Origin of the sequence: Pelagibacterium mangrovi, from assembly GCF_036662815.1 — a bacterium.
Classification (GTDB): domain Bacteria; phylum Pseudomonadota; class Alphaproteobacteria; order Rhizobiales; family Devosiaceae; genus Pelagibacterium; species Pelagibacterium mangrovi.
In genome coordinates this window covers 55,439-165,849 of record NZ_JBAFXA010000005.1, presented here as the reverse complement: position 1 = coordinate 165,849, position 110,411 = coordinate 55,439, and the positions used below count along the sequence as shown (strand labels likewise).

118 protein-coding genes and 1 tRNA gene (1 of these 119 cut by a window edge) are annotated in these 110,411 nt (G+C 62.2%); 44 read left to right on the top strand and 75 right to left on the bottom strand.

The features are described from left to right. Nucleotides 1-344, bottom strand: partial view of an ATPase gene (locus V4T21_RS10365; RefSeq protein ID WP_332716232.1) — the 5' portion only. Its footprint begins 538 nt before the window's first position; the window shows 344 of its 882 coding nt (coding positions 1-344); its start codon is at nt 342-344; its stop codon lies beyond the left edge, outside the window. 380 nt (nt 345-724) lie between these two features. Between V4T21_RS10365 and V4T21_RS10360 the strand changes: the two genes are divergently transcribed. Genes V4T21_RS10360 through V4T21_RS10350 form a run of 3 tightly spaced genes read left to right on the top strand, consistent with a single transcriptional unit; the run spans nt 725 to nt 4,939 of the window. Continuing rightward, nucleotides 725-2,011 (top strand): flagellar hook protein FlgE, encoded by a 1,287-nt coding sequence (locus V4T21_RS10360; RefSeq protein ID WP_332716229.1) that lies wholly within the window; start codon nt 725-727, stop codon nt 2,009-2,011. Between the two features lie 31 nt (nt 2,012-2,042). Beyond that, nucleotides 2,043-3,476: a flagellar hook-associated protein FlgK gene (gene flgK / locus V4T21_RS10355; protein WP_332716226.1), complete on the top strand. Its 1,434-nt coding sequence runs from the start codon at nt 2,043-2,045 to the stop codon at nt 3,474-3,476. Nucleotides 3,477-3,487: 11 nt separating this feature from the next. Then, nucleotides 3,488-4,939, top strand: coding sequence for a flagellin N-terminal helical domain-containing protein (locus V4T21_RS10350; protein ID WP_332716224.1), 1,452 nt, complete (start codon nt 3,488-3,490; stop codon nt 4,937-4,939). 292 nt (nt 4,940-5,231) lie between these two features. On the opposite strand, the gene flaF is transcribed toward V4T21_RS10350, so the two are convergent. The 8 genes from flaF to V4T21_RS10310 all read right to left on the bottom strand — a co-directional run bounded on the left by flaF (nt 5,232) and on the right by V4T21_RS10310 (nt 11,918). Next, nucleotides 5,232-5,603, bottom strand: coding sequence for a flagellar biosynthesis regulator FlaF (gene flaF / locus V4T21_RS10345; RefSeq protein WP_332716222.1), 372 nt, complete (start codon nt 5,601-5,603; stop codon nt 5,232-5,234). Further along, a complete protein-coding gene (gene flbT / locus V4T21_RS10340) occupies nt 5,551-5,979 on the bottom strand; it encodes a flagellar biosynthesis repressor FlbT (RefSeq protein WP_332716220.1) in 429 nt (142 codons plus the stop codon). The genes flaF and flbT overlap by 53 nt, the downstream gene beginning before the upstream one ends. A 124-nt stretch (nt 5,980-6,103) precedes the next feature. Next, nucleotides 6,104-7,573, bottom strand: coding sequence for a flagellin N-terminal helical domain-containing protein (locus V4T21_RS10335; RefSeq protein WP_332716217.1), 1,470 nt, complete (start codon nt 7,571-7,573; stop codon nt 6,104-6,106). Between the two features lie 194 nt (nt 7,574-7,767). Next, the gene (locus V4T21_RS10330; RefSeq protein WP_332716214.1) at nt 7,768-9,294 is read right to left on the bottom strand and encodes a flagellin N-terminal helical domain-containing protein; all 1,527 of its coding nucleotides are present in this window, start codon (nt 9,292-9,294) and stop codon (nt 7,768-7,770) included. Between the two features lie 133 nt (nt 9,295-9,427). Continuing rightward, entirely contained in the window at nt 9,428-9,778 is a 351-nt protein-coding gene (locus tag V4T21_RS10325) for a hypothetical protein (RefSeq protein ID WP_332716211.1), read from the bottom strand. Nucleotides 9,779-10,012: 234 nt separating this feature from the next. Beyond that, entirely contained in the window at nt 10,013-10,480 is a 468-nt protein-coding gene (locus tag V4T21_RS10320; protein ID WP_332716208.1) for a hypothetical protein, read from the bottom strand. Further along, complete coding sequence (locus V4T21_RS10315; RefSeq protein WP_332716205.1) at nt 10,477-10,794, bottom strand: rod-binding protein; 318 nt, start codon at nt 10,792-10,794, stop codon at nt 10,477-10,479. Before V4T21_RS10315 ends, V4T21_RS10320 begins: the two co-directional genes overlap by 4 nt. Then, nucleotides 10,794-11,918, bottom strand: coding sequence for a flagellar basal body P-ring protein FlgI (locus V4T21_RS10310; RefSeq protein ID WP_332716202.1), 1,125 nt, complete (start codon nt 11,916-11,918; stop codon nt 10,794-10,796). Before V4T21_RS10310 ends, V4T21_RS10315 begins: the two co-directional genes overlap by 1 nt. Before the next feature lie 254 nt (nt 11,919-12,172). On the opposite strand from V4T21_RS10310, the gene V4T21_RS10305 reads away from it, so the two are divergent. The 3 genes from V4T21_RS10305 to V4T21_RS10295 all read left to right on the top strand — a co-directional run bounded on the left by V4T21_RS10305 (nt 12,173) and on the right by V4T21_RS10295 (nt 14,195). Then, nucleotides 12,173-12,589 (top strand): flagellar assembly protein FliX, encoded by a 417-nt coding sequence (locus tag V4T21_RS10305; RefSeq protein ID WP_332716199.1) that lies wholly within the window; start codon nt 12,173-12,175, stop codon nt 12,587-12,589. A 216-nt stretch (nt 12,590-12,805) separates the two neighbouring features. Further along, nucleotides 12,806-13,225: an RNA polymerase-binding protein DksA gene (gene dksA / locus V4T21_RS10300; RefSeq protein WP_332716196.1), complete on the top strand. Its 420-nt coding sequence runs from the start codon at nt 12,806-12,808 to the stop codon at nt 13,223-13,225. Between the two features lie 121 nt (nt 13,226-13,346). Continuing rightward, a complete protein-coding gene (locus V4T21_RS10295; RefSeq protein ID WP_332716193.1) occupies nt 13,347-14,195 on the top strand; it encodes a hypothetical protein in 849 nt (282 codons plus the stop codon). Nucleotides 14,196-14,248: 53 nt separating this feature from the next. Here V4T21_RS10295 and V4T21_RS10290 read toward each other — a convergent pair whose 3' ends face one another. The 7 genes from V4T21_RS10290 to flgF form a co-directional block, all read right to left on the bottom strand. Further along, nucleotides 14,249-14,911: a TerC family protein gene (locus V4T21_RS10290; RefSeq protein WP_332716189.1), complete on the bottom strand. Its 663-nt coding sequence runs from the start codon at nt 14,909-14,911 to the stop codon at nt 14,249-14,251. 73 nt (nt 14,912-14,984) lie between these two features. After that, on the bottom strand, nt 14,985-16,565 hold the full coding sequence (locus tag V4T21_RS10285) for an ABC-F family ATP-binding cassette domain-containing protein (RefSeq protein ID WP_332716186.1): 1,581 nt from the start codon (nt 16,563-16,565) through the stop codon (nt 14,985-14,987). 283 nt (nt 16,566-16,848) lie between these two features. Beyond that, the gene (locus tag V4T21_RS10280; protein WP_332716183.1) at nt 16,849-18,342 is read right to left on the bottom strand and encodes a carboxypeptidase M32; all 1,494 of its coding nucleotides are present in this window, start codon (nt 18,340-18,342) and stop codon (nt 16,849-16,851) included. 297 nt (nt 18,343-18,639) lie between these two features. Further along, complete coding sequence (gene flgH, locus V4T21_RS10275; protein ID WP_332716180.1) at nt 18,640-19,383, bottom strand: flagellar basal body L-ring protein FlgH; 744 nt, start codon at nt 19,381-19,383, stop codon at nt 18,640-18,642. Nucleotides 19,384-19,438: 55 nt separating this feature from the next. Further along, complete coding sequence (flgA, locus tag V4T21_RS10270; protein WP_332716177.1) at nt 19,439-20,392, bottom strand: flagellar basal body P-ring formation chaperone FlgA; 954 nt, start codon at nt 20,390-20,392, stop codon at nt 19,439-19,441. 51 nt (nt 20,393-20,443) lie between these two features. Beyond that, complete coding sequence (flgG, locus tag V4T21_RS10265; RefSeq protein WP_332716174.1) at nt 20,444-21,229, bottom strand: flagellar basal-body rod protein FlgG; 786 nt, start codon at nt 21,227-21,229, stop codon at nt 20,444-20,446. A 24-nt stretch (nt 21,230-21,253) separates the two neighbouring features. Next, nucleotides 21,254-21,994: a flagellar basal-body rod protein FlgF gene (flgF, locus tag V4T21_RS10260; protein ID WP_332716599.1), complete on the bottom strand. Its 741-nt coding sequence runs from the start codon at nt 21,992-21,994 to the stop codon at nt 21,254-21,256. Between the two features lie 285 nt (nt 21,995-22,279). Here flgF and V4T21_RS10255 point away from each other — a divergent pair, with 285 nt between their 5' ends. Genes V4T21_RS10255 through V4T21_RS10235 form a run of 5 tightly spaced genes read left to right on the top strand, consistent with a single transcriptional unit; the run spans nt 22,280 to nt 28,445 of the window. Then, nucleotides 22,280-22,768: a flagellar basal body-associated FliL family protein gene (locus V4T21_RS10255; protein ID WP_332716171.1), complete on the top strand. Its 489-nt coding sequence runs from the start codon at nt 22,280-22,282 to the stop codon at nt 22,766-22,768. 5 nt (nt 22,769-22,773) lie between these two features. After that, complete coding sequence (gene fliM, locus V4T21_RS10250) at nt 22,774-23,868, top strand: flagellar motor switch protein FliM (RefSeq protein WP_440589646.1); 1,095 nt, start codon at nt 22,774-22,776, stop codon at nt 23,866-23,868. A gap of 22 nt (nt 23,869-23,890) precedes the next feature. Beyond that, a complete protein-coding gene (locus V4T21_RS10245) occupies nt 23,891-24,286 on the top strand; it encodes a DUF6468 domain-containing protein (RefSeq protein WP_332716168.1) in 396 nt (131 codons plus the stop codon). Further along, nucleotides 24,283-25,029, top strand: coding sequence for a MotE family protein (locus tag V4T21_RS10240; protein WP_332716165.1), 747 nt, complete (start codon nt 24,283-24,285; stop codon nt 25,027-25,029). The genes V4T21_RS10245 and V4T21_RS10240 overlap by 4 nt, the downstream gene beginning before the upstream one ends. Nucleotides 25,030-25,088: 59 nt before the next feature. Next, entirely contained in the window at nt 25,089-28,445 is a 3,357-nt protein-coding gene (locus tag V4T21_RS10235) for a hypothetical protein (RefSeq protein ID WP_332716162.1), read from the top strand. A gap of 80 nt (nt 28,446-28,525) precedes the next feature. On the opposite strand, the gene fliP is transcribed toward V4T21_RS10235, so the two are convergent. Beyond that, entirely contained in the window at nt 28,526-29,251 is a 726-nt protein-coding gene (gene fliP / locus V4T21_RS10230) for a flagellar type III secretion system pore protein FliP (protein ID WP_332716160.1), read from the bottom strand. A 37-nt stretch (nt 29,252-29,288) separates the two neighbouring features. Beyond that, nucleotides 29,289-29,867: a hypothetical protein gene (locus tag V4T21_RS10225; RefSeq protein WP_332716158.1), complete on the bottom strand. Its 579-nt coding sequence runs from the start codon at nt 29,865-29,867 to the stop codon at nt 29,289-29,291. Between the two features lie 187 nt (nt 29,868-30,054). Between V4T21_RS10225 and flgB the strand changes: the two genes are divergently transcribed. From flgB to cckA, 7 genes are all read left to right on the top strand, one after another. Continuing rightward, complete coding sequence (flgB, locus tag V4T21_RS10220) at nt 30,055-30,459, top strand: flagellar basal body rod protein FlgB (RefSeq protein ID WP_332716155.1); 405 nt, start codon at nt 30,055-30,057, stop codon at nt 30,457-30,459. Nucleotides 30,460-30,471: 12 nt separating this feature from the next. Beyond that, nucleotides 30,472-30,885 (top strand): flagellar basal body rod protein FlgC, encoded by a 414-nt coding sequence (flgC, locus tag V4T21_RS10215; RefSeq protein WP_332716153.1) that lies wholly within the window; start codon nt 30,472-30,474, stop codon nt 30,883-30,885. 12 nt (nt 30,886-30,897) lie between these two features. Beyond that, nucleotides 30,898-31,221: a flagellar hook-basal body complex protein FliE gene (gene fliE, locus V4T21_RS10210; protein ID WP_332716151.1), complete on the top strand. Its 324-nt coding sequence runs from the start codon at nt 30,898-30,900 to the stop codon at nt 31,219-31,221. Between the two features lie 147 nt (nt 31,222-31,368). Further along, entirely contained in the window at nt 31,369-31,635 is a 267-nt protein-coding gene (gene fliQ / locus V4T21_RS10205) for a flagellar biosynthesis protein FliQ (RefSeq protein WP_332716148.1), read from the top strand. A gap of 6 nt (nt 31,636-31,641) precedes the next feature. Next, complete coding sequence (fliR, locus tag V4T21_RS10200) at nt 31,642-32,403, top strand: flagellar biosynthetic protein FliR (protein ID WP_332716146.1); 762 nt, start codon at nt 31,642-31,644, stop codon at nt 32,401-32,403. Between the two features lie 3 nt (nt 32,404-32,406). Further along, the gene (flhB, locus tag V4T21_RS10195) at nt 32,407-33,489 is read left to right on the top strand and encodes a flagellar biosynthesis protein FlhB (RefSeq protein ID WP_332716144.1); all 1,083 of its coding nucleotides are present in this window, start codon (nt 32,407-32,409) and stop codon (nt 33,487-33,489) included. Between the two features lie 152 nt (nt 33,490-33,641). Continuing rightward, nucleotides 33,642-36,188 (top strand): cell cycle histidine kinase CckA, encoded by a 2,547-nt coding sequence (gene cckA, locus V4T21_RS10190; RefSeq protein ID WP_332716142.1) that lies wholly within the window; start codon nt 33,642-33,644, stop codon nt 36,186-36,188. Here cckA and V4T21_RS10185 read toward each other — a convergent pair. After that, the gene (locus V4T21_RS10185; RefSeq protein ID WP_332716140.1) at nt 36,185-36,355 is read right to left on the bottom strand and encodes a glycine zipper domain-containing protein; all 171 of its coding nucleotides are present in this window, start codon (nt 36,353-36,355) and stop codon (nt 36,185-36,187) included. The genes cckA and V4T21_RS10185 overlap by 4 nt on opposite strands. 204 nt (nt 36,356-36,559) lie before the next feature. On the opposite strand from V4T21_RS10185, the gene recA reads away from it, so the two are divergent. Together recA and alaS are read left to right on the top strand one after the other, a co-directional pair. Continuing rightward, nucleotides 36,560-37,633, top strand: a complete 1,074-nt coding sequence (recA, locus tag V4T21_RS10180) for a recombinase RecA (RefSeq protein WP_332716138.1) — start codon at nt 36,560-36,562, stop codon at nt 37,631-37,633. Between the two features lie 266 nt (nt 37,634-37,899). Beyond that, complete coding sequence (gene alaS, locus V4T21_RS10175; RefSeq protein ID WP_332716136.1) at nt 37,900-40,563, top strand: alanine--tRNA ligase; 2,664 nt, start codon at nt 37,900-37,902, stop codon at nt 40,561-40,563. 128 nt (nt 40,564-40,691) lie between these two features. Here the strand turns inward: alaS and V4T21_RS10170 are convergent, their stop codons facing one another. From V4T21_RS10170 to V4T21_RS10145, 6 genes are all read right to left on the bottom strand, one after another. After that, on the bottom strand, nt 40,692-41,450 hold the full coding sequence (locus V4T21_RS10170) for an NmrA family NAD(P)-binding protein (protein ID WP_332716134.1): 759 nt from the start codon (nt 41,448-41,450) through the stop codon (nt 40,692-40,694). Between the two features lie 121 nt (nt 41,451-41,571). Then, a complete protein-coding gene (locus V4T21_RS10165) occupies nt 41,572-42,786 on the bottom strand; it encodes an NADP-dependent isocitrate dehydrogenase (RefSeq protein ID WP_332716132.1) in 1,215 nt (404 codons plus the stop codon). A gap of 78 nt (nt 42,787-42,864) precedes the next feature. Next, entirely contained in the window at nt 42,865-43,194 is a 330-nt protein-coding gene (locus V4T21_RS10160; protein ID WP_332716130.1) for a TfoX/Sxy family protein, read from the bottom strand. 182 nt (nt 43,195-43,376) lie between these two features. Further along, the gene (locus V4T21_RS10155) at nt 43,377-44,321 is read right to left on the bottom strand and encodes a hypothetical protein (RefSeq protein ID WP_332716128.1); all 945 of its coding nucleotides are present in this window, start codon (nt 44,319-44,321) and stop codon (nt 43,377-43,379) included. Between the two features lie 33 nt (nt 44,322-44,354). Further along, nucleotides 44,355-44,804 (bottom strand): thermonuclease family protein, encoded by a 450-nt coding sequence (locus V4T21_RS10150; RefSeq protein ID WP_332716125.1) that lies wholly within the window; start codon nt 44,802-44,804, stop codon nt 44,355-44,357. Beyond that, nucleotides 44,786-44,992: an excalibur calcium-binding domain-containing protein gene (locus V4T21_RS10145; protein ID WP_332716122.1), complete on the bottom strand. Its 207-nt coding sequence runs from the start codon at nt 44,990-44,992 to the stop codon at nt 44,786-44,788. The genes V4T21_RS10150 and V4T21_RS10145 overlap by 19 nt, the downstream gene beginning before the upstream one ends. A 247-nt stretch (nt 44,993-45,239) precedes the next feature. On the opposite strand from V4T21_RS10145, the gene V4T21_RS10140 reads away from it, so the two are divergent. Further along, on the top strand, nt 45,240-45,803 hold the full coding sequence (locus V4T21_RS10140) for an exopolysaccharide biosynthesis protein (RefSeq protein WP_332716120.1): 564 nt from the start codon (nt 45,240-45,242) through the stop codon (nt 45,801-45,803). Nucleotides 45,804-45,967: 164 nt separating this feature from the next. Here V4T21_RS10140 and V4T21_RS10135 read toward each other — a convergent pair whose 3' ends face one another. The 9 genes from V4T21_RS10135 to V4T21_RS10095 all read right to left on the bottom strand — a co-directional run bounded on the left by V4T21_RS10135 (nt 45,968) and on the right by V4T21_RS10095 (nt 54,977). Beyond that, the gene (locus V4T21_RS10135) at nt 45,968-46,174 is read right to left on the bottom strand and encodes a hypothetical protein (RefSeq protein ID WP_332716118.1); all 207 of its coding nucleotides are present in this window, start codon (nt 46,172-46,174) and stop codon (nt 45,968-45,970) included. A gap of 62 nt (nt 46,175-46,236) precedes the next feature. Next, on the bottom strand, nt 46,237-46,488 hold the full coding sequence (locus V4T21_RS10130; protein WP_332716116.1) for a hypothetical protein: 252 nt from the start codon (nt 46,486-46,488) through the stop codon (nt 46,237-46,239). Beyond that, a complete protein-coding gene (locus tag V4T21_RS10125) occupies nt 46,485-46,859 on the bottom strand; it encodes a hypothetical protein (RefSeq protein ID WP_332716114.1) in 375 nt (124 codons plus the stop codon). The genes V4T21_RS10130 and V4T21_RS10125 overlap by 4 nt, the downstream gene beginning before the upstream one ends. Beyond that, nucleotides 46,856-47,911, bottom strand: coding sequence for an SOS response-associated peptidase (locus V4T21_RS10120; protein WP_440589645.1), 1,056 nt, complete (start codon nt 47,909-47,911; stop codon nt 46,856-46,858). The genes V4T21_RS10125 and V4T21_RS10120 overlap by 4 nt, the downstream gene beginning before the upstream one ends. A 692-nt stretch (nt 47,912-48,603) precedes the next feature. After that, nucleotides 48,604-49,140 carry a hypothetical protein gene (locus V4T21_RS10115; protein WP_332716113.1) on the bottom strand — a complete coding sequence of 179 codons (537 nt, stop codon included), beginning with the start codon at nt 49,138-49,140 and terminating at the stop codon, nt 48,604-48,606. Between the two features lie 522 nt (nt 49,141-49,662). Next, a complete protein-coding gene (locus tag V4T21_RS10110) occupies nt 49,663-52,305 on the bottom strand; it encodes a hypothetical protein (protein ID WP_332716110.1) in 2,643 nt (880 codons plus the stop codon). Next, nucleotides 52,305-53,912, bottom strand: a complete 1,608-nt coding sequence (locus V4T21_RS10105; RefSeq protein ID WP_332716107.1) for a hypothetical protein — start codon at nt 53,910-53,912, stop codon at nt 52,305-52,307. Before V4T21_RS10105 ends, V4T21_RS10110 begins: the two co-directional genes overlap by 1 nt. 10 nt (nt 53,913-53,922) lie before the next feature. Then, nucleotides 53,923-54,408 (bottom strand): hypothetical protein, encoded by a 486-nt coding sequence (locus V4T21_RS10100; RefSeq protein ID WP_332716105.1) that lies wholly within the window; start codon nt 54,406-54,408, stop codon nt 53,923-53,925. Beyond that, nucleotides 54,405-54,977: a hypothetical protein gene (locus V4T21_RS10095; RefSeq protein ID WP_332716103.1), complete on the bottom strand. Its 573-nt coding sequence runs from the start codon at nt 54,975-54,977 to the stop codon at nt 54,405-54,407. Before V4T21_RS10095 ends, V4T21_RS10100 begins: the two co-directional genes overlap by 4 nt. Before the next feature lie 515 nt (nt 54,978-55,492). Between V4T21_RS10095 and V4T21_RS10090 the strand changes: the two genes are divergently transcribed. Beyond that, complete coding sequence (locus V4T21_RS10090) at nt 55,493-55,765, top strand: hypothetical protein (RefSeq protein WP_332716101.1); 273 nt, start codon at nt 55,493-55,495, stop codon at nt 55,763-55,765. 57 nt (nt 55,766-55,822) lie between these two features. Here the strand turns inward: V4T21_RS10090 and V4T21_RS10085 are convergent, their stop codons facing one another. Then, entirely contained in the window at nt 55,823-56,011 is a 189-nt protein-coding gene (locus V4T21_RS10085; protein WP_332716099.1) for a hypothetical protein, read from the bottom strand. A gap of 170 nt (nt 56,012-56,181) precedes the next feature. Here V4T21_RS10085 and V4T21_RS10080 point away from each other — a divergent pair, with 170 nt between their 5' ends. Then, nucleotides 56,182-56,790, top strand: a complete 609-nt coding sequence (locus tag V4T21_RS10080; protein ID WP_332716097.1) for a recombinase family protein — start codon at nt 56,182-56,184, stop codon at nt 56,788-56,790. A gap of 74 nt (nt 56,791-56,864) precedes the next feature. Beyond that, nucleotides 56,865-57,440: a hypothetical protein gene (locus tag V4T21_RS10075; protein WP_332716095.1), complete on the top strand. Its 576-nt coding sequence runs from the start codon at nt 56,865-56,867 to the stop codon at nt 57,438-57,440. Here the strand turns inward: V4T21_RS10075 and V4T21_RS10070 are convergent. The 8 genes from V4T21_RS10070 to V4T21_RS10035 form a co-directional block, all read right to left on the bottom strand. Beyond that, nucleotides 57,437-57,724 (bottom strand): hypothetical protein, encoded by a 288-nt coding sequence (locus V4T21_RS10070; protein ID WP_332716093.1) that lies wholly within the window; start codon nt 57,722-57,724, stop codon nt 57,437-57,439. The genes V4T21_RS10075 and V4T21_RS10070 overlap by 4 nt on opposite strands. A gap of 13 nt (nt 57,725-57,737) precedes the next feature. Further along, nucleotides 57,738-58,292: a hypothetical protein gene (locus V4T21_RS10065; RefSeq protein ID WP_332716091.1), complete on the bottom strand. Its 555-nt coding sequence runs from the start codon at nt 58,290-58,292 to the stop codon at nt 57,738-57,740. A gap of 235 nt (nt 58,293-58,527) precedes the next feature. Beyond that, a complete protein-coding gene (locus tag V4T21_RS10060) occupies nt 58,528-61,179 on the bottom strand; it encodes a DUF3987 domain-containing protein (RefSeq protein WP_332716089.1) in 2,652 nt (883 codons plus the stop codon). Nucleotides 61,180-61,247: 68 nt separating this feature from the next. After that, entirely contained in the window at nt 61,248-61,502 is a 255-nt protein-coding gene (locus V4T21_RS10055; RefSeq protein WP_332716087.1) for a hypothetical protein, read from the bottom strand. Nucleotides 61,503-61,523: 21 nt separating this feature from the next. After that, on the bottom strand, nt 61,524-62,438 hold the full coding sequence (locus V4T21_RS10050) for a hypothetical protein (RefSeq protein ID WP_332716084.1): 915 nt from the start codon (nt 62,436-62,438) through the stop codon (nt 61,524-61,526). Nucleotides 62,439-62,736: 298 nt separating this feature from the next. Further along, a complete protein-coding gene (locus V4T21_RS10045; RefSeq protein ID WP_332716082.1) occupies nt 62,737-63,246 on the bottom strand; it encodes a hypothetical protein in 510 nt (169 codons plus the stop codon). Continuing rightward, nucleotides 63,243-64,616: a tyrosine-type recombinase/integrase gene (locus V4T21_RS10040; protein ID WP_332716079.1), complete on the bottom strand. Its 1,374-nt coding sequence runs from the start codon at nt 64,614-64,616 to the stop codon at nt 63,243-63,245. Before V4T21_RS10040 ends, V4T21_RS10045 begins: the two co-directional genes overlap by 4 nt. Before the next feature lie 237 nt (nt 64,617-64,853). Then, entirely contained in the window at nt 64,854-65,285 is a 432-nt protein-coding gene (locus tag V4T21_RS10035; protein ID WP_332716077.1) for a GFA family protein, read from the bottom strand. Nucleotides 65,286-65,381: 96 nt separating this feature from the next. On the opposite strand from V4T21_RS10035, the gene V4T21_RS10030 reads away from it, so the two are divergent. From V4T21_RS10030 to rpsD, 3 genes are all read left to right on the top strand, one after another. Beyond that, entirely contained in the window at nt 65,382-66,179 is a 798-nt protein-coding gene (locus tag V4T21_RS10030; RefSeq protein WP_332716074.1) for an RNA methyltransferase, read from the top strand. Between the two features lie 125 nt (nt 66,180-66,304). Then, nucleotides 66,305-67,249 (top strand): DMT family transporter, encoded by a 945-nt coding sequence (locus V4T21_RS10025; RefSeq protein ID WP_332716072.1) that lies wholly within the window; start codon nt 66,305-66,307, stop codon nt 67,247-67,249. Between the two features lie 220 nt (nt 67,250-67,469). After that, entirely contained in the window at nt 67,470-68,087 is a 618-nt protein-coding gene (rpsD, locus tag V4T21_RS10020) for a 30S ribosomal protein S4 (RefSeq protein ID WP_332716070.1), read from the top strand. A gap of 56 nt (nt 68,088-68,143) precedes the next feature. On the opposite strand, the gene sbmA is transcribed toward rpsD, so the two are convergent. Continuing rightward, a complete protein-coding gene (gene sbmA / locus V4T21_RS10015; protein ID WP_332716067.1) occupies nt 68,144-69,409 on the bottom strand; it encodes a peptide antibiotic transporter SbmA in 1,266 nt (421 codons plus the stop codon). Between the two features lie 397 nt (nt 69,410-69,806). Here sbmA and ttcA point away from each other — a divergent pair, with 397 nt between their 5' ends. After that, entirely contained in the window at nt 69,807-70,661 is an 855-nt protein-coding gene (ttcA, locus tag V4T21_RS10010) for a tRNA 2-thiocytidine(32) synthetase TtcA (protein WP_332716064.1), read from the top strand. Further along, nucleotides 70,658-71,470, top strand: a complete 813-nt coding sequence (locus tag V4T21_RS10005; protein WP_332716062.1) for an inositol monophosphatase family protein — start codon at nt 70,658-70,660, stop codon at nt 71,468-71,470. Before ttcA ends, V4T21_RS10005 begins: the two co-directional genes overlap by 4 nt. Before the next feature lie 65 nt (nt 71,471-71,535). Here V4T21_RS10005 and V4T21_RS10000 read toward each other — a convergent pair whose 3' ends face one another. The 12 genes from V4T21_RS10000 to purC form a co-directional block, all read right to left on the bottom strand. Further along, nucleotides 71,536-72,792: a multidrug effflux MFS transporter gene (locus tag V4T21_RS10000; protein WP_332716059.1), complete on the bottom strand. Its 1,257-nt coding sequence runs from the start codon at nt 72,790-72,792 to the stop codon at nt 71,536-71,538. Nucleotides 72,793-72,887: 95 nt separating this feature from the next. Continuing rightward, nucleotides 72,888-74,135 carry an MFS transporter gene (locus V4T21_RS09995; protein ID WP_332716057.1) on the bottom strand — a complete coding sequence of 416 codons (1,248 nt, stop codon included), beginning with the start codon at nt 74,133-74,135 and terminating at the stop codon, nt 72,888-72,890. A gap of 83 nt (nt 74,136-74,218) precedes the next feature. Beyond that, on the bottom strand, nt 74,219-75,229 hold the full coding sequence (locus tag V4T21_RS09990; RefSeq protein ID WP_332716055.1) for an alpha/beta hydrolase: 1,011 nt from the start codon (nt 75,227-75,229) through the stop codon (nt 74,219-74,221). Nucleotides 75,230-75,342: 113 nt separating this feature from the next. Further along, the gene (gene grxD, locus V4T21_RS09985; RefSeq protein ID WP_332716052.1) at nt 75,343-75,678 is read right to left on the bottom strand and encodes a Grx4 family monothiol glutaredoxin; all 336 of its coding nucleotides are present in this window, start codon (nt 75,676-75,678) and stop codon (nt 75,343-75,345) included. A 63-nt stretch (nt 75,679-75,741) separates the two neighbouring features. Continuing rightward, on the bottom strand, nt 75,742-76,056 hold the full coding sequence (locus V4T21_RS09980) for a DUF6665 family protein (RefSeq protein WP_332716050.1): 315 nt from the start codon (nt 76,054-76,056) through the stop codon (nt 75,742-75,744). Between the two features lie 8 nt (nt 76,057-76,064). After that, on the bottom strand, nt 76,065-76,298 hold the full coding sequence (locus V4T21_RS09975; protein ID WP_332716047.1) for a BolA family protein: 234 nt from the start codon (nt 76,296-76,298) through the stop codon (nt 76,065-76,067). Between the two features lie 24 nt (nt 76,299-76,322). Next, nucleotides 76,323-78,533, bottom strand: coding sequence for a phosphoribosylformylglycinamidine synthase subunit PurL (gene purL, locus V4T21_RS09970; protein ID WP_332716045.1), 2,211 nt, complete (start codon nt 78,531-78,533; stop codon nt 76,323-76,325). A 17-nt stretch (nt 78,534-78,550) separates the two neighbouring features. Beyond that, nucleotides 78,551-79,165, bottom strand: a complete 615-nt coding sequence (locus tag V4T21_RS09965) for a Pr6Pr family membrane protein (protein ID WP_332716043.1) — start codon at nt 79,163-79,165, stop codon at nt 78,551-78,553. Between the two features lie 27 nt (nt 79,166-79,192). After that, nucleotides 79,193-79,852, bottom strand: coding sequence for a phosphoribosylformylglycinamidine synthase subunit PurQ (purQ, locus tag V4T21_RS09960; RefSeq protein WP_332716041.1), 660 nt, complete (start codon nt 79,850-79,852; stop codon nt 79,193-79,195). Between the two features lie 698 nt (nt 79,853-80,550). Beyond that, nucleotides 80,551-81,636, bottom strand: a complete 1,086-nt coding sequence (locus tag V4T21_RS09955; protein WP_332716039.1) for an acyltransferase family protein — start codon at nt 81,634-81,636, stop codon at nt 80,551-80,553. Nucleotides 81,637-81,968: 332 nt separating this feature from the next. Then, the gene (purS, locus tag V4T21_RS09950; RefSeq protein ID WP_332716590.1) at nt 81,969-82,214 is read right to left on the bottom strand and encodes a phosphoribosylformylglycinamidine synthase subunit PurS; all 246 of its coding nucleotides are present in this window, start codon (nt 82,212-82,214) and stop codon (nt 81,969-81,971) included. A 40-nt stretch (nt 82,215-82,254) separates the two neighbouring features. Beyond that, nucleotides 82,255-83,019, bottom strand: coding sequence for a phosphoribosylaminoimidazolesuccinocarboxamide synthase (gene purC, locus V4T21_RS09945; protein ID WP_332716587.1), 765 nt, complete (start codon nt 83,017-83,019; stop codon nt 82,255-82,257). A 264-nt stretch (nt 83,020-83,283) separates the two neighbouring features. On the opposite strand from purC, the gene V4T21_RS09940 reads away from it, so the two are divergent. The 4 genes from V4T21_RS09940 (at nt 83,284) to V4T21_RS09925 (ending at nt 84,954) form a co-directional block, all read left to right on the top strand. After that, on the top strand, nt 83,284-83,610 hold the full coding sequence (locus V4T21_RS09940) for a DUF1476 domain-containing protein (protein ID WP_332716037.1): 327 nt from the start codon (nt 83,284-83,286) through the stop codon (nt 83,608-83,610). A gap of 73 nt (nt 83,611-83,683) precedes the next feature. Then, entirely contained in the window at nt 83,684-83,998 is a 315-nt protein-coding gene (locus V4T21_RS09935) for an ArsR/SmtB family transcription factor (protein WP_332716035.1), read from the top strand. A 14-nt stretch (nt 83,999-84,012) separates the two neighbouring features. Continuing rightward, nucleotides 84,013-84,300 (top strand): SRPBCC family protein, encoded by a 288-nt coding sequence (locus tag V4T21_RS09930; protein WP_332716033.1) that lies wholly within the window; start codon nt 84,013-84,015, stop codon nt 84,298-84,300. 45 nt (nt 84,301-84,345) lie between these two features. Continuing rightward, nucleotides 84,346-84,954 carry an ATP-dependent Clp protease proteolytic subunit gene (locus tag V4T21_RS09925; RefSeq protein ID WP_332716030.1) on the top strand — a complete coding sequence of 203 codons (609 nt, stop codon included), beginning with the start codon at nt 84,346-84,348 and terminating at the stop codon, nt 84,952-84,954. A gap of 2 nt (nt 84,955-84,956) precedes the next feature. Here the strand turns inward: V4T21_RS09925 and V4T21_RS09920 are convergent, their stop codons facing one another. The 3 genes from V4T21_RS09920 to rpe form a co-directional block, all read right to left on the bottom strand. Then, nucleotides 84,957-85,508, bottom strand: coding sequence for an RBBP9/YdeN family alpha/beta hydrolase (locus tag V4T21_RS09920; RefSeq protein WP_332716027.1), 552 nt, complete (start codon nt 85,506-85,508; stop codon nt 84,957-84,959). Nucleotides 85,509-86,060: 552 nt separating this feature from the next. Then, nucleotides 86,061-87,365: an adenylosuccinate lyase gene (purB, locus tag V4T21_RS09915; protein WP_332716025.1), complete on the bottom strand. Its 1,305-nt coding sequence runs from the start codon at nt 87,363-87,365 to the stop codon at nt 86,061-86,063. 136 nt (nt 87,366-87,501) lie between these two features. Beyond that, nucleotides 87,502-88,176 carry a ribulose-phosphate 3-epimerase gene (gene rpe / locus V4T21_RS09910; protein ID WP_332716022.1) on the bottom strand — a complete coding sequence of 225 codons (675 nt, stop codon included), beginning with the start codon at nt 88,174-88,176 and terminating at the stop codon, nt 87,502-87,504. Nucleotides 88,177-88,393: 217 nt separating this feature from the next. Here rpe and V4T21_RS09905 point away from each other — a divergent pair, with 217 nt between their 5' ends. Next, nucleotides 88,394-89,131: a cytochrome c biogenesis CcdA family protein gene (locus V4T21_RS09905; protein WP_332716019.1), complete on the top strand. Its 738-nt coding sequence runs from the start codon at nt 88,394-88,396 to the stop codon at nt 89,129-89,131. 137 nt (nt 89,132-89,268) lie between these two features. After that, a complete protein-coding gene (locus V4T21_RS09900; RefSeq protein ID WP_332716017.1) occupies nt 89,269-90,444 on the top strand; it encodes a GNAT family N-acetyltransferase in 1,176 nt (391 codons plus the stop codon). Between the two features lie 36 nt (nt 90,445-90,480). On the opposite strand, the gene radC is transcribed toward V4T21_RS09900, so the two are convergent. From radC to sfsA, 3 genes are read right to left on the bottom strand one after another with little or no spacing between them, the layout of a single operon-like run. Then, entirely contained in the window at nt 90,481-91,197 is a 717-nt protein-coding gene (radC, locus tag V4T21_RS09895; RefSeq protein WP_332716014.1) for a RadC family protein, read from the bottom strand. Continuing rightward, the gene (map, locus tag V4T21_RS09890; RefSeq protein ID WP_332716011.1) at nt 91,197-92,030 is read right to left on the bottom strand and encodes a type I methionyl aminopeptidase; all 834 of its coding nucleotides are present in this window, start codon (nt 92,028-92,030) and stop codon (nt 91,197-91,199) included. The genes radC and map overlap by 1 nt, the downstream gene beginning before the upstream one ends. Nucleotides 92,031-92,065: 35 nt before the next feature. Beyond that, a complete protein-coding gene (sfsA, locus tag V4T21_RS09885) occupies nt 92,066-92,767 on the bottom strand; it encodes a DNA/RNA nuclease SfsA (RefSeq protein WP_332716585.1) in 702 nt (233 codons plus the stop codon). Between the two features lie 238 nt (nt 92,768-93,005). Here sfsA and V4T21_RS09880 point away from each other — a divergent pair, with 238 nt between their 5' ends. Continuing rightward, nucleotides 93,006-93,548: a hypothetical protein gene (locus V4T21_RS09880; RefSeq protein ID WP_332716009.1), complete on the top strand. Its 543-nt coding sequence runs from the start codon at nt 93,006-93,008 to the stop codon at nt 93,546-93,548. Between the two features lie 117 nt (nt 93,549-93,665). Here the strand turns inward: V4T21_RS09880 and V4T21_RS09875 are convergent, their stop codons facing one another. After that, on the bottom strand, nt 93,666-94,130 hold the full coding sequence (locus V4T21_RS09875) for a hypothetical protein (RefSeq protein ID WP_332716007.1): 465 nt from the start codon (nt 94,128-94,130) through the stop codon (nt 93,666-93,668). A 137-nt stretch (nt 94,131-94,267) separates the two neighbouring features. On the opposite strand from V4T21_RS09875, the gene V4T21_RS09870 reads away from it, so the two are divergent. From V4T21_RS09870 to V4T21_RS09855, 4 genes are read left to right on the top strand one after another with little or no spacing between them, the layout of a single operon-like run. Next, nucleotides 94,268-95,050, top strand: a complete 783-nt coding sequence (locus V4T21_RS09870; protein ID WP_440589648.1) for a competence/damage-inducible protein A — start codon at nt 94,268-94,270, stop codon at nt 95,048-95,050. Beyond that, entirely contained in the window at nt 95,047-95,541 is a 495-nt protein-coding gene (gene gpt, locus V4T21_RS09865) for a xanthine phosphoribosyltransferase (RefSeq protein WP_332716002.1), read from the top strand. Before V4T21_RS09870 ends, gpt begins: the two co-directional genes overlap by 4 nt. Beyond that, entirely contained in the window at nt 95,541-95,942 is a 402-nt protein-coding gene (locus V4T21_RS09860) for an ASCH domain-containing protein (RefSeq protein WP_332716000.1), read from the top strand. The genes gpt and V4T21_RS09860 overlap by 1 nt, the downstream gene beginning before the upstream one ends. Nucleotides 95,943-95,956: 14 nt before the next feature. Continuing rightward, nucleotides 95,957-96,109, top strand: coding sequence for a hypothetical protein (locus tag V4T21_RS09855; protein ID WP_332715998.1), 153 nt, complete (start codon nt 95,957-95,959; stop codon nt 96,107-96,109). 5 nt (nt 96,110-96,114) lie between these two features. Here the strand turns inward: V4T21_RS09855 and V4T21_RS09850 are convergent, their stop codons facing one another. Then, nucleotides 96,115-96,531 carry a c-type cytochrome gene (locus tag V4T21_RS09850; RefSeq protein WP_332715996.1) on the bottom strand — a complete coding sequence of 139 codons (417 nt, stop codon included), beginning with the start codon at nt 96,529-96,531 and terminating at the stop codon, nt 96,115-96,117. A gap of 202 nt (nt 96,532-96,733) precedes the next feature. On the opposite strand from V4T21_RS09850, the gene V4T21_RS09845 reads away from it, so the two are divergent. Both V4T21_RS09845 and V4T21_RS09840 read left to right on the top strand, forming a co-directional pair. Further along, nucleotides 96,734-98,488 (top strand): pyrroloquinoline quinone-dependent dehydrogenase, encoded by a 1,755-nt coding sequence (locus V4T21_RS09845; protein ID WP_332715993.1) that lies wholly within the window; start codon nt 96,734-96,736, stop codon nt 98,486-98,488. Nucleotides 98,489-98,554: 66 nt separating this feature from the next. Next, on the top strand, nt 98,555-99,349 hold the full coding sequence (locus V4T21_RS09840) for a substrate-binding periplasmic protein (protein WP_332715990.1): 795 nt from the start codon (nt 98,555-98,557) through the stop codon (nt 99,347-99,349). An 8-nt stretch (nt 99,350-99,357) separates the two neighbouring features. On the opposite strand, the gene V4T21_RS09835 is transcribed toward V4T21_RS09840, so the two are convergent. The 5 genes from V4T21_RS09835 to V4T21_RS09815 all read right to left on the bottom strand — a co-directional run bounded on the left by V4T21_RS09835 (nt 99,358) and on the right by V4T21_RS09815 (nt 101,283). Next, nucleotides 99,358-99,444 (bottom strand) — tRNA-Leu (locus tag V4T21_RS09835). A gap of 58 nt (nt 99,445-99,502) precedes the next feature. Further along, nucleotides 99,503-99,733: a hypothetical protein gene (locus V4T21_RS09830; RefSeq protein ID WP_332715988.1), complete on the bottom strand. Its 231-nt coding sequence runs from the start codon at nt 99,731-99,733 to the stop codon at nt 99,503-99,505. 15 nt (nt 99,734-99,748) lie between these two features. Continuing rightward, nucleotides 99,749-100,165 carry a hypothetical protein gene (locus V4T21_RS09825; RefSeq protein WP_332715986.1) on the bottom strand — a complete coding sequence of 139 codons (417 nt, stop codon included), beginning with the start codon at nt 100,163-100,165 and terminating at the stop codon, nt 99,749-99,751. A 184-nt stretch (nt 100,166-100,349) separates the two neighbouring features. Continuing rightward, nucleotides 100,350-100,658 carry an EF-hand domain-containing protein gene (locus tag V4T21_RS09820; RefSeq protein WP_332715984.1) on the bottom strand — a complete coding sequence of 103 codons (309 nt, stop codon included), beginning with the start codon at nt 100,656-100,658 and terminating at the stop codon, nt 100,350-100,352. Between the two features lie 313 nt (nt 100,659-100,971). After that, nucleotides 100,972-101,283, bottom strand: coding sequence for a hypothetical protein (locus tag V4T21_RS09815; RefSeq protein WP_332715982.1), 312 nt, complete (start codon nt 101,281-101,283; stop codon nt 100,972-100,974). Between the two features lie 215 nt (nt 101,284-101,498). On the opposite strand from V4T21_RS09815, the gene V4T21_RS09810 reads away from it, so the two are divergent. After that, nucleotides 101,499-102,263: a MerR family transcriptional regulator gene (locus V4T21_RS09810; protein WP_332715980.1), complete on the top strand. Its 765-nt coding sequence runs from the start codon at nt 101,499-101,501 to the stop codon at nt 102,261-102,263. Between the two features lie 36 nt (nt 102,264-102,299). Here V4T21_RS09810 and V4T21_RS09805 read toward each other — a convergent pair whose 3' ends face one another. From V4T21_RS09805 to V4T21_RS09785, 5 genes are all read right to left on the bottom strand, one after another. Next, a complete protein-coding gene (locus V4T21_RS09805; protein WP_332715978.1) occupies nt 102,300-103,805 on the bottom strand; it encodes a tripartite tricarboxylate transporter permease in 1,506 nt (501 codons plus the stop codon). 10 nt (nt 103,806-103,815) lie between these two features. Continuing rightward, a complete protein-coding gene (locus V4T21_RS09800; protein ID WP_332715976.1) occupies nt 103,816-104,277 on the bottom strand; it encodes a tripartite tricarboxylate transporter TctB family protein in 462 nt (153 codons plus the stop codon). A gap of 133 nt (nt 104,278-104,410) precedes the next feature. After that, nucleotides 104,411-105,391, bottom strand: coding sequence for a tripartite tricarboxylate transporter substrate-binding protein (locus V4T21_RS09795; protein WP_332715973.1), 981 nt, complete (start codon nt 105,389-105,391; stop codon nt 104,411-104,413). Nucleotides 105,392-105,606: 215 nt separating this feature from the next. Then, on the bottom strand, nt 105,607-106,974 hold the full coding sequence (locus V4T21_RS09790; protein WP_332715971.1) for a sigma-54-dependent transcriptional regulator: 1,368 nt from the start codon (nt 106,972-106,974) through the stop codon (nt 105,607-105,609). After that, the gene (locus V4T21_RS09785) at nt 106,971-108,842 is read right to left on the bottom strand and encodes a sensor histidine kinase (RefSeq protein WP_332715969.1); all 1,872 of its coding nucleotides are present in this window, start codon (nt 108,840-108,842) and stop codon (nt 106,971-106,973) included. The genes V4T21_RS09790 and V4T21_RS09785 overlap by 4 nt, the downstream gene beginning before the upstream one ends. A gap of 86 nt (nt 108,843-108,928) precedes the next feature. Between V4T21_RS09785 and V4T21_RS09780 the strand changes: the two genes are divergently transcribed. Next, entirely contained in the window at nt 108,929-109,807 is an 879-nt protein-coding gene (locus tag V4T21_RS09780; RefSeq protein ID WP_332715966.1) for a TraB/GumN family protein, read from the top strand. A gap of 64 nt (nt 109,808-109,871) precedes the next feature. Here the strand turns inward: V4T21_RS09780 and V4T21_RS09775 are convergent, their stop codons facing one another. Beyond that, nucleotides 109,872-110,396 (bottom strand): gluconokinase, encoded by a 525-nt coding sequence (locus tag V4T21_RS09775; protein WP_332715964.1) that lies wholly within the window; start codon nt 110,394-110,396, stop codon nt 109,872-109,874. Nucleotides 110,397-110,411 lie beyond the last annotated feature (15 nt).

Here is a 110,411-nt window from a genome sequence, read left to right as displayed (position 1 = left end):
TGGTATTCGGCGAAGGGCAGGCCGCCCAGCGCGGGATTGCCGGGGGTGCCGAGATAGGTCGAGAGCGGGTCGAGATTGTTGAAGCTGATGTTGGAGTCGATGGAGATCGAATCCGAGCGCAGCAATTCGGCAAGGAAGGGGACCTTCATCGCCTCTCGCTTGAAGTTGTCGACGATGTATTCGCCCATGTGCCGCGTGCCGATGCGGAAATCGACGGAGAAGTGAAACCAGTCGGCGCGACGCAGGATGTTGCCCAGCCGGGTCTTGCCCACGCCGGCCATGCCGAAGACCGTCACGGCCTTGCGGGGGTGGGAGCGGAATTGGTCTGCGGAGGCGAACAGCATTGGGCGGGGCTCGGGATGGATTATGAATTTGTATGAATTTCTATGACTTGCGCTTGCTTAAATTCATATCGGGCGGGCGTCCAGTGGTGAACAGCCGGGGATGGTGGGGAGGATGGGCTGCGCACCCCTCATCCGCCCCTTCGGGGCACCTTCTCCCTCAAGGGGAGAAGGGGTTGCAAGCTCGGAGTTTAATCTTGGACACACTGGTTAGGTGACGACACGGGTGGAAGAATTTGCCGGGTGGGTGGATGAAAGTTCCGGGCGGGAAGAAGGTCGGGGAGTGAATGTGTAGCAAAATCAATGGGTAAGATTTTGGCATCGCCCTTGCATCTCTTCGGGCAAACGCGCGTGCTCGGTGCGCAGGTGAGACGGAGAGTAAAATGGGTATCTATGGGGCTTTGCAGACGGCGGTGACCGGGATGGCGGCGCAGTCGTTTGCGCTCGAGAACATCTCGGGCAATATCGCGAATTCGCAGACCACCGGCTACAAGCGGATGGAAACCGGCTTTATCGACCTCATCCCCGATGCGGCGGTGGGGCGGCAGGTGCCGGGCGCGGTGTTGGCTTATTCGCGTTCCACCAATGACGTGCGCGGCGATATTATCACCTCGCCCACGGGTACGCATGTGGCGCTCAATGGGTCGGGGTTCTTCGTTGTGGCGGAAAAGACCGGGGTTTCTGACGGGCAGTCGGTCTTTGGCGAGGCCAATTTCTACACGCGTCGGGGCGATTTCGAGATGGATCGCGAGGGCTATCTCTATAATGGGGCCGGCTATTATCTGAAGGGCGTTCCGATCAATACCTCGACCGGCAACGTGTCTGGCTCGGTACCGGAGATGATCAAGGTTTCCAACGGACTTATCCCGGCTCAGTCGACGCAGCGTATCGATTATCAGCTTAACCTGCCGGCGCAGCCGGCGGTTGGTTTGCTGACGGCGGGTGTGAGTGATCCCGATTTCCTCGAACAGACAGTGGAGGGCGGTGCGATCACCGTCTATTCGCCCAATGGTGCGGCCGTCAGCGTCGAGATGCGGTGGGGCAAGACCAGCGATGCGCCGGATACCTGGCAGCTCTATTCCATGGAAAACAGCGATCCGCAGGAATGGTCGGCGGTTGCTGGCGCGCAGTTCGTCTTCGAGGACGGTGTGCTCCAGTCCCCGGTTACATCAGCCGAGCCGTTGCGGATCGATATCCCTAACCTGACAGTCAACGGTATCGAGGTGGGCAATGTCGAGCTTAATTTCGGCACTGGCGGGCTGACACAGTTCGACAATGCGAATGGCCGGGCTTCGGTGTCCACGCTCAATCAGGATGGTTATCCGGCGGGCTCGTTCATGTCGGTGGCCATCAACGATTCCGGGCGTGTGGTCGCCACCTATTCGAATGGCAAGCAGATCGAGCTTTATCAACTCGTGACCGCCAATTTCAACGCCGAGAACCAGCTTAAACGTCTTGATGGTGGCATCTATGCCTCGACTGCGGCCTCTGGCGAGGCGATCTACTCCACCGATGGCGGGGTGACGGGTGGGGCGTTGGAATCGTCCAATACCGATATTTCGGAAGAGTTCACAAAGCTGATCGTTACCCAGCAGGCTTATGCGGCGGGCACGCGTATCGTCTCCACCTCCGACGAGATGCTGCAAGAAGCGCTGAACATGATGCGCTGATTGGCGCTAGCGCGAAGCGGGAGTTGACGCGATGGGATTGAGTTCGACGCTATCGAATGCTCTGGGCGGGATGAATGCCAGCCAGCGCGGCATCGACGTCGTTTCGCGCAATATCGCCAATCAGGGCACGCCCGGCTATCACCGGCAGTCGCTGGTCATCCAGGAGACGGCGTTCGGGACGAGCGCGCAGGTGCGGGCGACGACCCTGTCGCGCGCGTTCAACGAGGCGCTGGAAAAACAGCATCTGGTTGCGGTTTCCTCGGCTGGGTATTCGCATGTGCGGGCGAGCTATCTCGACCGGTTGCAGATGCATCTGGGAAAGCCGGGCGATGCCAATTCGCTCGATACGCTGTATTCGGGGTTCGAGAATGCGCTGCAATCACTGGTCACCAACCCCAATGACGTGACGACCCGCGCTGCCGTGATCAATTCGGCGCAGCAGCTCGTCGAACAGCTTAATACGCTCAACGGGGCGGTGAGCGAGATGCGGCGGGAAACCGAATTGCAGATCGGCAATGCGGTCTCCGAACTCAATCGCCAGCTCAACCAGCTTTCCGACATCAACGTCCGTATTCTCGACCTGTCGCAGGACCAGCAGGCGCGGCTGTCGCTGATGGACGAGCGCGACCGGCTGGTTGCCTCGATCTCGGAGCAGGTCGACGTGCGGGCCAGCTATCGGGCCGATGGGACGGTGGCGCTGATGACCGAAAGTGGGGTGGGCATACTCGACGTCGAGCCATCCCAGTTCGAATTCAATGCCGCCGGGCCGATGGCGGACAGCTCGAGCGCGGTGGGGCAATTGACGTTGCGCACCCCGTCCGGGCTCCAAATGGACATGAAGCCGCTGCTCTCGTCTGGGAGCATCGCCGGGCTTATGGAGTTGCGCGACAACACGCTGGTCAACATGTCCGACCAGCTCGACGAGATCGCTTCGGGGCTGGCGCTGGCGCTCAATTCCGACGACGCCTCGGGGTTGGAGCTCGACCTGTTCGTGGATGGCGCCACGGGCACCTATGACGAGGCCGACAAGACCGGCTTTGCCGGGCGCATCCGGGTGAACGAGGACATCATCAGCGACAGCACGCTGCTGGTGAAATATGCCAGCGACACGTCGCTGGGCGACCCGGCGCGGCCGCAATTCCTGCTCGACCGCCTCAAGACCATGGAATTTGTTTCCGACAAGGTGACCAGCGTCGCGGATGGCGGGGTGCGGCTGTCGGGCAAGGTTGGCGAGATCATTGGCCAGATGATCAACCACCAGGGCAATGTGGTCGCCAAGGCGCAAAGTGAAAATTCAGCAGTTGGCTATACGCTCGAATCCATCACAACGCGGATGGGTGCGGAATATGGCGTCAATGTCGATGAGGAAATGGCGCGGCTGATGCAGTTGCAGAACGCGTATTCGGCCAGTGCGCGGGTGGTGTCGACGGTGCAAGAACTGATCGACGCGCTGCTCAGGATGTGAGGTAGGACCCCATGATCGTCAATAAAGCGATGTATCCGGTTTCGAGCAATATCCGGACGATCACCAGCATGAACAAGCAGTTCGAAAACCTGCAACTGCAGCTGGCGACGGGCAAGCGCTACAACACGCTGGCCGAAATGGGCAGCGATCGGGTGCACGATTTGAACCTGCGCAACAGGCTGTCGCGGATCGAGGGGTATCAATCCAATATCCTGACGGTCGAGAACCGGATGAGCTTTTATACCAACGGGTTGGAGCGGCTGGACGAAATCGAGGCGAGCGCGCGGGGCCTTGCGATACCGGGCGCGTATGGGACGGATGGGATCAATTTCGTCAACGCCCGCAACCAGGCGACCAATATGCTCAAGGAAGTGATCGATGTTCTGAACACCGATATCACCGGGCAGTATATTTTCGGGGGCAACAAATCCGACACCAAGCCGGTCGCCAGTTTCGACACCATCATGACGGCGTTTTCGGACTTCGTGGACCAGTACAATACCGATCATGGAGTCAACGCACAGGGACTGGTGACGGTGGGGCCGGCCACTGGCGGGACCGTGACGCTGACCCAGGGTGCGGACCCGGACCTGGGCATCAAACTGACGAGCGTGACTTCGGCATCGGGGGCGGTGGACGTTACCGGCGGGGCAGGGACGCACGACGTCAGTTTTACCGATGCGCCGCAGCCGGGGGACACCATCAAGGTGGGCTATACGCTGCCCAATGACCCCACGACGGTGCGCTATGTGACGCTGACGGCGGTTTCGAGCGAGGTCGATCCGGTGCCCGCCAACAGTTTCGTGGTGGGAGACGGCGCGGATGCGGCGGCAAGGGGCGAAGCGACTGCGGCTAATTTCGAAGAGGCAATCGGCAAGACGCTGACCTCGATCGCCGAGGGCGAATTGCGGTCGGCCACGACCTATACGGCGGCGGACGATTTCTTCAACGCGACGGGCGAGGCGCAGCATCCCGACGCGGCGCAGTGGTATTTCGGGCAGAATGACGGCGGCAATCCGCGCCAGACGGTTTCGGCCAATGTCGACGAGCACACCAAGGCCCACTATGGCGTGCAGGCCAATGAAAAGGGGTTCGTGGAGCTGATCAAGGGGCTGGCGGTGTTCGCGGTTTCCGACCTCTCGCCGCTCGATGCGACAAATGCCGCGCGCTATGAGGAGCTGGTGTCGATCCAGCGCAACCGACTTTCCGAGGAGAACAACGCGCAGCCCGGTTCGATCGAAGGGATCACCATGGAGTTGGGGCTGGCGGCCTCGACGGTCAATACGGTCAAGGAGCGACACACGCAGTACAATGCGCAGCTTGAGACGATGTTGGCCGAGATCGAGACCGCGCCGCGCGAGGAGATCGCCATGATGCTGCTGACACTGCAGACGCAATTGCAGGCCAGCTATCAGGCGACGTCCATGGCAAGTCAGCTATCGCTGGTGAATTATTTACGGTAGGGGGCGACCGTGGACAGCAAAACGGTCAGGAACGAGCGCCGGAAGCTGACTGCAGGTTTCGTCAACAACATCGCTCACCCGCCGCATGCTGGCAGATTTGGAGGACTGAGTTGGAAACGCTGATCTTCTGGCTTTGGCCCACGTTCATCTTTGGCGCGGTCATCGCCTTTTCGCTCTATATCACGCGTGGCGATCGTCGGCCGCATGGTCCCGCAGAGTAAAATCTACGTGTGCTGGAATCGAAAGCCCCGGTCGATGCCGGGGCTTTGTCGTATGCGGCGATGGGAGGCGGTCAGCCGGCGTTGCCGCGCAGGCCGGCGGAAATCTGGCGGTTGATGTTGATCAGCGGGTCGAGCTTGGCGGGGTTCTTGCCGGCCAGGATCTCATAGGTCTGGCCCATGACGAAAATGCCCAGATTGGCGATGTTTTCACGCACGGGGGCGGGCAGGGGGTGATCGTCCTTGGTGACCGACTGGACGAAGATCGACCAGACCTTGCGGTTCTTGCTGAGCGCCTCTTCGAGCTCGTCGAGGCGTTCGGGCCAGGTGTCACGGATTTGCTGGAGGTGGGAGGCGGAGCGGGCCAGGAGGCTGGCTTCGAGTGAACGCGGATCAGCCGTCTGCTGAGCCGTCCTCTGATATGCCAGTGCCCCGTGTTGTTGCATTTGCCAGCAACTCCCCTTCGTACTCGATAAGCTTCTTTGCAGCCCTGAGAGCCTTGTAGAGATCGCCGGTTAATATCTCATTATTGATATTGTCGATGATGGGGAGAGTTGATGGCGCTGCTTTGACGACTTCGTTGATCAGCCCGAAATAGCTCTGGGAGAGCTTATCGACATTGCCTTCGACATACATGATCTGGATGGCGAGATAGACGGCCTTGGCGGGGGTGTCGGCAGTCGCCGGCGTGAGGATATCCTTCTCGCGCAGGATGGGTGCCTGACCTTCGATGAACAGCCGCGTGCGCTGGTCGGAATTGGTGACCACGCAATTGCCGACGAGAAGTTTTTCGCCGGGCTTGAGTTCGACCTTGAGTGCCATCGCCGCGAATCCCTCAAATGAATTGGGCAACTATTGCCTGCGCTGGCGCAAATGAAAAGGGCGAGCCTTCTGGCCCGCCCTTTTGCGAAAGTCCTGGCTCCCGTTCTGGGAGTGGTCAGAAGTCTTAGAACAGACGCAGGACCGCCTGATCGGCCTGGGAGGCCATCGACAGGGCCGTCGAGGACAGCTGTTGGCGGGTCTGCAGGGCGAGCAGGTTGGCGGCTTCCTCGTTGGCATCGGCCAGGGTGAGGTTGGACGCGCCGGTCTGCAGCGTGTTGATCATGTTCTTGGAGAAGTTCTGGCGGTTTTCGACGATCGAGAGCGAGGAACCGAAAGCCGAGGACTGCGAACGGACGGAGTTGATGGCCGTCTTCACCTCGGCGAGGAAACCGTCGATGGTCTCATCGCTGTCGAAATCGGCTTCTTCCATGTTGGTCTGGATGCCGAGGGTGGCAGAGTTGATGCTCTTGGCATCCTTGCTCTGGATGTCGATTTCCGACGTGCCGGTCTCGTTGAAGGTGATCTTGAGGTTATCGCCGCGCAGCAGGTTGATACCGTTGAACGAGGCATCGTCGGCCAGCTTGTCGAGCTGATCGCGCAGTTCGTTGTACTGCTTGGTCAGATCGGCGCGCACGGTGTTGCCACCGATCTTGGCTTCACCCGAAACACCCGTCGGGGTGGTCGTGGTGATGTCCTGGGTCGAGAGGTTCTCGATCCGCAGCTTGCCGTTGTCGTTGGAAGCGCGGATGGCCGTGTTGACGGTGGCGTTGTTGTTGATCTCTGTTACGAGATCATCAACGGACTTGGCGACGGGGGTGTCGACTGCGTCCGGGGCATCCGTGCTTGCGGCAATGCCCGATGTGCCCAGGGTGACGTCGCCAGTCACACCCACGTTGATCGCGCTTTCGTTGTCATCGGCGGTCAGAACGAGTTCGCCGTCGGTGCTTAGCGAAGCCGTGATGTTCAGATTCGCGGTATTGTTGATCGTATTGATGAAGTTGCCGATCGACTCGGTCCCATCGGTAACCTCGAAGGTCGCGGTCGTCGTGCCGTCACCGACGGTAATCGTGCCGCCGCCTGCGCCGGGTACAAAGCCGGCATCGGCCAATGTGCTGGCGGTTGTCAGTTCGTCAATGTCGCCGGTAGCCGAAACCGGAGTGGCGGTATTTTCGGTGGTGGTCAGGTTGATCGCGAAGTCGGCCGAGAGTGCGCCGCCTGAGAGCGAAAGCTGTTCGGTGCCGGCAGGCTCGTCGCCCAGAGCGATGGTATAGGACGCCGTCTGGAACGACTTGTCCTGGCGGGCTTGGCGCAGCGTCGAGGACATCGATTCCAGGGTCTTGGTGATGGCGGTGAGGCCATTGTCGGCGGCTTCGATGGTCTGGATGCCGTTGGCCATCGAGTCCATGAGCTGATTGATATCGCCAGCGCGCGAATTCAGCGAGGAAGCCGTGAAGAAGTTGGTGGGGTTGTCCAGCGCCGAATTGACTTTGTTGCCAGTCGCCAGACGGTTCTGGGTCTGGCTCATCATATTGGCGGTGTTCTGGAGGGAAAGCAGGTTCGAGCGAACCGCTTTGGAAAGCGAAACATCGGACATTGGAAATCCCTTTCTAGGATTTACGCTTGGTACTTACGTCTCTTCCTGAGACGACTGGCCCGACAGTGCTTCGATATCCTCTAAAGATTGGTTAAACGGGTTGGTGGCGTTGAGTGAAAATTTGCAGCGGCGGATCGCGTGGGCGAGGAGGAGTGGGGTCCTCGGGTCAGACCCGAGGACGACGAGTGGTGCCGTTAGCCGAAGAGGCGAAGGACGGCCTGGTCGGCTTGGCTAGCGAGGCTCAGGGCGGTTTGGGAGAGCTGCTGGCGGGTCTGGAGGGCCAGCATGTTGGCGCCTTCCTCGTTGGTATCGGCGAGGGTGAGATTGGCTGCGCCGGTTTGGAGCGTGTTGATCATCTGCTTGGTGAAGTTTTCGCGGTTCTGGACCGTCGAAAGGGTGGAGCCCAGATCGGAGGCCTGGGAGCGGACTTCGCCAAGGGCAAGCTGGAGCTTGTTGAGCAGGCCGTCGATGCTGGCATCGCTATCGAGCTGTTCTTCGGTGATCTCGAACAGCTCGAGTTCGTTGGAATTGATCGGGCGGACGTTGCCCTCGGCGTCACGCGTCTGAATTTCGATCATCGAGGTGCCAAGCTCGTTGAAAACGATCTTGAGGGCGTCGCCGCGCAGGAGATTGACGCCGTTATAAGAGGCGTCCTCGGCGAGGCGATCGAGTTCGCTGCGCAGCTCGTTGAACTGCTTGGCCAGATTGGCGCGGATATTGTTGCCGCCGATTTCGGCCTGGTCGGTGGAAATAGCGTCGATGACGCCGTCCGACGAAATGCCGTCGATGGAGAGTTCGCTGGTCGAGAGGTTTTCGAGGCGGAGCTTGCCGTTGTCGTTGGAAGCGCGGACCTGACCCTTGAAGCGGGTGTTGATCTCGGTGACCAGTTCGTCAACGGTTTTGGAGGCGCCGCCATCCACATCGCCGGGAGTGGGCGTGCCCGCCCCAAAGCCGCCCAAGGTGGTGCCATTGCCGCCGCCATCTGCATCGAGGTTCACGGCGGTAATCGCAATGGAGGAGGACGCACCGGTCGAATTGGCCGAGATGGTGACGTTGGTTCCGTCATGAGTCGCGGTGGCCGCGACGCCTGCCGTTCCCATGGCCTTGTTGAGAATGGCGGTCAGTTCATCGATACTGTCGATCACGTCATCGCCGTTGCCGACGCTTTGAACGACCGCCTGATTGACCGTAACCGGCACAGCTCCGGCGCCGTCGACATTGATCGAGAAGGTCGAGGTGTCGGTGGGGCCATAGGCAATGGCGCTGCCGGCATAGGCAAAGCTGGTGGCGCCGGAGGAGCCTTTGGTCAATGCCACCGAGGAAGGATCGCCGACCGAACCGCCTGAGAATGTCAGTTCCTGGCCGGCCGTAAACGCTGGATTGGCGGGCATGGAGTATGACGCGACCTGGAAGGTGTTGTCCTGTCGGGCCTGCCGCAGGGTCGATTGCATCGACTCGATGGTCTTGGTGATGGCGGTGAGGCCGTTGTCGGCGGCTTCGATAGTCTGGATGCCGTTGCTCATGGCGTCGAGCAGGGTGCCGATGTCAGCGGCGCGGGCGTTGAGCGCTTCGGAGGTGAAGAAATTCGTCGGGTTGTCGAGGGCCGAGTTGACCTTCTTGCCCGTCGCCAAGCGCTCCTGGGTAACGTCCATGAGCTTGGCGGTGTTCTGAAGATGCAGCAGGTTGGAGCGGACAGCTTTGGATAGCGTCACGTCAGACATGATCAGAACCCCCGTCTGAATGGCAGTAAACAGAATCACTCCGTTAGGAGCGCGTTAACCATAGAGTGCGGGTGCAAGTGCTACCGAATGGTTAACAAATCCTGATCGCGGGGTGGGAAATTAAGACTTTCCGTTAGACCGAACGGTCGCGCAACGGGAGGCTGGAGAGGGGTGGCTGCCACGGCGTCATGCGGTGCGGGGCGGGGGAGAAGCCGGTCTCGTCGGGGTTGGGCAGAGTGGACGCGATGAGGCTGGCTTCGAGAAGCGTTGCCGGGGCGACGTATGGCTCAACCGATTGATCGGATTGGGAGTTCCGGCGGCTCAGGCGGGTAGTGGATTGGCGGTTGGGGAGGGCGGCGCCGAGGCGGGCGCCGGTGGAATCGGTGACGCGGGAGAGCTCTCGCGTGTCGGGCTTTCCAGCCGGACGCGTTATGTTGGCAGCGACTCCGAGCAGGCCCTGCTGCGCTGAAAAAGCACCTGTCACCTGTTAACCACTCTCCATCCCCAAGCGGCAAAATCTGCCGGGCAGAATATGCCGGGAGAGGTGAAGGTGGGGTTGGGATAGAGGGGAGGAGTTTAATTAAATGCGGTGGGGGGTGGGTACGTATCTGGCGGTTACGTGTGTCGTCAGCTCAGCGCACCCCTCATCCGCCCCTTCGGGGCACCTTCTCCCTCAAGGGGAGAAGGGGTGGTTGGGCAAGCGTTACGGCAAGAACTTCTACAGTGCCCGGTTGATCGAGATGCCTTTCATGGCGTCGGTGGATTGTTGCGGGGGTTGGCCCGAGGCGCTGTAGGTTTTGGGTTTGGCGGTGTTGCCGGCGGAGCGGGCGACGTCGGAGAGGAGGTGTTCGGTGACGGTTTTGGCGGTGGCGAGGACGCGGAGGTTTTCGGCCATCTGGGTGGCGAGGGCTTCATGGCCGCGGCGCAGGGCGTCCGTGCGGGCTGGAGCTTCGGCTTTGAGGCGTGGGGCGGCGCGCTGGACGGCGCGGGCGAGGGTGACGTAATCTTGGGCGAGCTGGGTCTTTTCGCCGGTGAGGCCGGTGGCTTCGCGAATGTGACCGGCGCGCAGGAAGGTGGTTTCGCGGTTCATCACTTCGACCAGCGCGGCGAGGGCCGTTTCTGCGCGGGAGCAAAGGGTTTCGGCATCGAGCGTTTCAAGCGCCACGAGGCGTTCGGCTGCGGTCATTTCGTGTAAGCTCCCATGGATATGAGGTTCGGCTCTGTGGCCATCGACCCCTGCATTTCGATAAGGGCGGCGACCATCTGGTCGGCAATGCCGATGCCGCCGGCCTGGGCCATTTCGGCTGCGTATTGTTCGGCCATCATGCCGCGCCAGGTTTCTTCGGCGTAGCCGCCGCCGAACATGGAGTCGGTTTCCAGCCCCTTGAACATTTCCGAGACGAGGGTGTTGAGGAACACGCCTTCGAGTTCGACCGCCTTTTCGCGCAGGCTGGCATAGCCCGGGGTGGTCGCGTAGTTCGAGGCGATGGAGAGCGCCATCAGATCACCTCGATTTCGGCTTGCAGCGCGCCGGACGCCTTGATGGCCTGGAGGATGGCGATGAGATCGCGCGGCGAGATACCCAGGGAATTGAGGCCGTCGACGAGTTCCTGCAGCGAGATGGATTCGGGGACGACGGCGAGCTGGGTGCCATCTTCGGTGATGTCGATCTGGGTGCGCGGCTCGACGGCGGTGACGCCATCGGAAAAGGGCGCGGGCTGAACGACAGTCGGGTTTTCGGCGATGGTTATGGTGAGATTGGCGTGTGCGATGGCGACCGAGGAGACGCGCACGTCGCGGCCGATGACGATGATGCCGGAATTTTCGTTGATGACGATGCGGGCCGATTGGTCGGTCTGGATGACGAGCTGTTCGATATCGGTCAGCAGATCGACGATGTTGCCGTTGAAATTGTTGGGCAGGGACAGGCGCACATTGGCCGGATCAGTCGGGACGGCTACAGCCATGCCGATGAGATCGTTGATGGCCAGGGCGATGCGGCGGGAGGTGGTAAGGTCGGGGTTTTTCAGCGACAGGCGCACCGAATGCTGGGCGCCCAGGGCAAAATTGATTTCGCGCTCGATAAGGCCGCCCGAGGAGACCATGCCGGTGGTGGGGACGCCTGAGACGACCGAAGCGGCCTGGCCCTCGGCGGAAAAGCCGTTGATGAGGACCGAGCCCTGGGCGATGGCATAGGCCTCGCCATCGGCGCCCAGAAGAGGCGTCACCAGAAGCGTGCCGCCCTGGAGCGAGGTAGCATCGCCCATGGCGGAAACCGAAACGTCGATGCGGGTGCCCTGGGTGGCGAAGGGGGGCAGATTGGCAGTGACCATGACGGCGGCCACATTGGCGGTGCGCAGGGTTTCGCCACGGGTGTTCACCCCCATGCGCTCCAGCATGGCGGTGAGCGATTGGCGGGTGAACGGGGAGTTGTTGAGGCTGTCGCCCGTGCCGTTGAGGCCGACCACGAGACCGTAACCCAAAAGCTGGTTGTCGCGCACGCCTTCGATATCGACGATATCCTTGATACGGGCCGGCGCGGCGGTGGCCGGGACGAGGGCGGTGAGCCCGATCGCGGCGGCGGCCAGCAGCGCCAGAGTTCTCTTGATCAGTCCGTTGTTCATCAACCCGATTCCCCGGTTTGCGGCGGCGATCTTCGTCCCCACGAAGGCGCGCCGCTTTGTGCAGGGATAAGAGCGAAAAGCGTGCCAAGTGGTTTTGGATTTTGCTAGTCAATTGATTTTATGAGGAATTCTTTGAGTGAGCGGGTGGTGAATTATGGTGTGGTGGGCAGGGTTTGCCGGGTGGTTAAGGTAAAATTAACGCCTGTCGGCAAAATCTGCCGGTCAGGAAACATTAACCATGAGCGGCCGGCGCAATGCGGATCGACGGAACAGGGCGGATCATCACGACGGGCCGACCGGGAACGGCGAACAAGGCATCGGGCGAGGCATTTCGGCTGGACGGGGGGCAGACGGCGGGGCGTGCTGCGCAGAGTTCGGCGCCGATCGCTGCCGGAGGGATCGATGCGCTGCTGGCGTTGCAGGCGGTCGACGATGCGACCACGGGGCGGCGCAAGGCGGTGAAGCGCGCCAATCTGTTGCTCGACGCGCTCGAAGACATTCGCGGCGATCTGCTGGCGGGGCGGATCAGCGAGGGCAGGCTGAACCGGGCGGTGGCGCTGTTGCGGCAGGCGCGGAGCCAGACGGACCCCGAACTCGAGGCGGTGGTGGACGACATCGAACTACGCGTGCGGGTGGAGCTGGCGAAGCTGGGACATTTTCCGCCGCTGTGACCCGATGGCCGCACTCGGGGCGTTTCCGGATTTTGGGGGAAACGCGGAAATGCTCAAATTTTCTTAAGTCTTAGGCGATCGGCGCAGCAAAAGCGGCGCGGTGTTGGCGTGAAGCGCTCACATGCTTGTTAACACCTGCGGCAATTTCCAATTGCCCGTCCCTTGCGTCCCCACTATATAGGCGGCACCTGTTGCCAAGGGGAGTGAGTCTTTACGATGTCGGTTGAGGCCCTTGCTGACGACTATCGTCCCTCCGAGGACGAGGAATTCATGAACGCGCGCCAGCGCGATTACTTCCGCAGAAAGCTTAATTCCTGGAAGGATGAAATCCTTCGTGAAAGCCGGGCGACGCTGGAAAACCTGCAGGAAGAGAGCACCAATCATCCGGATATGGCCGACCGGGCCTCGTCGGAAAGCGACAGGGCGCTGGAATTGCGCACCCGCGACCGGCAGCGAAAGCTGATTGCCAAGATCGACGCAGCGCTCAAGCGTATCGACGAAGGCACCTACGGCTATTGCGAGGAAACCGGTGAGCCGATCGGGCTGGCAAGGCTCGATGCGCGGCCCACTGCAACGCTGAGCCTCGAAGCCCAGGAGATGCATGAGCGGCGCGAGAAGGTCTATCGCGACGACTAGCGCCTGATCACGTTTCTGTTATGATCATCGAGCCCCACCGGTCCATGACCAGTGGGGTTTCGTTTTCGGCTGGATAGGCGCCGGACCGATTGCTGGCGGAATACATTTCAAGAGGCCTTTCATGATAGAATTTCCCCCGAACCTTTTGCCCTCGCGCCCGATGAAGGCGACACGCTCCGTTTTTACCGGGGCTGGGATCAATCTTTTCGCTGCTCTGGTGATGCTGGCATTGGGGCTGGGGCTGGCCATCTGGCAGGCGCCGGGGATATGGCGCGATATCCAGATCAGCCAGAACCCGATTGAAGTCGCCGATTTCGACATTCTGGATGGCGAATGTCGGACGCAGCGGGCCATATTCACGAGCTGCGAGGCGGATCTGGTTTACACCTATGATGGCAAGACCATCGAAAGCCACACCTCGTTCGCCTTCATCGATTTTTCGACGAGCGATTACTACGTCGGCGTGGTGATTTCGGGCGATCGGCCGGCAATGGCCACGCTCGACCTGGGTCTCGACATGCTCTGGAACCGCATCGCCGTCGGCGCGGGCTTCGTTCTGCTGTTCGCCGTGCTGTTCATCGTCGCGCTGCGCGCCTATTTCCGGGCGGCCAGGGACAATGGCAGGGCGAAGCGGGGGGGAACGGTCAGCCCGGTTGCGGTTGAGGTGACCCAGAACAACAAGGTGCTGGGCGGACGGGTCGTCGGCTACAGAATTCCCGCGACGGGCAAAGGCAAGCGTGTGGCGGCTGCGGCGCGGTTCAAGAAGAACCAGGGGCCGATCATCCTCAATGGCGCCGATGGAAACGTCTATGCGGTGGGCGCGCGGATGGAGGGGATCGATAATCCCATCCTTCTGGACGAGGGGCTGACCCGACTCGATTTTTCCGAAGAGGAGCGGGCGTCGTTCAACGCCCGGCTCGACGAAGGGAGCGCCAGTTTTGAGGCCGAGCCGGAAGCGAATCCGGCCTGAACGAACGAAAAAAGGCAGCGCGGACGCTGCCTTTTTTGTTATTTCGTTCGCCGTTAGAGGAACGGCAAATGGGGCAGGTCGATGAAGGCGCCGGCGCCTTCGTAGAGCATGCGGGTGGCGACGTAGAGGATCAGGACCAGGCCGACCCAGGCGATCCAGCGGAAGCGGTGCAGCAGGCGGGCGATGTAGGTTGCCGCGATGCCCATCATCACCACCGACAGCGCGAGGCCGAAGACCAGCGCCTCGAAATGGTGCTGGGCCGCACCGGCCACTGCCAGAACGTTATCGAGCGACATCGAAACGTCGGCGATGATGATCTGGGTGACGGCCTGACGCAGCGTCTTGCGCGGGGCGCGGCTGGCGACGGTTCCATCGGCATTGAGATCGGAATCGGAGAGCACTTCGGTCGCGTCGTGCTCGGCTTCCTCGGAAACCGTCAGCTCGCGATACATCTTCCAGCAAACCCAGAGCAGCAGCAGGCCGCCGCCGATCAAAAGGCCGCCGCCGAGGGAGAGCAGTTGGGTGGTGATGAGCGCAAAGCCGATGCGCAGGACGGTGGCGGCCATGATGCCGATCAGCACGGCGCGCTTTCGGAGCGAGGGATCGAGCCCGGCGGCGGCGAGGCCAATGACAACGGCATTATCCCCCGCCAGGACCAGATCGATCATGATGACCTGGGCCAGGGAGGTTAGGAAACTGGGATCGAACCCGAACATGGGGAGACTCAAGGAGAAATATGACAATGCTGTTGTCTATATCCGATCGAGTCCGGGTGCAAATAAGCCAATGTCAGCCCATGGCTATCTCGCGCGTTATTTCAATCGCATCGAGGAAGGGGCGATCGTGGCTGACGACGAGCAGGGCGCCGTCATAGGCGGAAAGTCCGGCTTCGACGGCCTGGATCGAGTCGAGATCGAGATGGTTGGTGGGCTCGTCCAGGATCAGGAGCTGCGGCGGGGTTTGGGTGCCCAGAACGCAGGCGAGGCCGGCGCGCAAGGTTTCTCCGCCCGAGAGAGAGCCCACGATCTGGTGCGCCGCTTCGGCGCGGAATTTGAAGCGGGCAAGCGCGGCGCGGCAGGTGTTTTCATCCGCGCCGGGATTGAGGGCGAGGAAGTTTTCGCGGATCGTGAGGGCGGGATCGAGGATGGAGACCTGTTGATCGAGGAAGGCGTGGGGAACGTGCAGCGAGACGGTGCCGGCGGCGGCTGCGAGCTCGCCGGTGATGAGTTTGAGAAGCGTGGTCTTGCCCGAGCCATTGGCGCCGGTGATCGCCAAGCGCTCGGGGCCGGCGATGGAAAGGGAGAAGCCGGTGAGGATGGGGCGATCGGGCGTGTAGCCGGCGGTGACGGTTTCGATGGTCAGGACCTTTTTGCCCGGCGGCAGGTGCGTGGGCGGGACCGAGACGGTGACGGGCTGGAGGATTTCGATCTTTTCGCGGGCCGATTGGGCCTCGGACTGGGCCTGCTCGCGCCGGCGGTCGGCGAGGCGGGCTGAATCGCCACTGGTGTTTTCAGCGTTGTTCTTCATACCGCCCAGGAGGATGCGGGGAAGGTCACCCTTGGCCTTCTTGCGCTTGCCGCCGGCATCGCGGCGGGCCTGTTTTTCCCGGATCTGCTGGGTCTTGCGGTCCACCTCTGAAACATGTCGTTCGGCGGTGGCAAGATCGTGCTGGGCGGCGGCGAGTTCGATGGCCTTGCGCTCGCGGTAGAAGGTGAAATTGCCGCCGTAGGCGGTGGCGCCAAGGGTCGTGAGTTCGACGATCTGGTCCATGGTGTCGAGCAATTCGCGGTCGTGGCTGACGACTATGGCGCCGCCGCGCCAGGAGGCAAGCAGCGAGATCACGGCAGCGCGGCCGTCGCGGTCGAGGTTGTTGGTGGGTTCGTCGAGGAGGAGGAAGTCCGGCTCGGCAAAGACCAGCGCGGCGAGCATGGCTCGGGTGCGCTGGCCGCCCGAGAGGCTGGCGAGCGGGGTTTCGGGGATGGCCTCGAGCGCGAAGCGGGCGAGGGATTCGGCGAGGCGGGCTTCGAGCGTCCAGTCGGCGTCGACGAGGTCATCGGCGGTGGCGGAGCCGGCTTCGGCGCGGGCGAGGAGGGTCAGGGCGCCGCGGATGCCGAAGAGGTCGGCGATAGTCTCGCCGGGCTGGGGCTGAAGCGACTGGCGGAGCATGCCGATGGTGCCATCGACTGTGATGCTGCCTGATTGGGGGGTGAGGGTGCCGGTGATCAGCTTGAGGAGGGTCGACTTGCCCACGCCGTTGCGGCCCACGAGGCCGGTGCGCTGGCGGGAGAAGGCGAGATCGAGACTTGAGAAAAGCTGGGTGCCGTCAGGCGTGGCGTAGCCAAGGGTGGAAAGCGTGATGTGTGCGGGCATGGGAAATGAACTGCGTGCTGACGTTGCGGAAAAGGGCTTGCGTCAGACGGAAATCCATTTGGTCACACATCCTGTTGGTGTTGCGGATGGAAGGGAAGATAGGGATTGGCGAGGGGGAGTCAAGGTTTGGTGTGTGTTGGGGGGCTCACTTTTCGGGTCGGGTTCAAAGACGACGAAGGGGAAGGAGCCGAGGGCGGCGAGCATACCTTGCCCCGGGATAAACCCGGGGTGACAACGGTGGAGGACGGGAGAAGGCTAGCGTGCTCCGCTGGAATGCGATCGATCACCCGTAGCGCTTTTTCAGGTGTGCGATGAAGATGTCGGGGTTGAGGGTTTCGCCGGTGGCGCGTTTCAGGAGGTCGGGGGTGGAGTAGCGGGACGCCTGTTGCCAGATGTTTTCGGAGCGCCAGGCGTTAACCGCGGAGAAATCGCCGGTAGCGATCTGGTCGAGGAGGTCGGGGATGGCTTTTTCGATCGATTGCCATTGCTGGGCGGCGATGAGGGCGCCGAGCGTGTAGGAGGGGAAATAGCCGAAGGCGCCGCCGGACCAGTGGACGTCCTGCATGGGACCGTCCTTGGGGTTGTCGATGGTCGAAAGACCCAGATATTCGGTCATTTTCGCGTCCCAGGCCTCGGGAAGGTCGGCGACTTCCAGCGAACCGCCGATCAGTGCCTGTTCGAGCTCGAACCGCAGGATGATGTGGAGCGGGTAGGTCACCTCGTCGGCATCGACGCGGATGAAGCCGCGCTGGACCTTGTTGACCTCGGCGACCACGTCCTCGACATCCCAGCCCGCAAAGGCATCCTCGCCCAGATGGGTGGCGACGATGGGCATGGCCCAGCGCCAGAATTCCGGGGCGTGGGCCAGTTGCTGTTCGATGAACAGCGATTGGCTTTCATGCATGGCCATGCCACGGGCTTGCCCCACCGCCATGTGGGAAAGCGCCTTGGGAAGACCCTGTTCGTAAAGGGCGTGGCCGGTTTCGTGCAGGACGCCCATCAGCGAGGTGAGAAATTCGTCGGTGCGATAACGGGTGGTCATTCGCACATCGGTGGGGACGCCGCCGCAGAAGGGGTGATGGGAGACATCGAGCCGGCCATGGGTGAAATCGAAGCCCAGCGCCTGCATCATGGAGAGGCCGAGTTCGCGCTGCTTTTCAATCGGGAAGGGGCCGGTGACGGTTTTGGGTGGACGGGCGGCGTGGCGTTCGGCCTGGGCGTCGAGGGCCTCGGGGACGAAATCGACGAGGAAGGATTTGAGCGTTTCGAGGACCGGAGAGACGTCGGCGACGCGATTGCCGGGGTCGAATTGTTCCATCAGGGCGTCATAGGGGGCGAGGCCGAGGACGTCGGCGCGCATGTGGGCCTCTTCGCGGGCGAGGGCGACGACGCCTTCCAGCGCTGGGGCGAAATTGGCCCAGTCGTTTTTGGCGCGCAGATCGCGCCAGAGCTGTTCGGAGCGCATCTCAGCCTGCGATTTGCGGCGAACGAAATAGGCGGGCAGGCAGGTGGCGTTGGTATAGACGCGCTTGAATTCGGTGAGGGCGAGCTGCTGGTCTTCAGAAAGGTCTTCGCTCTCTGCCTTGGCGATCCAGTCGCCGATTTGGGGCGCGGTGGCGGTTTCGTGGCGCAGGCCGTAGAGAAAGGAGACGGATTCGGCGCGCTTTTCGCCGCCGCCGACCGGCATGTTGGTCGCTTCGTCCGCCGAGAGGATGGCGATGGCGTGCTCGATAGATTCGAGCTGGCGGCCAAGGGCTTCGAGATCGGCGTAGGACATGGGAGGCTCCGAAGGTGTGGGTCGGAGGTTTCTAGCGCGTGGGGGTGGGGAAGGGAAGCGATGGGGCGGCAGCGTCTGCTCACGCCCGCAGTCAATGAAGCCAAAGAGGGCGCAGCGGGGAGGCTGCGCCCTCTTGTGATCGGCCCGACGGGGAAGACGGGCCGGGAACCGGCTGCCGCAGATTTTGGGGAACGGCAGGCGGTTGGGGACTGGTGGAGGCTGCTGCTGGATTCCGGAAGCACGTCCCGGATGACGGTGGTGGGTGGGGTGAGGTTGGAACCTCACCCCGGATCGGGATCAGAATGGCAGGATGGCGTCGAGGATTTGTTGGCCGTAGCGGGGCTGCTGGACGTCGGTGATCTGGCCGCGACCGCCATAGGCGATGCGGGCTTCGGCGATTTTCGAGGAGTCGATGGTGTTGTCCGAGGCGATATCCTCGGGGCGGACGATCCCGGCGACGATCAGGTCGCGGACCTCGAAATTGACGCGGACTTCCTGGCGGCCTTCGATGACCAGATTGCCGTTGGGCAGCACCTGGGTCACCACGGCGGCGACCTGGGTGGTCAGGCGCTCGGAGCGGTTGACCGAGCCGTTTCCGGAATTGGCGATACCGGAGTTGGTGCCGATGGCGGCGTCAGCGGTGACATCGGAGGGGGCGACGGAATTGAAGATCGAGCCCAACGCGCCGCCCAGGCCGGCCTCGTTGGACGAGGTGCGCGAGGTCGAGGTGGTGTTGCCGATCTGGGCGCGGTCGTCGATGGTCACCTGGACGGTGAGGATGTCGCCGACCCTGCCGGCGCGCGGGTCTTTGAAAAAGCTGCGCGCATCGGAGCGGAACAGCGAATTGGGCTGATAGACGCCCGGCTCCGCGGCGGGCATGGGCATGGTGACCGGGCGGTAGCCGGCGGTGACGGTGGGATCGACGATCGGGTTCAGGGCCGGGGCGCGGCCGACATTGGCGAGGCGATCGGAGGTGGTGGCGCAGCCGGCGATGGCGGAAACCAGCATCAGGCCGGTAATGATCTTGAAAAGTGCGTTCATTGTATTTCCCCGTTGGTGAGAACCGCGCTTCCCCAAGCGCGGCTGGTTGAAAAGATCAGAGCCCGGCGATCTGCTGGGTTCCCGAAACGATGGTGACGGTGCCGTTCTGCGTGGCGATGCCTTGCAGAACCTTGTTGCTCATGGTGTTGAGCACGGTGACCGGCTCGGAGAGGCTGGCTGCGTTGAGCGCCTTGCCGGTGGTGGTGAGGGTCAACGAGCCGTGCTGATAGACGACGGTGACCTGTTCGTTGCGCGAGATGATTTCGGGCGCCGCGATATCGGAGGGGCGCAGCATGACGCCGGCGCGGGTCTGGCGCTGCAACGCCTTGCCCACCAATTGCTCTATGTCCACGAGGCCGGCGGATTCGGCGTAAGGCAGCGGGATCATGCGCATTTCGACGTCGTCGGACGACAGGATCGTACCCTGGGGCAGCGTGCGGGTGAGGTGCGGCGCGGCGATCAGGAGCTGGATCTGGCCCGAAACGTCGAGCGGGCGATCGATACCGCCGATCTGGAAACGAGCCGAAAAGGTGGAGGAGCCCGGCATATAGCGCAGGATGGTCAGCGTGGCCGGGTTTGCGGTGTTGGCGGAAACCAGCTCGGGCAGGGGGGTATCGAGGGCGATGTCCATGTCCATGCCGCCGGACAGGATACCGCGCGTGCGGAGGTCGGTCGCGATCAGGTCGGTGATAAGCGGTAGGCTAACTTCGACGCCGACGCGGGCGACGCGAATGGTATCGAGACCGGCGGCCTGGAATTCCTCAATGCCGGCCGAGCGCAGGGCGGCGGCGATATCCTCGACAGAAAGAACGCCGGCGGTGCCGGGAGCAGGGGCGCGGAAGACGGCGGTTTCGGCCATGAGGCCGGCGTTGTCGACAAGATCGCCCACTGTAACGATTGCAGCGGTGACGGTGACGTCGCCCTTGAGAAGCGGTTCAGCCTGGGCGGTGGTGGTCAGCGCGGCGAGGGCGAGAGCGAGGCCGGCGCGCTTGAGAAGCGAAACTGTCATGGTTCAGATCTCGTTTGGTTACTATCTGGTCGTGCTTGTGAACCGGAAAGATCAGCGGAGCTGGGATGTGGCCTGCATCATCTGGTCGGCGCCGGAAATGATGCGGGCATTCATTTCGTAGGCGCGCTGGGCGGAGATGAGATCGGCCATTTCGGTGACGGCGTTGACGTTGGCGCTTTCGAGGTATCCCTGGAGCAGGCTGCCCATGCCTTCCTGGCCGGGAAGTCCGACCTGGGCTTCGCCGGAGGCGGCGGTTTCGAGAAAGAGATTGTCGCCCATCGATTCCAGGCCGCCCTTGTTCACGAACCGCGCCATCTGGATCTGGCCGAGCTGCACCGGCTCGGTGCCGCCATTAATGAAGCCTTCGACCAGCCCATCGCGGCTGATCGAAACCGATGTCGCGTCGGCAGGGACGATGATGCCGGGTTGGACCTGGTAGCCATCGACGGTGACCAGCATTCCGGTGGCGTCGCGCTCGAACGTGCCGTCGCGGGTGTAGGCGGTACGGCCGTCGGGCATTTCGACCATGAAGAAGCCTTCGCCGCGAATGGCGAGATCGAGGTCCTTTTCGGTGGGTGCGACATTGCCTTGGCTCATGACACGGGCGGTGGCCGAAAGACGCACGCCCGAGCCGATTTCGATGCCGACGGGAACCTGGGTGCCGGTTTCCGAGGTCGAAGCGCCGGCGCGGCGGTAGGTCTGGTAGAGCAGGTCCTGGAACTCGGCGCGCTGGCGCTTGAAGCCGGTGGTGCGCATGTTGGCGATGTTGTTGGAGACGACTTCGACATTGCGCTCCTGGGCGGCCATGCCGGTCGATGCGATATAGAGAGCTTTCATCGATATGGTCCTTACTGGCTTGCCTTAAGCCTGCATGTCGCCCAACCGCTGGATGGCGGTGCGGCGCAATTCGTCCTGCTTGTTGATAAGGTCGGCGAGCGAGGAATAGGCTCGCGTCACCCTGATCATTTCGGTCATTTCGCCCACGCCCGATACGTTGGAGCGCTCGAGCGCTCCCTGCACGACGCGGGTGGCGGTAGCGGGCAGGGGCGTGCCGCCGGCGAACATGGTGTCGCCGGTGCGGGTCAGCTCCTGGGCGTTGGCGAATTCGACGATCTGGAGGTTGCCCTTGTTGCCGGCGCTGGAGGTCACCGCGCCTTCGGGAGTGATGGCGATGTCGGTTTCCTCGGGGGCGAAGACGATGGGATTGCCGCCGCTCGAGAGAACCGGGAAGCCGTTCTGGGTGACCAGCGCGCCGTCGGAATTGATTTCGAGGGCGCCGTTGCGGGTGTAGCGGATGCCTTCGGGCGCCTGGACGGCGAGGAAGCCGTCGCCGGCGAGCGCCAGATCGAGCGGATTTCCGGTCTGGGTCACGGCGCCGGGAGCGAGGTCGTGCATGGTCGCCCAATCCTGCACGTAGGAAAGCTGCTGGCTGCCGCGCGGAAAGGTACGGTCGGCGGCGACCGGCATGATGTATTCCTCGAAAAGGATCGCCTCGGCCTTGAAGCCGGTCGAGTTGATGTTGGCCAGATTATTGGCCACCACATCCATCTGCCGCTGCAGCGCCATCTGGCGCGAAAGGCCGATCAGTTGCGCGTTCTCGATCATGCGCGGTTCCCCGTTAATCCATTCGAGCGCCCCACTTCCCCAAGCCGGGCCACTCGCCCAATGCAATGCAGGTGGCGTGCCAAGATGGGAAACTGTTGTTTTTCAATGGTTTGGATGGAGTGGGTGGGCAGCGGCGCTCGGCACATGGTTAACGGGAGGGAAAAAACTGCCCGGCAATAACTGCCGATCCGCACCCAAATCGTAACCATTCGTTAACCCTGTCGGCATTAGCTGCTGAGGTAGGCAAAGCGCCGGGAAACCGGGGGATTCGGAAGGGCTGCCATGAGCGATGTGACCGAAACGGACGTTAACGCCGGTGGCGGGCAGTCCCGGAAGGGATTGCCGAAAATCGCGCTGATCGGCGGTGGCGTCGCAGCCCTGCTGATCGTGGGCGGCCTGGGCGCGTTCTTTCTGACCCAATCGGGGTCGGGCGCTTCGGAAGGGGATGGGATGACGGAGGCGGTAGCGACCGCGTTCTACGACCTGCCCGACATTACCGTGAACCTCAATTCCGATGACGGCGCGGCCGCGTTCCTGCGGCTCAAGGTGGCACTGGAAGTGCGCGACGAGGCGATGATCGCGATGATCGAACCCAAGATGGCGCGGGTGCTGGATGCCTTTCAGGTGTATCTGCGTGAACTGCGCCGCTCGGACCTCGAAGGGTCGGCGGGGATCTATCGCCTCCGTGAAGAATTGCAGCGCCGCGTCAACCTCGCCGTCTATCCGGCGAGCGTGGAGAACATCCTGTTCAAGGAAATCCTGATCCAATAGGGCGCATGATGGCGAACGAGACCGGAAAACCCGAAGACGGATTGAGCGACGACTGGGCCGCCATGCTCGAAGCAGAGTCGGGGGTCGGCGCGTCCGATCGCGTGCTCAATCAGGACGAAATCGATTCGCTCTTGGGATTCGATCCGAGCGCGGGATCGAGCGTCGAGTTGACCGGGGTGCGGGCGCTGATTAACTCGGCGCTGGTCAGCTATGAACGCTTGCCCATGCTGGAGATCGCGTTCGACCGGCTGGTGCGGCTGGCGACGACGACGCTGCGCAATTTCACCTCGGACAATGTGGAAGTCTCGCTCGATTCAATCACTTCGGTGCGCTTCGGGGATTATCTCAACTCGATCCCGCTGCCGGCGATCCTTTCGGTCATCAAAGCCGAGGAGTGGGACAATTTCGGGCTGCTGACTGTCGATAGCGCGCTCATCTATTCGATGATCGACGTGCTGCTGGGCGGGCGGCGCGGGACGAGCGTGATCCGGATCGACGGGCGACCCTATACAACCATCGAGATGGCGCTGGCCCGCCGGATGATCGACCTGATCCTCGATGACATGCACAAGGCGTTCGAGCCGCTCGGGCAGGTGACGTTCAAGCTCGACCGGATGGAGACCAATCCGCGCTTTGCCGCCATCTCGCGGCCGGGCAATGCGGCGATCCTCGTGGAACTGCGGATCGATATGGAGGATCGCGGCGGCAAGATCGAAATCATGCTGCCCTATGCCACGATCGAACCGATCCGCGAGCAATTGCTCCAGATGTATATGGGCGAAAAATTCGGGCGCGATCCCATCTGGGAAGGGCATCTGGCGACCGAGATTTATGCTGCCGATACTGAAATCTCCGCTGTGCTGCACGAGCTTGAATTGCCACTCTCCAAGGTTTTGAACCTCGCGGCGGGCGACACGATCATGTTCGACACGACGCCATCCGATCCGGTGACGCTACGCTGCGGCGATGTCGATCTCACCAAGGCGGTGATGGGGCATATCGGGAAAAACGTATCGGTTCGGGTCACCCGGCCGCTTAACCCGCCAAAGGTGACGATGGCGGCATTTGAGGCGATGGAAGAAGAGGCGGAAGGCAAATAAAATGGGGTTGCCGCTGGGATTGATGATCGAGATTGCCGTTGCCATTCTGCTTGCGACGACAATCGGATACTGTGTGGTTCTCAATAAGAGAATCAAGATGCTGCATGCCGATCGCGCGGCGTTGCAGCAGATGATCGCCGACCTCGTGCAGGCCACCACGATGGCCAATGGTGCGATCAAGGGGCTCAAGGAAACGGCCGTCGAAGCCGATGAGCGGCTGAACCAGAGGCTCAACGATGCCGAGCGGTTCGCAATCGAGTTGGCTAACCACGTCAATGCCGGACAGGCCGTGATGGACCGGATCGCCAAGATCACCCAAGCGGCGCGTTCGCCCAATGGCGGCGTCGACGGCAACCGGGCAGGTACCGCGTTGCGCGCGTTGCAGGAGCACCAGCGCCGGCGGGAGACCGCTGCATGAAACCGGTCCGGCTGCTGCCCGTCGTCGTGATGGCCGCTTCGGCGCTTCTCGTGCTCAAGACGTTCGGCATCGTCTCGGGGCAGGGGTATATATTGGGCGGCGTGGGCATCGCGCAGGAGGTGGAGCACACCGCGCCGGTGGCCGAGGACCAGTCCGAACTCAGCCCTTCGGAGGCGGCGGCGCGGGCGTTGTTCGACACGGTGCCGTCGAGCGTTTCGGGGGACGGCGAGGTCAACGTGCTCGCCACGGGCCCGGGCGGGGTGGCGGTGCCAGTGGATTTTACCGAAGGGACGAGCGAAACGGCCATCCTGCAGCGACTGGCGGAGCGGCGGGCCGAACTGGAGAGCTTTGCGGGCGAGCTCGAGGCGCGGCTGGCCGTCGTGGAAGCGGCGGAAATCCGAATCGAGGAGCGGATGGCCGAACTCGATGCCATGGAAGCCTCGATCAACGCGCTCGTCGATGCGCAGGAGAATGCGGAGGGCGAGCAGTTCGGCGCCGTCGTCGCCATGTATGAGAATATGCGTGCGAGCGATGCAGCCACGATCTTCAACGATCTGGACCGCGACGTGCTGGTGCGCGTGGGCAAGGCGATGAACCCGCGCAAGCTGGGGCCGATCATGGCCGAGATGAACACGGCCCGGGCGCAGGAATTGACGGTGCTGCTGACGCAGACCGGCCCGACCGGCCCGGCGGAGGTCGCACCGTCCGATTATGCCAATCTGCCGCAGATCGTCGGGCAATAAGTAAGGGCATCTTAAGCGCTACCCCCTAGTCTGCCGCCGAAATTAGAGCGGCAGGCAGAATGCTTTCGACCACCCAGAAACGTGGACGCTCACGTTACGATCTCACTTGCGCCGCGAGAGCCATCTCGCTGGCGTTTTTGGTGCTGGGGAACGTTCTGGCTTGGGCCGGAGGCGCCGGTGCCGAAGAGCGCATTACGCTCGAAGCGCAGCGGCATGAGGGCTATGCGCGGCTGATCCTGACCTTTACCGACCGGATGTCGCTGCCTGAACATAGCGTCGCCAGCGACAACGGCGTGCTGGTGATCGCGGCGCCCGACGAGCCCATGAGCGGGTTCCTGCCCGATGTGGGCACTATATTGGGCGAATATGTCGCCGTCGCGCGGTTCGATCCGGACCGGACGAGCATCCGCATGGGGCTGCGCAATACTTTCCAGATCAATACCATGGCGGCAGGAGAGCAGCTTTATATCGACTTGCTGCCGGCCGATTGGGTGGGGCTGCCGCCGGCGTTGCCCGCCGACGTGATCGCGCGGCTGGCCGAACGGGCCGAGGACGCGGCGCGGATCGCCGAGGAGCGGCGGCGTGCCGAGATGGTGGCCGAATACGATCCGCAGCCGGAAATCCGGGTGGGGCGGCACCCCACATTCTCGCGTATCGAGTTTAGTTGGAACGTGGGCACCAAGGCCGAGTTTTCGCGCGAGGGGGACGAGGCCTCGCTGCGGTTCGATTGGCCGGTGCCGATCGATCTGTATCCGATCCTCTCGGACAGGCCGGCGGAACTGGGCGAGGTGGAGAACATCGTCCATGGGGGCGATACGGAAATCACCTTTGCCGTGGCCGATGACGCCGAGATGCGGTTCTACGAGCAGTCGAGCAGCGAATTCACTCTTGATATCGGCATTCCAGGCAGCACGGCGGAAGCCTTCGATATTGCGGCGATTGCGGCCGAGCTTGAAGCGGAAACCGTTTCGGTGGCCGCGGTCGTCGATGAGGCGGCGGACGCTGTGGAGCCAGAAGGCTCCGGCGTGGTGCGGCCCCATGTCAGCACGGTCGGCGCGACGGTGCGGGTGGTGTTCCCGTTCACCGAAGAAACGCCTTCGGCGGTGTTTCGGCGCGGCAATGTGGTCTGGATGCTGTTCGACACTCGCGCGCAGCTCGAGCGGCCCGACGAGCAATCGAGCCAGATCCTCGATGGGCTGGCGAGCGACTTCACTGTCGAGAGCACTGGGGCGGCCTATGTGGTGCGGATGGTGCTCGACGACAATCGGCTGGCGACCATCGCGTCGGAGGGTAAGGCCTGGGTGCTTTCGCTCGGCGATATCCTGCTGTCGGCAACGCGCCCGGTGACGCTGGAGCGCCGGAAATCGCCGCACGGCTATTACGAGATGCTGGCCGATCTGGAGCGGCCGGCACGGGTGCACCAACTGCGCGACCCCGATGTGGGCGATATTTTGGACGTGGTGACCGTTTTCCCGCCGGCGCGCGGCATTGTCCGCGATCTGGGATTCGTCGATTTCCAGGCGCCGCGCTCGGTGCATGGGCTGGTGATCAGGCCGCTGCACGAGGGGGTCAGCGTTTCGATCGAGGACCGGTATGCGGTGATCGCCGCAGATGCGGGATTGACGCTTTCGGCCGATGACGGGTTGCGCTATCGCACGCCCGAGCAATCGAGCCAGAGCGCGCTCGATCTGGTTTCGGTGATGGTGCCCGATCCGCAGGCGTTCGATGTGGAGCGGAACATGATCCTGGCGCGTGCCTCGCGGGCGGAAGGCCGGGAACTCGACCGGGCGCGGCTCGATCTGGCTCAGTTCTACCTCGGCAACAATCTCACCTTCGAGGCCATCGGGGTCATCGAGGTGATGGAGCGCGAATTGCGCCAGGAAAGCCTGGCGCCGCAGATGAACGCGACCCTTGCCGCCGCCAATGCTCTGGCCGGGCGGGCGTCCGACGCGCTGGCACTGCTCAACAGCGACGCCATGCGTGACGAGGCGGACGCCATGATCTGGCGCACCATCGCCAAGGCCGAGAGCGGCGATTTCGCCGGCGCGCGGCTCGACGCGTTCGGTGCCGATACGGTGGTCGACAATTATCCCAATTGGGTCCGCTCCCGTTTCCACCTTGCCGCGATCCGCGCGGCGGTGGAAGAGGAGGATGCCGAGATGGCTGGCGATATGCTCGAAATCGTCGATCTTTCGGCGCTCTCGCGCGATCAGGTGGCCGAATACGAATTGCTTTCGGGCCGGCTGGACCAGCTCAATGGCCGCAATGACGAGGCGCTGGAAAGCTATGGTCGCGTAATCGCATCGGACCGCCGGATGGCCTCGGTCGAGGCGGTGCTGCGCACGATCGAACTGCTCGACAATATGGGCAATCTCGATATCGCGCCGGCTATCGACACGCTGGCCGTGCAATCGACGATCTGGCGCGGGGACCAGCTTGAGATCGATATCGTCGCCAAGCTCACCGATCTGCAGTATCGCCATGGCGACTATCGCGACGCCTTCGTGCTGACGCGAGAAATGTCCAACAGCTTTGATGCGAACCTGCTCGATCCGCTGCTGGCGCGGGCGCGGGAGGAGTTCGCCGGGCTGTTCCTCGATGGGCAGGCGGATTCGCTCGATGCGATTGCCGCGCTCGCCATCTATTATGACTATCGCCATCTCACCCCGCCGGGAGTCGAAGGCGATACGATGATCCGCAATCTGGCGCAGCGGCTGATCGAGGTCGATCTTTTGGCGCAGGCCGCCGAATTGTTGCGCTATCAGGTGGATAACCGGCTGGAGGGGGCGTCGCGGGCGCAGGTCGCGGCTGATCTGGCGGTGGTGCACATCGCCAACCGCGACCCTAATTCGGCGTTGCGCGCGCTCTACGATACGCGGCTGGCAGGGTTGCCGCCGGGATTGCAGCGGCAGCGGCGGGTGCTGGAGGCGAGCGCGCTGATCCAGGCCAACCGGCAGGACCTGGCGCTCGATCTGCTCTCGAACCTATCGGGGCGCGATATCGAGTTGCTGCGGATCGATGCGCTTTGGAAGGGGCGGCGCTATGGGCAGGCGAGTGAGTTGATCGAAGCGCTTTATTCGGCCGATCTGGTCGATGGCGATCTGAGCCCGTTGGGGCGCTCCAATGTGGTCAAGGCGGCGGTGGGCTATGTACTGGCCGACGACCAGATCGGGCTGTCGCGGCTGCGCAGCCGGTTCTCGGGTGCCATGGCGATGACACCGGAATGGCCGATGTTCGCTTTCGTTTCCGAGGAGGTCGATGCAAACGGATCGAGCTTCCGCGAGATCGCGCGGCAAGTGGCCGATACGCAGGCGATCAACGGCTTCCTCAACGCCTATCGGGAAATCTATGCCGGGCAGGACGCGGTGACGCCGCTGAGGGCCGCGCCGGAAGCGGGGGCAGTGGCGAGTTTGTAGGGTTGAGTGGTGCGGCGCTCGTCCGGCCCTCGCCGTACGCTCGGGCGTTCGATTTGACCTCGCTTTCGCGAGGTCGGCGCTCATCCCGTAAAACTTCGGATCAACGATCCCGCTACAAGATACCAGCCGTCGACGAGGACGAAGAAGATCAGCTTGAAGGGGAGGGAGATGATGACCGGGGGGAGCATCATCATGCCCATGCTCATCAGCACCGAGGCGACGACCATGTCGATGACGACGAACGGCAAAAAGAGCAGGAAGCCGATTTCGAAGGCGCGGCGAAGTTCGGAGATCATGAAGGCCGGGATCAGGATGCGCAGCTCGAGATCTTCGGGGTTTTCCGGGGCGGGGGTTTCGGTGAGGTCCATGAACAGCATCACGTCCTGCTCGCGGACGTGGGCGCGCATGAATTCGTGGACGGGGCCGGCGCTGAGTTCGAGCGCTTCGGTCATTCCCACTTCGCCGGCGATCAGCGGGGCGATGCCGGCGTTGTAACTGGCCTCCAGCGTGGGGGCCATGATGAAGGCAGTCAGGAACAGCGCCAGCGAGATCATCACCGAATTGGGCGGCGCGGTCTGAAGGCCGATGGCGGTGCGCAGGAGCGACAGCACGACCACGATCCGGGTGAAGCTGGTGACCATCACGAGGATGGAGGGGGCCAGCGCCAGGATGGTGATGAGCGCGATCAACTGCATCGCGCGTTCGGTCAGCGTCGTCTCGTCACCGAAATCGATCGAGATGCCCTGGGCAAGGCCGGTAGCGGGGAGGAGGAGCAGCGAGACTGCGACGAGTCCCAGGCCGAGCAAGAGTGCCGCGCCGGGATGGAACCGGCGCGTGGCAGCGTCAGGACTTGGCCGTCGCGTCCTCGTAATCTTTTTCCCTCGCGTCAAGCAGCGGCTCGGGCTCCACTGTGGTGGTAGCCGTCATCGCTACGCTTGTAGCTGAGTCGGAAGAGACGCGGCCCGGTTTGTCGGGCTTTCCCCCATCGAGTTGCGGTTCGTTATCGACGGGGCGGAGCAGGCCGGTGTGGCGCAGGGACGTTGTGGTGGGTCGGGCCGGGGCTACGGGTTCGGGCGCGACGACCGGAGCGGTTTCGGGCTTGCGGCGAGGGGCGCGCTGGACCTGATGCATGGCGGGGGCGGCAAAGCCGCTTTCGACGACAAGATCGTTGGGCCCGCCGATGACGATCAGATGTTCGGTCTCGTCGCGCCGCACGATCACCGCCTGGCGCTTGTTGTCGATGGCGATGGAATCGATGACGGCGAGGCGCCGGTTGCGGCCGCGTCCGACATTGCGCGAGGCGTCGCCCACGAGCTTGATGAGCCAAACGGCGAGGACGATGAGCACCACCACGATTGCGAGCGCAATCAACATGGTGAGGTAATTGGTTTCACCGCCGAACAGGCTGGTCAGAAATCCCACAAGCAAGCTCCAGAAAGAATGGTCCCGATCACGCATGATAGCGGGCAAGACTTGCCTATCATAGGGCATGATGGGGCTAAAATAGGGAGAATTCGGTGGTTGTGCGTCATCGTAGTTAACGGCTCATTAACCATGTAGTGGGCAGAATTTGCCCAGTTAACGAACTCTCTTCGGATTCGCGTTTCCCATGGCCATTGGCGACCTGCCGATCTTTGCGGCACTCAAGAACAAGATGCAATGGCATCAGACGCGCCAGACGCTGTTGGCCGAGAACGTCGCCAATGCCGAGACGCCGGGGTATCGCGGGCGCGACCTTTCGCCCTTTTCGATAGCGGATACGGCGCGCCGGTCGGGTGCGAACGTTACCACGCTCGCGACCGATACCAGGCATTACGCGGTGGGCGGTGACCCGTCGCGGACGATGGGCGCGCGGACCATGAACAGCTTTGAGATCATGCCCGAGGGCAATGGGGTGACGCTCGAGGAAGAGATGATGAAGGTCACCACCAACCAGATGGATTACCAGGCGGCGACCACGCTCTACTCGCGCTCCATGCGGGTGATCAAGATTGCCCTCGGCAAACAGGCATAAGGCTGGAGTGCGATGAACGACTTCATGACATCGATCAAGATCGCCGGATCGGGGCTCAATGCCCAGACGGCGAGGATGCGGGTGATCGCCGAGAACATGGCCAATGCGGATTCCGCGGCGCGGACGCCGGACGAGGACCCGTATCGGCGTAAGATTCCGACGTTTCATGCGATGCTCAATCGCGAACTCGGCGCCTATGAGGTGAGCGTGGGGCCGCTGTCGGCCGATACGAGCGATTTTTCGTCGCGCTACGAGCCGGGGCACCCGGCGGCCGACGAGAACGGCTATGTGAAATACCCCAACGTCAACACGCTGATCGAAAGCATGGACATGCGCGAGGCCCAGCGCACCTATGAGGCCAATCTCAACGTGGTGACGGTGTCGCGGCAGATGCTGGGCCGTACACTCGATATCCTGCGCGGATAAGGGAGACGATAGATGACCACCCCCTTCAACGCCGCGACGGCGGCTTATGGCAATATTTCTCGGCTGATTTCCGATCAGGCTGCGGGGAAGGTCGCTGCGCCGAGCGCGTCGTCCTCGGGGGTCGATTTCGGGCAGATGCTGGCCGATCAGCTCAATTCGGTCGCCGAGGCTGGCCAGCGGTCCGATCAGGTCGCCGTCGATATGGTCAACGGAAAGGCCAATGTGGTCGACGTGGTGACGGCGCTGGCGGAAACTGAGACGGCGATGGAGACGATGGTGACCGTCAGGGATCGGGTGATCTCGGCTTATGAAGAAATCATGAGGATGCCGATTTAGGCTGGCGGGCTCGCAAAGGCTGCTGCTGGATTCCGGGAATAAAATCTCGGAATGACAAATCGGGGGTTTCGGAAGTCCTTCAATGCATTGGCCACACGCACCGTCGTTTAGGTGTAAACTCCCGTTAACGAATCGCGCGGGGCCGAGATGACCGGGGCAGAGACGCTCGACATTGCCACATCCGGTATCTGGACGCTGATCATCATTTCGGCGCCCATGATGATCGTCGGGCTGGTGATCGGGGTGATCATCGCGCTGTTTCAGGCGCTGACCCAGATTCAGGAAATGACGCTGGTTTTCGTGCCCAAGATCATCGCGATCTTCGTCACGATGCTTTTGACCCTGCCGTTCATGGGGGCGACGATGGGGGCGTATATGAATGAGATCGTGGATCTCATCATCACGGGCTTTTAGCGGGCGATGACGGTCAACTGGGGTCCCGATGTCGCCTATTATTTCTTTCTGATCTTCGCGCGGCTCGGGACGATGCTGATGCTGCTGCCCGCGCTGGGCGAACAAACGATTCCGGCGCGGCTGCGGCTGACATTCGCCCTGGCGTTCGCCTTTATCCTCTATCCGCTGGTCGTGGCGCAGCTCGGGCCCGTGCCCGAAACCGTCGGGGGGCTCGTTGCCGTACTGGGGCATGAACTGGCTGTGGGGTTCATTCTCGGGGGGCTGATCAGGTTGATCCTCACAGCCGCGCAGGTGGCGGGGGCGGTAATCGCATTTCAGATGGGGCTATCGATGGCGCAGACCACCGATCCGACGCAATCGGGGGTGCAGGGCGCTGTGGTGGGCAATTTCCTCGCCATGCTTGGGGTGACGCTGATCTTTGCGACTGATCTCCACCACATGCTGTTGGCGGGAATCTATGCGAGCTACGATTATTTCCCGCCCGGCGCGCCATTGATGCTGGGGGATGCCGCCGAAATGGCGGTGCGCATCGTGGGGCAGTCCTTCGTCATCGGCGTGCAGATGAGCGCGCCGCTTCTGGTCTTCGGGTTGGTGTTCTATCTCGGGCTGGGCATTCTGGGGCGGTTGATGCCGCAAATCCAGGTGTTCTTCATGGCCATGCCCGCCAACATCATCATCGGGCTGATCCTCTTCGCGCTGCTGTTGAGCCTCACCATGACGCTCTATATCGGGCGACTCGAAGAGCATTTCGCGCAGTTTCTGGGGTAGATCGTGAGCGACGACAAACCCGAACAGAGCGAAAAGACAGAGGACCCCTCCCAAAAGCGGCTCGAGGACGCGCACAAGAAGGGCGATGTGGTCAAAAGCCAGGAGGTGACGACCTGGTTCATGGTGTTCGGTTCGGCGCTGGTCTTTGCCTTCGTGGCGCCGACGACCGGCAGTTCGATCCTCACAACGCTGTCCGAATATCTGGCGCGGGCGGACCTTTACGAGGTGGGCGGACCGGGGTTCAACCAGTTCGTCTATGGAGCGACGACGACGCTGCTCAGCACGCTGTTGATCCCGATGATCCTTTTGGCGCTGTGCGGGATTGTGGGCAACATGGTGCAGCACCGGATGGTGTTTTCAGCCGAAAATCTCAAGCCCAAGCTCTCCAAGATTTCGCCGCTCGCCGGATTCAAGCGTCTGTTTTCGACCGAGGGGCTGGTCAATTTCGGCAAGGGGCTGTTCAAGCTGGGGGTGTTTTCAACCATCATGGTAATGGTGGTGTGGCCCGATCGGGACCGGCTTTCCACCATCATGACCGCCGATCCGATAATGACGCTCGCGCTGTTTCAGGAAATCGGGATCAAGATCTTCATCGCGACACTGATCGCGATAACCGTGGTTGCGCTGCTCGACTATCTCTACATGCGCCACAAATGGTGGCAGCGGCAGATGATGACGGTCAAGGAAGTCCGCGACGAATATAAGCAAATGGAGGGCGATCCGCATCTCAAGGGCCGTATCCGGCAGATCCGGATGGAGCGGAGCCGCAAGCGGATGATGGCGGCGGTGCCCGAGGCGACGGTGGTGGTGACCAACCCGACCCACTTTGCAGTGGCGCTCAAATACGACAGGGAGATGGCCGCGCCCGAGGTGGTGGCCAAGGGGGTGGACTCGATTGCGCTGCGCATCCGTGGGCTGGCAAAGGATCACGACATTCCTATCGTGGAAAACCCACCGCTGGCACGGGCGCTCTATGCGGGCGCCGAGGTGGGGGAAACGATCCCCGCCGAGCACTTCAAGGCGGTGGCGCAGATCATCGGCTATGTGATGCGACTGAAACAGCGCTCCGGGTGGAAGAGCGGGTGAGGTATGGCCCGTTCGGCAAAGTCTCGTTCAAAGCCGATCGAGATTGTTAACAGTGAGTTAATCTGCACTACCCAAGACAAAGCCGGTTTTGCTACCAATAGGAGCCCGATTCGATTGGGCCCCACCGAACGGACTGCGAGGAACGAGAAGCGATGGCGATGGCCCGGATGGACGAGGACAGCTATCCCGAGCCCACGATGGCTCGCCCGTCCTCGAATGGTGCGCTGTGGCGAGTGGTGATCCTCTCGTTGTGCTTAATCGCCGTAGCGGTCGCGTTTTCGCTGATGGGCGAGACGATTTCGCCCGAGATGATCGTGCTGTTTCTCGGCATTCTCGCGGTGATCGGGGTGTTCTCGCTTTTCGCGCTGGCGGCTGGGCTGTTCCGGTTCGTAGGTGGAACCGAAAAGCGCACATTGGCGCGGGCGATCGTCGACAGCCTGCCGCATGGGGCGGTGGTGACGGATCGCGACGGCAAGATTTTTTATGCCAATGCCCAATATTCCGAGCTTTCCAAGGGGGTTTCGAAGGGCATTCCGGTGGGCGTGCCACGCCTGTTCGCGAGCCAGCCGGAGGCCAGTGAGGCGGTCTATCGGCTGTCGCGCGCGGCGCGGGACGGGCGGTCCATCATCGAAGATATCCGGATCGCGCGGGGGCAAGCGTCGGCCCATTGGTATCGAGTGGCGGTGCGGGCGCTGCCGGATTATGACGGCGCGCCGGGCAAATCGGTGATCTGGACGGTCGAGGACATCACGCGCGACCGCGAAGCGCAGGAAAATTTCTACGTCGAGCTGCAAAAGGCCATCGACTATCTCGACCACGCGCCGGCCGGGTTCTTTTCGGCCAATGCGCGCGGGCGCATCCAATATATCAACTCGACCCTTGCCGATTGGCTCGGCTATGACCTCGCCGCGTTCGAGGCGGGCGATCTCGACCTGGGCGAGATCGTGCATGGGGATGGTGCGGGGCTTTTGATGGGGGGCGGGCAGGACGGGGCTGTTCGGACTGAAATCATCGACCTCGATCTGGTGCGCCAGGACGGCACCAATCTGCCGGTACGGCTGCTGCATCGCGCGGCGCGGCTGGCGGAGGGCGAGTTGGGCGAGACGCGTACACTGGTGCTCGACCGTTCACGGGGCGTCGATGGCGAGGAAGCGCTGCGGGCCGCCGAAGTGCGATTCTCGCGGTTTTTCAACAATACACCCATCGCGATCGCCGCGCTCGATGCCGAGGGCAGGGTGGTGCGCACCAACGCGCCGTTCACCCGGATTTTCGGGCTGACCTCAGGTGATCGCGGGATCGAGGGACTGGATGTCGCGACGCTGATCGACACCGAAAACCGGGAGAATCTGGCGACGGCGCTGGTAGATGCGCGGGCGCACAAATCGGAAATCGCGCCGGTGGACGCGACCATTCCGGGAGACAAGGCGCGCAGCGTCCGGATGTTCATTTCCGGAGTCGAGCAGGGCGGGGAGAGCGACGAGGCGGCCATTCTCTACGCGCTCGACATGACCGAGCAGCGTCAGCTCGAGGAACAGTTTGCCCAGGGCATGAAGATGCAGGCGGTGGGTCAGCTCGCGGGCGGGGTGGCGCATGATTTCAACAACGTTTTGACTGCGATCATCGGGTTTTCGGACTTGCTGCTTTTGAAGCACAAGCCGTCCGATCCTTCGTTCTCGGACATCATGTCGATCAAGCAGAGCGCCAACCGCGCGGCCGGGCTTGTGCGCCAGTTGCTGGCCTTCTCGCGGCGGCAGACGTTGCGGCCGCAGGTGCTCGAAGTGCCCCAGCATATCGATGACCTGACGGTGTTGCTCAAACGCCTGATCGGCGAGAAGGTGACGCTCGATGTCGAGCATGGGCGCGAGGTATGGCCGATCCGGGCCGATCTGGTGCAGCTCGAGCAGGTGATCATCAACCTCGCCGTCAATGCGCGCGACGCGATGCCCGAAGGCGGACAGATCACGCTGCGGACGCGGAATGTGGGCACCGACGAGGCTGCGACGTTCGATTATCCGGGCATGACGCCGGCTGATTATGTGCTGATCGAAGTCGCCGATACGGGCACCGGCATGTCCGCCGAAATCATGGAAAAGATCTTCGAGCCGTTCTTTTCGACCAAGGAGCTGGGCAAGGGCACCGGCCTGGGGCTGTCGATGGTCTATGGCATCATCAAGCAGACCGGTGGCTATATCTATCCCGAATCCGAGATCGGGGTGGGAACGACATTCCGCATTTTCCTGCCGCGTCATATTCCGGTGGAGAAGGAAGAAACCGCCAAGGCGGTCGCCGCACCGGTCAAGGACCTGACGGGGAACGAGCGCATCCTGCTGGTGGAAGACGAAGAGAGCGTGCGCATGTTCTCGGCCCGGGCGCTTTCGACCACCGGCTACGAGGTGTTCGAGGCCGGATCGGGCGAGGAAGCGCTCGAGGTACTCGAAGAGATCAATGGCGAACTCGACCTCATCATTTCCGACGTTGTGATGCCGGAGATGGACGGGCCGACGCTGCTCACCCATGTGCGCAGGCTTTACCCCGACCTCAAGGTGATTTTCGTTTCCGGCTATGCCGAGGAGAGCGTGCGTCAGGGGCTGGCGGACGACAGGAGCGTCGAGTTCCTGCCCAAGCCCTATACGCTCGACCAGATTAATTCCAAAGTCAAGGAAGTGCTCTCAGGCTCTCCGAGCCCGCGCGAGGATTAGGGCCGGTCGTTTTCGTCAGGCTTGTCCTTGGCGGTGGAACTGAAGGCCAGCCCAAGCGCCGCGCCGATGGCGATGCCGATCCCTATGCCCAAGGCCAGATTGTCGATGCCGACGCCGATGGCGGTTCCGATCGCGATTCCAATGGAGATTCCCGTTCCGAGGTTCATTTGCTCTGGCTTTCGGATTGAATTGGTTCGAGGACAGAAGTTCCGGGAGCGCGGCTGGTTCCGGAAATCCTTTTTTGTTCGCACTTTGTCCCTTGACATTACAGCAACGAAATGAGAACAAATATGCAACATGCAATTAGATGTTCAGGGCCTTTCCATCGCGTTGCAAGCGCGGGGCTTTTGGTGAAATAAGGAGAGCTAAGAATGGCGGTTTCACAGCTTCGCGTTGTAGACGGGGGTTCGATGGACAAGAACAAGGCACTCGAAGCGGCTCTGGGCCAGATCGAGCGCAATTTCGGCAAGGGTTCGATCATGCGGCTGGGGGAGAACACCTCGGTCAATGTCGAATCGATCCCCACGGGCTCGCTCGGGCTCGATATCGCGCTCGGGATCGGCGGCCTGCCGCGCGGGCGTATTATTGAGATTTTCGGGCCGGAAAGCTCGGGCAAGACGACGCTGGCACTCCATGTGGTGGCCGAGGCGCAGAAGGCAGGAGGCATTTGCGCCTTCGTCGACGCCGAACACGCGCTCGATCCCGTTTATGCCCGCAAGCTGGGCGTCAATGTGGACGATCTGTTGATCTCCCAGCCCGATGCCGGCGAACAGGCGCTGGAAATCGCCGATACGCTCGTGCGTTCGGGGGCGATCGACGTTCTGGTCGTGGACTCGGTGGCCGCGCTGACCCCGCGTGCCGAGCTGGAAGGGGAGATGGGTGATTCCCTTCCCGGCCTGCAGGCTCGCCTGATGAGCCAGGCGATGCGCAAGCTCACCGCCTCGATCTCGCGGTCCAAGGCGATGGTGATCTTCATCAACCAGATCCGCATGAAGATCGGCGTGATGTTCGGCTCGCCCGAAACGACGACCGGCGGCAATGCGCTCAAATTCTATTCCTCGGTGCGTCTCGATATCCGACGCATCGGCGCGATCAAGGACCGCGAGGAAGTCGTGGGCAACCAGACCCGCGTCAAGGTCGTCAAGAACAAGCTTGCGCCTCCGTTCCGTCAGGTGGAGTTCGACATCATGTATGGCGAAGGTATTTCCAAGACGGGCGAACTGCTCGACCTCGGGGTTAAGTCAGGGATCGTCGAGAAATCGGGCGCCTGGTTCTCATATGACAGCCAGCGGCTGGGGCAGGGTCGCGAGAATTCGCGGCAGTTCCTCAAGGACAATCCCGAAATCGCCAACCAGATCGAAAACGGTGTGCGTGAAAGCGCCGGGCTGCTTGCCGCGGAGTTGATCACAGCCGGCGACGAAAACGACGGCGACAGCGACGAGTGATGCGGACAAGGGAGTACCCGCCGAGGGTTGAAACCACCAGTGGGGAAACCAATTTTAGCGATGACCTCCCTGGCGCCGGGCAACCGGCGCCTTTCTTGTTTTTGTGGCCGGCTGTTCGCATTGCGCTCGCCGAAAGCACACGCTAGAAGGCATGCTCAGGTTTTCGGGCTGGCCAGCGGGGCATGCGAACTCGCTTATCCGGCGCGTGAGAGAACAATATTATCGGTGTGGCGCGTTCTGCCGCAGACAGGTTTCCGGGCTCGATCATGACAAGCGTAAACGATATTCGTTCGACCTTCCTCGACTTCTTTGCCAAGAACGGTCACGAGAAGGTCGCCTCGAGCCCGTTGGTGCCGCGCAACGATCCGACGTTGATGTTTACCAACGCGGGCATGGTGCAGTTCAAGAACGTTTTCACCGGGCTTGAAAAGCGTCCCTATAGCCGCGCAACCAGTTCGCAGAAATGCGTGCGCGCCGGTGGAAAGCACAACGACCTCGACAATGTCGGCTTCACCGCCCGTCACCTGACCTTCTTCGAGATGCTGGGCAATTTCTCGTTCGGTGACTATTTCAAGGAACAGGCGATCGAGCTGGCCTGGAATCTGGTTACCAAGGAATTCGGCCTCGACAAGGACAAGTTGTTGGTCACCGTCTATCACACCGACGACGAGGCGGCCGAATACTGGAATAAGATCGCCGGGTTTTCCGACGACAAGATCATCCGCATCCCGACCTCCGACAATTTCTGGACCATGGGCGATACCGGCCCGTGCGGTCCGTGCTCGGAAATCTTCATCGACCGTGGCGAGCACATCTGGGGCGGCCCTCCGGGCAGTCCGGAAGAGGATGGCGACAGGTTCCTCGAATTCTGGAACCTGGTTTTCATGCAATACGAGCAATTCGCCGACGGTACGCAGGAACCTCTGCCCAATCCCTCGATCGACACCGGCATGGGCCTCGAGCGCATGGCTTCGATTCTGCAGGGGGTCGAGAGTGTCTTCGAAACCGATATGTTCCGGCACGTGATCGATGCGACCGCATCGGCGGTCGGCAAAGCACCGACACCTGAAACGGCGGCCTCCTATCGCGTCATCGCCGACCATCTGCGCTCTATGTCCTTCCTGATCGCCGATGGTGTTCTGCCAGCCAATGAAGGCCGGGGCTATGTGCTGCGGCGCATCATGCGCCGCGCCATGCGACACGCCACGCTTTTGGGCACCAACAACCCAACGATCTACAAGCTCGTGCCGGCGCTGGTTCGGGAAATGGGGCAGGCTTATCCGGATTTGGTCCAGGGCGAAGCCATGATTTCCGAGACAGTCCTTCTTGAAGAAGAACGCTTCCTCAAGACATTGAGCCGGGGTCTTCAGATTCTGGAGGAGGAAACGACCGGGCTTGGAAAGGGCGACACCTTGGCCGGCGAGGCCGCTTTCAAGCTCTACGACACTTACGGTTTTCCGCTCGATCTAACTCAGGACGCGCTGCGCCTGCGCGGCGTTTCTGTCGATCAGGCCGGGTTCGACGCGGCAATGGCGCGCCAGAAGGCAGAGGCGCGCAAAAGCTGGTCGGGCTCGGGCGATGCTGCAACCAGCGCCGTTTGGTTCGCCGTAGCCGACAAAGCTGGGCCGACCGAATTCCTCGGTTACGAGACCGAGGAAAGCGATGGCGCCGTCGCCGCGCTGGTCCAAGATGGCGCGAGCGTCGATGCGCTCAACGCCGGCGACGAAGGGTTTATCGTCCTCAACCAGACCCCGTTCTATGGCGAGAGCGGCGGACAGGTGGGGGATACCGGTGTGATGCAGAGCGAAGATGGCGCGCGTGCCGTGGTGCTCGAGACGACCAAGCAGGCCGGCGGGGTTTTCGCGCACAGGGTCAAGGTGGAGGCGGGCAGCATTTCGGTTGGCGATGCGCTGACGCTCAAGGTCGATCATGGCCGCCGCTCGGCGATCCGCGCCAACCATTCGGCGACGCACCTGTTGCACGAGGCGCTGCGGGAAGTGCTGGGCGCGCATGTGGCGCAGAAGGGCTCGCTGGTGTCGCCCGACCGGCTGCGCTTCGACTTTTCGCACGCCAAGCCGATGAGTGAGGCCGAGATTGCCGAAGTCGAACGCATGGCCAATGCGATCGTACTTCAGAATGCACCCGTCGAAACGCGGCTGATGGCGGTCGATGACGCCGTCGAGGCCGGAGCGATGGCGTTGTTCGGCGAAAAATACGGCGACGAAGTGCGCGTGGTTTCCATGGGCACGACGACCGAGGGCGGCAAGGCCGGCAAGACCTATTCGATGGAATTGTGTGGTGGCACGCATGTGCGGCGTACCGGCGATATCGGGCTGGTCAAGGTCATCCAGGAAAGCTCGGTGGCGGCCGGGGTGCGACGCGTGGAGGCGCTGACGGCCGATGGCGCGCGCGCCTATCTCAATGAACAGGAAGATCAGCTCAAATCGATAGCTTCGGCGCTCAAGGTTTCGCCGCGCGATGCGGCTGCGCGGGTCAACGCGCTCGTCGAGGAACGCAGGGCGCTTGAACGCCAACTTGCCGAAACGCGCCAGAAGCTGGCAATTGGCGGGACCAGCGCCAGCAACGGCGCGGCGAGCGAAACGATCAACGGCGTCACCTTCATGGGCCGTGTGGTCGAAGGGTTGCAGCCCAAGGATCTGCGCGGGCTGGTCGACCAGGGCAAGAAGCAACTCGGCTCGGGCATCGTCGTCGTCGTAGGGACGACCGAGGATGGCAAGGCCGGTATCGCCGTGGGTGTCAGCGAAGATCTCGTTTCGCGCTATAGCGCTGTCGATCTGGTCCGTATCGGCTCGACCACGCTGGGCGGGCAGGGCGGCGGCGGGCGGCCCGACATGGCCCAGGCCGGGGGGCCGGACGGGGCGCAGGCGCAGGCGGCGCTCGAAGCGATCAGGGCGCAGATTTCGGCCTGATACGGACGGGCATGAGGCAGGCTATTCCGGTCTGTCCTGGATTTGCTGGTGAATGAACTCCCGCAAGGTGGTTAGCCCGCGCCCGTAATTCTTGGGTTGGCCTGACACCTCGTCGACTACCGTTGCCGTCATGCAGGTGTAGGAGCTTGCCGCCGGTTTTGAAAACCGAGCCCCAAAAAGGTCTGTTTCCAGCTATCGCGGGGAATTTCCTGCACGTTGACGGGCATGCCGAGTGCGTCGGCGATAGCAGTTGCCACGTCGTGGGGCGTATAGCGCGCCGGTCCTTCGACATGGACGATGCCTCTGTCGTCCTCCGGCGTTATGAGGCGACGGGCAGCCATTTCGCCCAAATCTTGCGGGGCAACCATGGGAATGGGGAGGTCCGAGGGGAAAAAGCTGGGCAAGGACCCACTCTCGCGCACCGCGTCGAGCATTGCCGTCCAGTTGCTCATATAATACGCGCCGCGATTGATCGCGACGGGTATGGGTTGGGCGCGCAAAAGCTCTTCGAATTCATGCAGCACCGTCAGGTCGCCGCAGCGCTCGCCCGGCCGTGCTCCGTAGGTGGAAGCCAGAAGAAGCTTTTGAAGGCCGGCACCATCCAGGGCTTTGACTATGGCGGCGACGTTGGCGCGCTCCTCCTTGTCCGTATCGGTTGAAGGATCGGCGGGCGGATTGAGCAGAAAGGCGCGGGTGCCGGTGCGGAACACGTCGCGCAGCCTTTCGACGTCGCGAATATCGGCTTGAGCTATTATTGCGCCTTCGGCTTGAAGCGCAGAAGCGTGAGCGGCATTTCGCGTCACGACGGTTACCGGTTCGCCATGCCGCAGCAGGGTCTGTGCGGTTGCGAACCCGACCTTGCCGGTGCCGCCAAGAATGATGTTCAAAGCAACTCTCCCGTCATTGTTGGAAGGTCGCAATACCCCGAGGTCGTGACAGGCTTTGTCAGGAGCATGAAAAAAGGCGGCGTCCTCGGACGCCGCCTGATGCGATTGCGAGAAGGGGAGACTACTGACCCATGGCCTTTTGCAGGTTCGCGTCGACGGCTTCCAGGAAGCCCATGGTGGTGAGCCAGGGCTGATCCGGGCCAACGAGCAACGCCAGATCCTTGGTCATCTTGCCTTCCTCGATGGTGTCGACGGTGACCTTTTCGAGGGTGGCGGCGAACTTTGCGAGGTCGTCATTACCGTCGAGCTTGGCGCGGTGGGCGAGGCCACGGGTCCAGGCGAAGATCGAGGCGGTGGAGTTGGTCGAGGTCTCCTTGCCCTGCTGGTGCTGACGGTAGTGACGGGTGACGGTGCCGTGGGCGGCTTCGGATTCGAGCGTCTTTCCATCTGGTGTCATCAGCACCGAAGTCATGAGGCCGAGCGAGCCGAAGCCTTGGGCGACAGTATCGGACTGTACGTCGCCATCGTAGTTCTTGGCGGCCCAGACGTAGCCACCGGACCAGCGGAGAGCGGAAGCCACCATGTCGTCGATCAGGCGGTGCTCGTACCAGATCTTCTTGGCTTCGAACTGCTCCTTGAACTCGGCGTCGTAAATTTCCTGGAAGATATCCTTGAAGCGTCCGTCATAGACCTTGAGGATGGTGTTCTTGGTGGAAAGATAGCATGGAACTCCGCGATTGAGGGCGTAGTTCATCGAGGAACGGGCGAAATCGCGGATGGAATCGTCGAGGTTGTACATAGCCATCGCCACGCCGGCGCCGGGGGACTGGAACACCTCGTGCTCGATTTCCTGGCCATCCTCGCCCACGAACTTGATGGTCAGCTTGCCCTTGCCGGGGAAGGTGAAATCGGTGGCACGGTACTGGTCGCCGAAAGCGTGGCGCCCGATGATGATGGGCTGAGTCCAACCGGGAACGAGGCGCGGAACGTTCTTGCAGATGATGGGCTCGCGGAAGATGACGCCGCCCAGGATGTTGCGGATGGTGCCGTTGGGCGAACGCCACATCTTCTTCAGGCCGAATTCCTCGACGCGGCCTTCGTCGGGGGTGATGGTGGCGCATTTGACGCCCACGCCGTGCTTCTTGATGGCGTTGGCGGAGTCAACGGTCACCTGATCGTCGGTGGCGTCGCGGTTTTCGACCGAGAGATCGTAATATTCAAGATCGATGTCGAGATAGGGATGGATCAGCTTGTCCTTGATGGCCTGCCAGATGATCCGGGTCATCTCGTCGCCGTCCAGCTCGACGACGGGGTTCGCGACTTTGATCTTGCTCATTAACGTCTCCTCTGTGGTGCTTGTGGCTGGCGCCCCTATAGCATTGGCGGGGTAAAGCGCAAAGCGTGTCGAGGGAGGCTATTTGGGCGGCAGGGACGCGGTGAAGGCGAGGCATTCGTTCAGCCATGAGGCGAGGGCCGTATCGTCCTCTATCACCTCCCCGTCGACGGCGACGAAACCCGACATGGTCTTTTCGCCCATGGTCATCGGGGCGCAGCCGGGGCGGGTGAGGGCGGCGGCGTATCCATCCTTGCCGACGCGGGCGAGGAGGTCACCTTCCTTCATCACCGCAACCACCATGTTGCCTTCGAGCATGAAGGCGATGCCGCCGAACATCCTTGGTAAGGGAGAGGCCGACAGTTCAATCCTGTCCAGCAGCACCACTTTTCCCTTTGAAATCGCTGACAAAATTTATCGACCCACCGCAGGGGCTACAAGAGCACTTTGCGCTGGGCAGCACATGGGTAGCACGTGAGATATTGGCTTTTCTCACATCGCGAAGCCCACGCCTGGCGGACGGCCCCATAATCAAATGCGGCGAATCGCGCCCTCATCTTCCAGAAATTCTGCCCCGCAACGGACGCCGTCTCTCAGCAATCAATCTCGGCATATCGGTCGTTGTACATGCGCGCGCTGCAAAATCGTTCGATGGGCCGGAGCTCCGACCCCCTGCAGCTCAATCCCCCGTTTTCTGGCGAGTGCATAAATATTTCGCACTTGCGTTCAACTGGCCGCAGGCCTGACCGGCATTCCACTTCGCCATATGGAAAATTCCAAATGTATCCTTCACACCGGCGGTCAACGTCGGAAAGGGTAAATTCCTCTCCATCGATGGCGATACTTTCTGCGCGTTGAGAAGCGATGAGTTGCGCGATAAGTGCCTGCTGCCTACGGAATTCTTCTTCGGTCATGGGGGCGCATTCGCTGCCAACCATTTTGAAACCGATGTTGCAAGCGATCGTGCCCCCGTAGGTGTGGTGCGCGTTGGCGGGCAGTGGAACAGCCTCGCATTGCTCTCCTTCTCGGCGATACCCCAAATTGCAGGCCCAACCGCCGGAATAGGTGGCGGACGCATTGGCCGGGACCGGAATCTCCAGACATGAATCACCGGAGCGGAAATATCCGTAGTTGCACGTCCAGCCACCGCTATACGTTGCGGACGCATTGGGCGGCATAGCTATCTGGTCGCATCTGTCGCCGACCCGCACGAAGCCGTAATTGCAGGACCAGCCGCCACTGTAGGTGGCAGATGCATTGGGCGGCATTGCGATTTTGCTGCAGCCGTCGCCTTCCCGAACATAGCCATAATTGCATTGCCAGCCGCCCGAATACGTCGGGGTAGCGTTAGCCGGCAACGCGATCTCGATGCATTGGCTCCCGGATCGAACATAACCGTAGTTGCAAGCCCAACCTCCGTTGAACGTGACATAGCTGTTCGCGGGAAGTGTGATCTCTTGCGCAGAAGCAACAAAGCATAAGAACAGCGACAAACATCCGACAGTGAGGAAGTGCATCGCACGGGTTAGTGTAGTCATCGATCCCCCATGTCTGCCGTTCCAAGCCCGGCCTTAGTCGCACCACCATTCTTGCCCATCCGGCCACCACCGCGCCAGACCCTCTTCGACAAGGATATCGCCGACGTCGCGGCCTTCGATATAGATCGAGCCGATCGCGCGGCCGAACCCGCCCGTCGCCCCGGAAAGCTCCAGCTGCCAAGAGCGCGTGTTCAGCAGCTCAACCAGCCGGTCTGATGCTCGCGCGGCCAGCGCCTTCTCGCGCTCGCCACCGCAGATGTTGGTTTGAGGCTCGGGCGTGTCGTAACCTTCCATGCGGACGTTGACGCCCTCGATCCAAAGGGTGTCGCCGTCGACAACGCACGTCTTATCGGGCGTGTTGGGCTGCCCCGGTCGGCATTTCTCCCAATGGATTTCTTGGGCCACCGCCGGCGAAGCGATCAACGTAGCCGCCACCGCGACACGCAAAATCGGCAAGCGCTTCATCACCGAAGAGATTCGCACGCTATGCCATCATTGTCGGCGTCGAGCCGATGCGGGTCGCCGGGCCGGTTGGCTTCGTAGAAGGCTTGGGCCTCCTGCCAGGAACGGAAATCGGAACAGTCGCGGTCACCGGCTTGCGCCCAGACCGGACCAGATGGCGCGGCCATAGCGACGGCGACCACCGCGGCGCGGATGAGATTGCGTTTCATGAATTCCCCCAAAATCTACCCGCCGATGATTGCCGCCCCTGGTGGGCGTGTCAAATCGGTTGTCGAACGGCTCCGCTGCGACGCTCACCGATGAGGTCATGCCGAGCATGGCGTCGGCACCGGCACATTTCCTGAACCTTTTGCCCCAAGCGAGCGTTTTGCATCGCGCGTGCGGTGCTCTGAAAGCGATTCAATGACTGATGCCGTTCGATCTAGTGGCGATGGCACTGGACACTCAGATAGGCCATTGTCCAAGCTGATCGACGAGCTGAAAGATCGTACCGAGAACGGGCAAGAGGTCTCTATTGGCCTCGTGCAGGAGATTGCGGGCGCGCGCTCAGCCGGCCCAGTACTGCTGCTGCCGGCGCTTATCGTAATGTCGCCGCTGAGCATTATACCCGGCCTCCCTTCCATTGTTGGGATCAGCACAATTCTCATCGCCGGGCAGGTTGCTTTGGGGCGCGACCGTTTGTGGCTTCCACGATGGCTTACAAAACGCTGTATTCCCGCGAAGCACGGTCGGGCTCTTCTGCGCTTTCTGGCACCAGTCGGTGCGACGGTTGACAAGCTCGTGAAACCTCGTGCGGAAGAAACAGCCGGACCGTTCTTCCGGCGGATTGGCGCGCTCGTCTGCGTTCTGATCGGAGCTATCATGCCTGGCTTGGAACTAATTCCTTTCACCTCGACCTGGGCAGCGAGCGTCATTGCCGTTTATGCACTCGCCATTACGGTCAAGGACGGCTTTCTTGCATTGGCTTGGTCAGGGACGGTGCTCGGTATTTTATTGGCGGCCTGGGCAGTCTTTTCTTGACTGCGAACACCACCTCGGGCGGACCTTAAAGGGCGAGGCTCGGGTCTTGGGGAACGCGTCGAGCCTCGCCGGCCGAGCCACATGTGGACGCATAATGGCCGGCGCGCCGACACCATGGCCGCGCCGGAATCTTTCTCAATGAGCGTTTGGTCGCAGCGGGCTCATTAAGCTGGCGTATCGAGGCTTGCGGAAGACGTTACAGGCGTCCCGTAGAACTGGTGCATGTCGCCGATCTCTTCATGGCCGTTCATCCACAAAAGCCACGAGCCCAAAAGGATTGCCGCGATCAGTCCTGCTACGACGACGAATGGATCGGTGCCACCTTCGATTTCCTTCCGGCGTTCAGTGGCTGCACGATGATCGAGCGGCATGGCAATCTCCTCCTTCATGAGGAGAACGAGTGGTCAGCGCCATAGTTCCTGCCGCTTGTCGATCACTCCATGTCGGGCACCGGCCCGAAGCTGAATAGCACCTCGGGCGGCCCGTATTCCCCGATATCCGGCCGTGCTTCTCGCGACCAGGCGATGACGGCCGGATAGGTATTGATCAGCGATCCGGCCTCGATCTTGGCCCGCTGCTCGCTCTGGTATTCGCGGGGTTCAAACGCCGGGCGCATGCCGCCCTCATTGTCGTCCTCGAATGCCATGACCACGATCAGTTTTGTCGGCGGGGTGGGCTTGCTCATTGTCCTTCGCCTTCTTCGCGATCCAAAAGCTCACCAAGTTTGTGCAGCGCATTGGAAATCGCGTCAATTTCGAACCGCTCGTCGGCGATGCGAAAGACACCCATTCCGAAGCGCGGGTCCGTCATCCCATCAATCAATCGCTCGTCTGCCGCCTCGCGAAACAGGTCGCGCAACTCCACTGCGGCGGGATCCATGCTTGCATCACCGAGATAAAGGCTGAACAGCCGAGCGAGCGCGGCGTGCTCCAGAAACTCGTCGAGGGTCGGCCGCATCTCCTCGATGGTGTCGCCACAATCGGCGGCCGTATCGAGGGCCAGCACGGCCTCCTGAGCCAGCTTGATTTCGTTACGCAGGCGCTTGATCGTCGTCATACCACTCCGTCCTCTTTGACACCCCTCGCCACGATCTTGAGCGCACCGTCTGGCAATGGGCGCTGGAGCCCTCGGGCTTCGCTCCACGGCGCCATCAGCCAAGTCTCGACCTCATCTAGCGTTGTCAGGATCACCGGCATTGCCTTGGGGTGGATCGGCTCAACGTCTGCGTTCGGCTCTGTGGTGAGAAAGGCAAACAGGTCGGTCGTGATCTGCCCTTCCTTGACTTTGCGAACGCAGGTCCACTGCGGCGCCCATATGCCGGCGAAGAATGCCAACGGGCGGCTATCATCGAACGCGAACCAAACGTCGCCACCTTCGTCCTTGTTGAACTCGCTGAATGACGTGAAGGGGACGACGCACCGGAAGCGTGGGGCCAGCCACCGCCGCCAGTGCGGACTATCAGAATTGCGCACGTTGGTGACGCCGCGATCGGGCTCCATCTCGACCAAGCGCCGGAATTCTTCTTCCGATAGCTCCCGGCCTTCCTTCTCCTGGATCTTTTGGGCGCGCTTCCGTGCGGCTTCATAGAGCACGCGCGATGACGTGGGCATGCCCCAACGCACCATCGCCAGTTGGCGGCTCAGGTCGTCCATGTTGCGTATGATCGGGGCCAGATAGTCGGGGTAGATACCCGGTTGGGGCGGGAAGTTGCCGAGGTTGGGGTGAAGCTGGATCTCCCGCGTGGCCTTCACGAAGGCGCGGATCGCTTCAACGTTGGTCGTCATCGAGTAGAGGTTGCACATCCTGCCGTCCGTCACGATGGTTGTTTCGCTGAAAGGTAGCGGAGTTTCCTTGGGTGTCCACTTCATCCAGTTGTGGCCCCGGCCTCGGTCCCGAGGATCAAACCAGAGGCCGTCAACGATCCGCCCGAACTTTTCAGCCTGCTCTTTGGTCGGGAAGCATACCACGTTCCACCACTCGCCCTCATGGGCAACGGAATGGCCACGATCGCACGCGCCGTGGGCCCGACGCGCTGCATCCGAGATAACGGCGCTGGCCGGCAGGGCGATTTGCCAGGGGAAAAGCCTATCCACCTGGGCCGGCGACATCTCTCCTTTCCTGCGCGACATTTGTGATCAAGAGCCCAGTTGTTCTCTTTTTGTTCCTATTCTATGACTCCGGTCCCATGTTTGTGCAAGAGGGGTCAATTGGCGCAAGGAACGGACAGGCTCAATCAGTTCAAGCCGACATCGCTGCGGATCGAGTGCATCCGATGTAAGCGCATGGGTGAGATGCGGACCTATAAGGCGGTCCAAGCCCACGGCAATATAACCCTCGACGAACTGGCGCGGCGGGTAGCAGAGAACCGGGGATGCGCTTTGGCGGTCGCCGGCGATAATGTTTGCAGCGCCCGCGTTGTCGAACCTCCATTCGACAGTTGGGCCAGGTTACAAGACGCGCTCCAAGATGGTTGGACCGCCACACTTTATTGTCAGCGGCGCTATTATGCGCTCAAGCGGGTCCAGCCGTGTCCGCCCGTACCGCTCGACGTCGCCACGCTCGTCGGCGCCTTGGGTTCAGATTACCGACTGGACCGGCTGGAGACAAAAGCCAGATGCCCGCACTGCGGCACCGACGGGGTAAAAGTCCACTGGCATGAACCTGCACCGGAACCTGATCCAGGCGGAACGACACAAAAGACCCCGGTGCTGCAACTTCGCCCTTCGGGGGCGGCGCTGGGGCGGCGACGGTTCCGGGTCATCAATCGGATGGGAAAGGCAGTTGGGGGATCGTAGGCGGATCACCTAGCAAAATATGGCACCACCCAGACGAACACCAGAAGAAACGCCACCACACCCAAAACCACAACGTCGCCTTTCATGAGCCGTTCTTTGCCGGTGCGAATATCTCTTATCGTTTGCCACGCAATCCAGCACCCGCGAAGCGAGAACGACACCACCTCGGCCGCCAACCACCAAACTATGGCCCAAGCCACAGTCGAGATGAGCAGCAGAGCCCAGCCGGGGGTTGAATAGGGGCCTATTTCGAAGAAGGCCAAAATTCTTGGCGTGGCGCTGTTCATGGCCTTGAGCACCTGGACCGATGGTTCGATGAACGAGAATTCGAAACCCTTAGCGACGTCGCTGATGGTAAATTTTCCATCGCGCGTTATGTCGCCCCCAGGCGACAAACTGACGAAATACCATGCGCGGCCAATAATCCAGATCGGCACGCCGACGAGAGCCATCAATATGCCAAGTATGTGTGCGCTCTGGCGACGTATATGGAGCGCGTGGATCGCTTCATACGCTTCCCGGCGATGGCCTGCTTCCGTCATGAGCCCCAACCCATTTAGGCAGATTCTGCACGATAAGGCATCGCGCTGCAATACAAAGTGAGGCCGGGCCAAGATGTAGCGAAGCACTCGTTGGCGGCTGACCGATTTTTCCGGTATTGCCTGATAGGGATGCGCGACTGCGGGGCGCGGAATTAGCGTACTGGGCTGCGCACCAGCGCCATCGCGATGAACGCCACCGTCCCACCGATCATAATCCCGGCGACAAGGCCGACCAATAAGCTGAATAGGTCCATCTGATCCCCCAATAAGATGCCGCGCGCCAGGCGCGGTGCCCTGCACGGCGGGCGGCCCTTTGCAACGCATGGAAGGTGTTGCGCCAGTATCCTGACATGGACGGAAAGAAAAAACGAGCCGCCTGCGGGCTTGGGGGCATTGCAGACGGCTCGGCGGCCGTTGAAAATCAACTTGCCGCACCAGATAACGCGATGCCGGTGTCTTTTGTTCTGGCGAGGTGTTCGGTTGACTGGCCACCATCGCAAACACGGCTCTTTGAACGGAGGCTTAGCGCGCTCCCGCCATAATCAAGTCCACCAGATCCGGCTCTTGCTCGTCGGTCGTGGCCACCGCCCCGCCGATCGTGCCTGTCGCCGTGCGGGAAAGCACCTGGGCCAGTTTGCCTTCCTGCTGCGGCGTGATCCGCCCGACCGGCGTGAGCAGCAGTTCGAACAACTCCCGATCGCCGGCCACCGCCTGCCGGATCAATCCCTCGGCGCGGTCGAGCGTCAATGTTTCCAGGATGCGTTGCATCCGCTGCGAGGCGAAATTCGCCGTAAGCAGTGATGCGCCACTGGTGCCCCGACCGGCCTGGGCGCCCATGCGGGCGGCAAGCGTCCTGGCGATCATGCTGACCATCGAATTGGGCTCGCCTTCCATGACGCCGCCGACATTGGGCAAGCGGCCCTGCATGGTCTCAAGGCGGGCGAGTTCGTCGGCGATCGCCGCGAAGCGCGAACGCTCTTCCATCGAAAGCAGATTGTTGGCCACCGCCAGCACGCGATTATCGGCCAGGGCGTTCTGCATGGCCCGCCCGGAAAGGATCGGTGCGCCTGTGTCATCGAAAGCGCCCGTGCGCGATCGGGCCATCAGTTCATCAACGAAAGCGCCTTTAAGACCGAAAAGAGCCTGGCCAGTCGGGTCATCGGCCGCCTGGGCGACAAGCTGGGCCGTCGCCTGCTGTGGGTTCGACGCGTTGATGATCGAGCGGATTTCCTCATTGGGCCTCGCGCTGGAGAAAAGAAGCGGCGCCGATTGCCGTGAATTGAGCATCGAGGATGTCTCATCGATCCGCTGGAAAAACGCTTCGGCGGCATCGGTCGGCAGGATCATGCCGATCTTATCGCGCACTGCGCGGCTGGAAAGCTGGGTAAGGGCCTGCTGGGCTTCACGAATGCCCACGTCCGGGTTCGCCATCGCGGCGCGAACGTTCGAAAGCGTCTCATCGAGATAGGACCGCACCCCCTGGCGCACAAAGGCCAGCTCGGGCTCGGTCATATCAGCAAGCTGCTCGGCGGCGAAGTCGCGCGCCGTGCCTGACCTGAGCAGATCCTGGCCGAACAGAAGCGCGTTGCGCTGCTGGATCGGCGTGGCGGCCGTGGCCACCGCTTCCCCATATTGAGGGTTGGCCTCGCCCAGCGCGCCGCGAATATCACGCGCCAGGTTGCCCATAACGCGGCCGATGTCGGTCGTGCCGCCGAGGGCACCTTGCCCGTCGCCGCTCGCGGCCATCTGGTGGAGGGCGCGGGTGATGTAATCGATCTGCCGGGTGTCGGGCATCCGGGCAAACGTCACGGTGCCATCCTGGCTGACGTTGGCCATGATCTGCTGCGACTGGACACCTTCGCCGGCCATAAGCCGGTTCGCCAGCGCGATTGCACCGGGCGCGGCACGCTCGACGCGACCGATCAGGCCTTCGAGCGTTCGGCCGGGCTCGCCGGCGTAGTCGATCGGCTGGGCATATGCAGCGTCGTATGCGGTGCTGCGCGCCGGCTGACTTCCCGTGCGAAGAGCGGTCGAAACGTTGGTGACGCCAAGCGGCCGCCCGAATGCTTGGTCGAGCGTGGCGCCGAGACCGTCGACGCTCTGCTGGACGGTTTGCTCCATGTATTGGCGCGCCGCGGTGCTCGGGACGCCCTGGGCGGGGGCTGTGAGTTCGTCGCGCAGGGTCCGCCCGCTTCCCAACTCGCGATCACGCATGATCAGGTCGATGGTCGGATCAGTGTCGCGCACGGTCTGCTCAAGACCCATGAGGCGCCTTTCGCCTGTCGAGACGGCCGGTGAAAGATCGCTGATCGTCGGCGTGTTGAGCGCGTTGATTGCAGCGTCGGGATCCTCGACCAACCCCGCCACGCGGCTGCGGGCACGCTGCAACGCTCCTGCTTCGGTGAACGGGGCGATTTCGCTGGCGGCAAGCCGAGAGCCCGCAGCGATGGCGCCGCCGATCCCCGGAGTGTGCTGGACCCCCTGCCACCCAAGATATGGCCCGGCGCCGCCGGCTACGCCACCAACGAGCGCGCCCAGCGTCGAGGCGACGGGATTATCGGGCGCAACGCGATTGGCCACGTCCATGCCGGCCCCCGCCCCGGCACCCGCTGCAATCTCGGACGCGAAGCCGCGCACCGGCGTTTGAACGAATGGCTGGGTGAGCGTGTTGCCCACCGCTTGCGCCATCGGTGCGCTCGTGGACGACATAAGCCGACCGGCAAGTCCGACGGGACCAATGGCGCCCGCCGCACCGCCAGCACCGGCGAAAATATGCTCGATCAGTGTTTCGGGCGGAATATCGGGCGGGGCTGCGTCGAAGCCCATGGCGTTGAGACCACGGTTGATGCTGGCCGATCCGCCGAAAGGCTCGTCGATCGTCGGAATTTCCCATCCCGTAACGGCATTGACCCCGGAAACACCCGCATTGAGCGCCCCAGAGATGGCATCTACGGGAATGCCGAACCCCTGGGCTAGCCCCTGATTGAGAAACGCGCCCAAGTGCGGCCGCTGCTCGGGAACCGGTTCAACGGCGGCGCCATCCAGGACAAAGCCTTCGGGCGGCGAAGGGGGTTCGGAATACCGAACCGTAATCTGCAACGGCGCACCCGGCAATTGCGGCGGCTGATCCAGGACAAACCCAGAGGGCAAATTGGCGCTCGCCATTACATCGGCTCCCATTGTCCGTTGCGGAAGATGACGCGCTCACCAGTGGTGGGGTTCGTGGCCGTTGCGCCTTCCTGGGGCCCGGCGTCACCCGGCGACGGCGGCGCGGGCGGGCTCGGGGGTGTGGGCGGGGTCGGCGTTGCCGCTTGGCCACCGCCGTCGAAGGATTGAAGGGCATCGGAAACGCGCCCGATGGCGGTACGAAGCCCGATCACGCGGGTTTCGACTTCCTGCCGATTTGTCGGGCTCAACTCGCCGCGTAACGTCTCTTCGGCGGATCGCAATTCGTCGGTGAGCTGCCGACCGATTGCCGTGAGTTTCGATTGTGCCGTCCCGGCCCCCTCGAAGACGCTGCCCGCGCGCGGGGTAAGCGCCTCGATATTCTGCAACAGCCAGGACGGTGGCTGTCGGGAATAGGCGTTGCCGATGTCGTTGATCAGGCTTTCGCGCAAAACTGCGAAATCCGATTGGGTCTGCTGGACCTCGGGATAAGGCGCGCCGGCGCCCACCGCGTCGAAAACGGTGTTGATGCCTCCGGTCAAAGCGCCGCCGACGCCAAAGGCTTCCGGCGAAGCAGCGAAGCGAGAACCGAACGGGCTTTCTCCATCGCCGCCACCCATGATGGCGTTGAGCGTCTGGTCGGTCGCGCCGTCCACCGCAGCAAATGGACCATCGAGCGAGCCGCCGGTGGGCGTCGTGGCGCCGCCGCCACCGCCACCGCCACCGCCACCGCGCGAAACCGGTTGCCCGGTCGCTACGTCCAAGACCAGCGCCTCGCCCGTGACCGGATGGCGGCTGACAGTGTAACGGTTATCGACAATGCCGATCGCGAGATTGCGGGCCTCGGCAGCGTCGGTTGTAAGCCCGGTATCGATAAACTGTTGCGACAGCCGCGCGATCTGATCTTCGGCGGCGCTGCCCCCATTTGCCGAGGGCGCGGGCGTCGCCCCGGAGCGCACCGCAGCGCCCGGCGACATGAACACTGGCTGGCCGTCTGCGCCCACCGCTTGGACCGGCGTGCGTTCGCCAACGATGGCGTCGAGCAACATGTCGTCAGTGAGCAGCCCGGCCCCGAGCAGTCGCTCGTTCTGGGCCGCGTTCCATTCGGTTTCGCTCATGGGCCGGTCGGCCCCGGCAATGACACCCCCGCCAGCCGTGTGGCTGATCTCGCCCGGTGCCAAATTGATGTTGCCCGTCATGATCTCGGGCAAACCGGTCGCGCCCTGCGTCTGCGCCGGCAGAAATGCCGTCTGGTTTTCATTGACCAGGATCGGCGCTGCGTTCTGGCGTGCGAGGGCGCCCGCATTGTTGATATTGGCGACATCGATATTGGAACGGTAGCCGATATCCTGGCCGCGCATGGCCGTGGCGTTGTTCTGGTCCTGCGCGTAGAAGCTCTGGGTCGGGTTGTAGAGGCCGGCAGCGATCGCCCGCTTATCCCATTCGGGGAGGTTCGGGTCGGCGAACAGCGCGGAAAGACGGTCGGCCTGCTGGCGGGTGGCGTTGGCGTTCGCATACCCCGCAAGCTCCGCACCCGATGGCGGGCGGAACGCTTCGGTAAGGTTCGAGAAGGCCTGAGCCAAAACGGGATTGTTCACGACAGCCATCGGATAGCCCTCAGTTGATCGGGTCAGTGGGAAGGCGCGGCATCTCCATCAGCCGCTTCATCTGGATCGCCTGGGCCAGCGGGAAGCCTCGCACGCGCAGGTCGCGTCGGTGGAATGCGACACGCAATTGGCCGTATAGGATGCAGGCGTAATCAAGCCGGTCGCGCTGGAATTCGTCCCGACCAGTTGCCAACAGCGCCAACGTACTCCCGAGCCCTGAATGGATGTCGTCGGGCAGAATATCGTCCTCCGCTGCCGAGCTTAGCGCCGCAGCGACGTCCAGAAAGGCGTTGTGGAGCGCGCCGGTGATGTCCGTTCCGATCGTGGCGAGTTCAGGCCACATCACCGCCGCCTTACAAACTTTATCGATGGCGTTTGCGGTGTTCGAAAGGACAAGAGCCGGTGCGTCGGTGGGACGTTTAAGCGAGGCCAGCGCTTCATGGAGAAAAGCGCGCGCGATCTGCTGACGGCGTTCGATGTCGGGCCGGTCGGTCATACCGTCACCCCTAGCGCCATCGAGCGGATCTTGGCGATGTCCTGCGCCGCGCGCTCCTTCATGCGCTCTTCGATCTCTTCGGCCAGGCAGATGTTGTGCATCAGGTTCTGGAAGATCCGAGCATAGGCGTAGATATCCGACCGCTCGTCGTCGCTGGGGTAGGGATCGGAAGAAAAAAGATTGAAGCTCCAAAGCTCAATGAGCTTTTCGAGCGTATCGAACCCGTGGCGGGTGATCTGGCGCGTTACGTTGTTGTCTTCCCAGAACATGCTGGGATTGGCATACCGCGCAGACCGGGCAGCGTTCAGAACGCGATCGCGCTGATAGGGTGTGAGATAACCGCTATCATCGCCCTTTCGACCGGCCCGGCGGCTGTAGACAGCTACGCCGCTGAAAACGTGCGACAGGCAATAATAGCGGTCGTGCCCCTTGGCGACAGAGTTGAGCCAGCCGATGATCACTTCGGCGTTGTAGTGGTCGGGGTCTTGGTAGGGCGGCAAGGGCGGGTCGCCCTCGAACTCGGGGAGCCCCTCAAAGAGCTTACTCACGTCTTCGCTGTCATTGGCCATGCGAAACTCCAATCGTTATGGGAATTTACTCGCTGGTGAATTGCGAAAGAACGGGGGTGATTTGCCCTCCAAAACGCAACAGAGGCGGCGGAAGGTGCGGGCTAATCCGTCTGTATCGGCCGCGATTGCGAATTCGGGTCGGTTGTTTCGCCGGTGCGCGGGGTCAAAAGTTCCAGCTCGGCGCAATTTTGTTCGGGGTCTCGCTGCCGTTTCGACGCGGCGAGGGGGACCGGTGCCGGGGGGTAGGTCCGGGGTCGAGCGCCGAAGGCTTGGCGTTCAACAATGTGCGACGTCGTCGCAGCGGCTTCGCCCGCTGAAAATGTCGAGTTTGTAGGGAGCAGCGACCGACAAAAATAGGCAGTGACCGAATGACAGACACCACCGCCCAACACTCCCGTAACATGATGTTTTTAAAGAAGAAAGAAAGTGAATTTGTAGGCCGCTTTACTGCTTGCAAGACACGCGTTCGCCTGCCCAGAATGGCCTCACCAACCCAGAGAGAAGGACTTAGACAGATGATCAACCAGGACTTCACCATTCCCGCCGATGACCGTGCGCATCACATCGCCCAGACGATTGCCGAGATGATCGAAGAGATTAAGGCCGGGCGCATCGATACCGCGCTGACGATGGCCAGGGACGCCCAGGAAGAGGCTCAGACCCTGTGTGACGACCTGGACCCCTGCAATCCTCACGGCTGCGCCGCCCCGCTCTACCCAGATGTTTTGGGCGCGGCCAAGCTGGCGGTGCAATACGGGGTCAATGTCGTCCCGTTCGCACCGCGCTGACGCCGCAACAGCGCAATCGAAAAGCCCGGCCACCGCGCCGGGCTTTTTCCTGCCCGATCAACAAATGCCGCGTTGCCGCAGGGTATCCCTCACAGACGGCACCGCACGCTCGACCTGATAGCACGTTTCATTGCTGCCATCGTAATAGCCGGCCTCGTAGTTCCGGCTCGATGGATCGATTTTCTCTTCCTGGTTGAAGAAGAAAAACACGCCAACCCCAATGGCGATCAGGATGACCAGTGGCATTTGTTGCGCCCCCTTTGATTAAACATGTGGCGAGTGCGCTCGCCGATCAAAGCGTGATCTTTTGGGTGTACCTCAATCGAACCGGTTCGCACTTGGTTCGATAAATACCCATTGACAACCCAAAGCGAACCAAACAATATCGAACTATCTAAACCGAACTGAGACCAACCATGTTTGTTCGAGCCTATCTGCGCGCGTCCACGAAGGATCAGGACGCCAGCCGCGCCAGGAGCCAATTGGAAGCGTTCGCTCAGGAACGCGGATTGAAAATCGCGGCCACCTATATCGAGAACGAAAGCGGCGCGTCGTTGAAGCGCCCCGAGCTTTTCAAGCTGCTGGCGGATTGCCAACCCGGCGACACTCTCCTGGCCGAACAGGTCGATCGGCTAAGCCGCCTCAACGGCGAGGATTGGGAGACGCTCAAGCGCGAAATCCTAGGGCGGCAGGTCAAGGTCGTCGCGCTGGATCTTCCGACCTCCTACGCCATGCTGAATTCCGACGACGAATTCTCATCGCGGATGGCCCAGGCCATCAACGGAATGATGCTGGACATGCTCGCCGCCATCGCCCGCAAGGATTACGACGACCGGCGCCGGCGGCAAGCTCAGGGGATCGCCAAGGCGAAAGCCGCGGCCCGATATCAAGGGCGGCCCGAGAACGCTAAGCGCAACGCCGAAATCGTTCGGATGCTCGACCGGGGCGACACGTGGAATTCGATCATCGCCGCGACGGGGTGCTCACGATCAACCATTTCCCGGTTAAAATCTCGACGTCAGTGACGTCCAGACTCTCCAGGAAGGTTGCGCGCGCGTTTGCTGCATGATTGATTTATGAAAACGGTCTGGGGCAGAGAATGAAGAAACGAGTGATTGGCTCTCTGGTGAGCATTTTGGCTGTTGTCGCCTCTCCGATCGCCGCACAAGACGCCCAGGTTTGGGATACGATCGGCAATTGGACTATCGCCGTCGACACGACGCTCGACAATTCTTGCTTCGCTCTAACAGTCTTTGAAGGCGATACATATTTGCGGCTGGGGCTTAACGTCACCGAAGCGATGTTGCCCTACTATATGATCCTTGGAAATCCTTCTTGGCGCTCGATAGAAGAGGGCAAAGACTACGAACTCACCCTACAGTTCGACAATGCACCGGCTTGGACCGCCACCGCTGTCGGAACATATATGGGTGACCTTCCGAGCCTAATGCTGCAAGCAGCGGAATTCGATTTTATCGATGAGTTCGCCCGGAAACACACTTTGCAGATTACCTTCATGGGCCGAAGAGTGGACAGCTTGAGCCTGTCGGGTAGCGCGCGAGCGACGCAGGAGCTGGCGACCTGTCAAATTGCCATGGATAGGACTGGCCTGCCATCAACGGACCCCTTCGAGACCAGACCCGCCAGCGCACCGAAGGACCCTTTCGCAATCTAGTCGAACACACCGCCCCTCGCCTCCTTCTCCAGGCGCGCAATGGCCTGAGCAAGCTCGTCGGCTGTCATCTCGTGCGGTTCTTTATCGGGCGCGCCGTTGTTCTCGCGGTTGAAGTAACCGGCTACGCGAAACAAGGTTGCGGACGCGGTTGCCCTCGCGGGCGCAGGGGCTTGCTTATCGCGGCAAATGGCCAGCGAGGCCTCATAGGCAGCGAAAACCCCCTCGGTCTTCACCAGATGCAGCAAATCGGCTTGGGCCTGGCTTGTAGACGTTTTCCTGGTCATATCGTGCTTTCCTTCAATCAAATACGCTGCCGCGTTCCAGGATCAGCTTTTCCATCTCAAGCTGAGCGATCTGCTGTTCGAGGTGTTCAAGTTCTGGCGACAACGGTTGTGGTTCGTTTCTGGAGCGCTCGTAACGGGCGCGAGCGTCGGCGTTCTTCTGGCGGCGAGCCTTGGCCGCTTGCCGCGCGGCAGCGGACCCCGGTTTGTGGCTCCGCTGCCATTCCTCGTGGCGAGCGCGTTCGTCATCGGTCATCGCCACCAAGCGCCGCTCGCGTTTGCGATACGCGCGATCGAGATCCTTTAGCTTACGGTTCAGCTTTTCATTGGCGTCGGGCGCGCTTTTGTTCGGCCAACGGGGTTTATGCCAGTCCTTGCCCTTCGGAGTTCGCCCCCCATGAACATCACAACGCCCGTTCGCCATCGCGAAGCGCTGGCACGGTTGCCCGGTGCTCTTGGCCTTCGCACCGCATCGCGGATAGGTGTCGCGCATCACGATATTGAAATTCTGGATATTGCGCCGGCCGGCTACCTGACGGCGAACGGATTTGCCCTTTCCCATGTTCTTCATGGCCGGGCCCCCAATTTTATATTGGTGCCCCTGAGGTATTTCCCCGTTAAGCGCCCGCTAAGACCCTGCGGACTTTGCGGCTTGCGCGCGCATGAGATACATCGACATAGACAGGGGGCAATAAAGAGAGAGGTCGAACGGCAATCTACCTTGCGCGCACGCAAGCCGCAAAGTCCGCAGCGCCCTCCCGTTTTTCTTATTTTTCCGGTCGTTTCCGACCGCAAAGTCCGCAAAATCATCCAAATACGCCCTCCGACGCCAAGAATGGGGCTGCAAGTCCGTCCCGCAGATGCGCACGCGCTTTCCCTGCATCGACAATTTTCTGGTGTTTTTCGCTCCGCTCCCGACGCTCCCGCTCCGCCCTGTCGGCGAAACGTTCGTGAATTCGCTGGTCGATGCACCAACTTGTCGGGCCGCTTTCGTCTCTATCCTTGACCCAGCACCACTCAAATTCTTCCAGTTCGCGCATGGCGGCCATTAGGACCCGGTTGCCTTCCTGCCCGCGAAGGGGCTTGCGATGGTCGTAAATGTCGCGGCGCGTCACCACGGTCATGTCCGAGCGGGTGAGAAGATGGCCGGCAATCCATCGGGCTTCCGACGCCGATTTCGCCGCCCCAAAATAGTCGAGATAGAACGCGATGGCGTGATCGAGGAAAAAGCTGGCCAGGCGCACCGCCATTTGCGCCGTAACCGGCTCGATCAACTCGGTCGGATCGAAACCCTCGCCCTCGTCCATCTGCCGCACGACATGCGTGATCAGGATAAGCCGGGGCAACAAGCGCCCCCATTTTTCGAGATGACCCTTCAATTCGGTCGGCGCGCCGGGGAAATGCTTGAGCGTCTTGATCTGCTCGTCGGCAGCGGCGAGCACGGCGCCGGCCTCGGGCGACAAACGCACCGGGTCCGGAAATACATATCCCGCTGACGTCAGTTTGCTGATCAGGTCCGAATACCAGGCGGCCGCTTCGCGGTCTGGGGCCTCGTCCAGTGCCCTGCGCTCCTGTCCATCATGCAGCACGACGACAAAGCGCTGTAGCAGGCCGTCCGAGCCCAGACCCTTCACCACGTCGCGCAGCTTATCGGGCTGGGTGCCGGCGAGAACCGAAAGCGTTGCGCGTTCCGCGCTGATCGTGCCCGAGCCTACGCGGTCGGCCGTAATGTTGCCCCCGTCGAAGCTACGCAGGAAATGCGCCCGGTCAGAACCGCCGCCCTGCTTATACGCGCCGAACGCGCCGAGCAGCCCGGCGAGCTCGTCGGGCGTCTGCAACACGCCACGCGGATTGTCGCGAAAAATGCGGATCTGCTTTTCGCTGGTGACGTCATCCACCATCGCGCGACGTATACGCGGCTCCGGGCCAGGGTCGGGCAATTCTTTGCTGCGCTTTGCCTTCGCCTTATCGGCTTGCCATTGGTCAAACCGGGCTTGATCGGTCTTCACCCAGGCCGCATCGACGGCGCGCAGCGGCCCCGCCGCCGCGCTGATTACGGGAGACTTGGCATTGCCAGGATCGGCCACGATCACCGACCACAGGTTCGCCGCCTCGGTCCACGTGTCGTCATGTTGGCGGACCTGGATGCGGATATCGGCGCCGATCGCCGACCCGATGACCGTCAAGGCTGAAATGGTGGCGAAGGCTTCCGGGGCGCCCTTGCGCCGGGCTTCCGATTTGATCCAGCGTTCCAGCTTCGGCGGCACGGCATTGGCGGGAAGGTCGGCGAGCTGCGCCGGGTCCGCGTCCCTGAAAATGTCGAGCGGCCCCTTCTCTTCGGCAAACGCGATCAACGGTTCGGAAGGCGTGTCGCTCTGCGGCATCGCGGGAAGCCACATGGGGTCAACTTCTTGCTGCATCCGATACTTGAGCGTCCCACCTGATAGATCGCTCGGCGGATAATCATGCCAATGGTCCCATCGCTCATCGGTTTTCGATGGTTCGTATTTATCGCTCTTTTCGCTGTACAGGTGAAAGGCTTCCAGCCCTTCCGGCAACCCGTGTGAAGCGTCAAAAAATGCCATCCCGGTTCTCGACCATTCCGGCCAGCCCTTGTCGGTATTGGGCAGCATTCGCCCCACCTCCAGCAAGGTTTCTTCTGACCACGCGCGCGGCGTCTTGAAGCCGATCCGTCCCTCGGTTCCGTTCTTTCCCCGTAGCTCTGCGAGCGGTCCCGCAGCGACCCGAAGGAGTGCCAACGCATCGGGCAGGTCGATTTCGCGATCAGGGTCGCCACCGACGATCCGGCACAAACGTGCCGTCTCGGTCTTGGTGTGGAACGACCCAGGCCACCGGATTGGGTGGGAAACAGGGTTGTTCGTCGCGTCCGCGCCAACAATTGCTGTTGCCAGCTTTCGCGCCAGGTTCAAGTCGGCGAGGTCTTCCGGCGTCGTGGCTGGGGTTTTCAAACGCCAGTAGAGATGGAGCTTGTCGTGCAGGGTGCCGTCGAACTCTGTCCAGACGCCACCTGACGCCACGATCAATGTGGGCTTGCCAAGTATTGCCTCAAGGCTGGCCGTGCTGTGCGTGGGACGCTCGTCGAGTTCGACGGAGATGACAGGGCCGGCGGCGACGTTGATCGCTTTAGCGTTCTCATTGCTCTTGAACAAGCAAGCTGGAGGGGAGAACACGGCGGCGGCTGATCCTGTTCGGTTGCCGATACGGGTGGCCGCAGCGTGGACCCGATCGATCAATCCTCCATCGAACCGCGCCCAATCGGTCATAACCGGCTTATCGGCCGCATGCTCGAATGCGCGTAGTGCGATCCAGCCTTCCATGCCAGCGCACCGCTTGAAAACGGCATTGGCAAAGGAGACGATCTGCTTGCGGTCGGCCTCGCGCTGGGGCGCCTTCCATTGACCGGTTCCACCGTGCCGGCGTTGCGAATTTTCGGCCATCGTGCTATGATCTGCCATCATCAAGAATACCTTTCAGGCCGGTTGCCCATGCCAGTGGGCGCCGGCTTTTAGTTGGTGGGTTTCGTATTATCGACCACCAGGCGAAGATGCGTTGCGGCGGTCGGCGTTGCGTTTGCGCTCGCCAATTCGCGGAGGAACCGCGACAGGCTTTCGAGCGATACGGCCTGCCTGCCGTCGATCTCGCGCGGGGCCAACGGCCCGAATGTTCTGTGCGACCGCACCCACGACACCGACCGCCCGGCGATTTCGGCTGCTTCGGCGATGGTGATGGCGCGATCTGGATTTGCTTGGGTTCTCAACATTTCTTGTCCTCCGGGTGCGGATCAGCCTGACGCGGAGGGAGTTGCGTTTCCAGCCGAGAGAACCGGGGCGCATTTCGCAACGCGCCCCCTTTTCTTCTGGACGCTTTTCAGTTGGCCGAGATAATGCTCGATCAAAGGGAGAACGCGCGAAGGATCGAATTTGGGGTAGCTGACTCGATCGGCGGCTTCGACATATGCCTGATGCACCTCGCCGGTTTCGATTAGATCCAACAGCGCACGTTCTGCGGCATGGCCCGGTTTACCCGGAACACCGCCAAGCTGGCGCCACAAGACATACGCGACGCGAACCTCAAATTCGGGCAAGCGCGCAAGGCCCCCCCACTGCTCGAAATCGTCGCCCACACTGCGACGTAGCAAACGGACGAACCCGTTGAGGGCGTTGCGAACATGGTGAGGTTTGATGCCTTGTTTTCCGTTGGGCAGGCCGTGGTTGAGAAACAGGGCAGTCGCTGTTTGTCCGCCGTTTCCAGGCGCTACGAAGACACCGACAGCGCCGCGCTGCGCGACCAGCAGATCAAACATAAAATCGGGTTTTTCTGGTTCGAACCGGCTGCGAAATTTTCGGGGCGGTTTTGCTTGAGCCGTAGCGCGGATCGCCTGGGTCGACTGATACCGTAGAAATTCTTCAATGGCCGGCGATTTCATCACATGATCGGGCACCCCAGCGCTTTCTAGCCATTTGGCGGCGAAACAGCGGTGATACTCGATCGCTCCATCGTACTCTCGCAGAACCTGCTCAAACCCCAGGGTGTTCAATTCAGCGTCAGCGCGTTCCGGAAAATCGGCGTCGAGCACTGCATGAGCCGGCCATTCGGCGGCGAACCGTTCGCGATACTCATACAGGATCATGAAGAAGCGCAGGAACGTCGGCACACTGATGGTGCGCATGGTTTGGCTGGGGGCGCGGCCAGTCATTGCAGGCCCATCCAATCGCGAACATCGGCAACACGATACCGGGGCTTCCCGTCAACGCGCGTCAACCGTGGCCCTCTGCCAGAAGCGGCCCAGCCCTTGATCGTGCGAATGGCGAAACCGGTAAGGGCCGACAACTGCCTACTGTTCAGCAGGGCGTCATCTGGTAGCCGCGCAATATCGGGCGCGTCGAGAGGTTGAGAGGGGGGAACTTGCATGTGGCTCTCCAAGTGCAAAACGTTGCGAATTGGGGCCACCGTATGCTTTGCAGGTCACTGTCCGGCAGGGACAGCCGACAAGATTATTTGTCCCTCTTCTTATAGCGCTTTTCGAGATGAGGAACCGGCGTTGTGAACAGGTCGGTCAAGGTTTTGATGCGCGCTTTATACCGCTTTAGAATCTCTCGCTGACCGCGTTTATAGCTTTTACTCACACCTTCGCTCGTTACGGCTTTTCCGTTACGTCGGCCAGCTTTGCCCGCTTCGTCTGCCGCTTGATCAAAAGCTCGCTCCAGAGTAAGGCCACGTTCGCGAAGGCTCTCGATGGCGTAGTAGTCGTGGATAGTCAGTCCATCGGCTTTTTCATCAACGCCCAAAATCTTCCGCAGCAGATTAGATAGTGGCGTGTTGCTGTGAAAATCGTTGAGAACCGCATCTGGGTCGCTGCCCCAGTGGGCGGCCAGAGCAACAATCATGTCGTCAAGATCGTGCCGCGTACTGGTTAAACGGATGGGTTCGGGCGCCGCCTCTTCCCCGAGTTCGCCCATGCGTCGCTTGAGAATATCCCCGAGACCCTCCCCTTCGTCGGTCATATCGTACCCTCCGCTATCATCTTGTCGAGTTCGCCAGTTTCTTCCAGATAGTCGTAATACGCCTGCCGCTCTTCCTGCCGGGCAAATTCTTCGGCTTCCATTTCCTCCGCCGTCGGCATCGGCGCGTCGGTTCGCCTCTGCGGACGATAGCGCAACCGCCGGCACTCCATTTCGGATTTAATCAAACGATCGATATGGTTGCCCCATTTATCGAACGCCGCGCGCATTTCCCTGGCGGCATCGTAGCGGTCGTAAACGGCTTCGAGGCCCTTTCGCGCGTGATTGATGCTGATTTCGGCGATGTCTTTGTCCACCCCGAGTTCGGTGAGCCCGCTGCGGAACGTCCTGCGCAAATCGTGAAGGTTAAATTCGACGCCCGAGCGCTTGTTGATGCTCTCGACCTGCGACGACCAGCCCGACATTTTTCGGCCGGTCTTCGCTGATGGGAAGAACAAATCCACGTCAGGCGTGACGGGGCATTTTTCGAGAAACGCTGAAAGGGCCTTGGTAATCGGCAGATCGTGGTCGCGACCGGACTTCGTGACCCGCTTGGGTATCCTGTAAATTGCGCCCGCGTCATTGCGATCGAGCCAAGCCCGATCGAACAGCGCCCCTTCATTCCGACGACACCCCGTAAGGATTGCAAACCGAATAAACCGATCGAACGAATGATCGCGGGAGGCTGCGAACCAAACCGCGACAATTTCCTTGTCGGATAGTTTGCGACCGTATTCCTCCTGCTCGATCTTCTCCTGCCGGGTTTTTCGATCCTTTCGGTAGTCGCTAAGAGGGTTATGCGAAATGAGGCTGCGCTTCGTCTTGCACCAGGAGAAGAAGGTTTTCGCCCGGTTGATGAAGTCGGCGGCGGCCCCAGGCCGCTCATGCTCGTAACTTGCCGGGATCGCGAGAATTTCTTCTGCCGAAAGCAGCTTCACGTCCTTTCCGAGAAGTGGTCGCAGGTTTCGGCGCAGTGTGCTCATCACCGTGTCGGCATTGACGTAGCCGCGACCTTTCAAGCTCTTCTCGTAATCATCGAGTACGTCGCGCAGGCGGGATCGTTCCTGGCGCTTGAGCTCTGCGCGTTCCGCGGCCGGGTCTCGTCCTTCTGCAACTTGTCCGAGTATCACACGCGCCATGCGCCGGGCCTCGGCAGCGCCGAGCACCTGCGCTGATCCGATTTTGAACCTTTTCGAATTCGAGCTGCGACCGTACCCTACCGGGCGATAGCTGACGAACCACGTCTTTGAGATTGCCCGGACCCGCAGACCGAAACCGGTGAGCTCGGTGTCCCAATACACCACGTCGGATTTGCCCGAGGGCAGTTCAGATCGATTGGCGACGGCGTCGGTCAGCTTGATCTTGTTGGACAAAGGTCATCCCCTCATTCTGGGCAGCACCTGGGTAGCACGGTTCCTCACACTTATCGGAACGCCTTTGCACCTTATCACATCGCAAAATCCAACAAAACCAATAATTTGCGGGTCGCGCTTGCATCAGTTCGCATCTTATCGCACTCCACAGCACTCCCTGCGCTCGGAAAGCCCCGGAATGGGGGCGAGATGATCGCGGATGCGGTCGGCGAGGGCGCCGGAGGCAACGCTGATGGGTCAAAAGCCGCTTTCGTCTCGGTAGGTTTGGTGCCTGGGGAGTGCATCGGGCAGCACATCCCAGTCGAGATGGCTGCGCGAAAAGATCGCCTGGGTGGGGGCGAACCAGACGGGATCATCAAAGAGGCCGGCGGGGAGCAGCGTCAGTTCGGGCGCGCGGGCGGTGCGGGTGAAAACCGGCGTGCCGCATCGGGGGCAGAAATGGCGGGTGATCTCCGAGCCCGAGGCGGCGATGCGGGTGTGGCCTGTTACCGGGCCGGCGATGGTGACGGCTTGGGCGGGCATGAGGACCGCCGCCGAATGGCCGGTGCCGGTGGCCTTGCGGCAATCGCGGCACGAGCAGACGAGCATGGAGAGCACCAGGCCGGCGACCGTGACGGTCACCGCGCCACAGGCGCAGGTCGCGGTTTCATCGAGCGAGAGGCGTGTCATGGCGGGAGGCTGGCACGGCGCGCGGCGGCAGGCAATCTTGATTTGTCGGGGCGCGGAGCGTAAGCGGGCCGCCTACGCATTTTTTGGAACAGGCTCGTGGCCGGCACCGATACCAGCAAGGATTTCGTTTTTCGCCCCACTCCGGCGATCATTCTGGTCGAACCGCAATTGGGTGAAAATATCGGCGCCGCGGCGCGGGCCATGGCCAATTTCGGGTTGTGGGATTTGCGGCTGGTCAGCCCGCGCGATGGGTGGCCAAACGAAAAGGCCATCGCGGCGGCGGCCAAGGCCGATCATGTGATCGAACGAGTGCAGGTTTTCGATACGCTGGCCGAGGCCATGGCCGACCTGCATTTGGTTTATGCGACGACGGCGCGGAACCGGGAGATGTTCAAGCCGGTGATCGGGCCCGACGAGGCGGCCGACGGGCTTTCGGCGCAGATCGGGGCGGGGCGGAAGGCGGGAATTCTGTTCGGACGCGAACGGTGGGGGCTCAACAATGACGAGGTGGCGCTGGCCGATGCCATCGTCACCCTGCCGGTGGAGCCGGCCTTTGCTTCGCTCAACATTGCCCAGGCGGTGCTGGTGCTGGCCTATGAATGGCGGCGCGCCGCGCTCAGGGACCAACCATTGCCGTTTTCGGGCGAGGAGGGCGAGCCGGCGCCGCGCGAGCAATTGGTGGGGCTGACCGAGCAGCTTGGGGAAGCGTTGGATCGGGCCGGGTTTTTCAAAACCGCCGACAAGCGGCCGACGGTGATGAACAATATCCGGTCGATGTTTTCGCGGGCCGGATTCAACGCGCAGGAGGTGCGGACGCTGCGGGGGATCGTTGCGGCGCTCGACCGGCGGCATGAGCGGGTCAATCCGAGCCGGCAGAAGGGCGAGGAGGAGTAGGGGCGGCGCGCTGATCGATTGCAGCCCAGCCAGGCGCGCGGGGTGTGGAGCGTACCTCCGGAACGGTTGCGGCGTTGGGTCCAGGTGGCTAGGGTGGTTGTCTCTTCCCTTGGTCCTTTATCCCCATGACAGCCGGCAGTTCGTCAACACCACGCCCCAGTGTCGGTACGCCCGAAAGCGGGATGGTGTTCATGATCGTCGCGGTGCTGCTGGTGCCGTTGAGCGATGCGTTGTCCAAGAGCCTGACGGGGCTGCTCAATCCCTTCGAGATCGCCTTTTGGCGCTTCCTGTTCCAGTTGGTCGTGCTGGCATTAATCGTGGTCGCGACGCGCCGGCGGCTGATGCGGGGGCCGTGGCCCCTGCTGATCCTGGGCGGGCTGACATCTGCGGCAACGCTTGCAGCGCTGATCGGGGCGTTCGTCACCATGCCGATCGCGACGGCGATTGCGATCTTTTTTGTCGAGCCGCTGATTCTCACCGTTCTTTCGGGTTGGTTCCTGGGCGAAAAAGCCGGGTGGCGGCGCTATGTGGCGGTTGCGGTGGGGCTTGTTGGGGCCGTTATCGTCATCCGGCCGAGTTGGGATGTGTTCGGGTGGAGTTCGATGCTACCGCTGATCGCGGCGGCGGCGTTCGCGGGCAATGCCATCGTCATTCGCAAGCTCTCGCCGGTGATGGATGCGGTTTCGATCCAGTTCTGGTTCGCGCTCGTCGCGGTGGTGGCTATCGGCGGCGGACTGCTGGTGCTTGGACGGTTCGACCTTATCGGCTTGGCGGGTATCGATCCGACCGGGCCATGGGGGCAACTCGTCTTCATGGGAATGCTCTCGGCGCTGACCTTTTTCCTTTTTTCCGAAGCGTTTCGCCGTACGCCGGCCAGTACGCTGGCGCCGTTCCAATATATCGAGATCATCGGGGCAACGATCGTGGGATATGTCTTTTTCGGCGATTTTCCCGATCTGTGGACCTGGGTGGGGACGGCGGTGATCCTCGCGTCGGGGCTTTATGTGTTCCAGCGCGAACGCAAACAGAGCCAGTTCGAGGCTATCGCGGCTCGCGCACGGGCCAAATAGCCCGGTTGTGCTTGACTTTGCGGCGTTTGGCCCATAGAAACCGCCCATCCTGATCGGCTTACGCCGTCTGGAAGCACCCGAGACCATCGGTTTGCGCGTCGGGGTTCAGCCTTGAAGGTCGAGCCCCGTTCTCACGTTTTTCGCATGGTCTGTCGGTTCCGCTCATGGGCGGAGCAGAGGAGGGCGCTGTCTTTTGATCGTTATTTAGAAAGGACATGCGATGTCGAAACGTCATACGCAGAAGCACAAGATCGACCGCCGCCTTGGCGAAAATATCTGGGGCCGCCCCAAGAGCCCGCTCAACGCCCGCGCCTATGGCCCCGGCCAGCACGGCCAGCGCCGCAAGAGCAAGCTCTCCGACTATGGTATCCAGCTCCGCGCCAAGCAGAAGCTGAAGGGCTATTACGGCTCGATCACCGAAAAGGCCTTCAAGCGCGTTTACGCCGAAGCGGCCCGTCGCCGTGGCGACACCGGTGAAAACCTGATCGGCATTCTCGAAAGCCGCCTGGACGCCATCGTCTATCGCGCCAAGTTCGTGCCGACCGTGTTCGCGGCGCGCCAGTTCGTCAACCACGGCCACGTGACGGTGAACGGCAAGCGCGTCAACATTCCGTCCTACAACGTTCAGCCGGGCGATGTGATCGCGATCCGCGAGCGCTCCAAGCAGCTCACCATCGTTCTCGAAGCCACCCAGCTCGCCGAGCGTGATGTTCCGGACTATGTGGACGCCGACCACTCCAAGATGACCGCCACCTTCGTGCGCGTTCCGAACCTGGGCGACGTGCCCTATCCGGTTCAGATGGAACCGAACCTGGTCGTGGAATTCTATTCGCGTTAAGCGAAAACCAGTTTCCCAAACAAAAGGGCCGCTCCTCGGAGCGGCCCTTTTTCGTATCAGGCGACGATTTCGTTGTGCGGCCTGGGATTGTCGGGAATCTCCGCGTCCACCACCAGCGGCGTATCGGGCGGCAGATTGCTTTCGAAAGCCCTGAGGCGCTTGTGCACGGAAAGCAGCTCCACGACGGTCGGCCAGGACGATGCGAAGAACTGGAACGAGGCCGAGACGCGGTTGAAGGCCAGAACGACCTGCTGATAGACGCCAAGGGTCAGCGCACCGCCGACTATGGAGGGGGCCATCACCAGCATGGGGATGAGGCTGGCCGCGTTGCCGTATGAATAGCGGGCAAGGTTGAAGTAGGTGTAGTGCCAGTAGAGCCGGAAATAGTTCTGCTGCACCCCGGCGAACAGTTCCCGGACGGTGGGCGGTTGGGCGCGGTCCGGATGGTCTTCGCCATAGACGAGTTCCTTGCGCAGCGCGGCTTCGGTGCGCTGGTTGTGGAATTCGAGACCGGGCAGGCGCCAACCGACAAGCGCGAGCAGGGCTGTGCCGAAAGCAGCGGAAACCAGCGCAACCCACACCAGCGCGCCATCCACGGCACCGAAGATCGGGACCTCGTTGATGTTGGCCGAGAGGTTGTAGAGCAGGGGCAGGAAGACCACGAGCGTGAGCATGGCATCGAAGAACGCGACCAGCAGGCGCTCGAGGATCGACGCCAGACGCATGGTGTCTTCCTGGATACGCTGGGAGGCGCCTTCGATGTGGCGCAAGCGCTCCCATTGGCTGGTATAATAAAAGGTCATGGCGCGGCGCCAACGGAACACGTAGTGCGACGTGCCGAAGGCAAGCAGGACGAGCAGCACGATGGAGGGAGCCATGACGAAGGCGTAGATCAGCGCCTGTTCCATGATCTGATCGACGGTTACTACGCCAGGCTGGGTCAGGGCGGTCTGGATGAGGTTGAAGAACACCCCGTTCCAGTCATTGACCCATGCGTCGATCTGCACCGAAAAGAAGGTCGCCAGTAGGATCGTCACCGAGCCGACCACCGACCACCAATACCAATAATGGCGCTTGTAGAAATACCAGAAGGCGCAGAACGAGTAGCCTGTGATCAGCACGTATTCGTAAAGCCAGACCTTGCCTGGCGAGAAGAAGGGCGTAGGCTCGCCTTCGACTGGTGGGACGCCGAGCCAGGGGCCTAGGCTGATGACCGATTCCAGGGCGCTGCCGAACAGGAACCAGATGGCCATGGACGCAGCCACCCAAAGGATGGCGGAGGGAAAGAAGATTTTGGGTTCGGGGAAGAACGATCGAAACATGGCGTCCTCTAGTTACAAAGAGGCGACTCGCGATCCGGTTTGCCTCCCAGAGTTGATCTAAGGCCTCGCTTTTGGCGCTGACAAGAGCAACTAGCGCCTCGAATTGGGCCAATACCGGGCAATTGATCAGATTTTGACGAGAATCCCCTTCGACCGCTTCAACGGGAGGCAAGGGTTATGGTGTCAGGGTGCAGCGGACCGAACAGTCCGCTGGTTCCGGCGTCCGGTCCGACGGGTTCATTTGAACCTTGTTCTGCGTCACTGAGGAGTCGTTCGGCCTTTCCCGAAACGTCGAACGACTCCATATTTTTATCCCGCCCCTTTCCCCTCTCGATGGCTGCATGTATCAAACCCATGCGCCGGGCCGCCATTTCTCCGGGGCATGAAGGGTATTGAGATGAGTGTTGCCGAACCGATCGCAGAAGCCGACGAATCCTATCCCGCGCTGCTCAGGAATGCGCCGGGAAGCGTCGAGTTCAACAAGCTGCGCAAGCGCCTGATCCGGCAGGTGCGCGAGACGCTCGATACCTATGGCATGGTCAAGCCCGGAGCCAAATGGCTGGTGGCGCTGTCCGGCGGCAAGGACAGCTATGGCCTGCTCGCCGTGCTGCTCGACCTTCAATGGCGCGGATTGCTGCCGGTGGCGTTGCTGGCGTGCAATCTCGATCAGGGGCAGCCGGGGTTCCCCAAGCATATCCTGCCCGAATTTCTGACCCGCAATGGGGTGGCGCACCGGATCGAATATCAGGACACTTATTCGATCGTCACCGACAAGCTGCCCGAGGGGAGCACTTATTGTTCCCTATGTTCGCGGCTGCGGCGCGGGCATCTCTATCGCATCGCCCGCGAGGAGGGGTGTTCGGCGCTGGTGCTGGGGCATCATCGCGAGGACATTCTCGAAACCTTCTTCATGAATTTTTTTCACGGCGGCAAGCTGGCGGCGATGCCGCCCAAGCTCCTCAACGACGAGGGGGACGTCGAGGTGTTACGGCCGCTGGCGTTCTGCGCTGAGCCGGACCTTGCCAAATTCGCCGAGGCGCTGGAGTTCCCGATTATCCCCTGCGATCTCTGCGGTAGCCAGGACGGCCTGCAGCGCAATGTCATGAAGGCGATGCTCGATGATTTCGAGCGGAAAATGCCCGGCCGCAAGGACGTGATGATCCGCGCGCTGGGCAATATCAATCCCAGTCATATGCTCGATCCGCGATTGTTCGATTTCGCGGCGCTCGGCGCCACGGAGGTATCCAAATGAACATCGAGCGCCTGACGGCCATTCTGCGCGACGCGGCCAAGACCGAGATCATGCCGCGTTTCCGCAAACTCGATGAAGGCTCGATCCGGACCAAGTCGCACGTTCATGATCTGGTGACCGAAGCCGACGAGCAGGCGGAGCGGGCGATTACGGCAGCGATCAAGGACGCCGCGCCGCATATGGTGGTGATCGGCGAGGAGGCGGTGGCCGCCAACCCCAAATTGCTCGAAACCCATTGCGAGAACGAAACGGTGATCTATGTCGATCCCGTCGACGGGACCTGGAATTTCGCAGCCGGGCTGCCGCTTTTTGCCGTGATGGCGGCGGTGGTGCAGAAAGGCGAGGTGGTTTCGGGTGTCATCTACGATCCGGTCGGCGACGACTGGATCATGACCGAGCGCGGCTGCGGATGCTTCCAGGTGTTTCCCGACGGAAGGATGGTGCGCCAGACATTCGCCGCTCCCGTGCCACTGGGAGAAATGGCGGGAACGGCATCAGTTTCCTATGTGGACCGCGACAAGCGCCCGACGATTCTCGCGAATCTGGCCAAGATCCACACGCTCGCTGCCTATCGCTGCGCCGGGCATGAGTATCGCCTGGGCGCGGGCGGCAACCTCAATTTCATGATGTATAACAGGCTCACGCCGTGGGACCACGCGGCGGGATCGCTGATGATGGCCGAGGCGGGGGCGCACGTAGCCCATTTCGACGGCTCGGCCTATAAGCCCGCCCATCTGGAGGGCGGGCTGTTGATCGCTTCGGACAAGTCGAGCTGGGATGACCTGCGGCGCGAGATCTTTACGCTCTAGAGTATTTCTTTGCTTTGTCGCCCTTCCGAACCGCAAAAGTGGTATCCACTTTTGCTGGAAACGCTCTAATGAACGTCGGCAGTGGGCGGGGCGTCCTTGTACTCCTCGCCAACGCCGAACAGCTTGCCGTTTTCCGCGATCAGCACGCAACCGATGGCGAGCAGGCCCATGATGAAATAGCCCGCAGCGATCGGGGTGATCGAGCCATCGAAGAAGCTGCCGGTGACGGTGCCCAGGATGGCGCCGCCCACGGTCTGGATGAACCCGAAAACCGAGGATGCCGTGCCGGCAACGGCTCCGAGGGGTTCCATCGAGAGCGAGTTCATATTGGACGTCGTCCAGCCAAACATGAACATGATGATGCACAGCAGCGTCATGAACAGCCACAGGGGCATCGGTACGGTCATCGCCAGGATGAGCCAGACGCCGCTCATGGCGGTGAAGACCAGCAGCGCGCCGTGGCTGAGCCGGCGCATGCCGACCCGGCGCACCATGCGCGAGTTGGTGTAGGACGAAACCGACATCAACGATGCTTGAAAGGCGAAGGCCAGCGGGAAGAGGGCGCCCAGGCCATAAACGTCCACGTAGATCTGTTGGGACGTGTTGATGAACCCGAACAGCGCGCCGAAGATGAAGGTGCCTGCCAGCCCGTACATGATGGCCATGCGGTTCGAGAGCACCGTGCGGAATCCGTCGATGACGACCGCCGGGCGCAGGGTGCGCCGGTTCTCGGGCGCCAGCGTTTCGGGCAGGCGGACATAGGCCCAGATGGCGATGACAGCCCCGAGCACGGCCATGAAGACGAAGATATATTCCCACGGCCCGGTAAAGAGGATCACCTGTCCGATAGCGGGGGCGATCACGGGGATGACCATGAACACCATGAAGACCAGCGACATCACCTCGGCCATGGCCCGGCCGCCGAAGCGATCGCGCACGACCGAGGTCGCGATGACGCGCGTTCCCGCCGCGCCCAGGCCCTGGACGAAACGTAGCACGAGCAGCGTTGCGAAATTGGGTGAAAACACTGCTGCAAAGGCCGCGAGGATATAGACAACCATGCCGACCAGCAGGGGTGCCCTGCGCCCAAAACGGTCCGAAAGCGGGCCGAAGGCAAGCTGGGCCAGACCGAAGCCGAGCATATAGGCCGTCAACACGAAATGGCGGTCGTTTTCGTTCATCACACCCAGCGCTTCGCCCATATAGGGCAATGCGGGGAGCATGACGTCGATCGCCAATGCGTTGAGGGCCATCAGGCCTGCAATCAGGGCAATGAATTCTGGCCGGGAAACATCCCGGGTCGCTGAAGCCGTAGTCGTCATGGGAATACCTTGAAAATGCCAAGGCCGGAACTCGTCGTCCGGCCTTGGTTGCTAAAGCTTGAACGTGGTTGGCGGGTTTGGCAACCCCTAAATCGTCACACAGCGATGGATGGCGCGGCCGGGGTGAAGAACGCCGGCACCCTGGCCTCTTTGATGGGGATGTGCACCGCCGCCGAAAACAGGCCGATCAGAATGCCCAGATACCAGACAAGATCGTACGAACCGGTCATGTCGAAGGAAACGCCGCCCAGCCAGACGCCGAAGAACGAGCCGATCTGATGGGAAAGGAACGCAACGCCATAGAGCATGCCCATATAGCGCGGGCCGAAGAACAAGCTGACGAGGCCGGCCGTCAGCGGAACGGTGGCCAGCCAGAGCATGCCGAGCGTGGCGGCGTAGATATAGGCGCTGACCTCGGTGATGGGCAGCAGCAGGAAGGCTGCCGTGCCGATGGCGCGCAGGAAATAGATGACCGACAGCAATATTTGCTTGGGCAGGCGATCGCCCAGCCAGCCGGCCAACAACGAGCCGGCGACGTTGAACAGGCCGATCAGCCCGAGAGCCCAGGAGCTTGCCTCCGGCGTCAGCCCGCATTGGATGAGGAACGCGGGGAAGTGAACCGTGATGAAGGCGAGGTGGAAGCCGCAGACGAAAAAGCCGATGACCAGCAGGCGGTACGATCCGTGGCCCAGCGCCTTGGACAGCGCCTGCATGAAGGGCATGTCGGCCTCGCCCGGTGCGCTGTTGGTGCTGCCGCGCAGCATGGTCGAGAGTGGCACGACCATGAGAATGATGAGGCCCAGATAGACGAGCGCCATCTGCCAGCCGAAATTGGAGATGAACGCCTGGCCGAGTGGGGCGAAAACGAACTGGCCGCCCGAGGAGGCAGCGGTCGCGATGCCGAAAACGAAGGAGCGCTTTTCGGGCGGGACGACGCGACCGAAGGCGGCCATGACGATGCCGAAAGATGCGGTGCCGATGCCCACGCCCATCAGGACGCCTCCAGTCAGCATGAAGAGGCCTTCGGTGGGCGTGACCGACCATAGGAACAGGCCGGTCGCGTAAACCAGGGCGCCGATGGCGAGGGTGCGGCCCGTGCCGAACTTGTCGGCAAAGCCGCCCGCAAAGGGCTGTGTGATGCCCCAGACGAGGTTCTGTATGGCCAGCGCCATGGCGAAGCCTTCGCGCGACCAGCCCAGATCGTCGGTCATGGGAATGAGGAACAGGCCCGCTGACGAGCGCGCACCAAAGGTGACCATGGCAATGAAGCACCCGGCGACAATGATGACCGGCAGCGGCACGGGCAGCGCAAGGGGACGGGTGGATGTGGTGGTGGCAGACATGCTCGAGGCATTCCCAATTTATCGTCGGACGACGATAGAGCGTGCAGCATACGCCGCAAAATGAAAAAGCAAAATACCGCTTATCAAGGGGATTGATCGGTCGAGGGAACGGGAGCCACGCGCCCGAGAAAATCGAGAGCTCCCTCAAGAGCTTGCCGGCCTTCCGGAGAATCGAGGTTGAACTGATATTCGTGCGGCTGCGCGGGCTCGTGGTCGTCGGGAAAGAACAGGGTATCGACGGGCACGCCGGCATTGGACAGTTGCTGGGCCATGAACATCGATTGCGGCGTGAGCGGATCGCCATTGCCGCCGGAGATGAAGGTGGGCGGGAAATTGCCGGTGACGTAATTGGCCACCGATGCGGTCTCGACGGCCGGGTCGTTCATGAAATCCTTGACGCCGGTGTAGGCCCAGAGAACGGTGCGCAGGAACCAGCCGAAATCGCCGTCGAGATCGATACCGTCTATACGATAGGCGCCGCAAAAGAGCAGGGTGCCGATCAAATTGCCGGGCGCGATGGTGGGCTCGAGGCCGACGCGTGCGGCATAGTCGGGCGAGGTGATGATCGCCGCGGCCTGTGAGGCGAGCTGGGATCCGGCGGAGTCGCCGGCGAGGATGATGCGGGTGGGATCAATGTTGAGAGCGGTGGCGTTTTCGGTGAGATAGTTCAATGCTGTCAGCACCTGGCCTGTTTGGGTCGGGTAGATCGCCGCCGGGGCCACCGTGTAGTCGATGCCCACCGTGGTGTACCCATGACTGGCGAGGATGCGCAGATAGTTTCCCACGCCTTCTTTGTTGCCGCCGATCCAGGCGCCGCCATGTACCCAGACTATGGCGGGCAGGGGTTGGCTGGTTCCGTCCGGATAGAAGATGTCGAAGATTTCGGTAGGACCATCGTCATAGGCGAGATCGAGCCGTTCGGAAACGCCCGGCGGGACATGGCTGGCGAGCGCGCTCATGGCGGCCTGGTCGCCCTTGGAAAAGATGTACCGGATGGCGAAAACGGACGGGAGAGGGCTGACCTGGAAGGCGACGACGATGAGGCCGGCCAGAACGGCAAGGCTCAGGAAAGCCCAGATCAGAAACCGTTTCATTGCGTCCATCGCCCCCGGTGTTTCCGATTCGGCAATCGCCGATGGGGCAATTTGACAGCAAAATGCCGTCCGACTGCAAGGCAGCGACGGCATCGATTGCGTAGTGGTCTGGCTTACGCGGTCTGCTTGACCGGGATGCCAGCCTGTTCGAAATGCGTCTGGAGCTCGCCGGCCTGGAACATTTCGCGCACGATGTCGCAACCGCCCACGAACTCGCCCTTGACGTAGAGCTGGGGGATGGTCGGCCAGTTGGAATAGTCCTTGACGCCCTGGCGCAGCTCGTCGCTTTCGAGCACGTTGGCGGAGTTGTAATCGACGCCGAGATAGCTGAGAATCTGGACAACCTGGCCCGAAAAGCCGCATTGCGGGAAATCGGGGGTGCCCTTCATGAACAGGAAGACGTCGTTGGACTTGACCTGCTCGTCGATGAAATTGGCGATGTCGCTCATAAAATGTCGTCCTTTATCGGCTTTTCCCGATAAATAGGGGATGATCCTGGCGATGTCGAGGCGTCAGGTGCGGATGGCGCCGAGGCCGTTGAGGACTTCGCGGGGAATTGAGAAGGCGGCGATTATGTCCTGATGGCGCTTGAAGCCGCAAAGTTCGCGCTGGACGAAATAGGCCCAGACGGCGTTTTGGGCTGCGGCAAGTTCTTGAGAACGATCGTCTTTTTGCGATTCATTGTAGGCCGAGACGGTCTTGGCGACCCGCTGTTCGGCTGCGCCGAGGGAGGCGGCGCGCTCGGCCATGACCTCGTGTTCGAGGACGGCAAAGCCGCCTTCGGGGTTGACGGCCTTGATGAGATCGAGGCTGTCGCGCAGGGTCATTTCAGGCCTCAGTCCGGTGCGCTGGTCTGGAGGGCGAGGGCGTGCAGCTTGCCGCCCATATCGCCCTTAAGGGCTTGATAAACAAGCTGATGTTGCTGCACCCGCGACTTGCCACGGAACGCCTCGGAGACCACGCTGGCCGAGTAGTGGTCGCCGTCGCCGGCGAGGTCGCGGATCTCGACTTTCGCGTCGGGAAGGGCGGCCTTGATGAGGCTTTCGATTTCGGCGGCATCCATTGCCATGAGGGGCTCCGCTTCTTGTGTGTGTCAGGCGATTGTAGCGCCCATGAAGGCGGGAAACCAGCCTTCGTGAGCATCGCGCAAATCCTTGATGGATATGGGTTTTGCGTTGCCAAGGGTCAAGGTGTCGCCGCCGGTGGTGCCGATGATGACGGCGGAAACCGGCGCGTCGGCGACGATTTTTTTTGCTTCTTCAGGTGACGCGGTGACGATGTAGCGGCCCTGATCCTCGCCAAACCATGTTGATGGTGTTGAAGGCGACGTTGCGTGTATTGAAGCCCCTGTTGAGCCCTTGATTGAACTTTCGGCCAGCGCCAACGCTAAACCACCGTCCGAAAGGTCGTGAACCGAGTTCACGCGGCCCGAACGGATGAGGGAAAGAACGTAGTGGCCAGCCTGCTTTTCATGATCGAGATCGACATGGGGCGCGGTGCCCTCACGGCGTCCGAGAACGTCGCGCAGATATGCGGATTGGCCGAGATGGGTTCCCCAAGCTTCGGGTGCGCCGATGAGGATGATCGCATCGCCTTCGTGGGCGAAACCTGAGCGGGCCATCCTGGCGTGATCTTCGATAAGCCCGACGCCGGCGATGGTGGGGGTGGGCAGGATGCCACGGCCATTGGTTTCGTTGTAGAGCGAGACGTTGCCCGAAACGATGGGGAAGTCGAGCACGGTGCAGGCCTCGCCGATGCCTTTGATGGCGTGGACGATCTGGCCCATGATCTCGGGGCGCTCGGGGTTGCCGAAATTGAGGTTGTCGGTGGCGGCGAGCGGTTCGGCGCCGGTGGCGATCAGATTGCGCCAGCATTCGGCGACGGCCTGCTTGCCGCCCTCATAGGGGTCGGCTTCGCAATAGCGCGGGTTGACGTCGGACGAGAAGGACAGCGCCTTGGTGGGGTGGCCTTCGACGCGGATGACGCCGGAATCCCCGCCAGGGGTCTGGAGGGAGTTGCCTTGGATGAGCGTATCGTATTGCTCATAAACCCAGCGGCGCGATGAATGGTTGGCCGAGCCGAGGAGCGCGAGGAGCGCATCGGCAATATCGGCGTCCGGAACCGTCGCGGGATCGAGCGGGGCAGGGGGCGTGGGGGCGACCCAGGGGCGGTCGTATTCGGGGGCCTCGTCGCCGAGATCCTTGATGGGGAGGTTCGCGACTTCCTCGCCCTGGAACATGACGCGGAAGCGCAGATCGTCGGTGGTGATGCCGACGGTGGCGAAATCGAGTTCCCACTTTTCGAACACCGCGCGCGCCTCTGCCTCCTTTTCGGGGTGGAGGACCATGAGCATGCGTTCCTGGGATTCGGACAGCATCATCTCATAGGCGGTCATGCGCTCTTCGCGGACCGGAACGGCGTCGAGGTTGAGCTCGATACCCAGATCGCCCTTGGCGCCCATTTCGACGGCCGAACAGGTCAAGCCTGCCGCGCCCATGTCCTGAATGGCGATCACCGCGCCAGTGGCCATCAGTTCGAGACAGGCTTCGAGCAGGCGCTTTTCGGTGAAGGGGTCGCCGACCTGAACGGTGGGACGCTTTTCCTCGATGTCGTCGCCGAATTCGGCGGAGGCCATGGTGGCGCCACCGACGCCGTCGCGGCCTGTCTTGGCGCCGAGATAAACGACGGGCAGGCCGACGCCCTTGGCTTCGGAGAGGAAAATCTTGTCGGCGTCGGCGAGGCCGGCGGCAAAGGCGTTGACGAGGATGTTGCCGTTGTAGCGGGCGTCGAACTGGACCTCGCCGCCCACTGTGGGCACGCCGAAGGAATTGCCATAGCCGCCGACGCCGGCCACGACGCCGGAGACCAGATGGCGGGTCTTTTCATGGTCGGGCTCGCCGAAGCGCAGCGCGTTCATCGCCGCGACGGGGCGGGCGCCCATTGTGAAGACGTCGCGCAGTATGCCGCCCACCCCGGTCGCCGCGCCCTGATAGGGCTCGATGAAGCTGGGGTGGTTGTGCGATTCCATCTTGAAGACGACAGCCTGACCGTCCCCGATATCGACGACACCGGCATTCTCGCCCGGCCCCTGGATGACGCGCGGCCCCTTGGTGGGGAGCGTCTTGAGCCATTTTTTCGAACTCTTGTACGAGCAGTGCTCGTTCCACATGGCCGAGAAGATGCCCAGCTCGGTGAAGGTGGGCACGCGGCCGATGAGGTCCAGAATCTTCTGGTACTCATCGGGCTTGAGGCCGTGGTCGGCGACGAGTTCGGGCGTGATTTCGATATCGTTGCGGAGCGTCATGGAGCGGTGGTCGACAATCAGTGTTGCGGCGCGTGGTCGGTGTCGGGCTTCTTTTCGGTGTCGAACCCGATGGCAAAGACCGCAAGCACCACGAAGGCCGCGAGGAAGGTGAGGTAGTTGACGGCAACGGCGCCCCAGCCATCGGCGGCGACGTCGAGAACTTCATACCCATAGGTGCCGGTGATGGTGCCCATCAGCAGCATCCAGACGACGTAGAGGCCGGGAAGGAGCATCCAGGACGCGACGTGGTGAAGGCGCAGCGAGCCATCGGCCAGATACACCATCCAATAAGCCACAAAGAGCGTCGGGGCGATGTAGTTGAGCGCGACATTGGCGATCAGCGCGATGCCTTCGGCTTCGCCGGCGGCGACCAGATGATAGAACAGCATGGCAAAGGCCATGGCGGTGGCCGCGAGGCCCTGCACGGCCTTGCCGCGGAAGACGGAGAAGGCGCCGCCATCAAACAGCACGCCCGCATAAACCAGCGCCGCCAGAATGTTGGCAACCACGGCGAGCGAGGTGACGAACGAAACGATGCCAACGGTGGCATCGCCGGAAAGGATAGCGATCAGGTGCAGCACGAGGGCGGCGAGGCCGAGGCCGAGACCGAAAAGAGCGATGGTTCTGTGCATGAATAAACCTCCTAAGAAAAATGCGGATCAGCCTAGAAGGCTTGCGAAAAGACCCCTGCCGTCCTCTCCGCCGTGGGCCGGTTCGATCAGGTTTTCCGGATGGGGCATCATGCCCATGACATTGCCCCTGGCATTGGTGATGCCGGCGATATTGTTGATCGAACCGTTGGGGTTTGTCTCGGGCGTATAGCGGAAGACCACCTGGCCGTTGTCCTCGATGGATTTGAGGGTGTCGGGCTCGGCGAAATAATTGCCGTCGTGATGGGCGACCGGGCAGCGGATGACCTCGCCCTGGCCGTAGCGCCGGGAAAAGGGCGTGTTGGCGTTGGCGATTTCGAGCTTGATTTCGCGGCAAACGAATTTGAGCGAGGAATTGCGCATCAGGACGCCGGGGAGAAGGCCGGCCTCGGTCAGAATCTGGAAGCCGTTGCAGACGCCCAGGACATGGACGCCCTTTTCGGCGCGCTCGCGGATCACGTCCATCATGGGCGAGCGGGCGGCGATGGCGCCGGCGCGCAGGTAATCGCCGTAGGAAAATCCGCCGGGAATGACGATCAGATCGACGTCTGGAAGCTCGGTGTCCTTGTGCCAGACGACGGCGGGTTTGGCGCCACCGATCTTTTCGAGCGCGGCAACCATGTCACGCTCGCGGTTGAGGCCGGGAAAGACAACGACTGCGGACTTCATCGCGCGGGGTCTCGCTTCTCGCAAATTGGGCTGTGCCGGATTGGCCGCTTGTCGGAATTCTCTTGCCAAAATGCAAGGGGAATCTGGGGGGTGTGCGATTTTGTGCCGGAGGGAGAAAGAGCCGAGGGCGGGGAGCATACCTTGCCCCGGGATAAACCCGGGGTGACAGAGGTGTGGGGAGGGAGCGAGGATAAATTTGTTTCGCGGAGTGTTGGGAGACGCTGAAGCTGGATTCCGGGAATGAATCCCGGAATGACAGGCTGGAGAGAGGGCGGCGTGGTGTCTTAAACACCTGCTTGTCGTTGCGGGGCTTGTTGCCGGAATGCAGCGGCAGCGCATCGGTGGGGGGAGAAGGAGCCGAGGGCGGCGAGCATACCTTGCTCCGGGATAAACCCGGGGTGACAGCGGTTGGGGGGAGGGAGCGAGGATAAATTTGTTTCGCGGAGTGTTGGGAGACGCTGAAGCTGGATTCCGGGAATGAATCCCGGAATGACAGGCTGGAGAGAGGGAAACGCGTTGCCTCAAACACTCACTTGTCACCCCGGGATGAACCCGGGGTGACAGAGGTGGGGTGAGTTTCTGGCGGGTGTGTGTGTTGCTGGCTCAGAGCACCCCTCATCCGACCTTTCGCTTGAAAAGCGAAAGCCCACCTTCTCCCTCAAGGGGAGAAGGGGTGCTGAGGCTGGGGTTAGCGGTGGTTATTCGGCAGGGGCAGGAATCGGGCGTTGCGTCCAGCGGCTGTTGGGGGCGCCGGGGAGGTGGGCCCAGGATGGGCGTTCGAAGAGGAATTTGCCGAAGCCGATGCGGGAGATGATCCAGTAGAGGATGATGGGGCTGACGAGCGAGACGATGAGCGTCGCAAGGCTGGCGATGCCGGCGTCGATGTTGGGCATAACGGCGAGAAGCACCGTGCGGAAAGTGCCCATGGGGATGACGAAGCTCAGGTAGATGACGATCGAATGGGCGCCCACCCAGCGCAGCCATTGGAAACCCGCGAGGCGGGCGAGGAGGACCGAGCCGGCGCAGATGGCCATGGCGCCAGCCATTGCCATGACGAAATTGGCGCCGGGAATGTGCGCGACCCCGCTGGTGACCACGCCGGAGGTGACCGAATGGCCGGGCGAAAAGACCAGCGCGGCGTTGGCGATGGCCCAGACGGCGAGGCCGGCAAGGGCGAGGGCCGGGCGGACCTCGATCTTGCGGGCGAAATCGAAGATGGTCGGGGCGAGGGCGTAGCCGGCGTAGAAATAGACGAAATACTCGGCGACGTAGTTGACGATCGAGATCGGTGTCGCGACCGGTGCGATGGAGGCGGCGGCGGCGAGGATCAGGACGAGCACATGCGGCGCGCGCAGGTGGTAGAGCAGCTTGGCGATGAGGCCATAGACGGCAAGTGCATAGATGAACCACAGGATCGAATAGGGCTCGTAAATGGCGCTGACGAGCAGGCCGGCCGCGCCGGCCGGGTCGCGATCGACCAGCAAGTGCTTGAAGCCGATGAGGATTACCGCCCAGAGCGCGTAGAAATAAAGGTAATGGACCACGCGGCGGTCGGTGAAATACAGCCAGGGACGGGCGATGACCGCCGAGAGGAACAGGCCCGAGACGAGGAAGAATTCGGGCATACGGAACGGGGTGGCGAACCCCAGGACGTAGTGCATGAAACCGACCTCGCCGGTGGCTTCGCCCACGCCATAGGTCGAATGCATCATCACCACGAGGATGATGGAAATGCCCTTGGCCAGATCGACCCAGGCATGGCGTTGTTTGGAAGTGTCGGTCATGTCGCGTCCCCCGGAGCGAAAATTCGGGGGCGATCCTAGCGGCAAGGCCGGTGCGGTGTGATTAACGCGGCGGAGGGGAATGAAAGCGTGGTTAAAAACGCGAAAAGGCCGGAGATAAACTCCGGCCTTTTTCGTGTTTCTTCGCTCCCAAGAGAGCGAAGAACATGGGAGATGTCGCTCAGACCACCGGCACGGTGCCGTAAGCGGCGACCATCACGCCGAGGGCGAGGAAGAACAGGGCCGAAAGGGATATGGTTTTCAGCATTTCAGGCATACTCCAAGAGCGCGCTCACGCACGCAAACTGCGCAACTGTTAAATTAAATTGCAGAGGTTAACCGATAATCTCTACGACGAAATTTTCGATTACTGTGTTGGCGAGAAGCTTCTCGCACATCCTCTCGATTTCCGCTTTTGCAGTAACGGGATCGTTCGATGAAAGTTCCAGATCGAACACCTTTCCCTGCCGGACCGACTCGACGCCGGCAAAGCCGAGGCCTTCGAGGGAACCTTCGATGGCCTGACCCTGGGGGTCGAGCACACCGTTCTTCAAAGTGACGATTACACGAGCTTTCATAATGATCCGTTTGGCCTTTTGGTCGGGCGGATGAGGAAGAGGGTTACTGCACCAATCGCGGGCCGGTGGTGAGCGCATTGTCCGCTTCCACCAGAATGCCCAGGCGCTGGGCGACTTCGCGATAGGCATCGACAAGACCGCCCAGATCCTCGCGGAAGCGGTCCTTGTCGAGCTTGTTGCGGGTCTTGACGTCCCACAGGCGGCAATTGTCGGGCGAAAGCTCGTCGGCGAGGACGATGCGCATCAGATCGCCCTCGAACAGGCGCCCGCATTCGATCTTGAAATCGACGAGCTGGATGCCGACGCCCATGAACAGGCCGGTCAGGAAATCGTTGACGCGCACGGCGAGCGCCATGATGTCGTCGAGCTCCTGCGGAGTGGCCCAGCCGAAGGCGGTGATGTGCTCTTCGGAGACCATGGGGTCACCCAGGGCGTCGTCCTTATAGTAGAATTCGATAATCGAGCGGGGGAGCTGGGTGCCCGATTCGAGGCCCAGGCGCTTGCACAGCGAGCCGGCGGCAACGTTGCGGACCACAACTTCGATGGGGATGATCTCGACTTCGCGGATCAACTGCTCGCGCATGTTGATGCGGCGCACGAAATGGGTGGGGATGCCCAGGATGTTGAGCTTGGTGAAGATGAACTCGGAAATCCGGTTGTTCAGCACACCCTTGCCGTCGATGATCTCGTGCTTGGCGCCGTTGCCGGCGGTGGCATCGTCCTTGAAGTGCTGGATCAGCGTGCCGGGCTCGGGGCCCTCGTAGAGCACCTTGGCCTTGCCTTCGTAAATCTTGCGACGACGGTTCATTTCGCGGGCGTCCCCGTAGAGTTTCGAGCGTTGAGCGGGATCGGAATTGGGCGCACTCATGCGCCCTTTTGGGTGGCCAATGCAAGCCCTTTCATGGGAGCGGCCATCACCCTGCGACGTTACATACAGCGATTCCGACGCCCTTTGGGCAAAAACCGTCGAAAAGGGTTTACGTAAAGCCCGGTGCGGCCGGTTCGCACGTTGATTTCGCGGGCCGAACCGCATATCTGGGACGGGACAAGCCAACCAGCCTGAGAGGCCGACATGTCTTCATTCGACGAACGCGAAAAAGGCGAGGAAGCCAAGTTCGCTCATGACGCATCGCTGCGGTTCAGGGCCGAAGCGCGCCGCAACAAGCATCTCGCGCACTGGGCAAGCACCCAGATGGGCGTGGAAAACGCCGACGAGATCGCCAATTATGTCGCCGAAGTGATCGCCGCCGACATGACCCGCAGCGGACATGAGGACGTGGTCGCCAAGATCATGGGCGATTTCGAGGCCAAGGGCGTGGACGTGCAGGCCAGCGTGGTCGAGGCCAAGATCGCCGAGTTCGACATGCTGGCGCGCAAGGAAATCCTCTCGGAAATCTGATCGCCGGAACCCCGCGTTATCGAGCGCGGGGTTTTTTGTTGCCTGACAGATAAGTGTATGCTTATTTGTTGTCATGGATGACGATTCGATCTTCAGGGCCCTGGCCGACCCGACGCGGCGGGCGATCTTCGAAAAGCTGGCGGGCGGAAGCCGCAATGCGAGCGCGTTGCGGGAAGGCTTCGGCATCAGCCAACCGGCGATGAGCCAGCATCTTGGCGTGCTGGTCGGCGCGGGGCTGGTGCGCCAGGAGCGGGAAGGGCGGTTCGTCAATTATGAGGTCGACCCCGACGGGGTAGGGCGGATCGGGCGGTGGCTGGCGCGGTATCGGGCCTATTGGCCGGCGCGCATGGCCGATCTGGGTGAGGTTTTGAAGGAGATGGACCAGTGAGCGAAGAGATCGACATGGAATTTACCTTCGACGCGCCGCCGGAGAAGGTATGGCGGGCGGTGTCCATCGCGCAGTATCGCGAGCGCTGGCTGCCGGGTGCCGACCTCGCCGAGGCCGAGCCGGTGGCGGTGGAGGAGGGGAGCGCTGTGAGCTATCGCATGCGCGACAGTGCGCCGCCGCATGAGGAGAGCGTTGTGACGTTCTCGGTCACTGCCGACGGGCGGGGCGGGACGCGGCTGGGGATCGTCCAGCAGATGATGCCGGCCAACGCCAATGGCGAGACGGTGATGCTGGCGGCGTAGCTGCCCGGCATTTCAGCGAAAACTTTCGAACAAGGAGGGTCGCCGATGCGCGGCACGATGCAACTCGTCCCTATGGTGGTCGAGCAGTCCCAGCGCGGGGAGCGCGCTTTCGATATTTATTCGCGGCTGCTGCGGGAGCGGATCGTCTTCGTCAATGGCGAGGTCAATGACGACATGGCGGCGCTGGTGTGCGCGCAATTGCTGTTTCTGGAGGGGGAGAATTCAAAAAAGCCGATCCAGATGTACATCAACTCCTATGGGGGCGTGGTGACGAGCGGGCTCGCCATGTACGACACCATGCAGTTCATCCACGCGCCGGTGCATACGCTGTGCATGGGAACGGCACGGTCGATGGGGTCGTTCCTGCTGATGGCGGGGGAGCCGGGATTTCGGGCGGCGCTGCCCAATGCGAGCCTGCATGTGCACCAGCCGATCGGGGGATATCAGGGGCAGACGACCGACATGCTGATCCATGCGGGCGAGCTGGAGCGGACCAAGAAACGGCTCATCACGCTTTACGCCAGCCATTGCGAGCGGAGCTATGAGGAGGTGGAGCGGACGCTCGATCGGGATCGGTTCATGACGCCGGAGGAGGGGAAGGGGTGGGGATTGATCGATACCGTGATGAGCGAGCGCCCACCACTGGCGGCGTGATCTCAAATCCGGCTCATCAGGCGGGTGAACATCAGGAGCCCTTCGGGCCAGGGGCCGTGGCCGGATTCGATGTTGATGTGACCGACATCGCCGGCGATGTGGAAATCGGAGCCCCAGCAGGAGGCGAATTCGGCGGCGCGCTCGACCGAGCACCAGGGGTCGTTGGCGGAGGCCACCAGCATCGAGGGGAATTTGAGCGGGTCGCGCGACAGCCCACGGAAGGGCGACGTCTCGGCGGGGACGTCGGGATGTTCGTCCACATCGGGCGGGGCGACGAGGAAGGCCGCCTTGACCTTGGTGTCGGCCAGCGTCTGGCTGGCGGCGACGATGGCGTGGACGCCGAGGGAATGGCCGACGAGAACCACCGGGCGGGTGGCCATCATGATCTCGCGTTCGAGCGTTCCGAGCCAGCCGGCAAGGGTGGGGGTGTCCCATTCGTCCTGCTCGACGAAATGGGCGTTGCGGATTTTTTCGACCCAGCGGTGCTGCCAGTGGCCCGGGCCGGAATGGCCGAGGCCGGGAACGATGAGGATGTCGGCGTCTGCGGTTTTCATAGCTTGTTTAATTGGTGGATTTCACCGGACGGCGCAAGGGGCGATCGCTGCTGACATGGGGTGTCAGGATGTTGCTGTTATGTTCTCGGTCTAACGGGAGAGTGGAAATGACGGATTGTGCGGCGGGGCGGGTTGAGGCGGCGAAAGGCGGGTGGATTGGTGCGGTGGGCGGCGTGATCCGGCGTGTTCGGGCGGGGCGTTGGAGGGGGGTGCAGCGGGTGCCGGATGAGTTGCTGGAGGATGTCGGGTTGATGCGGGAGGAGAGGGTGCGGGAGTGGTGGGAGTATCGGTAGGAGGCAAGGAGTGCTGGCCGTGGTGCTTTTGGCAAGCCCGGCGCACCCCTCATCCGTCCGCTTCGCGGCCACCTTCTCCCTCAAGGGGAGAAGGGTAGCTCGTTGCAGTGCTCAAACAAATCTCAAGCGCTGCCAAAGATGTCCCTTCTCCCCTTGAGGGAGAAGGGCCGGGGATGAGGGGTGCGCCGAGCTTCGGCATCCACAATGGTGCGCGCGGAAGCTCAGAGCCCCCCTGAAGAGCGAGCGGTTGTGGGCCTGTTTATTCCCCGAACACCCGGCGGAAGATCGTGTCGACGTGCTTCAGATGATAGGCGTCGTCGAAGCTGGCGTCGATTTGGGCGTCGGAGAGCTTGGCGGAGACTTCGGGGTCGGCTTTCAAGAAATCCGGGAAGGCGCCTTCGCCGCGCCAGACTTTCATGGCGTTGCGCTGGACGGCGGAATAGCTTTCCTCGCGGCTCATGCCGGCTTGGGTCAGGGCGAGCAGGAAGCGCTGGGAGTTGTGAAGGCCGCCGAGCTTGTCCATGTTGGCCTTCATGTTCTCGGGATAGACCACGAGATTTTCGATCACGTTGGTGAGGCGCGCCAGGGCGAAATCGAGGGTCACGGTGGCGTCGGGGCCGATCATGCGTTCGACCGAGGAGTGCGAAATGTCGCGCTCGTGCCAGAGGGCGACGTTTTCGAGCGCAGGGACGACCATGCCGCGCACCAGGCGGGCGAGGCCGGTGAGGTTTTCGGTGAGGACCGGATTGCGCTTGTGGGGCATGGCCGAGGAGCCCTTCTGGCCCTTGGAGAAATATTCCTCGGCTTCGAGCACTTCGGTGCGCTGGAGGTGGCGGATTTCGACGGCGAGGCGCTCGATGGACGAGGCGATGACGCCAAGGGTCGCAAAATACATGGCGTGGCGGTCGCGGGGGATCACCTGGGTCGAGACGGGCTCGACCTCGAGGCCCATCTGCTCGGCCACGTATTCCTCGACGGACGGATCGATGTTGGCGAAGGAGCCGACGGCGCCGGAGATGGCGCAGGTGGCGATCTCTTGCCGAGCATTGACCAGCCGTTCGCGGCAGCGGGAAAATTCGGCATAGGCCTGGGCGAGCTTGACGCCGAAGGTGGTGGGCTCGGCGTGGATGCCGTGGCTGCGGCCGATGGTGATGGTGTTCCTGTGCTCATAGGCGCGCTTTTTGAGCGCGGCGAGCAGGGCATCGAGATCGGCGAGCAGCAGGTCGGCGGCGCGGGAGAGCTGGACCGAAAGGGTGGTGTCGAGCACGTCCGACGAGGTCATGCCCTGGTGCACGAACCGGGCCTCGGGGCCGACGATCTCGGCGAGGTGGGTGAGGAAAGCGATGACGTCGTGCTTCACTTCGCGCTCGATCTCATCGATGCGCTCGACGTCGAAACTGGCGTCCTTGCCCTTGGCCCAGACGGTTTCGGCGGCATCGGCGGGGATGACGCCGAGCTTTGCCTGGGCAGTCGCCGCATGTGCTTCGATCTCGAACCAGATTTTGTATTTGGTCTCGGGGGACCAGATATCGACCATCTGAGGGCGGGAGTAGCGCGGGATCATGGGGTTAGGGTCCGTTTGTTCAGAAAGTGATTCAGGGGGGCAATGCGCATAGGTATGAGCGCGTTGAGCGGCGGTTGCTGGATTCCGGGAATAAATCCCGGAATGACAAATTTGCGGATCGGGCGCAATCCGCGCTCTAAATCAACGCCGCTTCCGCCGCGGCGCGGATGGCCTGCATGCGGGGGGCGTAGGTTGCGGGATCGTTGCCCTTGTAAACGGCGGAACCGGCGACCAGCGCGGTGGCGCCGGCGGCGGCGAGCTTGCCGGCATTGGTGGGGTCCACGCCGCCATCGACTTCGATTTCGATGGGGCGGTCGCCGATGAGATTGCTGGCGTCGCGCACCTTGCCGATCGATTCATGGATGAAGGCCTGGCCGCCGAAACCGGGGTTGACGCTCATGATCAAGATGAGATCGAGCCTGTCGATGACGTGCTGGATGGCCGAGACCGGGGTGGCCGGATTGAGCGCCACGCCGGCCTTCTTGCCCAGCGCCTTGATGGCCTGCAGCGAGCGGTCGAGGTGGGGGCCGGCTTCGGCGTGGATGGTGATGATATCGGCGCCGGCCCTGGCGAAGGCTTCGAGATAGGGATCGGCGGGAGAAATCATCAGGTGCACGTCGAGCAGCTTGTCGGTCACCGGGCGGATGGCTTCGACGATCAGGGGACCGATGGTGATATTGGGGACGAAATGACCGTCCATGACGTCCACATGCACCCAGTCGCAGCCGCCCTTGTCGATGGCGCGGACCTCATCGCCCAGCCGCGCGAAATCGGCCGAGAGAATGGAGGGGGCGATCTTGATTTGGGTCATGGCTGCGCCTCGATTGTCCGGATGGGCGTTTCTTAGACCGGATGTGAACGAATTCACAAGGGAATGTGGCTCGCGTCACGTTCGGCTGTGAATTGCGGCGCGAGCGAAGGTGAAAGGCGTCACATTTTTTTCACTTAAGCGCGATGCGACCGGGCTACGCATTGCACATTCCGGCCCAGAGGCTAGAACTGCGCCCGGCTTTGATGCGGGAGCAGATATGTTCGGATTCGAATTGCCGGTGATTTTCGGGGCGGGGATACTGAGTTTTCTCAGCCCCTGCGTGCTGCCCCTGGTGCCGGCCTATCTCACTTATATGTCGGGCGCCACGTTCGAGCGGCTGCGCGAGGAAGGCGTGGCGGGCGGCAGGCTCTATGGGCGTACGGCGATCACGGCGCTGGCGTTCGTTCTCGGCTTTTCGCTGATCTTCATCGCGTTCGGGGCGACGGCGACGTTCTTCGGGCAGGCGCTGCGGCGGGCGTTGCCGGTGCTGATGCCGCTGGCGGGCATCGTCATCATCATCATGGGGCTGCATTTCCTCGGCGTGTTCCGGATTTCCTGGCTCTATCGTCAGTTCCGCATGGAAGGGCCGAAAATGGCCAGTGGGCCGCTGGGCGGATTCCTTTTGGGGCTGGCCTTCGCCATCGGCTGGACGCCGTGCATCGGGCCGGTGCTGGCGGCGATCCTGACGGTGGCGGCCAATCAGACGACGGCCTGGGAAGGGGCGGGGCTTCTGGCGGTTTATTCGGCCGGGCTGGGCGTGCCCTTCCTGCTGGCGGCGCTGGCGCTGGGGCCGTTCCTCTCGTTCTTCGACGGCTTCAAGAAGCATCTGGGGACCGTCGAAAAGGTGATGGGCGGGCTGCTCGTCATCGTCGGCATCCTGTTCCTCACCGGCAATTTCACGCGGCTGGCATTCTGGATGCAGGCCAATTTCGAGGTGCTGAACCAGTTCGGTTAAGGTGCTTACCGCGCCTTAACCACGAACTCAGCAAATTTGCCTAGAGGGCGATTGTCGGCAAGACGACCATCTCGCGAAACCGTGAGTTTACTCCTTTCATGCGCAAGGTGCGCGGGTGATTGGGGGATCATGGATCGATGTCAGCCAGCATTGCCATTGCCGAACTTGCGCCAGCCCAAGGCAGGGCGCGGATTTCGGTTGACGTCCGCGAATGGATCGAGGATCTGGCGGACGCCTGGGGGACGCTCGAGAGGGAGCACGCCGTGCTGGCCTCCCAGAAGCTGGGGCTGGTGCGGGCGTGGATCGAGAGCCAGGCGCTGGAGCCTCGCGACTGTATTTTCATCAGTATTTCAATGGCCGGGGAGCCGGTGTTCGTCCTGCCCTTGAGGCGGTTTCGGGCGTTCGGGGTGCGGGTGGCGACGTGGTTCACCGGGGAGCATCTTGGGTCTTACGCGCCGCTGGTCGACATGGGGCGGTGGAGCGCTATCGCGCCGGCCGAGCGCAAGCGGCTGTGGCGGCAGGCGCTGGCGCTGATCCCGGCGTGCGATCTGGTTCATATGCCCGACGTGCCGGCGCCGCTGGCCGAGGCGCTGGGGATGGCGGCGGCGCTCGGGGGCGCGGCGCAGGCCGATAGCGTGCATGTGGCGCGCTATGCCGATTGGGCGGTTTGCGATTTCGAGCGACGGGACAAGCATCGGCGCAAGGTGGATCGCCAGCAGGGCAATAAACTGGCGGCGCGGGGCGCTGTGAGGTTCGAGAGTGTGGAGACGGGTGAGGCGGCGGACGGGATCATCGAGACGATGTTCTGCCAGCGGGCCGAGCGGTTCCGCGTGCAGGGTATTCGCGATCCGTTCCGAAGCGAGGCGATCAAGGCGTTCTACAAGCGGGCAATGCGCGAGGCGGACGGGGTGCTGCACGTGCTGCGGCTCGATGGCGAGGTGATCGGTGTGCGGTACAATCTGCGGGCCGGGGGCGGGCTGTTCTCGCTCGTCACCTCGATGCATCCGTCGCCGGATCTGCAATCGGGATCGCCGGGCAAGCAGAACCTGCTTTATGCCATGCAGAATGTGTTCGACGAGGGGTGTGGCTTTGTCGATATGGGGAAGGGCGAAAGCGAGGAAAAGCGGCTCTGGTGCAATGAGGCCGTTCCGCTGATGACGTTTACGCGCGCGCTGTCGGCGGCGGGGCGGCTGGCGGCTGCGGGATTGGCGGTGGGGGAGAGGGCCAAGGGTTCGATCAAGCGGCGGCCCGAGCTTTTCGAGATGTATCGCAAGCTGCGCAGCCGGGTGGGGAAGTGGGGCGCGCGCGGTTGAGCGGGTGATTCCGGCGAGCAGTTCAAGCTGCTGAAATCAAAACAGTTTCATGCCGCGCAGGGACGTGTGCTTGGATTTGCCGATGATGATGTGGTCGTGCACGGTGATGCCGAGCGGCTTGGCGATGTCGGCGATCTGGCGCGTCATCTGCACGTCGGCGGAGGAGGGTGCGGGATCGCCCGAGGGGTGATTGTGGACGAGGATCAGCGCGGTGGCTGAAAGTTCCAGCGTGCGCTTGATGACCTCGCGCGGATAGACGGGGGTGTGGTCCACGGTGCCGACCTGCTGCACCTCGTCGGCGATGAGCTTGTTCTTCTTGTCGAGGAACAGGATGCGGAATTGCTCGACGGTCTCGTAGGACATCGCGGCCTTGCAGTAGTCGACCACTTCCGCCCATGAGGCGAGGATGGGGCGGTCGTGGATCGAATCCTTGCCGATGCGTTGGGCGGCGGCGAGGATCACCTTGAGCGAGGTGATGGTGTTGGGGCCGAGCCCGTCGATTTCCTCGAGCAGGTGTGGGGCGGCGCCCAGGGCTTCGGAAAAGCTGCCGAAGCGCTTGATCATCGCCTTGGCGATGGGCTTGGTGTCCTTGCGGGGGATGATGGTGAAGAGCAGGAGTTCGAGAAGCTCGTAATCTTGCAGCGCGGTGGGGCCGGCGGTGTTGAAGCGCTCGCGCAGGCGGTCGCGATGCCCGTGATAATCGGGCGCAGCCTCGTCCAATCCCCCTACGCCTTGCCCCCGTTTCAAAGCCATTACCGGTTGCGGGCGTCCAGCGGATTGAACAGGCCGCCGGGCGAGAGGGTGAAGATCTCGTTGCCGGTTTCGGTGATGCCGATGGAGTGCTCGCACTGGGCGGACAAGGTGCGGTCGCGGGTGACGGCGGTCCAGCCGTCGTTAAGGATTTTGACCTGCGGGCGGCCCAGATTGATCATCGGTTCGATGGTGAAGATCATGCCGGGCTTGAGCTCCACGCCGGTGCCCGGATTGCCGAAATGCATGATGTTGGGCTCGTCGTGGAAGAGGCGGCCGACGCCGTGGCCGACGAAATCGCGCACGACGGAGGCCCGCTCGCCTTCGGCATAGCGCTGGATGGCGGCGCCGATATCGCCCGTGGTGTTGCCCGGCTGGGCGGCTTCGATGCCCAGGCGCAGGCTTTCATAGGTGATCTCGATCAGGCGTTCGGCCTTGCGGGAAATTTCGCCCACCGGATACATGCGGCTCGAATCCCCGTACCAGCCGTCGACGATGAGGGTCACGTCGATATTGGCGATGTCGCCTTCGCGCAGGGGGCGGTCGGACGGCATGCCGTGGCAGACGACGTGGTTGATCGAAATACAGCTCGAATAGCGATAGCCGCGATAGTTGAGCGTCGCGGGGATGGCGCCGTTGTCGCGGGCGAATTCATAGACGAAGCGGTCGAGCTTGGAGGAGGGGACGCCGGGCTCGACCATGGGGGTCAAGAGGTCCAGCGCCTGGGCGGTCAGCGCGCCGGCCTTGCGCATGCCTTCAAAGCCTTCCTCGCCGTGAAGGGGGATGACGCCGGGCATGCGTTTTTTCTTGGCTGTCGCTTCGACGTAGGTGGTCATCAGGATTCTCCGAACTTACCCGAAAGGTAATCGCCTCACTGCGCGATTGGAAGGGGCTGGCCGAGCACGATGTGTTCACTCGAAAGCGTGGTCGTATAGCAAAGGGCCTCGACGCCCTGGGCGCGGGCGGCCTTGAAGGCGGCGGCATAGGCGGGATCGATGTCGGCGGCGAGGGCGAAGCGCGTGCAATCGGCGCGCTGGACGAGATAGAGCATGGCGGCGCGATGGCCCTCGCGGACCATGCGGGCGAGGTCGGCCAGATGGCGCGCGCCGCGCAGGGTGACCGAATCGGGGAATTCGGCGAGACCTGCGTCGCGGACGAGATGGACGTTCTTGACTTCGAGATAGCAGTCGGGGAGCCCTTCGCCGGTCAGAAGGAAATCGACGCGGCTCTTTTCGGCATATCTGACCTCGGGGCGGGCGCAATCATAGGCGGCGAGCTCGGGAATGGCGCGGGCGGCGAGGGCTTCGGCGACGATGCGGTTGGGATGGGCGGTGTTGATGCCGACGATCCCGGTGGGCAATTCGACAAGTTCGAGGGAGTGCGCCAGCTTGCGCTTGGGGTCGTCCGATTTCGAGAGCCACACGGGCAGGCCCGGCATGTTGAGGCCGGTCATGGCGCCGGGGTTGGCGCAATGGGCGGTGATGGCTTCTCCGCTTTCGAGGATCACGTCGGCGAGAAAGCGCTTGTAGCGTTTGACGAGGGTTCCACGGATTAGCGGAGAGGGAAAGCGCATGGCGGACCTGGACATAATGCGGGACGGCCTCTCATAGCCGCCGCGTGTCGACGGGGCCAGCCCTGGGGCCAATCGACATTCAGTCGAGAATGACGAAAATCGCGTCGCTGGCTGTGGATAGGCTGCCGCTGGGCCCCGGGATTTATGAGCCAAGGCCACCAGACGTGCGGTTTTGACACGGTTGGGTGGGGTTGGTATCCAAAGCGTGTTTCGTTTGCACGAACCGAAGGCGAAGGTCATGACCAAGCCGATTGCTACCGCCGCATTCGCCGAAAAGACCGGCAAGAGCTGGCAGGGCTGGCTCGATTTTCTGGACGGGATCGGGGCGGGGGACCTGTCGCACGCCGAAATCGCGCGGTCCATCGTGGAGACGGGCGAGGCGTCGGGCTGGTGGGCGCAAGGCATCACCGTGGCCTATGAGCAGCATATCGGCCGCCGCCAGCCGGGTCAGCGGTCAAACGGCGGATACGAGGTTTCGGTCAGCAAGACGGTTTCGGGCTCGCCCGAGGAGGCGCTGGGCCTGTGGAGCGCGATAGCCGACGGGCTGCACGATGCCGACGGCGTGGCTTTCGCGGGAGAGGCCGAGACGAGCGCCAGTGAGAAATGGCGCTATTGGCGCCGTGGACTGGCCGATGGGACGCGGGTTGGCGCGACCATCGGGGAAAAACCCGGCGGAAAGGCGACGATTGCGGTGACGCATGAAAAGCTGGCCGATGAGGAGGCTGTGGCGCGCTGGCGCGGGTATTGGAAATCGGTGCTGGCGGCGCTTGGGAGGGGCTAGGCTCGACCGACGTTCAGTCGAACATGACGCAAATCGCTTTGGTGGCTGTGGATAGGCTGCTGCTGGACCCCGGGAATAAATCCCGGGGTGACAGGGGGTGGGTGTGGATATTACAGCCTAATGCGTCCAGAGGGCGATTTGGATGACGTCGGGATCGAAGGGTACGCTTTCATCGCGCACGTCCTCGAATTCCATCCAGCTTATGCGCGCGGTTACCGTTTCGGCGTCGAGGAAGAACAGAGGCCCGCCGGGGAGCGGATAGGGCATCGACGGGCTGGAAATCGTGAACATTTGCGAGGGAAAGGACGCCTTTACGGTTTCCACCCGTGTCCAAGGCTTGCCGCCGATCTCTTCGACCGGAGTGTGATCGGGCTCGGAATCGTGGATGGAGATGCGGATGTGCTGGTTGAGGCAATCCTGGGTATAGACGACGATCCCAGTGGCCGGGACGCAGAGGCTGCGTCTTTCCATTTCGGCGGTGATTTCGATGGGAGCCTGGAAATCGGCATCCCGGCTATCGATGAGATAGAACTGGCCGTAATCGGCCTGCCAGGCGAAATTAGCCCATCCGCGAAGCGCCATGTCACGCCTCCGTTTCGGGTTTGCGTCCCATTGCCCACCAGACTCGCGTCTCCTCGATCTTCATGATCGGCCCTCTCCATAGTCTCGCTTGATTTTCCGAGCCAGTGCGGGCATCCATGGCGCTCCCTTTGCAACGTATGGCACCCATGGACGAACCCGCAGTCACCGCAGGCCTTATCGTCATCGGCGACGAAATCCTTTCAGGGCGGACGCGCGACGTCAATATCGCGGCCACGGCCCAGTTCTGCACCGATCTGGGGATCGAGCTGCGCGAGGTGCGGGTGGTTGCCGACGATATCGACGCCATCGTCGAGGCGGTCAACGCGGTGCGCGCGCGTTACACCTATGTGTTTACGACCGGCGGCATCGGGCCGACCCATGACGACATTACCGCCGACGCCATAGCAGCGGCGTTCGGCGTCGATCTGCCGATCAACGACGAGGCGCGCGCCATGCTGGAAGCGCGGTGGATGGAGATGGGGACAGAGGCGACGCCGGCCCGGCTGCGCATGGCGCGAGTTCCCGTGGGCGGCGAGCTGATCGTCAACGGGGTGACGGCGGCGCCGGGCTTTAAAATCGGCAATGTGCATGTGATGGCGGGCGTGCCCAAGATCATGGCCGCCATGCTCGAAGCGATCGCGCCCACGCTCAAGGGCGGACGCAAGGTGGAAAGCCGGTCGGTGACGGCGGGGGTGGGCGAGGGCGCCATCGGCGATCCGCTCGGCGAAATCCAGTCGCGTTATCCCGACGTCAAGATCGGCTCCTATCCGCAGATGGGGCATGCGTTCATCATGACCTATCTGGTGATGCGCAGCCACGATATCGAACGGCTCGAAGCGGCCACGGCCGAGGTGCAGGCGCTGGTGGATCGGCTGCACGCAGAAAAGAACATCGTTTTGCCCAAGGAACCCTACGCATGAACCAGCCCGACAAATCCTTTCCCGTTTCCTGGGATCAGTTCCATCGCGACTCTCGCGCGCTTGCCTGGCGGCTGACGAGCGAGGGCCCGTTCCACGCCATCGTGGCCATCACGCGCGGCGGGCTGGTGCCCGCCGCGATCATCGCGCGCGAACTCAACATCCGGGTCATCGAGAGCGTTTCGGTGAAATCTTACGATCACCAGAGCCAGGGCCAGGTCCGCGTCATCAAGCCGATCAACGCCGATCTGATCGCCGCCGATGCGGCGGGCGAGAAAATCCTGATCATCGACGATCTGGTCGATACCGGGGCGACGGCGCGCGTGGTGCGCGACATGCTGCCCAACGCCCATCTCGCCACGGTTTATGCCAAGCCGCAGGGGCGGGACCTGGTGGACAGCTTCATTACTGAAGTGAGCCAGGACACCTGGATTTTCTTCCCCTGGGACCTCGACTTCACCTACGCGCCGCCGATCACCGGCGGCACCGACTGATGCTGATCAAGCTCGAGGTGCTCGAGAAGATCAAATCGGGCGAGATCACGTTGCAGTTCCGTCGCTGGCGGCGGCGGACGGTCAAGGCCGGCGGTACGCTCAAGACCAAGGTCGGTGTGCTGCAGATCGGTGAGATTACGCCGATCGCGGCGGAGGACGTGACCGAGGCCGACGCGAAGCGGGCGGGGTTTAGCGGCGTGCCCGATTTCCTCAAATGGCTCGATACGATGAAGCCGGGCGAGCTCGACCGGATCGAAGTGAGCTACAAGGGGGAGGACCCGCGGATCGAGGCACACGCCGAGACGGCGTTGAGCGACACCCAACTGGATGGGCTCAAGGCGGAACTAAAGTCGATCGACGGTGCGCATCCGGGATGGAGCGGGACGGTCCTAAAGCTTTGAGCGGGAACGAGGGCGTGCGTGCCGCCGAACTGGCCGAACGGATCGGCCAGGAGAAAGACGAATTCAAGCGCAAGATGCGGCATCTCACGACGCTCGGCCTCGTCGAAAGCCTCGACGTCGGCTATCGCCTTTCCCCGCGCGGCAGGGTTCTGCTTGAAGAACTTTGAAGTCCCTAACGTAGCGAGAGCTGCGAGAGGGCTTCCATGTCCGAAGGCAGGGGCGTGTCGCCGGCTTCGAGGCCGTTTTCGCTGAGGATGAAGGCGACCAGATTGGTGTAGGTCTCGGGGCTCAGCCGGCCCGGACGGTCGGGAGGCATGGCCGCCGATGTGAAGCCGTGGAGCGCGGCTGCGTTCAGATCGAACCATTTGTCGCGAAAGTTGATGCCGATCAGCGGGGGGCCGCCGAACTCGCCATCGTCGAGATTGGCGCCGTGGCAGTCCTGGCAGCTGCGGCGGTATTCACGCTCGCCGGCGGCGACCTGCTCTTGCGTGAAGCCGGCGATTTCGGCGGGCGCGTCCTGCGCCTGTACCGAGAGGGGCGCCAGACTTGCCAAGCACAGACCGATGCCGAAAACAGCGTGTAAATTCATAATCCTCACTCCCATATTCGCGCCGCCTCCTCAATTGTCCTCGCCGCGCAATTTTCATCCTGTCCGATAAAACAGCAAGCGGCAAGTCCCCGTTTGCCCCTTCATTTTCGTGAGGCATTCATGGATTGACCGGCCATTGAATTCGGGTGCAAGATCAAATTCCGGTTCTGGAGGGGATCGGTATTGCGGAGGAGATTTTGCAATGAAAACTATGCTTTTAGCGTCATCGGCGCTGGTTATCGGCTTGATCCAGACGGGGGTCGGACTTGCCCAGGACGACAGCCGACTGTCGTCGATTTCCAACGTTACGGACGAAATGCTGCTCAACCCCAGTGACGGCGACTGGCTGCACTGGCGGCGCACCTATGACGGCTGGGGCTACAGCCCGCTCGAGGAAATCAATCGCGACAATGTGGGCGACCTCACTGTGGCCTGGAGCTGGTCGCTGACCCCAGGCGCGACCGAGACCACGCCGATCGTCCATGATGGCGTGCTTTTCGTTCACAACAACCTCGACAAGGTTCAGGCGCTCGATGGAGCGACGGGCGATCTGTTGTGGGAGTACGTCCGCGATTTGCCCCAGGAGGTCATCGACGCGGGCACGGGCAACACCGCGACCAAGCGCAACATGGCGATCTATGAGGACAAGCTGATCGTTTCGACCACCGACACGCACATTATCGCGCTCGATCTGGCGAGCGGGCAGGTTGTCTGGGACGTTACGCCAGCCGAATGGACCGACGGCTTCCGGTATTCGTCCGGGCCGCTGATCGCCGATGGCGTGGTGGTGCAGGGCATGACCGGGTGCGGCAACGCCCAGCCCGGCGGGTGCTTCATCACCGGCCACGATCCGGAAACGGGCGACGAGCTCTGGCGTTTCAACTCGATCGCCCAGGATGGCGAAGCCGGCGATAGCTGGAACGGCCTGCCGATCGAAAGCCGGCACGGTGCCTCGGTCTGGCTTGCGGCGACCTACGATCCGGAAACCAACACGATCTTCTCCGGCGTGGGACAGCCCTATCCCTGGATCGCGGAAATGAGCGGACTGCTGCCGCTCAGCGAAGAGGAAGGCGTGACCAATGACGCCCTCTATTCCGATTCCACGCTGGCGCTCGATCCGCAGACCGGCGAGCTGAAATGGCATTTCCAGCACCTGCCCAACGACACCTGGGACCTCGATTACATCTATGAGCGAATTCTGGTCGACCTGCCGGTGGACGGGGAGATGCGCCAGCAGGTGGTGACGACCGGCAAGCTCGGCATCGTCGAGGCGCTGGACCGCAATGACGGAAGCTGGCTGTGGCACGTGGAAACCGTTCCGCAGAACGTGGTGGCTTCGATCGATCCGGAAACGGGCGAAAAGACCATCAATGAGGAATCCATTCCCCATATCGGTGAAACCACCTTCAACTGCCCGGCCGATCCGGGCGGACGCGGGTGGCCGGCGACCGCCTACAGCCCGCGCACCGAAACGCTCTACCTGCCGCTGGCCGAGTTCTGCTCGAACACCACCCCGCAGCCGCTCGATCCCGGGCAGGCCTATACGGGCGGCGGACGGGCGACCTTCGCCCGCGTGCCGGTCGAGGGCAGCGACGGCAATATCGGCCGGATCGATGCGATCAACCTCAACGATCAGTCGACCGCATGGAGCTATCGCCAGCGGGCCCCGATCACCAGCGCCGTGCTGCCGACCGCAGGCGGGCTGGTGTTTGCCGGCGACTGGAACCGGTGGTTCTATGCCTTCGACGATGAAACCGGCGATGTGCTCTGGCAAATCCGCACCAACAACGCGGTCAACGCCTTCCCCATCAGCTATGAGGCCGATGGCAAGCAGTATATCGCGGTGGCTGTCGGTAACGGGTCGAGCCAGGCCCGCGCGCTGGCTACGTTGACCCCGGAATTGCTGACCCCGGCAGCGGGTTCGGTTCTCTGGGTCTTCGCGTTGCCGGAGGAATAGGCCGGAATGCCAAATCCGGACTGCGGCTTTGGCCGCAGTCCGTCACGGCGGGGCAGGAGTACGATCGTGCGTCGCTTTCTGGTTATCGCAGCCGTTGTCATGGCCTTGGTCCCGCTGGGCAGCGTGGGGCAGGAGAGGCCGTTTCTCTATAATGACGAAGCATTCGGCCAACCGTCCGATGCCAACGAGCTTCGCATATGCATCGACCCGCGCGATCCGGCCTGGCACATAGACAGGGCGATCGCCGAGGAGATCGCGGCGGTGCTGCTGGTCGAGCCGGTCATCCACATGATCGAGGATACGCGGCAAAGCGTGCCGTTCGAAGACGTCTATTATTATCTGCGCGCAAACTGCCGGGTGTATTTCGGCTTTCGGCTGATTGCCGATCTGTATCCGACCTGGGCGACGGCGACGCGGCCCTATTACACGGCCAACTATGTTTTCGTGACGTTGAACGATGATTATGAACGGCTGGCCGACGTGCCTGCGGGCGCCTCGGTTGCGGCGACGCTGGCGTCGAGCGCGGATTTCCGGTTCACTCAATACAACAACGCGCTTCCGGCTGCTCAACGCTGGAAGCGCCTGCCGTTCGGGACCGACGCGCAATCGCTCGATGCGCTGGAACAGGGGACGGTGGAGGCGGCGCTGGTCTGGGGGACGGCGCTTCTGGCCGATCAGCGCACGGGCCTGTCGGTCATATCGTCCGAACCGATCAGGTTTGAGCCGATGCCGGTGGGCGGACTATTGCTCTCGACAGACACGTTCCTGCGCCAAAGCATCGACGATGCCATTGCGGCGCTGAGCGCTGCCGGAACGCTGGATGAGCTTGTGGGCGATCACGGCTATCTGTCACCGCCGTGAATGGCGAGTGGTGCGGACGACGGGACTCGAACCCGTAAGCCCATACGGGCGACAGATTTTAAGTCTGTAGTGTATACCAATTCCACCACGTCCGCATGGGCGCGTTCATCTCACAACTGGCATGGCGTGGCAATTGGTTATGCCAAATCGCTGTCAGCGTAGTCGCTGCTTGCCCAGGCGCTTGAGGCCGTAGGCGATGGCTACGGCGCCCAGGGTCAGGACGATGAAGCCGAGTACGGCCCAACTGGCAGAGGGGCCTTCGAGGGGTTCGCAATCGCCGACGCACAGGATGGGGTCGATCACGATGAGGCCCAGGCCCTGCATGAGCCAGAGACCGCCCAGGAAAACCGCAACCACGCCGATGGCAAGGCTGATCCAGCCCATCGTGTGTTCCTCCAGCTATTGTTCGGCGCAACGCGAAAAGAGCGTTGGCTCGGTGCCTCGGTCGGGCCAGGTGATGGCGATGTCCTCGCCTGCTTGAGCGAAGACGATGGGCTCCTCGATCGTTTCACCTTCGGCGATGCAGGAAAGCTGGGCGGTGGCGCCGCCTTCGGGGGTGGGCTCGATGGCGGTCATATCGCAGACGTTTTCACGGCCCTCGAAGCGCGTTTCGGTGATGGTTATGGGAAAGCCGTCGGTCTGGTCGGTGCACCAGACTGGATCGGCGGCCCATTGGCCGACGTAGAAGGGCGCCGGCTCGGGAGAGGGGGCAGTTTCCTCGGCAGCCGTGGCTTCCGGGGTTTCGGCATTGTCCGAGCAGCCGGCGAGCGCGGCGGCGAGTGTCAGGGCGAAAAGAGCGGTCCTGCATATGGCCATGTCGGAAATCTCCCGTTGTCTTAAATGTCCTCCCTCTCGTTTACGGAAAATCGACCGCCCCGCGCAAGCGGGACGGCCGATCTGGAGGAGGTCAATATCGGAGCCGCCACTGTCCTTGCGGGAGCGGCGGCTCCTGTCGGCTTTTCGAAATGCTTTGGGCTCGCGCTTCGGAAAGCCGGATGTCTTACTGCGGCGCTGCCGGAGCGGCCATCGGATCGGCGGCCGGTGCATCCATGGGAGCGGGAGCGGCCGGGGCTTCGGTGGCCGGCATCAACGCAGCGAATTCGTCAGCGGACAGCGCGCCGCTGGCGTCGGTGTCGATCATGGCGAAGCTTTCGGGGGTGAGATCAGGAATTGCGGTCTGCAGCTCTTCCATGCTGACTTCACCGTTTGCGTCCGCGTCGAGCGAATTGAAATCGAGGCCCTGAGCGAAAGCGCCGCCAGTTGCCGAAAGGCCGATAAGGGCAGCGAGGGAAAGAACGGTCTTATTCATGGCTTGTATGCTCCATGTGATGTGGGGCGCCGGCCGGAGCCAGGCCTTCTTCCGTCCGACCGGTGGGTGTCCGCCGGCCGCCGATTTCGCCTGATCGCGAAACCGTGAGCAGAGCCTGAGGGGGGCGGGTGGCGAGGTTGGGACCCCTAAAAGGCCGTCCGGGGGAAATTGTTAGGGGATTTTGGGGCCGGAAGCGGCAAGTGTGGCGGCAATTCGATCACGCAAATGTGAGCTACCATGCGGGGCATGCAGCGCCTTTGCCATTCGCGCTCCGGCAAATGAGGCCCCGCTGTGGCGGGAGTTGCCCCAATGATCAGGCTGCGATGCCGATTCGGGCCGTCTCGACGGGCGCAGCGATCGAGAGATTGCACATCGGCTGGTCGAGCATGTCGCGCAGCATGGCCACACCGCATGTCCAGCGCGCGAGCGCGAGAGGATCGGAGGGCGGCACATTGCCCGTGCGGGCGTGGAGCATGATGGTGGCCGCCTCGGCGATGGGCAGGGCGATGACGTTGCAATAGAGCGTCAGCGCGTCGGCGGGCGGGTTGATGGCCGTTTCGACCCGCTGGTCGCGGAATGCCCAGACCAGCATAAGGGCCAACTCGTTTCGAGTGAGCGTCTTCATTGTCTTCTCCCCAATGACAACGATTGCCCGATCATAGGGCGGCGGGAGCGGCCAACCGGTAAACGAAACGCTTTGTCGCACCGCTATTGTTGAAGGGGGTGAATGGCCGTCTAAGCGGAATGATAAATTTATCCCTATTCGGCGCGACGGGTGTTGACCCTCACGTGGCGTGAGGGACTATCGAGATGTCCTGCGGAAAGCTGGTGAGAGAGACGATGCATACAGTCAAACAGGTTGCGGACATGGCGGGCGTTTCGGTTCGCACGCTGCATCACTATGACGATATCGATCTGCTCAAGCCCGCTCACGTCGGCGAGAACGGCTACCGCTATTACGGGCGCGAGGAGCTTATGCGGCTTCAGCAGATCCTGATCCATCGCGAGTTGGGCATCCCGCTCGCCGAGATCGGGGCAATCCTCGACGATCCGGCCTTCGACCGGCTGGAAGCGTTGGAGAGCCAGCGTCGTCGGATGGTTGGGGAAGCCGAACGTCTCGCCGAAATGCTCAGGACGATCGACCGCACGATCGCCGAACTCAAAGGAGATCATGTGATGAAAGATGCCGATTTGTATTCGGGGGTCGTGGACCCCAAAAAGCAGGAAGAATACGAGGCCTGGCTCGAGGAAAAATACGGGCCGGACATGAAGGCTCAAATCCAGGACAGCAAGGAGCGCATGGCCGCTCAGCCTCAAGGTGCCATGGCAGATGCCATGGCTGATCTGAAACCCATCGAAGAAGGGTTGGCCGCGCAGATGCGAGCGGGGATTGAGCCGGGCGATCCGGCGCTGGACCCGTTGATCGAGCAGCACCGGACCTGGGTGGGGCGCATGTGGGGCAGGCCGTGTCCACCCGCAGCGTATGCGGGGCTGGCCGATATCTTCCAGCATCCCGATTTCCGCGCGCGATCCGAAACCATCGCGCCGGGCCTCGCCGATTTTAACATCGCGGCGATGAAAGGCTGGGTGAAGCGGCAGAGCTAAGCAAAAGGCCGGGGCATTTGCCCCGGCCTTTTTTCATCAGTCTTCCTCGACGAAGACTTCGTCGCGTTTCCGCCGGATCGAGGGGAGCACGGCGATGACGATGGCGACGAGGGCCAGGGCCAGGAGCGTCGCGGAGATGGGGCGGGTGATAAACACCGTGGGATCGCCGCGCGAGATGATCATGGCGCGGCGCAGGTGCTCTTCGAGCAGCGGGCCGAGCACGAAGCCGAGCAGCAGCGGGGCGGGCTCGCAGCCGAAGCGGATGAGCAGATAGCCCACAAGGCCGAAGAAGGCGATGGCATAGACATCGAAGATGTTCTGGTTGATCGAGTAGCACCCGATACAGGCGAACAGCACGATGGCCGGGAAGAGGATGCGGTATGGGATGGTCAGCATCTTCACCCACAGCCCGATCAGCGGCAGGTTGAGCAGCACGAGCAGGATGTTGCCGATCCACATCGAGGCGATGATGCCCCAGAACAGCGCGGGCTGCTCGTTGATGACGTTGGGGCCTGGCGTGATGCCCTGCAGGATGAAGGCGCCGACCATGAGCGCCATCACCGGGTGGGCGGGGATGCCGAGCGTCATCAATGGAATGAACGAGGTTTGCGCTGCGGCGTTGTTTGCCGATTCCGGCCCGGCCACGCCCTCGATAGCGCCCTTGCCGAATTCTTCGGGGTGCTTGGAGAGACGCTTTTCGGCCGAATAGGAGGCGAAGGCCGAAAGGATGTGCCCGCCGCCGGGAAGAACGCCCAGCAGGGAACCGAGCACCGTGCCCCTGACGACGGGAGCGGCGATGCGCTTGAAATCGTCCTTGGTGAGCCAGAGGTTCTTGACCTTTTTGACCATCACCTCGCGGGTTTGTTCGTTTTCCAGATTGCGCAGGATTTCCGCGACGCCGAAGACGCCGACGGCGACCGAGACGAAGTTGATGCCCTGGAACAGCTCGCGGAACCCGAAGGTGAAGCGCGGGGTGCCGGTATAGATATCCTGACCCACCATGCCGAGCAGCAGGCCGACGACGATCATGGCCAGCGCCTTGAGGATGGAGCCGTGCGCGAGGGCGATGGAGACCAGAAGGCCCAGGACGATCAGCGAGAAATATTCGGCGGGCCCGAAATTGAGCGCGGCGCGGGCCAGCGGCGGGGCGAAATAGGCCAGAAGGAGCGTGGCGACCGAACCGGCAAAGAACGAGCCGAGCGCGGCGGTGGCGAGGGCCGGACCAGCACGGCCCTGCTTGGCCATCTGGTAGCCGTCGATGGCGGTCACCGCCGATGAGGATTCGCCGGGCAGGTTGATGAGGATGGCGGTTGTCGAGCCGCCATATTGGGCACCGTAATAGATGCCGGCCAACATGATCAGCGCCGAGGCGGGGCCGAGCGTGAAGGTGATGGGCAGCAGCATGGCGATGGTGGCCGTTGGGCCGATGCCGGGCAAGACGCCCACCAGGGTGCCCAGCAGCACGCCGATGAAGCAGTAAAGGATGTTGACGGGATCGAGGGCGACCGAAAAGCCGAGCGCGAGAGAAGAAATCAGGTCCATCGGTGCGCTCCTAGAACGGCAGCCAGGGGCCGAACCAGGGCACGATGAGCCCGAGGCCGACGACAAAGATCAGAGTGCACATCACGGTGAGGGCGACGGCGATGGTGAGCGCCGCGAGCCAATTGTTGTCGCGACTCGAAAGCGCCGTGGCGAAGGCGGTGAGGACGACGGTGGGGATGAACCCCAGCCCGCGCAGGGCCACCCCGAAAAAGACGATGGAGCCGAGGATGAATACGATGCCGCGCCAGGGGAATGGCTGCGGCTCTTCCGGGTCGGCACGGCGCAGGCCGACTGCCGCTATGGCCAGGCCCAAAAGTACGAGAATGGAGCCGAGCAGGACGGGCATGAAGCCCGGGCCCATGCGCAGCGGTGTGCCGAGATCGTAGTGCATCGCCTCGAGGACGAAATAGGCGCCGATCGCCACGAACATCGCGGCTGCGCCAAGGTCTTTGCGTGATGCTTGTAATGCCATTCATATACCTCCGGAGCCCCTTGGCCGGGTAGCTCCCTGATCCGGCGGCCGCTCGGCCGCCATGCATTGCCCCTTCACGGCAGTCCCCGGCCCGATGGGCCGGGGATCGATCATGCTGGAGCCGAGGATGCCGTTATTGCGGGGCGACGCCGGCGGCGGCGATCACTTCGCCCCAGAGTTCGATCTGGCTGGAAAGCGTCTCGGCCAGAGCCTCGGGGGTTGCCTGTCCCTGCGTTACCGGAACCGTGCCGAGTTCGGCAAAGCGGGTCGCGACGGTTTCGTTGGCTAGGGCCACCTGAAGCGATGCCGTGAGGCGCTCGATGATGGCGGGATCGGTGCCGGCGGGAGCGTAGAGCCCATGCCAGATGCCGACCTGGAGCGGCAGGCCGCCTTCATCGGTGGTGGGCACGTCGGGCAGATTGTCGAGGCGCTCGGGCGAAGTGACCGCATAGGCCTTGATCTCGCCGGCCAGAATCTGCGTCGTGGTGTTGGTGGTCTGGTCGCACATCATGTCGATCTGGCCGCCGAGCAGATCGGTCATGGCCGGGCCGGTGCCCTGATAGGGAACTTCGGTCATGCGCACGCCCAGCGCATCCTGAAGCAGCAGGCCGCAGAGCTGGCTGGCGGCGCCGATGCCGGCGTTGCCATAGATGACGTTTTCGCCGTTTTCCTGAATGTAGGTCACCAGATCTTCAAGCGATTCGGGCTCGAAATCGGCGCGGGCGACCAGCGTCATCGGCACTTCGGTGATCAGCCCGATCGGCTCGAAATCCTCGATGGGGTCGAACGGCAGGTCGGCATAGAGCGAGGGCGCCGTGGACATGCCGATGTGGTGCAGGAGCAGCGTGTAGCCATCATTGGGGGCGACCGCCACCTGGCCCGCGCCGAGCGTGCCGCCGGCGCCGCCCACGTTCTGGATCAGGACCTGCTGGCCGAGATCTTCACTCATCGCCTGGGCGACCAGACGAGCAACCGTATCGGTCGGGCCACCCGCCGAGAACGGAACCACGACATTGATCGGCTGGGTGGGGTAATCCTGCGCGAGGGCAGAACCGGCCATGAGGCCGAGCGCAACAAGGCTGGTAAGCGCGGTGCGCGGAAGCAGTGACGTCATCGAAATCCTCCCAAGGGTACTGACATCAAGTCAACATTATCCTCCGGCCGTTCCTCATGACCGGATATGGACTTGAGAAGGGAACGGGATGGGCATGCATGCAACCGGGCTTGGAGATGACGCCCGGCTTTTTTGTGGGATTCGGGGACGCGATGGGTGGATTTGGTTACATTTGGCCATTCGCGTGGGTGGAAATCCCCACATGTTCCCGCCGATCAGAGGTCCGCGTCGTCGGCCGACAGGTAGCGGGCGCGCTCCAAGCCGTATTTCTGCATCTTTTCGTAGAGCGATTTGCGCGAAAGGCCCAGTGATTCATAAACGGATTTCAAGCTGCCGCCGTGGGCGATCAGCGCGTTTTCGATGACGCCGCGCTCGAAATCGGCGACCCGTTCGGCGAGCCGGGGACTGGTCTCCGAATCGGAGGCATCGGGAGCGGTTTCGAGGAAGGGCAGGCCGAGATCGAGAATGAACCGGTCCGCCGCGTTGCGCAGTTCGCGCACGTTTCCCGGCCATTGCTGCTCGCCCAACGCCGAAAGCACGCGGGGCGGAACGGGAACGGGCTCGCGCCGATAGCGCGAGGCGGCCTCGGAAACCAGTTGCATGAAGAGGATCGGGATATCCTCGCGGCGGGCCTCCAGCGGGGGTATTTCGAGAGTGAGGACATTGAGGCGGTAAAGCAGGTCGGCCCGGAAACGTCCGGCGGCGACATCGGCCTCCAGCGGGGTGCGCGACGTGGCGATGAAGCGCACGTCGAGGGGCAGGGGATCGTTGGAGCCCAGCCGCGTGATGGTGCGGTCCTGGATGACCCGCAGGAGGCGGCCCTGCACGTCCATGGGCATCGAGCCGATATCGTCGAGCAGGATAGTGCCGCCCTGGGCGAGTTCGAACTTGCCGAAGCGGGCGCGCATCGCGCCGGGGAAGGCGCCGACCTCGTGGCCGAACAGCTCGCTTTCGATCAGATTGGCGGGCAGGGCGGCGCAGTTGATCGCCACATAGGGCTTGGAAGCGCGATGGGACAGATCGTGCAGCGCGCGGGCGGTGACTTCCTTGCCCGAGCCGGTGTCGCCGATAATCAGCACGTCGGTATCGGTGGGGCCGATGGTGCGGATCTTGCGGCGCAGCTCGACCATGACGTTGGAGCGGCCGAGAAGGCGTTGTTCGAGATCGTCGCTCTGGCCGGCGGCGGCGCGCAGCACGCGGTTTTCGAGCACCAATCGGCGATAGTCCAGCGCGCGCTGGGCGAGTTCGGCGAGCTGGCCGGCGGCGAAAGGCTTTTCGAGGAAATCATAGGCGCCCTCGCGCATGGCGCGGACCGCGAGCTGGACGTCGCCATGACCGGTGATGAGGATCACCGGGATATCCCGGTCGAGCTCGTGCAGGCGGTTCATGAGGGTGAGCCCGTCCATGCCCGACATGCGGATATCGGTGATGACGATGCCCCGGAAGCCGAAGCCGGCAAGATGGGTGGCGCGTTCGGCGGTGGCGAAATCGATGACGTTGAAGCCGGCGAGTTCGAGGGCCTGGGCTGTGGAATGGCGCAACTCGTCTTCGTCATCGACGAGGATGATGGTTTCGGCGCTCATTGGGCGGCTTCCGTCACGATTTCGGAGGGGCTGGCCTTGAGTTCGACAGTGAACAGGGCGCCGCCCTCTGGGTGGTTTTCGACGCGAAGGTCTCCCTTGAAATCCTTGATGATGTTGTAGGAAATTGAAAGGCCGAGCCCAAGGCCCTTGCCCACGCCCTTGGTCGAGAAGAACGGATCGAAGATGCGCTCGGCAAGGCTGGCGGGTACGCCCGGTCCATGGTCGCGGATGGTGATCGCGACCCGCTCGCCAAGGCGTGTGGCGGTGAGTTCGATCCGGCGGTCGGTGCCGGTTTCGACGGCGTCGATGGCGTTGGTGAGGATGTTGACGAGCACCTGCTGGAGCCGCACCGGCCCGGCGACGACAGCCAGCGGCTCGTCTCCCAATTGCACAGTGAGCGCGATATCGGCGGCCTCGATGCGCCAGTTGAGAATTTCCAGCGTGTCCTCGACCACCTGTTCGAGGGGCACAGGGGCCAGTTTTTCATTGGGGTTGCGCGCGAAATTGCGCAGATGACGGGAAATCGAGGCCATGCGGTCCATGAGCCCGGAAATCCTGTCGACGTTGAGGCGAGCGTCCTCGATCCGGCCGCGTTCGATCAGGACCAGCGCGTTGTCGGCGTAATTCTTGCCGGCGGCGAGGGGCTGGTTGAATTCGTGCGACAGGGCAGCGGACATCTGGCCCAGCGCGGCGAGCTTGCCGGCCTGAACGAGATCGGATTGGGTCTTGCGCAGCATCTGCTCGGTCGCGCGGCGCTCGGTGACTTCCTCTTCGAGCTTGAGGTTGACGCTGGCCAGCTCGGCGGTGCGTTCGGCGACGCGGCGCTCGAGCAGTTCCTTGGCCTCGCGCTGGAGGTGCAGACGCTCCTGCAGGCGAGCGCGGCGCTGGATGTAGATGGCGGCGGCCAGTGTTCCCAAGGCGATGGCGAGCAGCGCGATGATGGTGACGGTTGCCGCCTGCGCGCGGGCCGAGGCGGTGTCGAGCATGACGCTGACCGTCCAATCGGCCGCGGGCATGGTTTCGGAAACGATGAGATATTCCCCCGCCGTTTCGCGCTCCTCGATCCGGATCAGGGGGTAGTGGTCGTCGTCGCTGCGCGAATAGGGCAGCTCGCGCAGTTCGGCATCGGCATAGCGGCGGGTTTCGGCGGTGCGGGCCAGCCGGTCGGGCGTCAGAGGCAGGAGGGAATTATAGAGCCAGCCGGGATGGCTGGTCATGAAGATGATGCCTTCGGGGTCGGTGACGACGATCTTGAAATCGCCGCCGCGCCAGGTTTCCTCGATCGAATCCACGTCGGCCTTGACCGCGACGACACCGCGCGGCTCGCCATCGATCACCACCGGGGCGCCGAAATAATAGCCGCGCTTGAACGATGTGGTCCCCAGCGCGAAGAAACGTCCCTCGCCACCGTCGATGGCGTCGTAGAAATAGGGGCGATAGCGGAAGTTCTCGCCGACAAAGGGGACGGGGGTGTCGAAATTGGAGGCGGCGATGGTCGTGCCGTCATCGGTCATCAGATAGATATCGGAGGATTCGAACTGGGAGTTGATCTCCTTGAGGTAGAGATTGACCCAATCGATCAACTCCGGATTGTCCGGATCGGCAATGAGGGCTTCGACTTCTTCGAAATTGGCGATGACTTCGGGCAGGTTCTCATAGCGCGCCGTTTGCCCGCGCAGCACGGCGACGGCGAGGCGCAGCGTATTGAGGCCGCGCGCATTGGCCTCGGCGAGATAGAAGCGCTGGGCATATCCGCCGCCCCAGATGGCCGCCGCAGCCATGGCCAGCACCGCAAACCCTATGGCCACGAGCCAGCGGCGCTTGTAGGGCTGCTGCCAGGGGGCGCTGATGGCTTGAGCAAGTGTCATGAGGCCATATTAAATGGCGTCCAGTCTTTGCGAAACCATTTCTTGCCGCAAGGGTTGACCCCCCAAGCCGCAAAAGGAGCAGATACATGACGTTTGGACGAAGCACTTTGACGATGGTGGCCACGCTGCTTCTGGGATCGGCCGCCGCGCCCATTGTCGCCCAAGCGCCCGAACCGCCGATCTGGGTGATCGAGGACGAGGATTCGACAATCTATATGGTGGGCACCGTGCACATGATGCGCGAAGGGGTGGATTGGGAAGGCCCCGAACTGACGGCGATTCTCGAAGAGGTGGACGAGGTGTGGCTGGAGCTCGACAGTTTCGAGCCGCCGGCAAATCTCGGTGCGCTGATCATGCAGTCGGGGATTTCGCCGGAAACGCCGCTCTCTTCGCTTCTGAGCGCCGATGAGATGGAGGAGCTCGAAGCCATCCTTGCCGAACATCAGGTGCCGGTCGAGAGCTTCGACAGCCTGCGGCCGTGGTTCGCCTATCTGCAGATTTCGGCGTTGATGCTGATGGATGCCGGTTTCGACCCTGCGGGGGGCATCGACGTGCATATCAAGGGCCGCGCCGATGAATTGGGAATTCCGGTCAACGGGTTCGAAACCTTCGAGGAGCAGTTCGAGGTGCTGGCCGGCATGCCCGAGGACGTGCAGCTCGAAGTGCTGCGCGAGACGATCGTCGAATATGAGGAGGCGAGGGAAGATCTGGTGGTTCAGCTCGAAAGCTGGATCGGCGGCGACCTCACGGGCCTTGAAGCGGAAACCGAGGAGATCGCCCGGGAGATGGAGGCGTTCTACGAGGTGTTGTTCGTCGACCGCAATCACGGCTTTGTCGATGGCATCGAGGACATTCTTGCGGGCGAGGGTACGGCGCTGGTCGCGGTGGGACTGGGGCATTATGTCGGGCCGGATTCCATCCCGGCGTTGCTCGAGGAGCGCGGGTATTCGGTCGAGCGGCGGTAGGTTTGAGCGAGCGGCTGGCGCGGAGGCTGGATTCCGGAGTCCAGCAGCAGCGTCTCAACGTCAGCTAGCTCAGGGCCTTTTCCGCCCCGGCCACGATCTCTTCAATCGGCAGCGCGACGTCGAGCACGATGCCGTGCTCGTCGGGGGCGAAGGGTTCGAGCGTTGCGAACTGGCTGTCGAGCAGGGCGGCGGGCATGAAATGGCCCGGACGGTTGGCCTGCCGTGCCGCGATCACCGATTTGTCGCCATGCAGCAGCACATAGGCGACCGGCTCGCCGGCGCGCGTCGTGAGGCAGTCACGATAGGCGCGTTTGAGGGCCGAGCAGGCGCAGACGACCCGGCCATTGGTATCGGCGGTGTTGCGCATGGCGTCGGCGACGATTTCGAGCCAGGGCCAGCGGTCGGCATCCACGAGCGGGGTGCCGCCGCGCATCTTTTCGACATTGGCGCGCGGGTGCAGATTGTCGGCGTCGATGAAGGGTACGCCCATCCGTTCGGCCAGCGCCTCGCCGATCGTGGACTTTCCGGCGCCCGAAACGCCCATGACGACGATCAGGCGCGGGGAGGCGGCGGGTGTCGAGGAAGTCATGGCGGTCCCATGTGT

Coding starts and splice junctions, on each gene's coding strand:
- V4T21_RS10090 (WP_332716101.1), top strand. CDS start 55,493: ATGATCAACCAGGACTTCACCATTCCCGCCGATGACCGTGCGCATCAC.
- purL (WP_332716045.1), bottom strand. CDS start 78,533: ATGACGCTCCGCAACGATATCGAAATCACGCCCGAACTCGTCGCCGAC.
- alaS (WP_332716136.1), top strand. CDS start 37,900: ATGACAAGCGTAAACGATATTCGTTCGACCTTCCTCGACTTCTTTGCC.
- flgB (WP_332716155.1), top strand. CDS start 30,055: ATGGCCATTGGCGACCTGCCGATCTTTGCGGCACTCAAGAACAAGATG.
- fliM (WP_440589646.1), top strand. CDS start 22,774: ATGATGGCGAACGAGACCGGAAAACCCGAAGACGGATTGAGCGACGAC.
- V4T21_RS10335 (WP_332716217.1), bottom strand. CDS start 7,573: ATGTCCGATGTTTCGCTTTCCAAAGCGGTTCGCTCGAACCTGCTTTCC.
- flgH (WP_332716180.1), bottom strand. CDS start 19,383: ATGAACGCACTTTTCAAGATCATTACCGGCCTGATGCTGGTTTCCGCC.
- sfsA (WP_332716585.1), bottom strand. CDS start 92,767: ATGCGCTTTCCCTCTCCGCTAATCCGTGGAACCCTCGTCAAACGCTAC.
- V4T21_RS09990 (WP_332716055.1), bottom strand. CDS start 75,229: ATGAAACGGTTTCTGATCTGGGCTTTCCTGAGCCTTGCCGTTCTGGCC.
- V4T21_RS10005 (WP_332716062.1), top strand. CDS start 70,658: ATGAACATCGAGCGCCTGACGGCCATTCTGCGCGACGCGGCCAAGACC.
- V4T21_RS10100 (WP_332716105.1), bottom strand. CDS start 54,408: ATGACCGACCGGCCCGACATCGAACGCCGTCAGCAGATCGCGCGCGCT.
- V4T21_RS10120 (WP_440589645.1), bottom strand. CDS start 47,911: ATGTCGCCGGCCCAGGTGGATAGGCTTTTCCCCTGGCAAATCGCCCTG.
- V4T21_RS09940 (WP_332716037.1), top strand. CDS start 83,284: ATGTCTTCATTCGACGAACGCGAAAAAGGCGAGGAAGCCAAGTTCGCT.
- V4T21_RS09795 (WP_332715973.1), bottom strand. CDS start 105,391: ATGACGTCACTGCTTCCGCGCACCGCGCTTACCAGCCTTGTTGCGCTC.
- V4T21_RS10360 (WP_332716229.1), top strand. CDS start 725: ATGGGTATCTATGGGGCTTTGCAGACGGCGGTGACCGGGATGGCGGCG.
- purC (WP_332716587.1), bottom strand. CDS start 83,019: ATGAACCGTCGTCGCAAGATTTACGAAGGCAAGGCCAAGGTGCTCTAC.
- grxD (WP_332716052.1), bottom strand. CDS start 75,678: ATGAGCGACATCGCCAATTTCATCGACGAGCAGGTCAAGTCCAACGAC.
- sbmA (WP_332716067.1), bottom strand. CDS start 69,409: ATGTTTCGATCGTTCTTCCCCGAACCCAAAATCTTCTTTCCCTCCGCC.
- V4T21_RS09875 (WP_332716007.1), bottom strand. CDS start 94,130: ATGGCGCTTCGCGGATGGGCTAATTTCGCCTGGCAGGCCGATTACGGC.
- V4T21_RS10065 (WP_332716091.1), bottom strand. CDS start 58,292: ATGAAGAACATGGGAAAGGGCAAATCCGTTCGCCGTCAGGTAGCCGGC.
- V4T21_RS10080 (WP_332716097.1), top strand. CDS start 56,182: ATGTTTGTTCGAGCCTATCTGCGCGCGTCCACGAAGGATCAGGACGCC.
- flgG (WP_332716174.1), bottom strand. CDS start 21,229: ATGAAAGCTCTCTATATCGCATCGACCGGCATGGCCGCCCAGGAGCGC.
- V4T21_RS09820 (WP_332715984.1), bottom strand. CDS start 100,658: ATGAATAAGACCGTTCTTTCCCTCGCTGCCCTTATCGGCCTTTCGGCA.
- V4T21_RS09775 (WP_332715964.1), bottom strand. CDS start 110,396: ATGACTTCCTCGACACCCGCCGCCTCCCCGCGCCTGATCGTCGTCATG.
- V4T21_RS10285 (WP_332716186.1), bottom strand. CDS start 16,565: ATGCCCGCACACATCACGCTTTCCACCCTTGGCTACGCCACGCCTGAC.
- rpe (WP_332716022.1), bottom strand. CDS start 88,176: ATGACCCAAATCAAGATCGCCCCCTCCATTCTCTCGGCCGATTTCGCG.
- V4T21_RS09860 (WP_332716000.1), top strand. CDS start 95,541: ATGCTGATCAAGCTCGAGGTGCTCGAGAAGATCAAATCGGGCGAGATC.
- V4T21_RS10115 (WP_332716113.1), bottom strand. CDS start 49,140: ATGACGGAAGCAGGCCATCGCCGGGAAGCGTATGAAGCGATCCACGCG.
- V4T21_RS09830 (WP_332715988.1), bottom strand. CDS start 99,733: ATGGGCTGGATCAGCCTTGCCATCGGCGTGGTTGCGGTTTTCCTGGGC.
- V4T21_RS10035 (WP_332716077.1), bottom strand. CDS start 65,285: ATGACACGCCTCTCGCTCGATGAAACCGCGACCTGCGCCTGTGGCGCG.
- V4T21_RS10290 (WP_332716189.1), bottom strand. CDS start 14,911: ATGTTCGGGTTCGATCCCAGTTTCCTAACCTCCCTGGCCCAGGTCATC.
- dksA (WP_332716196.1), top strand. CDS start 12,806: ATGTCGGTTGAGGCCCTTGCTGACGACTATCGTCCCTCCGAGGACGAG.
- V4T21_RS10350 (WP_332716224.1), top strand. CDS start 3,488: ATGATCGTCAATAAAGCGATGTATCCGGTTTCGAGCAATATCCGGACG.
- flgK (WP_332716226.1), top strand. CDS start 2,043: ATGGGATTGAGTTCGACGCTATCGAATGCTCTGGGCGGGATGAATGCC.
- V4T21_RS10050 (WP_332716084.1), bottom strand. CDS start 62,438: ATGACTGGCCGCGCCCCCAGCCAAACCATGCGCACCATCAGTGTGCCG.
- V4T21_RS09965 (WP_332716043.1), bottom strand. CDS start 79,165: ATGCACAGAACCATCGCTCTTTTCGGTCTCGGCCTCGGCCTCGCCGCC.
- V4T21_RS09825 (WP_332715986.1), bottom strand. CDS start 100,165: ATGGCCATATGCAGGACCGCTCTTTTCGCCCTGACACTCGCCGCCGCG.
- V4T21_RS10105 (WP_332716107.1), bottom strand. CDS start 53,912: ATGGCTGTCGTGAACAATCCCGTTTTGGCTCAGGCCTTCTCGAACCTT.
- V4T21_RS10025 (WP_332716072.1), top strand. CDS start 66,305: ATGACAGCCGGCAGTTCGTCAACACCACGCCCCAGTGTCGGTACGCCC.
- V4T21_RS09850 (WP_332715996.1), bottom strand. CDS start 96,531: ATGAATTTACACGCTGTTTTCGGCATCGGTCTGTGCTTGGCAAGTCTG.
- flgC (WP_332716153.1), top strand. CDS start 30,472: ATGAACGACTTCATGACATCGATCAAGATCGCCGGATCGGGGCTCAAT.
- fliE (WP_332716151.1), top strand. CDS start 30,898: ATGACCACCCCCTTCAACGCCGCGACGGCGGCTTATGGCAATATTTCT.
- gpt (WP_332716002.1), top strand. CDS start 95,047: ATGAACCAGCCCGACAAATCCTTTCCCGTTTCCTGGGATCAGTTCCAT.
- V4T21_RS10135 (WP_332716118.1), bottom strand. CDS start 46,174: ATGCCGCTCGATCATCGTGCAGCCACTGAACGCCGGAAGGAAATCGAA.
- V4T21_RS09785 (WP_332715969.1), bottom strand. CDS start 108,842: ATGACACTTGCTCAAGCCATCAGCGCCCCCTGGCAGCAGCCCTACAAG.
- purQ (WP_332716041.1), bottom strand. CDS start 79,852: ATGAAGTCCGCAGTCGTTGTCTTTCCCGGCCTCAACCGCGAGCGTGAC.
- V4T21_RS10165 (WP_332716132.1), bottom strand. CDS start 42,786: ATGAGCAAGATCAAAGTCGCGAACCCCGTCGTCGAGCTGGACGGCGAC.
- V4T21_RS10000 (WP_332716059.1), bottom strand. CDS start 72,792: ATGACGACTACGGCTTCAGCGACCCGGGATGTTTCCCGGCCAGAATTC.
- V4T21_RS10055 (WP_332716087.1), bottom strand. CDS start 61,502: ATGTTGAGAACCCAAGCAAATCCAGATCGCGCCATCACCATCGCCGAA.
- V4T21_RS10185 (WP_332716140.1), bottom strand. CDS start 36,355: ATGAACCTCGGAACGGGAATCTCCATTGGAATCGCGATCGGAACCGCC.
- V4T21_RS10295 (WP_332716193.1), top strand. CDS start 13,347: ATGATAGAATTTCCCCCGAACCTTTTGCCCTCGCGCCCGATGAAGGCG.
- V4T21_RS09845 (WP_332715993.1), top strand. CDS start 96,734: ATGAAAACTATGCTTTTAGCGTCATCGGCGCTGGTTATCGGCTTGATC.
- V4T21_RS10060 (WP_332716089.1), bottom strand. CDS start 61,179: ATGGCCGAAAATTCGCAACGCCGGCACGGTGGAACCGGTCAATGGAAG.
- V4T21_RS09880 (WP_332716009.1), top strand. CDS start 93,006: ATGACCAAGCCGATTGCTACCGCCGCATTCGCCGAAAAGACCGGCAAG.
- V4T21_RS10070 (WP_332716093.1), bottom strand. CDS start 57,724: ATGACCAGGAAAACGTCTACAAGCCAGGCCCAAGCCGATTTGCTGCAT.
- V4T21_RS10155 (WP_332716128.1), bottom strand. CDS start 44,321: ATGACTACACTAACCCGTGCGATGCACTTCCTCACTGTCGGATGTTTG.
- flgA (WP_332716177.1), bottom strand. CDS start 20,392: ATGACAGTTTCGCTTCTCAAGCGCGCCGGCCTCGCTCTCGCCCTCGCC.
- V4T21_RS09870 (WP_440589648.1), top strand. CDS start 94,268: ATGGCACCCATGGACGAACCCGCAGTCACCGCAGGCCTTATCGTCATC.
- cckA (WP_332716142.1), top strand. CDS start 33,642: ATGGCGATGGCCCGGATGGACGAGGACAGCTATCCCGAGCCCACGATG.
- V4T21_RS10045 (WP_332716082.1), bottom strand. CDS start 63,246: ATGACCGACGAAGGGGAGGGTCTCGGGGATATTCTCAAGCGACGCATG.
- V4T21_RS10110 (WP_332716110.1), bottom strand. CDS start 52,305: ATGGCGAGCGCCAATTTGCCCTCTGGGTTTGTCCTGGATCAGCCGCCG.
- V4T21_RS10320 (WP_332716208.1), bottom strand. CDS start 10,480: ATGACCGCAGCCGAACGCCTCGTGGCGCTTGAAACGCTCGATGCCGAA.
- flaF (WP_332716222.1), bottom strand. CDS start 5,603: ATGCAACAACACGGGGCACTGGCATATCAGAGGACGGCTCAGCAGACG.
- flbT (WP_332716220.1), bottom strand. CDS start 5,979: ATGGCACTCAAGGTCGAACTCAAGCCCGGCGAAAAACTTCTCGTCGGC.
- fliQ (WP_332716148.1), top strand. CDS start 31,369: ATGACCGGGGCAGAGACGCTCGACATTGCCACATCCGGTATCTGGACG.
- V4T21_RS09810 (WP_332715980.1), top strand. CDS start 101,499: ATGCATACAGTCAAACAGGTTGCGGACATGGCGGGCGTTTCGGTTCGC.
- V4T21_RS10315 (WP_332716205.1), bottom strand. CDS start 10,794: ATGGCGCTCTCCATCGCCTCGAACTACGCGACCACCCCGGGCTATGCC.
- V4T21_RS10095 (WP_332716103.1), bottom strand. CDS start 54,977: ATGGCCAATGACAGCGAAGACGTGAGTAAGCTCTTTGAGGGGCTCCCC.
- V4T21_RS09955 (WP_332716039.1), bottom strand. CDS start 81,636: ATGACCGACACTTCCAAACAACGCCATGCCTGGGTCGATCTGGCCAAG.
- V4T21_RS10075 (WP_332716095.1), top strand. CDS start 56,865: ATGAAGAAACGAGTGATTGGCTCTCTGGTGAGCATTTTGGCTGTTGTC.
- V4T21_RS10085 (WP_332716099.1), bottom strand. CDS start 56,011: ATGCCACTGGTCATCCTGATCGCCATTGGGGTTGGCGTGTTTTTCTTC.
- V4T21_RS09980 (WP_332716050.1), bottom strand. CDS start 76,056: ATGACCCTGCGCGACAGCCTCGATCTCATCAAGGCCGTCAACCCCGAA.
- V4T21_RS09800 (WP_332715976.1), bottom strand. CDS start 104,277: ATGGCATTACAAGCATCACGCAAAGACCTTGGCGCAGCCGCGATGTTC.
- V4T21_RS10235 (WP_332716162.1), top strand. CDS start 25,089: ATGCTTTCGACCACCCAGAAACGTGGACGCTCACGTTACGATCTCACT.
- V4T21_RS10125 (WP_332716114.1), bottom strand. CDS start 46,859: ATGACGACGATCAAGCGCCTGCGTAACGAAATCAAGCTGGCTCAGGAG.
- V4T21_RS09780 (WP_332715966.1), top strand. CDS start 108,929: ATGACGTTTGGACGAAGCACTTTGACGATGGTGGCCACGCTGCTTCTG.
- V4T21_RS10130 (WP_332716116.1), bottom strand. CDS start 46,488: ATGAGCAAGCCCACCCCGCCGACAAAACTGATCGTGGTCATGGCATTC.
- recA (WP_332716138.1), top strand. CDS start 36,560: ATGGCGGTTTCACAGCTTCGCGTTGTAGACGGGGGTTCGATGGACAAG.
- V4T21_RS10240 (WP_332716165.1), top strand. CDS start 24,283: ATGAAACCGGTCCGGCTGCTGCCCGTCGTCGTGATGGCCGCTTCGGCG.
- V4T21_RS09905 (WP_332716019.1), top strand. CDS start 88,394: ATGTTCGGATTCGAATTGCCGGTGATTTTCGGGGCGGGGATACTGAGT.
- V4T21_RS10145 (WP_332716122.1), bottom strand. CDS start 44,992: ATGAAACGCAATCTCATCCGCGCCGCGGTGGTCGCCGTCGCTATGGCC.
- fliR (WP_332716146.1), top strand. CDS start 31,642: ATGACGGTCAACTGGGGTCCCGATGTCGCCTATTATTTCTTTCTGATC.
- rpsD (WP_332716070.1), top strand. CDS start 67,470: ATGTCGAAACGTCATACGCAGAAGCACAAGATCGACCGCCGCCTTGGC.
- V4T21_RS10255 (WP_332716171.1), top strand. CDS start 22,280: ATGAGCGATGTGACCGAAACGGACGTTAACGCCGGTGGCGGGCAGTCC.
- V4T21_RS10245 (WP_332716168.1), top strand. CDS start 23,891: ATGATCGAGATTGCCGTTGCCATTCTGCTTGCGACGACAATCGGATAC.
- V4T21_RS09935 (WP_332716035.1), top strand. CDS start 83,684: ATGGATGACGATTCGATCTTCAGGGCCCTGGCCGACCCGACGCGGCGG.
- V4T21_RS09995 (WP_332716057.1), bottom strand. CDS start 74,135: ATGTCTGCCACCACCACATCCACCCGTCCCCTTGCGCTGCCCGTGCCG.
- V4T21_RS10310 (WP_332716202.1), bottom strand. CDS start 11,918: ATGAACAACGGACTGATCAAGAGAACTCTGGCGCTGCTGGCCGCCGCC.
- V4T21_RS10280 (WP_332716183.1), bottom strand. CDS start 18,342: ATGTCCTACGCCGATCTCGAAGCCCTTGGCCGCCAGCTCGAATCTATC.
- V4T21_RS10330 (WP_332716214.1), bottom strand. CDS start 9,294: ATGTCTGACGTGACGCTATCCAAAGCTGTCCGCTCCAACCTGCTGCAT.
- V4T21_RS09790 (WP_332715971.1), bottom strand. CDS start 106,974: ATGAGCGCCGAAACCATCATCCTCGTCGATGACGAAGACGAGTTGCGC.
- V4T21_RS09900 (WP_332716017.1), top strand. CDS start 89,269: ATGTCAGCCAGCATTGCCATTGCCGAACTTGCGCCAGCCCAAGGCAGG.
- V4T21_RS10305 (WP_332716199.1), top strand. CDS start 12,173: ATGCGGATCGACGGAACAGGGCGGATCATCACGACGGGCCGACCGGGA.
- V4T21_RS09975 (WP_332716047.1), bottom strand. CDS start 76,298: ATGGCAATGGATGCCGCCGAAATCGAAAGCCTCATCAAGGCCGCCCTT.
- V4T21_RS09925 (WP_332716030.1), top strand. CDS start 84,346: ATGCGCGGCACGATGCAACTCGTCCCTATGGTGGTCGAGCAGTCCCAG.
- V4T21_RS09920 (WP_332716027.1), bottom strand. CDS start 85,508: ATGAAAACCGCAGACGCCGACATCCTCATCGTTCCCGGCCTCGGCCAT.
- radC (WP_332716014.1), bottom strand. CDS start 91,197: ATGGCTTTGAAACGGGGGCAAGGCGTAGGGGGATTGGACGAGGCTGCG.
- ttcA (WP_332716064.1), top strand. CDS start 69,807: ATGAGTGTTGCCGAACCGATCGCAGAAGCCGACGAATCCTATCCCGCG.
- V4T21_RS09805 (WP_332715978.1), bottom strand. CDS start 103,805: ATGGACCTGATTTCTTCTCTCGCGCTCGGCTTTTCGGTCGCCCTCGAT.
- purB (WP_332716025.1), bottom strand. CDS start 87,365: ATGATCCCGCGCTACTCCCGCCCTCAGATGGTCGATATCTGGTCCCCC.
- map (WP_332716011.1), bottom strand. CDS start 92,030: ATGACCACCTACGTCGAAGCGACAGCCAAGAAAAAACGCATGCCCGGC.
- V4T21_RS09815 (WP_332715982.1), bottom strand. CDS start 101,283: ATGAAGACGCTCACTCGAAACGAGTTGGCCCTTATGCTGGTCTGGGCA.
- V4T21_RS09930 (WP_332716033.1), top strand. CDS start 84,013: ATGGAATTTACCTTCGACGCGCCGCCGGAGAAGGTATGGCGGGCGGTG.